109 protein-coding genes and 11 pseudogenes (1 of these 120 running past the window's edge) are annotated in these 115343 nt (G+C 57.7%); 74 read left to right on the top strand and 46 right to left on the bottom strand.

The features are described 5' to 3' along the window. The 5 genes from RWJ89_RS27965 to RWJ89_RS27945 all read right to left on the bottom strand — a co-directional run. On the bottom strand, nt 1-66 hold the 5' end (the start) of the coding sequence (locus RWJ89_RS27965) for a UvrD-helicase domain-containing protein (protein WP_316031765.1). The gene continues 1026 nt to the left of window position 1, outside the view; the window shows 66 of its 1092 coding nt (coding positions 1-66); the start codon lies at nt 64-66; the stop codon falls past the left edge of the window. After that, entirely contained in the window at nt 59-1660 is a 1602-nt protein-coding gene (locus RWJ89_RS27960; protein WP_316031764.1) for an ATP-dependent nuclease, read from the bottom strand. The genes RWJ89_RS27965 and RWJ89_RS27960 overlap by 8 nt, the downstream gene beginning before the upstream one ends. Nucleotides 1661-2244: 584 nt before the next feature. After that, nucleotides 2245-2667 carry a hypothetical protein gene (locus RWJ89_RS27955; RefSeq protein WP_316031763.1) on the bottom strand — a complete coding sequence of 141 codons (423 nt, stop codon included), beginning with the start codon at nt 2665-2667 and terminating at the stop codon, nt 2245-2247. A 53-nt stretch (nt 2668-2720) separates the two neighbouring features. Further along, the gene (locus RWJ89_RS27950; RefSeq protein ID WP_316031762.1) at nt 2721-3218 is read right to left on the bottom strand and encodes a hypothetical protein; all 498 of its coding nucleotides are present in this window, start codon (nt 3216-3218) and stop codon (nt 2721-2723) included. 70 nt (nt 3219-3288) lie between these two features. Next, entirely contained in the window at nt 3289-4419 is a 1131-nt protein-coding gene (locus RWJ89_RS27945; protein WP_316031761.1) for an RHE_PE00001 family protein, read from the bottom strand. A gap of 189 nt (nt 4420-4608) precedes the next feature. Here RWJ89_RS27945 and RWJ89_RS27940 point away from each other — a divergent pair, with 189 nt between their 5' ends. The 5 genes from RWJ89_RS27940 (at nt 4609) to RWJ89_RS27920 (ending at nt 10831) form a co-directional block, all read left to right on the top strand. Further along, nucleotides 4609-5754, top strand: coding sequence for a site-specific integrase (locus tag RWJ89_RS27940; RefSeq protein ID WP_316031760.1), 1146 nt, complete (start codon nt 4609-4611; stop codon nt 5752-5754). Between the two features lie 401 nt (nt 5755-6155). Continuing rightward, on the top strand, nt 6156-7367 hold the full coding sequence (gene repA / locus RWJ89_RS27935) for a plasmid partitioning protein RepA (RefSeq protein WP_026158447.1): 1212 nt from the start codon (nt 6156-6158) through the stop codon (nt 7365-7367). Then, entirely contained in the window at nt 7364-8407 is a 1044-nt protein-coding gene (gene repB / locus RWJ89_RS27930) for a plasmid partitioning protein RepB (RefSeq protein ID WP_316031759.1), read from the top strand. Before repA ends, repB begins: the two co-directional genes overlap by 4 nt. Before the next feature lie 154 nt (nt 8408-8561). Continuing rightward, a complete protein-coding gene (gene repC / locus RWJ89_RS27925) occupies nt 8562-9776 on the top strand; it encodes a plasmid replication protein RepC (protein WP_316031758.1) in 1215 nt (404 codons plus the stop codon). Between the two features lie 905 nt (nt 9777-10681). Continuing rightward, complete coding sequence (locus RWJ89_RS27920; protein ID WP_316031757.1) at nt 10682-10831, top strand: hypothetical protein; 150 nt, start codon at nt 10682-10684, stop codon at nt 10829-10831. Nucleotides 10832-10911: 80 nt separating this feature from the next. Here the strand turns inward: RWJ89_RS27920 and RWJ89_RS27915 are convergent, their stop codons facing one another. Both RWJ89_RS27915 and RWJ89_RS27910 read right to left on the bottom strand, forming a co-directional pair. Further along, nucleotides 10912-11835, bottom strand: coding sequence for an MBL fold metallo-hydrolase (locus RWJ89_RS27915; RefSeq protein ID WP_316031756.1), 924 nt, complete (start codon nt 11833-11835; stop codon nt 10912-10914). 149 nt (nt 11836-11984) lie between these two features. Then, nucleotides 11985-12485 carry a ProQ/FINO family protein gene (locus tag RWJ89_RS27910; RefSeq protein WP_316031808.1) on the bottom strand — a complete coding sequence of 167 codons (501 nt, stop codon included), beginning with the start codon at nt 12483-12485 and terminating at the stop codon, nt 11985-11987. A gap of 157 nt (nt 12486-12642) precedes the next feature. Here RWJ89_RS27910 and RWJ89_RS27905 point away from each other — a divergent pair, with 157 nt between their 5' ends. From RWJ89_RS27905 to RWJ89_RS27850, 12 genes are all read left to right on the top strand, one after another. Then, nucleotides 12643-12996, top strand: a complete 354-nt coding sequence (locus RWJ89_RS27905; protein WP_316031755.1) for a hypothetical protein — start codon at nt 12643-12645, stop codon at nt 12994-12996. Continuing rightward, nucleotides 12997-13458, top strand: a complete 462-nt coding sequence (locus RWJ89_RS27900; protein ID WP_027690657.1) for a hypothetical protein — start codon at nt 12997-12999, stop codon at nt 13456-13458. 279 nt (nt 13459-13737) lie between these two features. Next, a complete protein-coding gene (locus tag RWJ89_RS27895; protein WP_316031754.1) occupies nt 13738-15870 on the top strand; it encodes a ParB/RepB/Spo0J family partition protein in 2133 nt (710 codons plus the stop codon). A 104-nt stretch (nt 15871-15974) separates the two neighbouring features. Continuing rightward, nucleotides 15975-16631, top strand: a complete 657-nt coding sequence (locus RWJ89_RS27890; protein WP_316031753.1) for a hypothetical protein — start codon at nt 15975-15977, stop codon at nt 16629-16631. A 74-nt stretch (nt 16632-16705) separates the two neighbouring features. After that, nucleotides 16706-17896 carry a DUF932 domain-containing protein gene (locus tag RWJ89_RS27885; RefSeq protein ID WP_316031752.1) on the top strand — a complete coding sequence of 397 codons (1191 nt, stop codon included), beginning with the start codon at nt 16706-16708 and terminating at the stop codon, nt 17894-17896. 84 nt (nt 17897-17980) lie between these two features. Next, nucleotides 17981-18166 (top strand): hypothetical protein, encoded by a 186-nt coding sequence (locus RWJ89_RS27880; protein WP_316031751.1) that lies wholly within the window; start codon nt 17981-17983, stop codon nt 18164-18166. A 12-nt stretch (nt 18167-18178) separates the two neighbouring features. Continuing rightward, on the top strand, nt 18179-19222 hold the full coding sequence (locus tag RWJ89_RS27875) for a DUF7146 domain-containing protein (protein ID WP_316031750.1): 1044 nt from the start codon (nt 18179-18181) through the stop codon (nt 19220-19222). A gap of 327 nt (nt 19223-19549) precedes the next feature. After that, nucleotides 19550-20491 (top strand): DUF2493 domain-containing protein, encoded by a 942-nt coding sequence (locus tag RWJ89_RS27870; RefSeq protein ID WP_316031749.1) that lies wholly within the window; start codon nt 19550-19552, stop codon nt 20489-20491. A gap of 82 nt (nt 20492-20573) precedes the next feature. Then, the gene (locus tag RWJ89_RS27865; RefSeq protein ID WP_316031807.1) at nt 20574-20834 is read left to right on the top strand and encodes a type II toxin-antitoxin system Phd/YefM family antitoxin; all 261 of its coding nucleotides are present in this window, start codon (nt 20574-20576) and stop codon (nt 20832-20834) included. Further along, the gene (locus RWJ89_RS27860; protein ID WP_316031748.1) at nt 20824-21243 is read left to right on the top strand and encodes a hypothetical protein; all 420 of its coding nucleotides are present in this window, start codon (nt 20824-20826) and stop codon (nt 21241-21243) included. Before RWJ89_RS27865 ends, RWJ89_RS27860 begins: the two co-directional genes overlap by 11 nt. A gap of 463 nt (nt 21244-21706) precedes the next feature. Further along, nucleotides 21707-22030 (top strand): DUF736 domain-containing protein, encoded by a 324-nt coding sequence (locus RWJ89_RS27855; RefSeq protein WP_064245277.1) that lies wholly within the window; start codon nt 21707-21709, stop codon nt 22028-22030. 56 nt (nt 22031-22086) lie between these two features. Continuing rightward, entirely contained in the window at nt 22087-22419 is a 333-nt protein-coding gene (locus RWJ89_RS27850; protein ID WP_316031747.1) for a hypothetical protein, read from the top strand. A gap of 64 nt (nt 22420-22483) precedes the next feature. Here RWJ89_RS27850 and RWJ89_RS27845 read toward each other — a convergent pair whose 3' ends face one another. Then, nucleotides 22484-22762 carry an HU family DNA-binding protein gene (locus tag RWJ89_RS27845; protein ID WP_221957973.1) on the bottom strand — a complete coding sequence of 93 codons (279 nt, stop codon included), beginning with the start codon at nt 22760-22762 and terminating at the stop codon, nt 22484-22486. A 398-nt stretch (nt 22763-23160) separates the two neighbouring features. Between RWJ89_RS27845 and RWJ89_RS27840 the strand changes: the two genes are divergently transcribed. After that, nucleotides 23161-23325, top strand: coding sequence for a hypothetical protein (locus tag RWJ89_RS27840; RefSeq protein ID WP_167383835.1), 165 nt, complete (start codon nt 23161-23163; stop codon nt 23323-23325). 196 nt (nt 23326-23521) lie between these two features. Here the strand turns inward: RWJ89_RS27840 and RWJ89_RS27835 are convergent, their stop codons facing one another. Then, entirely contained in the window at nt 23522-23797 is a 276-nt protein-coding gene (locus RWJ89_RS27835) for a WGR domain-containing protein (protein WP_316031746.1), read from the bottom strand. Between the two features lie 511 nt (nt 23798-24308). Here RWJ89_RS27835 and RWJ89_RS27830 point away from each other — a divergent pair. After that, nucleotides 24309-24791 (top strand): hypothetical protein, encoded by a 483-nt coding sequence (locus tag RWJ89_RS27830; RefSeq protein ID WP_316031745.1) that lies wholly within the window; start codon nt 24309-24311, stop codon nt 24789-24791. 1055 nt (nt 24792-25846) lie between these two features. Here the strand turns inward: RWJ89_RS27830 and RWJ89_RS27825 are convergent. Together RWJ89_RS27825 and RWJ89_RS27820 are read right to left on the bottom strand one after the other, a co-directional pair. Then, nucleotides 25847-25974 (bottom strand): annotated as a pseudogene (locus RWJ89_RS27825) (LysR family transcriptional regulator); the annotation flags it as partial. Between the two features lie 80 nt (nt 25975-26054). Beyond that, nucleotides 26055-26237 carry a hypothetical protein gene (locus RWJ89_RS27820; RefSeq protein WP_131604757.1) on the bottom strand — a complete coding sequence of 61 codons (183 nt, stop codon included), beginning with the start codon at nt 26235-26237 and terminating at the stop codon, nt 26055-26057. A gap of 670 nt (nt 26238-26907) precedes the next feature. Between RWJ89_RS27820 and RWJ89_RS27815 the strand changes: the two genes are divergently transcribed. From RWJ89_RS27815 to RWJ89_RS27745, 15 genes are all read left to right on the top strand, one after another. Continuing rightward, nucleotides 26908-27402 carry a hypothetical protein gene (locus RWJ89_RS27815; RefSeq protein WP_316031744.1) on the top strand — a complete coding sequence of 165 codons (495 nt, stop codon included), beginning with the start codon at nt 26908-26910 and terminating at the stop codon, nt 27400-27402. A gap of 811 nt (nt 27403-28213) precedes the next feature. Continuing rightward, nucleotides 28214-29155 (top strand): lytic transglycosylase domain-containing protein, encoded by a 942-nt coding sequence (locus tag RWJ89_RS27810; protein WP_316031743.1) that lies wholly within the window; start codon nt 28214-28216, stop codon nt 29153-29155. Beyond that, the gene (locus tag RWJ89_RS27805; RefSeq protein ID WP_168326121.1) at nt 29155-29514 is read left to right on the top strand and encodes a TrbC/VirB2 family protein; all 360 of its coding nucleotides are present in this window, start codon (nt 29155-29157) and stop codon (nt 29512-29514) included. Before RWJ89_RS27810 ends, RWJ89_RS27805 begins: the two co-directional genes overlap by 1 nt. 2 nt (nt 29515-29516) lie before the next feature. Beyond that, nucleotides 29517-29843: a VirB3 family type IV secretion system protein gene (locus RWJ89_RS27800; RefSeq protein ID WP_131586896.1), complete on the top strand. Its 327-nt coding sequence runs from the start codon at nt 29517-29519 to the stop codon at nt 29841-29843. 3 nt (nt 29844-29846) lie between these two features. After that, complete coding sequence (locus RWJ89_RS27795) at nt 29847-32366, top strand: VirB4 family type IV secretion/conjugal transfer ATPase (RefSeq protein WP_316031742.1); 2520 nt, start codon at nt 29847-29849, stop codon at nt 32364-32366. Then, nucleotides 32344-33519 (top strand): lytic transglycosylase domain-containing protein, encoded by a 1176-nt coding sequence (locus RWJ89_RS27790; protein WP_316031741.1) that lies wholly within the window; start codon nt 32344-32346, stop codon nt 33517-33519. Before RWJ89_RS27795 ends, RWJ89_RS27790 begins: the two co-directional genes overlap by 23 nt. A gap of 22 nt (nt 33520-33541) precedes the next feature. Next, nucleotides 33542-34333: a conjugal transfer protein gene (locus RWJ89_RS27785; protein ID WP_316031740.1), complete on the top strand. Its 792-nt coding sequence runs from the start codon at nt 33542-33544 to the stop codon at nt 34331-34333. Beyond that, the gene (locus tag RWJ89_RS27780) at nt 34330-34530 is read left to right on the top strand and encodes a hypothetical protein (protein WP_316031739.1); all 201 of its coding nucleotides are present in this window, start codon (nt 34330-34332) and stop codon (nt 34528-34530) included. Before RWJ89_RS27785 ends, RWJ89_RS27780 begins: the two co-directional genes overlap by 4 nt. A gap of 8 nt (nt 34531-34538) precedes the next feature. Then, a complete protein-coding gene (locus tag RWJ89_RS27775; RefSeq protein ID WP_316031738.1) occupies nt 34539-35612 on the top strand; it encodes a type IV secretion system protein in 1074 nt (357 codons plus the stop codon). 142 nt (nt 35613-35754) lie between these two features. Then, nucleotides 35755-36375, top strand: a complete 621-nt coding sequence (locus tag RWJ89_RS27770) for a virB8 family protein (protein ID WP_316031737.1) — start codon at nt 35755-35757, stop codon at nt 36373-36375. Beyond that, on the top strand, nt 36372-37202 hold the full coding sequence (locus tag RWJ89_RS27765) for a TrbG/VirB9 family P-type conjugative transfer protein (RefSeq protein ID WP_316031736.1): 831 nt from the start codon (nt 36372-36374) through the stop codon (nt 37200-37202). The genes RWJ89_RS27770 and RWJ89_RS27765 overlap by 4 nt, the downstream gene beginning before the upstream one ends. A 9-nt stretch (nt 37203-37211) precedes the next feature. Beyond that, entirely contained in the window at nt 37212-38549 is a 1338-nt protein-coding gene (gene virB10, locus RWJ89_RS27760) for a type IV secretion system protein VirB10 (RefSeq protein WP_316031735.1), read from the top strand. Continuing rightward, nucleotides 38546-39595, top strand: coding sequence for a P-type DNA transfer ATPase VirB11 (virB11, locus tag RWJ89_RS27755; protein WP_316031734.1), 1050 nt, complete (start codon nt 38546-38548; stop codon nt 39593-39595). Before virB10 ends, virB11 begins: the two co-directional genes overlap by 4 nt. Then, nucleotides 39564-42287: a type IV secretory system conjugative DNA transfer family protein gene (locus RWJ89_RS27750; protein ID WP_316031733.1), complete on the top strand. Its 2724-nt coding sequence runs from the start codon at nt 39564-39566 to the stop codon at nt 42285-42287. The genes virB11 and RWJ89_RS27750 overlap by 32 nt, the downstream gene beginning before the upstream one ends. 59 nt (nt 42288-42346) lie before the next feature. Next, the gene (locus tag RWJ89_RS27745; RefSeq protein ID WP_316031732.1) at nt 42347-42676 is read left to right on the top strand and encodes a hypothetical protein; all 330 of its coding nucleotides are present in this window, start codon (nt 42347-42349) and stop codon (nt 42674-42676) included. 43 nt (nt 42677-42719) lie between these two features. On the opposite strand, the gene RWJ89_RS27740 is transcribed toward RWJ89_RS27745, so the two are convergent. After that, nucleotides 42720-44108, bottom strand: coding sequence for a hypothetical protein (locus RWJ89_RS27740; protein ID WP_316031731.1), 1389 nt, complete (start codon nt 44106-44108; stop codon nt 42720-42722). Nucleotides 44109-44117: 9 nt separating this feature from the next. Further along, the gene (locus RWJ89_RS27735; RefSeq protein ID WP_316031730.1) at nt 44118-44411 is read right to left on the bottom strand and encodes a hypothetical protein; all 294 of its coding nucleotides are present in this window, start codon (nt 44409-44411) and stop codon (nt 44118-44120) included. A gap of 411 nt (nt 44412-44822) precedes the next feature. Between RWJ89_RS27735 and RWJ89_RS27730 the strand changes: the two genes are divergently transcribed. Then, entirely contained in the window at nt 44823-45164 is a 342-nt protein-coding gene (locus RWJ89_RS27730; protein WP_316031729.1) for a helix-turn-helix domain-containing protein, read from the top strand. Nucleotides 45165-45206: 42 nt separating this feature from the next. Here RWJ89_RS27730 and RWJ89_RS27725 read toward each other — a convergent pair whose 3' ends face one another. Genes RWJ89_RS27725 through RWJ89_RS27700 form a run of 6 tightly spaced genes read right to left on the bottom strand, consistent with a single transcriptional unit; the run spans nt 45207 to nt 48421 of the window. After that, nucleotides 45207-45752, bottom strand: a complete 546-nt coding sequence (locus tag RWJ89_RS27725) for a hypothetical protein (RefSeq protein WP_316031728.1) — start codon at nt 45750-45752, stop codon at nt 45207-45209. A 19-nt stretch (nt 45753-45771) separates the two neighbouring features. Next, nucleotides 45772-46143 carry a hypothetical protein gene (locus tag RWJ89_RS27720; RefSeq protein ID WP_316031727.1) on the bottom strand — a complete coding sequence of 124 codons (372 nt, stop codon included), beginning with the start codon at nt 46141-46143 and terminating at the stop codon, nt 45772-45774. An 8-nt stretch (nt 46144-46151) separates the two neighbouring features. Continuing rightward, nucleotides 46152-46466 (bottom strand): hypothetical protein, encoded by a 315-nt coding sequence (locus RWJ89_RS27715; RefSeq protein WP_028743929.1) that lies wholly within the window; start codon nt 46464-46466, stop codon nt 46152-46154. 25 nt (nt 46467-46491) lie between these two features. Then, the gene (locus RWJ89_RS27710) at nt 46492-47052 is read right to left on the bottom strand and encodes a thermonuclease family protein (protein WP_316031726.1); all 561 of its coding nucleotides are present in this window, start codon (nt 47050-47052) and stop codon (nt 46492-46494) included. A gap of 32 nt (nt 47053-47084) precedes the next feature. Further along, the gene (locus RWJ89_RS27705) at nt 47085-47717 is read right to left on the bottom strand and encodes a thermonuclease family protein (RefSeq protein ID WP_131604667.1); all 633 of its coding nucleotides are present in this window, start codon (nt 47715-47717) and stop codon (nt 47085-47087) included. A gap of 17 nt (nt 47718-47734) precedes the next feature. Further along, on the bottom strand, nt 47735-48421 hold the full coding sequence (locus tag RWJ89_RS27700) for a thermonuclease family protein (RefSeq protein ID WP_316031725.1): 687 nt from the start codon (nt 48419-48421) through the stop codon (nt 47735-47737). Nucleotides 48422-48534: 113 nt separating this feature from the next. On the opposite strand from RWJ89_RS27700, the gene RWJ89_RS27695 reads away from it, so the two are divergent. The 5 genes from RWJ89_RS27695 (at nt 48535) to RWJ89_RS27675 (ending at nt 52614) form a co-directional block, all read left to right on the top strand. Then, nucleotides 48535-48933 carry a hypothetical protein gene (locus tag RWJ89_RS27695; RefSeq protein WP_168265333.1) on the top strand — a complete coding sequence of 133 codons (399 nt, stop codon included), beginning with the start codon at nt 48535-48537 and terminating at the stop codon, nt 48931-48933. 142 nt (nt 48934-49075) lie between these two features. Next, nucleotides 49076-49825 carry a ParA family protein gene (locus RWJ89_RS27690; RefSeq protein ID WP_316031724.1) on the top strand — a complete coding sequence of 250 codons (750 nt, stop codon included), beginning with the start codon at nt 49076-49078 and terminating at the stop codon, nt 49823-49825. 76 nt (nt 49826-49901) lie between these two features. Beyond that, the gene (locus RWJ89_RS27685; RefSeq protein WP_313903946.1) at nt 49902-50231 is read left to right on the top strand and encodes a hypothetical protein; all 330 of its coding nucleotides are present in this window, start codon (nt 49902-49904) and stop codon (nt 50229-50231) included. A 3-nt stretch (nt 50232-50234) separates the two neighbouring features. Next, nucleotides 50235-50627, top strand: a complete 393-nt coding sequence (locus RWJ89_RS27680; protein ID WP_221952198.1) for a hypothetical protein — start codon at nt 50235-50237, stop codon at nt 50625-50627. Further along, nucleotides 50593-52614, top strand: a complete 2022-nt coding sequence (locus RWJ89_RS27675) for a relaxase/mobilization nuclease domain-containing protein (protein ID WP_316031723.1) — start codon at nt 50593-50595, stop codon at nt 52612-52614. Before RWJ89_RS27680 ends, RWJ89_RS27675 begins: the two co-directional genes overlap by 35 nt. Here the strand turns inward: RWJ89_RS27675 and RWJ89_RS27670 are convergent. Beyond that, nucleotides 52611-53321, bottom strand: a complete 711-nt coding sequence (locus tag RWJ89_RS27670) for an HAD family hydrolase (protein ID WP_316031722.1) — start codon at nt 53319-53321, stop codon at nt 52611-52613. The genes RWJ89_RS27675 and RWJ89_RS27670 overlap by 4 nt on opposite strands. 308 nt (nt 53322-53629) lie before the next feature. On the opposite strand from RWJ89_RS27670, the gene RWJ89_RS27665 reads away from it, so the two are divergent. From RWJ89_RS27665 to RWJ89_RS27650, 4 genes and pseudogenes are all read left to right on the top strand, one after another. After that, nucleotides 53630-55240, top strand: coding sequence for an RcgA family putative transporter (locus RWJ89_RS27665; RefSeq protein WP_316031721.1), 1611 nt, complete (start codon nt 53630-53632; stop codon nt 55238-55240). Further along, a complete protein-coding gene (locus tag RWJ89_RS27660) occupies nt 55230-56234 on the top strand; it encodes an RcgR family putative quorum lactone hydrolase (protein ID WP_316031720.1) in 1005 nt (334 codons plus the stop codon). Before RWJ89_RS27665 ends, RWJ89_RS27660 begins: the two co-directional genes overlap by 11 nt. Nucleotides 56235-56648: 414 nt before the next feature. Further along, a pseudogene (locus tag RWJ89_RS27655) lies at nt 56649-57017 on the top strand (IS66 family transposase); the annotation flags it as partial. A gap of 617 nt (nt 57018-57634) precedes the next feature. Further along, a complete protein-coding gene (locus tag RWJ89_RS27650) occupies nt 57635-58348 on the top strand; it encodes a GntR family transcriptional regulator (protein WP_003549684.1) in 714 nt (237 codons plus the stop codon). 358 nt (nt 58349-58706) lie between these two features. Here RWJ89_RS27650 and RWJ89_RS27645 read toward each other — a convergent pair. From RWJ89_RS27645 to RWJ89_RS27580, 14 genes and pseudogenes are all read right to left on the bottom strand, one after another. Continuing rightward, nucleotides 58707-59379: pseudogene (locus tag RWJ89_RS27645) on the bottom strand (Crp/Fnr family transcriptional regulator). Nucleotides 59380-59422: 43 nt separating this feature from the next. Beyond that, entirely contained in the window at nt 59423-59572 is a 150-nt protein-coding gene (gene ccoS, locus RWJ89_RS27640; RefSeq protein ID WP_168322231.1) for a cbb3-type cytochrome oxidase assembly protein CcoS, read from the bottom strand. Then, nucleotides 59569-61852, bottom strand: a pseudogene (locus RWJ89_RS27635) (cation-translocating P-type ATPase). The gene ccoS and the pseudogene RWJ89_RS27635 overlap by 4 nt, the downstream one beginning before the upstream one ends. Then, complete coding sequence (locus tag RWJ89_RS27630; protein WP_168322230.1) at nt 61849-62334, bottom strand: FixH family protein; 486 nt, start codon at nt 62332-62334, stop codon at nt 61849-61851. The pseudogene RWJ89_RS27635 and the gene RWJ89_RS27630 overlap by 4 nt, the downstream one beginning before the upstream one ends. Continuing rightward, nucleotides 62331-63862, bottom strand: a pseudogene (gene ccoG / locus RWJ89_RS27625) (cytochrome c oxidase accessory protein CcoG). Before ccoG ends, RWJ89_RS27630 begins: the two are co-directional and overlap by 4 nt. A gap of 209 nt (nt 63863-64071) precedes the next feature. Then, entirely contained in the window at nt 64072-64260 is a 189-nt protein-coding gene (locus tag RWJ89_RS27620) for a hypothetical protein (RefSeq protein ID WP_168283864.1), read from the bottom strand. An 11-nt stretch (nt 64261-64271) separates the two neighbouring features. Further along, nucleotides 64272-65135: a cytochrome-c oxidase, cbb3-type subunit III gene (gene ccoP, locus RWJ89_RS27615; RefSeq protein ID WP_168322229.1), complete on the bottom strand. Its 864-nt coding sequence runs from the start codon at nt 65133-65135 to the stop codon at nt 64272-64274. Between the two features lies 1 nt (nt 65136). Then, nucleotides 65137-65289 carry a CcoQ/FixQ family Cbb3-type cytochrome c oxidase assembly chaperone gene (locus RWJ89_RS27610; protein WP_049732173.1) on the bottom strand — a complete coding sequence of 51 codons (153 nt, stop codon included), beginning with the start codon at nt 65287-65289 and terminating at the stop codon, nt 65137-65139. Nucleotides 65290-65297: 8 nt separating this feature from the next. Beyond that, nucleotides 65298-66032 (bottom strand): cytochrome-c oxidase, cbb3-type subunit II, encoded by a 735-nt coding sequence (ccoO, locus tag RWJ89_RS27605; protein ID WP_003549661.1) that lies wholly within the window; start codon nt 66030-66032, stop codon nt 65298-65300. An 8-nt stretch (nt 66033-66040) separates the two neighbouring features. Then, nucleotides 66041-67663 (bottom strand): cytochrome-c oxidase, cbb3-type subunit I, encoded by a 1623-nt coding sequence (gene ccoN, locus RWJ89_RS27600; protein ID WP_168322228.1) that lies wholly within the window; start codon nt 67661-67663, stop codon nt 66041-66043. Between the two features lie 401 nt (nt 67664-68064). Next, nucleotides 68065-68556: pseudogene (locus tag RWJ89_RS27595) on the bottom strand (IS5 family transposase); the annotation flags it as partial. A 470-nt stretch (nt 68557-69026) separates the two neighbouring features. Then, nucleotides 69027-69173 (bottom strand): hypothetical protein, encoded by a 147-nt coding sequence (locus RWJ89_RS27590; protein ID WP_003551834.1) that lies wholly within the window; start codon nt 69171-69173, stop codon nt 69027-69029. A gap of 324 nt (nt 69174-69497) precedes the next feature. After that, complete coding sequence (locus tag RWJ89_RS27585; RefSeq protein WP_003551832.1) at nt 69498-70217, bottom strand: hypothetical protein; 720 nt, start codon at nt 70215-70217, stop codon at nt 69498-69500. Nucleotides 70218-70333: 116 nt separating this feature from the next. After that, nucleotides 70334-71005, bottom strand: a complete 672-nt coding sequence (locus RWJ89_RS27580; RefSeq protein WP_003551831.1) for a hypothetical protein — start codon at nt 71003-71005, stop codon at nt 70334-70336. 1058 nt (nt 71006-72063) lie between these two features. Between RWJ89_RS27580 and RWJ89_RS27575 the strand changes: the two genes are divergently transcribed. The 10 genes from RWJ89_RS27575 to RWJ89_RS33300 all read left to right on the top strand — a co-directional run bounded on the left by RWJ89_RS27575 (nt 72064) and on the right by RWJ89_RS33300 (nt 80276). Next, the gene (locus RWJ89_RS27575) at nt 72064-72915 is read left to right on the top strand and encodes an electron transfer flavoprotein subunit beta/FixA family protein (protein ID WP_003551829.1); all 852 of its coding nucleotides are present in this window, start codon (nt 72064-72066) and stop codon (nt 72913-72915) included. 17 nt (nt 72916-72932) lie between these two features. After that, the gene (locus RWJ89_RS27570) at nt 72933-74069 is read left to right on the top strand and encodes an electron transfer flavoprotein subunit alpha/FixB family protein (protein ID WP_003551827.1); all 1137 of its coding nucleotides are present in this window, start codon (nt 72933-72935) and stop codon (nt 74067-74069) included. After that, the gene (locus RWJ89_RS27565) at nt 74056-75363 is read left to right on the top strand and encodes an NAD(P)-binding protein (RefSeq protein ID WP_003551825.1); all 1308 of its coding nucleotides are present in this window, start codon (nt 74056-74058) and stop codon (nt 75361-75363) included. Before RWJ89_RS27570 ends, RWJ89_RS27565 begins: the two co-directional genes overlap by 14 nt. Nucleotides 75364-75374: 11 nt before the next feature. Continuing rightward, nucleotides 75375-75671 carry a ferredoxin family protein gene (locus RWJ89_RS27560; RefSeq protein ID WP_003551823.1) on the top strand — a complete coding sequence of 99 codons (297 nt, stop codon included), beginning with the start codon at nt 75375-75377 and terminating at the stop codon, nt 75669-75671. Nucleotides 75672-75866: 195 nt separating this feature from the next. Further along, nucleotides 75867-77417, top strand: coding sequence for a nif-specific transcriptional activator NifA (gene nifA, locus RWJ89_RS27555; protein WP_168283908.1), 1551 nt, complete (start codon nt 75867-75869; stop codon nt 77415-77417). A 191-nt stretch (nt 77418-77608) separates the two neighbouring features. Further along, nucleotides 77609-79102 carry a nitrogenase cofactor biosynthesis protein NifB gene (gene nifB, locus RWJ89_RS27550; protein WP_316031806.1) on the top strand — a complete coding sequence of 498 codons (1494 nt, stop codon included), beginning with the start codon at nt 77609-77611 and terminating at the stop codon, nt 79100-79102. Nucleotides 79103-79117: 15 nt separating this feature from the next. Next, nucleotides 79118-79312, top strand: coding sequence for a 4Fe-4S binding protein (locus RWJ89_RS27545; RefSeq protein ID WP_003551816.1), 195 nt, complete (start codon nt 79118-79120; stop codon nt 79310-79312). Between the two features lie 134 nt (nt 79313-79446). After that, nucleotides 79447-79653 (top strand): putative nitrogen fixation protein NifT, encoded by a 207-nt coding sequence (gene nifT / locus RWJ89_RS27540; RefSeq protein ID WP_017991528.1) that lies wholly within the window; start codon nt 79447-79449, stop codon nt 79651-79653. 19 nt (nt 79654-79672) lie between these two features. Then, nucleotides 79673-80023 carry a hypothetical protein gene (locus RWJ89_RS33305; RefSeq protein WP_441005585.1) on the top strand — a complete coding sequence of 117 codons (351 nt, stop codon included), beginning with the start codon at nt 79673-79675 and terminating at the stop codon, nt 80021-80023. A 7-nt stretch (nt 80024-80030) separates the two neighbouring features. Continuing rightward, the gene (locus RWJ89_RS33300; RefSeq protein ID WP_441005584.1) at nt 80031-80276 is read left to right on the top strand and encodes a hypothetical protein; all 246 of its coding nucleotides are present in this window, start codon (nt 80031-80033) and stop codon (nt 80274-80276) included. A 344-nt stretch (nt 80277-80620) separates the two neighbouring features. On the opposite strand, the pseudogene RWJ89_RS27530 reads toward RWJ89_RS33300, so the two are convergent. From RWJ89_RS27530 to RWJ89_RS27505, 6 genes and pseudogenes are all read right to left on the bottom strand, one after another. Next, nucleotides 80621-80921 (bottom strand): annotated as a pseudogene (locus RWJ89_RS27530) (DUF982 domain-containing protein); the annotation flags it as partial. Between the two features lie 3 nt (nt 80922-80924). Next, nucleotides 80925-81704: an ABC transporter permease gene (locus tag RWJ89_RS27525; protein ID WP_168322226.1), complete on the bottom strand. Its 780-nt coding sequence runs from the start codon at nt 81702-81704 to the stop codon at nt 80925-80927. 3 nt (nt 81705-81707) lie between these two features. Further along, the gene (nodI, locus tag RWJ89_RS27520; RefSeq protein ID WP_179040157.1) at nt 81708-82742 is read right to left on the bottom strand and encodes a nodulation factor ABC transporter ATP-binding protein NodI; all 1035 of its coding nucleotides are present in this window, start codon (nt 82740-82742) and stop codon (nt 81708-81710) included. A gap of 37 nt (nt 82743-82779) precedes the next feature. Then, nucleotides 82780-84057 carry a chitooligosaccharide synthase NodC gene (nodC, locus tag RWJ89_RS27515; protein ID WP_316031719.1) on the bottom strand — a complete coding sequence of 426 codons (1278 nt, stop codon included), beginning with the start codon at nt 84055-84057 and terminating at the stop codon, nt 82780-82782. A gap of 22 nt (nt 84058-84079) precedes the next feature. Continuing rightward, a complete protein-coding gene (gene nodB / locus RWJ89_RS27510) occupies nt 84080-84730 on the bottom strand; it encodes a chitooligosaccharide deacetylase NodB (protein ID WP_003551807.1) in 651 nt (216 codons plus the stop codon). Further along, complete coding sequence (locus tag RWJ89_RS27505; RefSeq protein WP_221977428.1) at nt 84727-85317, bottom strand: NodA family N-acyltransferase; 591 nt, start codon at nt 85315-85317, stop codon at nt 84727-84729. The genes nodB and RWJ89_RS27505 overlap by 4 nt, the downstream gene beginning before the upstream one ends. A gap of 258 nt (nt 85318-85575) precedes the next feature. On the opposite strand from RWJ89_RS27505, the gene RWJ89_RS27500 reads away from it, so the two are divergent. The 8 genes and pseudogenes from RWJ89_RS27500 to RWJ89_RS33280 form a co-directional block, all read left to right on the top strand. Next, entirely contained in the window at nt 85576-86508 is a 933-nt protein-coding gene (locus RWJ89_RS27500; RefSeq protein WP_003551803.1) for a LysR family transcriptional regulator, read from the top strand. A gap of 645 nt (nt 86509-87153) precedes the next feature. Continuing rightward, nucleotides 87154-87432: an acyl carrier protein gene (locus RWJ89_RS27495; protein WP_003551800.1), complete on the top strand. Its 279-nt coding sequence runs from the start codon at nt 87154-87156 to the stop codon at nt 87430-87432. Further along, entirely contained in the window at nt 87433-88644 is a 1212-nt protein-coding gene (locus RWJ89_RS27490; RefSeq protein WP_003551798.1) for a beta-ketoacyl-[acyl-carrier-protein] synthase family protein, read from the top strand. It abuts the gene before it with no gap. A gap of 592 nt (nt 88645-89236) precedes the next feature. Next, nucleotides 89237-89809 carry a nodulation O-acetyltransferase NodL gene (gene nodL / locus RWJ89_RS27485; protein ID WP_003551796.1) on the top strand — a complete coding sequence of 191 codons (573 nt, stop codon included), beginning with the start codon at nt 89237-89239 and terminating at the stop codon, nt 89807-89809. A gap of 573 nt (nt 89810-90382) precedes the next feature. Continuing rightward, the gene (gene glmS, locus RWJ89_RS27480) at nt 90383-92209 is read left to right on the top strand and encodes a glutamine--fructose-6-phosphate transaminase (isomerizing) (RefSeq protein WP_003551783.1); all 1827 of its coding nucleotides are present in this window, start codon (nt 90383-90385) and stop codon (nt 92207-92209) included. Nucleotides 92210-92286: 77 nt separating this feature from the next. Then, nucleotides 92287-92772 carry a MaoC family dehydratase gene (locus RWJ89_RS27475; protein WP_003551781.1) on the top strand — a complete coding sequence of 162 codons (486 nt, stop codon included), beginning with the start codon at nt 92287-92289 and terminating at the stop codon, nt 92770-92772. Nucleotides 92773-92939: 167 nt separating this feature from the next. After that, complete coding sequence (locus RWJ89_RS27470) at nt 92940-94388, top strand: efflux transporter outer membrane subunit (RefSeq protein ID WP_168322224.1); 1449 nt, start codon at nt 92940-92942, stop codon at nt 94386-94388. Between the two features lie 205 nt (nt 94389-94593). Further along, a pseudogene (locus RWJ89_RS33280) lies at nt 94594-94952 on the top strand (IS110 family transposase); the annotation flags it as partial. Here the strand turns inward: RWJ89_RS33280 and RWJ89_RS27455 are convergent. The 4 genes and pseudogenes from RWJ89_RS27455 to RWJ89_RS27440 form a co-directional block, all read right to left on the bottom strand. Next, nucleotides 94931-95440 (bottom strand): annotated as a pseudogene (locus tag RWJ89_RS27455) (ATP-binding protein); the annotation flags it as partial. The pseudogenes RWJ89_RS33280 and RWJ89_RS27455 sit on opposite strands and share 22 nt — an antisense overlap. Further along, nucleotides 95361-95705, bottom strand: coding sequence for a Mu transposase domain-containing protein (locus RWJ89_RS33275; protein ID WP_373423257.1), 345 nt, complete (start codon nt 95703-95705; stop codon nt 95361-95363). The pseudogene RWJ89_RS27455 and the gene RWJ89_RS33275, both read right to left, overlap by 80 nt. 356 nt (nt 95706-96061) lie before the next feature. Further along, the gene (locus tag RWJ89_RS27445) at nt 96062-96916 is read right to left on the bottom strand and encodes a calcium-binding protein (RefSeq protein WP_316031718.1); all 855 of its coding nucleotides are present in this window, start codon (nt 96914-96916) and stop codon (nt 96062-96064) included. A 312-nt stretch (nt 96917-97228) separates the two neighbouring features. After that, a pseudogene (locus RWJ89_RS27440) lies at nt 97229-97423 on the bottom strand (SfnB family sulfur acquisition oxidoreductase); the annotation flags it as partial. A gap of 937 nt (nt 97424-98360) precedes the next feature. Between RWJ89_RS27440 and RWJ89_RS27435 the strand changes: the two are divergent. Then, on the top strand, nt 98361-99011 hold the full coding sequence (locus RWJ89_RS27435; protein WP_003551771.1) for an outer membrane protein: 651 nt from the start codon (nt 98361-98363) through the stop codon (nt 99009-99011). A 497-nt stretch (nt 99012-99508) separates the two neighbouring features. Further along, nucleotides 99509-100252 carry a helix-turn-helix transcriptional regulator gene (locus tag RWJ89_RS27430; protein ID WP_003551769.1) on the top strand — a complete coding sequence of 248 codons (744 nt, stop codon included), beginning with the start codon at nt 99509-99511 and terminating at the stop codon, nt 100250-100252. 757 nt (nt 100253-101009) lie between these two features. Here the strand turns inward: RWJ89_RS27430 and RWJ89_RS27425 are convergent. Together RWJ89_RS27425 and RWJ89_RS27420 are read right to left on the bottom strand one after the other, a co-directional pair. After that, nucleotides 101010-101669: a phage tail protein gene (locus tag RWJ89_RS27425; RefSeq protein WP_316031717.1), complete on the bottom strand. Its 660-nt coding sequence runs from the start codon at nt 101667-101669 to the stop codon at nt 101010-101012. Between the two features lie 49 nt (nt 101670-101718). Then, the gene (locus RWJ89_RS27420) at nt 101719-102414 is read right to left on the bottom strand and encodes a protein RhiA (protein ID WP_003551764.1); all 696 of its coding nucleotides are present in this window, start codon (nt 102412-102414) and stop codon (nt 101719-101721) included. 544 nt (nt 102415-102958) lie between these two features. Here RWJ89_RS27420 and RWJ89_RS27415 point away from each other — a divergent pair. The 10 genes and pseudogenes from RWJ89_RS27415 to RWJ89_RS27370 form a co-directional block, all read left to right on the top strand. Continuing rightward, nucleotides 102959-103513, top strand: coding sequence for an acyl-homoserine-lactone synthase (locus tag RWJ89_RS27415; RefSeq protein ID WP_316031716.1), 555 nt, complete (start codon nt 102959-102961; stop codon nt 103511-103513). Between the two features lie 348 nt (nt 103514-103861). After that, nucleotides 103862-104020, top strand: coding sequence for a hypothetical protein (locus tag RWJ89_RS27410; protein ID WP_003551761.1), 159 nt, complete (start codon nt 103862-103864; stop codon nt 104018-104020). Nucleotides 104021-104093: 73 nt separating this feature from the next. Beyond that, nucleotides 104094-105692: an asparagine synthase-related protein gene (locus tag RWJ89_RS27405; protein WP_017991536.1), complete on the top strand. Its 1599-nt coding sequence runs from the start codon at nt 104094-104096 to the stop codon at nt 105690-105692. A gap of 589 nt (nt 105693-106281) precedes the next feature. Beyond that, nucleotides 106282-107175: a nitrogenase iron protein gene (gene nifH, locus RWJ89_RS27400; protein WP_003551759.1), complete on the top strand. Its 894-nt coding sequence runs from the start codon at nt 106282-106284 to the stop codon at nt 107173-107175. A 96-nt stretch (nt 107176-107271) separates the two neighbouring features. Continuing rightward, nucleotides 107272-108768 carry a nitrogenase molybdenum-iron protein alpha chain gene (nifD, locus tag RWJ89_RS27395; RefSeq protein WP_003551756.1) on the top strand — a complete coding sequence of 499 codons (1497 nt, stop codon included), beginning with the start codon at nt 107272-107274 and terminating at the stop codon, nt 108766-108768. 97 nt (nt 108769-108865) lie between these two features. Then, nucleotides 108866-110407 carry a nitrogenase molybdenum-iron protein subunit beta gene (nifK, locus tag RWJ89_RS27390; RefSeq protein ID WP_168283874.1) on the top strand — a complete coding sequence of 514 codons (1542 nt, stop codon included), beginning with the start codon at nt 108866-108868 and terminating at the stop codon, nt 110405-110407. A gap of 50 nt (nt 110408-110457) precedes the next feature. Next, entirely contained in the window at nt 110458-111879 is a 1422-nt protein-coding gene (gene nifE / locus RWJ89_RS27385) for a nitrogenase iron-molybdenum cofactor biosynthesis protein NifE (RefSeq protein ID WP_003551751.1), read from the top strand. 53 nt (nt 111880-111932) lie between these two features. Continuing rightward, nucleotides 111933-113252, top strand: coding sequence for a nitrogenase iron-molybdenum cofactor biosynthesis protein NifN (gene nifN, locus RWJ89_RS27380; RefSeq protein ID WP_168283875.1), 1320 nt, complete (start codon nt 111933-111935; stop codon nt 113250-113252). 369 nt (nt 113253-113621) lie between these two features. Continuing rightward, nucleotides 113622-113945, top strand: coding sequence for a ferredoxin III, nif-specific (fdxB, locus tag RWJ89_RS27375; RefSeq protein ID WP_003551748.1), 324 nt, complete (start codon nt 113622-113624; stop codon nt 113943-113945). Between the two features lie 335 nt (nt 113946-114280). Further along, a pseudogene (locus RWJ89_RS27370) lies at nt 114281-115343 on the top strand (RNA polymerase factor sigma-54); the annotation flags it as partial.

Below are 115343 nucleotides of genomic sequence, written 5' to 3'. Positions count from 1 at the left end.
GCAGTGCTCAACGATGCTTTGTGTCTTCCGAGAGCCTGCGACCGCCAGCGTCAGATGGTTAGCCATGCGCGAATTTGACTGCTTCCAGCATGTACGCCGGCGGAACAATCTTTTTGTCTGAAGCGCTGATTCGAAGAGCTGCCTCGGTCTTTTCCCTGGTCATCCATTTCAGCAGGTCTGCATGATCGGCGATCCCAAGAATGTCCCGAAGCAAGACTTCACCGGTGTGGTGAATCACTTGCGGCTCAAGCGTCTCACCGTGGGCGACCTCACCGATGAAAAGTTCGCGTACGCCCTTCTTTAGCCACTTGTCTACAGGACCGCGAAGCTCATCTGGGTCAATGCCATCGTTGTCCCGTAAAGCTGTTATCGGCTTGCCGAGTGCAGCACAGAGTTCCAGACCGCGAGCCAGCGAGAGGCCGCGCATACTCAGCACGTCGATCCCGTACGCCATCGGACGCTTCCCGTACCGGTCATGGAAAATCCGCTCGAACACGATCTCGTCGGACGGTCCTTCGACCAGAACGATCTTGTTCGCAAGGACGATGCGCAGCGTGTCATATCCTGGAAGCTTCTTGAAGTAGTTGACTGTCTCCGGGTCGAGCGTTGAGAGCTTGGCGGTCACATCATGGCCCATCAAAAGAAGGGCATCCAGTCCCAGGCGATTGAGCACGAATGAGCTGTGCGTAGTGATGAATAGCTGTTGCTGCTCACCCGCAAGTGACTCGATTCTCGAAAGCAGAGTGACGAGGCTGGTGTGCGTCAAATGGTTCTCGGGCTCTTCGACCATGACGAACTTGGCGCGGCCGGCGTGCCGGTTCATCGCGAGCGAGATCTTGATTGCCGATTGCTGCCCCTGACCAGACATACTGAATGGAACGTCATCCACGTGCGGGGTGACGACACCTTCCCACGAAGTTCTCGCGCTTTGATCCATTGCAAGCGCGATCGGCCGGTTGTGCAGGGTCGCGTGCACGGAACTCATTCTCGTATTGACGGCATTCAATGCAGTGTTAGACAACGAAGCCTTTACACGGCGGTATTCGAGCGAAATCTGCGCTCGCTCCGCGGGCTCCAGTTGGTCGCCGAGGATTTGGCGCATGTGATAGTCGATACCAGATGAGGTCCGGACGGTGTGCGAGTTGATCACCGCAGTGGCCAGGACCTTTGGCCGTGTCGTCAGTTCCTTGTCTGCAAATGACCGCCATTGACAACGGTAATACTCGACCGGGAGAAGAGGGGTCGGAGCCTTGGCCCACTCTTCCAGTTCTGCCGCGTAGTCCGGATTCGCCGAAATCCGCATGCTCACGCCAGGACATGCCGTCGTCGGCACATGCGTGTTAACTGCACCACATAGGATTTGCAGCTCCGGAACATCCTCGAAATACAGCTCAATCAAAATCTCCGGAAAACTGACTGGAACGCCGCTAACTCGCTTCTTGATGAACTCCTCAACTACGGCTGTGTTGAACCAGTGCGGATTTAGTTCCTCGGAGACGCTGCGGCCGTTGATCCGGCCTGTGAGCGCAAGCGCGACAGCTTCCATGAGCGTTGACTTGCCAGACTCATTGGCTCCAACAATCAGGTTGAATTTCCGGTTCGGCTCGACCGACAGATTCTTATGTATTCGGTAACCCTGGATCTTGATTTTTCGAATCATCGCGTCCTCCTCCATTCCCGATTTTTACAGAGCGCTTTTTCGATTTCGGACGCAATCGCGGTATGGTTCACCCCAGGGGAACGCTCAGGCAAATTCAATCCTTCGTATCGCAGCTTGGCAAGTCAGTGTGAATAGTAAGCGTGGTTCACGCTGCGGGTCAGCCACATCGTAGCAGGGACGCGGCGCGGGCCGATCTGGTGCCCTGCGGCGACGACAGGCTCCGCAGGGCACCAGATCGGCCCGTGCAACGCGATTCAGACAGGCGATTTCCGACCGTCGCTTTTTGGCTTCGGCCAGCGTCGCCTAGGCGCTGTAGAGCACGTACCTGCAAGGCATTCTTGATCCATTTCCTCACAAGGTTTGCGTTGACACCGAACCCTCCGGCTCATCACAGCATGAAAAGGGGGACTACAATCGAAACAGACCACGCTCTTCACTGGGCAACATAACGCTCGGTGAATTCGCAATGAAAATGGCTATGGAAAAACTGGCCGCATGAGGCCAGATTGAAAACCAAAGTCTCTCCTGAAACTGGAGGGAAGATGGGTCTTAGGTCAGTTAAAAAACTAGTATTGGGTCCGGGCTCAGCCCGACAAGGCCTGCGTGAAACCTCCCATCAAACCGCCGACAAAAGAACCGATTTTCGTGTAGGTCGAAGCGTCAAGTTCATCGTTGCCCGCCACGGTCTCTTCGACACTTTCACCAAGACTCGGATCAGTGGGTTTGGCCTGTACAGCGGCTATGCCTCTCGACGTTAGCTGCACGTCCTGGAATATGTAGCTGCTGTCCATCATTAAGTGTATTCTACCGCTGCGAATAAGGTTCTCCTCAAGCATCCACCTCAAGATGTCGGCAAAAATCATGGGAAGATCCTCGTCGGTCTCGATGCCGTTGGACAAGATCTTATAAGCGTCATCCTCTGTGAATTCGACGCGACGAAGTCCGACCTTGATCAAGTGCGCCAAAATGCGGCCCATGATTTCGTAGTGATTGTCCATGGTAGTCACGCACCACCTCCTAAGTCAGAGATCATCGCTTACACGACCTCTCAAACCGCTGATCATATATACATAAGGTGGTGCGAGACTATTTGAAGCTGGGGGTGATTGTAGCAAAATTCGTAGGCGATCCGGAGGACCGCATTGCCGTCGGCAATGTGCTGCCGATCGTCCGCCTCGAGGCCGGTTTTCCAACCATGGAAAAAATTGTTGCGGATACGCGCGAGCGCATGAAAAACGGCTGAGGCGTCGCCGCAATGCGGAGGTGTAGCGCTAAACCGAAGACCGAGGCCGGCTAAGTTTTCAATCGCTTTTGGAGGATCAGCGATAATGCGAGACGCCTCGACATCCGCTTTAACGAGTTGGTAAAACTTGCCGCCAAACGTCTGGCCGACCTTGTCCCAGCTGATGCCAGGGCTAGGCGGCTTAAGGGTGAACGTCTCTCCCTCCTGCCCAAAGGCCCACTCGAAACGAGAAAACGTGGAAAAGAACTGGATCGGGGCCGCATCCATTTGCGCCGAAAGGGTAGCAACCACTTTTCCCCACGAATCTTGTGTCATGGCAAATCCCTAGTTCTCGGTGCTATGACATCGTGGCTGAAAGTGTAGCGCTTATCTGACGACCCTTCCACTACAGCACCCCCCACGCCCGAAACCTCCCCCTCCCCGTCATCTCCCTCAGGCCGAGCTCCAAAACAATCCGCCGCGCCGCCTGCGGCGTGACGTCCAGCGTCTTCGCCACCATCCCGCCCGACACCAACGGTTTTGCCATGACCAGCTCGGCCAGCTCCGGCAGCTTTGACGACGTTCGTCTTCCCTCCAGTTTTCGGTCCAACATTGTCTTCGCCAGTGTCAGTCGGTCATGCTCTTTCAGACCGATCTCCGCGGCCGTTATAAGACCGTGGGCGATGGCGAGCAGCCGCGTGTCCCGGTCGCGATGCCGGCGCCGATCGACCGGAATGGTTTTGAGGCCAAGGTTGACGGCGGCCAGATGCTCGCCGGTCGTGACGCCGGCCTGGCGCAGGATCGCGGCGCAAAGCAGCCGGCCGAGCCAGGGCGCATGTTGCAGGACCGAAACTTCGTTCCAGGCATCGAGCGCGACGATCGCCTGCAGCACCGACGGCAGATGTTCTAGTTGCCGCAACACTTCACGCCACTCCTCCAGCCGCTCGTCCTCGTCCCAATCGAGATCATAGACCAGCGGATCGGCCGGAGCCCGGCCGGGCTTTTTGGCTCGTTCGATCGCGGCGTCAGAGCGCGCGAGGATCGCATCGATCGCGGCATAATCGACGCCGGGCGGATTTTTGACGTCGTCACCATCATCCCCCTCCCCTTCCGCGTCGATCGCGACAGCCGTCCGAATAACTCCGGCCGTCGTCGCCTCGTCCCCGCCGCCCGACCCTATCTCCGAGGTTTTCCGCAGCGAGCGGATGCCGTCGGTAGAGAGCGCCCAATCGGGGGATTGGCCGGCGATCCGCCGACGCGTGCGCAACACGTCGCGGGCGATTGTCAGCTCACGGGTGGGTGTGCGAATATCCTTGGTGGCGTCGTGGAGGATGAGGTCTTCCAGGTGGACGAGTTCGCCGTCGATCCACAGTGAGGCACAGGCATCAGCAAAGTTTTGCCGTTCAATCCAGCCTTGGCCGACCGGCGAACGGGCGATGCGTTCGTCCAAACGCGTAAGCGCGGTGCCGGCGTCGAAAGCCGGCCGCATCAGGGGTGTCATGCTGATTTTCGCGAGATCGTAAGCCATTGAAATCATGGTAAACGATCCTTTAAAGGAACTCTATAGTAATATTACGGTTCTTCACATGGTATGATTGAGGGTTGGGCTTCTAACCATCGATAAGTACTGGTTATCGATGGTAGATTGATTTCGGCGCGCAAATCAGCAAGAATCGGGGCAATTCACGGTCTCAGAGGCCGCCGAAACCGTCCTTTTGGAGCGCCTGTGGCCAAAGCCAAGACACTGACCGCTGTCGAGCGCCGTGCCGAAGAACTCGACACCATCGCCGCGGTGCTGCCGATGGAGCGCCGCGACGAGCTTGCCGAGCTGCTCACCGACCAGGATGTCGAGACGCTGCGCCATCTCGTCAACCAGGGCATGGGCGACAATACGCTGCGGGCGCTGACCTCGGATCTCAGCTATCTGGAAGCCTGGGGCTTGGCGGCGACTGGAAAGTCTCTGCCCTGGCCGGCGCCCGAGGCGCTGCTGCTGAAATTCGTCGCGCATCACCTTTGGGATCCGGAAAAGCGTGCTGCCGATCGCGATCATGGGATACCGGCCGAGGTCGACCAAAACCTCCGGAGCCAAGGGTTTCTGAAATCCGTCGGACCGCATGCGCCAGCCACCGTACGCCGCCGGCTGGCGAACTGGTCGACGCTGACCAAATGGCGCGGCCTTGACGGCGCCTTCGCCTCCCCTGCCCTCAAATCAGCCATTCGGCTGGCGATCCGAGCCGCGCCAAGACAACGTCTTCGCAAGAGCGCCAAGGCGGTCACCGGCGACGTCCTGGCAAGACTGCTGTCGACCTGCGCCACCGACAGTCTGCGCGATCTGCGCGACCGGGCGATCCTGATGGTCGCCTTTGCGTCCGGCGGTCGCCGGCGCAGCGAGATCGCCGGGCTGCGCCGCGAACAGTTGACCGTCGAGCCGCCGATTCCGGTCGAGAATGGCGCCCTCCTCCCCTCTCTCGCCATTCATCTCGGCCGCACCAAGACGACCAGCGGCGACGAGGACGACGTTGTCTATCTCACCGGCCGGCCGGTCGAAGCGCTCAACGCCTGGATGGTGGCCGCCAAGATCGACAGCGGCAGCGTGTTTCGGGCGATCGGGCGATGGGGAACGGTGTCGCGGCGGGCGATCGATCCGCAGTCGGTCAATGCGATGATCAAGCAGCGGGTGGCATTGGCCGGGCTGGATAGGGAGGAGTTTTCGGCGCACGGCTTGCGGTCAGGATTTCTCACTGAGGCGGCCATCCGCAACATCCCGCTCCTCGAAGCCATGGAACAGTCGCGTCATCGGTCAGTGCAACAGGCGTCGAGCTACTACAATAATGCTACGCGTCGAAGCGGACGGGCTGCCCGTATGCTTTAATTGCGGGAGGAGGAGGATTTTCTAAAACCCGAGCGGCTTCATTGGACTGCATCCCCACAGCGGCCGTTTTTCCACCCTAGCTGGTTGCAATGATTCTCGTCAGTGAACTCGCTTGGATGCTAATTTGAGTCGCCATGTCGCCACCGCCAAATGTATCCCTTGCGCCTATTGCTTCGAAGATTCCGGTGTACGGGTGAAAACGGCATCCGGAGATACAGCCTCGATAACGTCTTGTTCTTGCACAATAATGTTTAGATCTCTTTGCACGAGCGACGGTCGGCATTAAGGTTTTGTTAACCCTAAATAGCTTGCCAGCCTGTTAGAATCGATGCTTATTGCAAGCAGCGGAGTGATTAGGAAATTCCGCTCAGAAGCGCTATTTCAAGAAATCAGGTCCGGGGATGCCCAAAATCGCTGCAAAATTACCGCCAAAAGATGAAGACCTGATGGGGTTGATTGAGCGCCATTCTCGTTCCTTGTCGGCGCAACTGCAAGAGCATCAGCTCGCGACCTTTCCCCCTACGGCGGAAAAGGGCATCCGCACGTTTCAGCCAGCGGAGGCAGCAAAGTTGGTCGGCGTGAAAGAAGTATATTTGCGCCAGCTCGCAAACGAGCTCGAAGGTCTCCAGGTCAGCACCAGTCCGACCGGGCGCCGGTCGTATTCCGTTGAGGACATGCACAAGATCCGCAAGCACCTCGACCAGGTGGGCCGGGGCAATCGCCGCTATCTTCCACACCGCCGCGACGATGAAGCGTTGCAGGTTATCTCGGTCATGAATTTCAAGGGCGGGTCCGGCAAGACCACGACTGCCGCTCATCTGGCCCAGTATCTCGCGCTTCGCGGCTACCGCGTGCTCGCTATCGATCTTGACCCGCAGGCGAGCCTGTCCACACTCTTTGGCAACCAGCCAGAAACCGATGTCGGCGTAAACGAGACGCTTTATGGTGCGATTCGATACGACGACGCTCGCCCAATGGCCGAGATTGTTCGCGCGACTTACATTCCTGATCTTCATCTGATCCCCGGCAACCTCGAACTTATGGAGTTCGAACACGATACGCCGCGGGCGCTGATGAAGCGGAAGATCGGCGATACCATGTTCTTCCACCGGATCAGCGAGGTGCTTGACCAAGTGGCACCCAATTACGACGTTGTGGTGATCGACTGCCCGCCACAACTAGGCTACCTCACCCTCTCCGCCCTAACCGCAGCCACCTCGGTTCTGATCACCGTGCATCCGCAGATGCTCGATGTCATGTCGATGAATCAGTTTCTGTCGATGACATCGGATCTGCTCCGGGAGATCTCATCGCACGGTGCGCGCTTCGACTATAACTGGATGCGCTATCTCGTGACGCGGTTCGAGCCGAGTGATGGGCCACAGAACCAGATGGTCGGGTATCTCAGGGCGATTTTCGGAGAGAATGTTTTAAACTTCCCGATGCTGAAGACAACGGCCGTTTCCGATGCCGGTCTCACTAACCAGACCCTTTTCGAGGTGGAGAGAGGCCAATTCACCCGGGCCACTTATGATCGCGCGCTTGAGGCGATGAACAACGTCAACGACGAGATCGAGTCACTGATCAAGAAAGCATGGGGAAGAAAGTCATGAGCAGGAAGGACATCCTCCGCACCCCCAAGCCAACCGCCGCCGTCGCGGCGCCGGTTGAAAGACCGATTAAGAGCCGAAGCATTCTTCCGCTCATGGGCTCCCCACCAGCGGAAGGAGCGACACCGGCATCATCGCGTCTCACTAGCCAGGTTGGCGGTGCTTTCGCAGAAGGTAAGGCGAGGTTTGAGCGCGCCGAAGAAATCGAAAAACGCCTGGCTGAGGGTCAAACCATCATCGAACTCGATACGGATACGGTCGATCCATCTTTCGTTCAAGACCGCATGCCCGGTGATATTGCCGGTCTTGTTGAAGCTATCCGCGAACAAGGCCAGCAGATCCCTATTCTGGTGCGCCCTCACCCCGAGGCACCGGGGCGCTATCAAGTCGCATTTGGGCACCGTCGTTTGCGCGCAGTCTCGGAACTCAACCTTCCGGTCAAGGCGGTTGTCAGGGAACTTACAGACGAGCAGCTCGTAATTGCCCAAGGTCAGGAGAACAATGAACGCCAGGACCTGACATTCATAGAAAAGGCGCGGTTCGCCTCTCGGCTGACCGAGCAATTTTCACGAGATGTCGTGATGGCAGCGTTGTCCGTCTACAAAAGCGATCTCTCGAACATGCTGTCGGTGGTGACCCGCATCCCCACGGAAATTGTCGACGCAATCGGCTCGGCGCCCGGGATTGGCTTGAAAAGTTGGATGGCTCTCGCTGAGCTTCTCACACGCGACGATGACCTTGAACAGGCTTCAACTTTCCTGCGATCGGCCGAGGCGAAAGCCCTGCCCTCGCCCGACCGGTTCAAGTCGCTCGTCGCCGGCCTCAAACCTACACCAACCAAGCGCGGACTACCGGATCTCCTGACAACGCCCGCGGGGCTACGTTTGGCCCAGGTAACGAAGAGCAAAACCAAGTTGGACCTGTCGATCGATCGGCGCGAGATGCCAGATTTCGCCGCCTTCGTCTTGGAGCGCTTGCCAGCGCTCTTCGAGGAGCATCGCTCCAGGAACAGCGCTCAAGACCATTTGAACAACGGAGATTAGCGGAAAAAGAAAAAGGCCCCCAAAACGTCGCCGTCGTGGAAACCTCTTTCAGATCTAAGCAACCTGAGAATCGCACTTCCACGGATATTCGTCAAGAGTCTTTGGCACCGATTTGGTGAGCCGATTTCTTTTGCCTTTTGAAAGGTGAAAGACGATGCAAACAGGAAGTGTGACGACGCCCTTCGGGCGGCGGTCGATGACGCTTGCCCTCGTGAAGCGACAAGTCGCTACAAGAGAGATCAAGGCGGGAAAATCTGTCGAAAAATGGAAGGTCTTTCGGGACGCTTCTGAGGCCAGGGAAGCGCTCGGCCTGCAGTCGAGCAGCCTTGCTGTGCTTGACGCGCTGCTGAGTTTCTACCCGGAGAACGAATTGCGCCAGGAAGCACAGTTGGTGGTGTTTCCGTCGAACGCACAATTGATCCTGCGGGCCCATGGCATGGCTGGAGCAACACTTCGCCGTCACCTTGCATTGCTGGTGGAATCCGGGTTGATCGTTCGGAAGGACAGCGCGAACGGCAAACGCTTCGCGCGTAAGAATAATGCTGGGGAAATCGAGAATGCCTTCGGTTTTGATCTCTCGCCAATGCTCGCCCGATCCGAAGAGCTGGCTCTCATCGCCCAGAAGGTCGTTGCCGCGCGGTCCGCTTTCAGGAAAGCCAAGGAGAACCTGACGATCTGCCGCCGCGACGTTCGCAAGCTAATTTCGGCAGCAATGGAGGAGGGAGCTGAGGGTGATTGGGCAGCCATTGAAGCAATATATCTCGAACTCGTTGCCCGCATCCCCCGTTCCCCGGCCATGAACGACGTAGCGGGGATTCTGGATGAAATGGAGCTTCTTCGCGACGAGATCATCAATCAGTTGGACAATCAGCAGAATTCACAATTTAATAGCACCAATGACGCTCAATTTGAGCAGCACATACAGAATTCAAATCCCGAATCCACCTATGAACTTGAACCTAGCTCTGAAAAAGAGCAGGGCGCGAAGCCGAGCAAGCCCGACAAGCGAATGGTCGAGCCGCTGAAGGCTTTCCCTCTTGGTGTGGTGCTGAAGGCCTGCCAACAGATTGCTGACTATGGGCCGGGCGGGGGGGTCGGAAGCTGGCGCGACCTCATGTCGGCCGCAGTGGTGGTGAGGTCGATGCTGGGGATCAGTCCATCTGCTTTCCAAGATGCGTGCGAGGCTATGGGGCAGGAAAATGCCGCAGTGGCGGTCGGTTGCATCCTTGAGCGCGCAAATCTGATCAATTCGCCAGGTGGATATCTGCGGGATCTGACGCGGCGCGCCGAGCGGGGTGAGTTTTCTCTCGGTCCGGTAATCATGGCGCTGCTCCGCAACAGTGTTGGCAGGCTGCCTCAAGCAGTTTAGATCGCGGTTAGTTGCGACTAACCGCGCTAAGCGACTGAAATAAAAGGTGTTTCTGGATTGCTTGGCGTTTCCCTCGTCTAACCTGCGAATTTCGCGGTTTGGCAGCGAAGTTCGTTCTGCTGCAATACAGGCATCGCGATATTGGATGCCCGGAGGGGAAAGTTTAGTGCTGGCTGTAGAGTTGCTGGTGTGAATCTCGGGTAATTTCTTTACCTACCATGGTCTGAAACACTCGAACCGGTCTGGCTTTCAGTTCTCAGACAATCGGATGGAAGACAGGTGCTTGCGTTCGCTGGAATTGCTCAACAGGCGTCGCTGACGGGAGCTTATTGGCCGTTAGTCCCGACTAACCGCCTCAAGCGACTGAAATCACATCGGTTTTCACAGATGTTGCCAACGGCCTTCGTCGCCGCCAGGTTCTTCGAGTTGAGCGGCGCGCCGGCAATGAGTCCCTGGGTTTTCGAGATGGTCTTGGATCCCCGGGTGCTGCGTACTTCTGAGTTGCGTCGGATGCCGCCTCGAGGTCATCGGGTTCATAAGCGATCATCCTGCGTGTCCACGAACGCGTCGCACGATCGGCTGGCGGGCGCGGATCAACCCTACGCACCCGCCACCGGGTCGTTCCTCACGGTCTTAACACATGATCAAAGCTGCTCGCCCGGCGAGAAAGAGGGAAGAAGAGTGGCCAGTGCCGTTTGGAGCATAGCCTTACCGTCGGCCGCCTAAGCCAGGCTGCGTTCGCAAGTGCCTGAGAAACGACTTAAGCGTTCATCGTCGATGACTCGGGTACGAATACCCCGCAGTTCCACCGCGCCGAGCGTCTCTCTCAGGCGAGAGACGCGGTTTCGGGCTTCGAGGGTCGTAGCAAGCGCGAACCGCAATCCTCGGAACCCAAGGATGTCTGGATGAAAATTGTTCGCCGAGCCATGATGTGGCAATGTCATGACCGCAATCCGGTCACTAATGCCATCGAAAAATGTCCGCCATGGCTGGCGCCATTTATCTTGGCGAAGCGCGGCGTCGCCCGTGCCCAACCAGCCGATGCCATCAGTTGACCAGAAGAAGCGGCCGTAGGGTGGCTCTTCCAGCGAGGAGCGCCACTGCCGGGACGGATCTGTGTGCCTTTAAGTTGCGACTACCCGTTGAGATAACGGCCCAGAGTAAAGTGACATCGAAATCGCATTGTGTCCTCCGGCGAAATGCCGGTTGTAGATTTCGACCAGCCGCTTCGCACTTTCGATAGACCGTAGGTGCTGAAGCAGCGATTTGGAGAGCTTTGCCTCTTCATTTCCCCGGAAACCAAGCGCCTTCTTGATGTCCCTAAGAAACCGCTTTCGGGCCAGATCGTCGACCGGATGGACATAGGGCAGGAGAATCCAATCGCCCTGCGCCATGCGTCACCTGTAAAGGCTTGCCACTCCAGTTGGAGATACGAACCGGATGCAGCCACAAACGCACCGCTTTGCGTCTCTCGTGCTGTCGGATCCGCAGGAGTGAGCTTTTCAGCGATCAGCCCATGTGGCGCACGCATGTAAGTCGCCAGTCTGCTTGCCGATGAGCCTTTGGACGGGGCGTCATCAAGTCGTATTCGGCGTCCAGCGGACGAATCGTCGATCGGACCGTCGGGTTCTGCGCCACGGGGAGGAGGGACATCGTCGGGCCTGCCCGGCTGAAGGAATATGACTCGCTCTACACCTCTCCCGAGCCACCAGGCTACAGGGTTCTCAAAGTAGTCGAGTGAAGATCGGGAGGCCGCACCGCGGTCGAAATCGGAGAGAACGAAAAGCAGGCGCTCTACAACATCCAGGTAAGGAACGATGACCGTCTTCGCTGGCGCCATTGCCTGCAGACGATCGATGCCGTTGATGTGATCAGGATGAAGATGTGAAACAAAAAGCACGTCCGTCTTTCCGTCGCATGCTGCCCGGTAGAGCGACATTTCACTGTTGAAAGCGTCGCTTAGTTCCGAGCCGCAGTCATAGACATAGGAAAAGCTTGCGACGGGGCGCTCATTGGCAGAGCGCACGCCGTCGGGCGACCCCTCGACAGTCGAGATCAATCCGGAGTGAAAGCCGCCATGGCCGACCGGGTGCTGGGTACGTGTAATTTTTGCGTGTGCATCTACGTCCGGTTTTTTTGGGTGAAGATCCTCGTTGGCAGTCGAGGGTCTATCGTTTGAGAAGCGATTGGGGTGGTGGCGACGTCGGCTCAAGACGAGATGGACGAGGTGTGCTGCATTTTTCCGCGGTCGAGAAGGCTCGCACGGATCTGCTCTGATTTTGTCGCGCCTGACGTCGAGGAAGGGGAGGGTGAAGAACGCTCTGAGTTTCGCTCACCGCCAATTGCCTTTTGCTTCAAACCTAGAAAACGGTTCTGCGCCGTCATGCGATCATCCTCGCTCAGGGCTTCCAGCGGCCTACCGTCCAGATCATGGCGAACGGAATTGGGCTGGGCGCTCGCGAAATAATATCGCTTGGAGTGGACAAAGGCAGCAACCGCGCGGCGCAACGTCGTCATGCCAACACCGGGTTTCAAAAGCGGGCGAATTTCCTTAAAGAGCCCGACAGCAAAGGGTCGGATAGGATCGCCTGGCCTTGCCGGCAGGATCCCGATCGGGCATACTAGCAAAACGTTTATGGCGTCTGCTTTCTGGATGTCGATCTCCGAAGCTACGATCGGGCCGCGGCTGACTGTCCAAGGTTTTGTCATAGGTTCCAACCCAATCTTTTCTTTCCCTGCGAGGCTGGGATCTACATCGTCTAAGCTGTTCTTGTTGCAGAAATGCATATTGCGGCAGCCGATCTCAAGGCCGACTGCGCTTCATACGTCTGTTTGGTACAGAACAGTCTGCGCATGAGCTATGGAAATGCTCGCCCTCGTCTCCGGGGGGGTGGCGGTCCTTGGCAGAATCCTCTATATTGCAAACATGAGCGACGAACAGACCATATCGAAATCCACCAAGTCGGCCGTTGAGAAGGTCCTCCGTGATCGCCTCGGCCAGGCAGGGTTTTCTGGCGCCGACATTCGGGCCGATCGAGACAGCGATGGCGATCCGATCCTGCTCGTCGACGTGAATTATGCCTATTCGGACAAGCCGATCAGTTCGAAACTCACTTACGGTCTTTCGACTGAGGTGCGAAAGGCTTTGAGCGCCCTTGGAGAGACGCGGTTTCCGCATATTCGGCATCATTTCGACGAACAGCAGAAGATCGCAAGCTAAGTGTCGAATGATTTAATCGCCACCGCTCGGCGGCTCGCCAAGGCCAGCCCCAAGCGTCCACGCCAGTCCGACCTCAAACGTGGTGTCAGTACAGCTTACTATGCGCTGTTTCATGCGCTGGCTCGCGATTGTGCCGATCTACTGGTGGGGACAGGCGATACGCGCAGTGAGCCGGCATGGGCGCAAGTCTATCGGACTCTCGAGCACGGTGTCGCGAAAAATTCCTGCAAAGCAGCGGCAAGCCGCGGCTTTCCAGGCAATATCGTCTCATTCGCCGATACGTTTGTTATCCTGCAAGAAGAACGTCATCGCGCCGATTACGACCCGCTTGCGCGTTATGTGCGGGCAGAAGTCCTCGTTCTAATCGACAATTGTGAGCAGGCAATCAGAGATCTTGCATCGGCGCCGCGATCGGATCGCAAGGCATTCGCGGTATGGGTTCTCCTCCAGAAAAAAAGATAACGCCCCTCCTGGAGTTGGCGGCAGAACAAATCAAGAACAGAATAGTTTTCGAACATGAGGTCTGTGTGCAACGCTCAAGCCTGGCTGCGCCAGTCGTACCCGAAGGGTTTAATCCCTGGCCCAGTATTGCCGGCTCCAGGGCGCAAGGGAAGCTTCGCCTGCTGAAGAGACGGTGGGACATGGTGGGGAGGCGATAGAGGAAGAGGAGGGACGGGAAAGCTGTGACGGATTGAGAGGGTTGGAGAGAGGCTCCGCCCGGTCCGTCATGGAGAAACCGACATGGCCCAGGCCATCCAGAAAATCACCCTTAGTACAGCCCGCGACATACCCTTCAACAAGCTTACGTTGAGCCAAGAGAACGTCCGAAAGATCAAAGCAGGCGTGTCGATCGAGGATCTCGCCGAAGACATCGCCCATCGCGGCCTGCTCACCAGCCTCAACGTCCGCCCGGAACTCGATGGCGATGGCAACGAGACCGGCATCTATCGCATTCCGGCCGGCGGGCGCCGGTATCGCGCCCTCGAGCGCCTGGTCGCGCAGAAGCGACTGGCCAAGACTGCCGGTGTTCCCTGCATCGTCAGCAAAGGCGAAACTCTCGAAGTCGAGGACTCGCTCGCCGAAAACGTCCAGCGCGTCAGTCTGCACCCGCTCGATCAGTTCCGTGCTTTCCAGACCTTGCGGGAGCAGGGGCTTGGCGAGGAGGAGATCGCCGCGCGCTTCTTCGTTTCGGTCGCGACCGTCAGGCAGCGGCTTCGTCTGGCGTCCGTCTCGCCGCGGCTTCTCGACCTCTATGCCGAGGACGAGATGACGCTGGAGCAAATCATGGCGTTCTCGATCACCAACGACCACGTTCGCCAGGAGCAGGTCTGGGATACGGTCTCCCGTTCGCATAGTCGCGAGCCTTATTACATCCGCCGGCTGCTGACGGAAACCGCAATCCGCGCCAGCGACCGCCGCGCCGTCTATGTCGGCATCGAAGCCTACGAGGCCGCAGGCGGTGTGACGATGCGCGATCTCTTCGACCAGGATCAGGGCGGCTGGCTGCAGGATCCGGCGCTGCTCGAGCAGCTCGTGATGGAAAAGCTCAAGGCTGACGCCGAGGCGATCCAGGTGAGCGAAGGCTGGAAATGGGTCGAAGCCGCGTTCGATTTCCCTTACGGCCACACATCCGGCCTGCGCCGCTTCTACGGCGAGCATGCCGAAATGACTGAAGACGAACTGGCACGCTATGACGCCACCCGCGCCGAATACGACAAGCTCGACGCAGAGTATGCGGAGGCAGATGAGTACTCCGAAGCGACCGAACAGAAGCTGGAGGAACTCGGCAGCGAGCTCGACCGGCTCAACGACCGTCCGTATGTTTTCGACCCGGAGGAGGTCGCCCGCGGCGGTGTCTTCGTGTCGCTCGGCGCCGGTGGCGAGCTCAAGATCGAGCGAGGCTTCGTGCGACCCGAGGATGAACCGAAGGCTGAGACCGATCCCTCGGCCGATGGCGGCGACGATGGTGCCGATCATGGCGGGAATCTTCCGGCAACCGGCGCGGCCGGCGGCGAGGGCACGCAACCGGACGACGAAGACGAGACGATCAAGCCACTTCCCGACCGGCTGGTTCTCGATCTGACGGCGGCGCGCACCGTCGCGCTGCGCAATGCGTTGGCAAACAATCCTGTCATCGCCTTTATCGGCGTGCTGCATGCCTTCGTCCTGAAGACCTTCTACGTCTACGGTTCGGATTCGTGCCTGGAGGTGACGCTGCAGAGCGCCCGCTTCAGCCAGACGCCCGGTCTCGGCGAAACGGTCTGGGCGAAGGAGATCGATCAAAGGCAGGAAGGCTGGGGCCAGGATTTGCCCAAGGATCCGAACGATCTCTGGGATTTCCTGATCAAGCTCGATGAGGTCAGCCGGCAGGCCCTGTTTGCGCATTGCGCCTCGCTGTCGGTCAACACGGTGATCGAACCCTGGAACAAGCGGGCTCGGGCGATCGCCCACGCTGAGCAGCTGGCCCGCTCGATCGGCTTCGAGATGGTGGAAGCCGGCTGGGTGCCGACCGCCGACAACTATCTCGGCCGCGTCACCAAGGCCCGCATCCTGCAGGCCGTTCGAGAGGCCAAAGGTGACCAGGCGGTGGAGCTGATTGGCCATCTCAAGAAGACCGACATGGCCCGCGAGGCCGAACGGCTGATCACAGGCTGCGGCTGGTTGCCGGAACCGCTTCGCATGACGGTCGAGGAAGGCACCATCGAAAGCGACGCCGTCGCCGATGAGGCCTCCGTCGGGTCCGACGAGCCCGGGAATATCTCCGAAGCTCAGGACCTACCGGCCTTCCTGCTCGATGAGCCGGAAACGTCGGACGATGACACCGGCGATACGGAGAGTGGGATCGACGGCGAGCATCTCGCTGCCGCCGAATAGTGTCACGAGCATCACATCAGCCTGACCCGATCGCATTTGCGGTCGGGTCTTCTTTCCCAACAGCCCGGCCATCGCGCCGGGCTTTTCCGTTTCAGGAGGCACCTATGTCTGACTTCACCATCGAAACCACCTATCACCTGCCGGTGTTCCGGCGTCGCACCTATGAAGCTGGCACGCTGGACGAGGCGTGCCGTGCTGCCATCGAAGATGACAGTTGGGATATCGCCGAGAAGGACTTCGATTCCTCGGGCGCAATTCATATCACCGGCATCTGGGACGGTGCACATGCGGCCTATGCGGGTCCGCCGATCCAGATCCCCCAGCAATTCGATGAACCTATCCAGCGCCGGGCGCGTCATTTCGAGATCCTGCTCGGACTGCTGAAGATCCTGTTCGATGACATCCGTGCTGCCCGGCCACCGTCGCTCGATTGGCTCGACCGATCTGTCTGGGCGATTGCCCGAGGAGAAGCCATTCTCGCCGGAGACCCGGATCCTGAAGAGCCGGTCGACCCACCCAGGACCGGTCATGTGCTCGCCCGGCTGCAGGAGGATCAGGTCCGCCATGCGGTCGCCGCCGTGCTGGAGGTCGACCGAAGTTTCGACCCTCTCTCCCCGGAGGCGGTCACCGATGACGACATCCACGCGGCGTGCATCACCGCAGTTACGGGATTCGACGTCTCTGATGTCGTTGGCAGCGCCGAATTCCAGGCGGCACTCTTGGCAATCCGGTCGGCACGCCGCCGACTGGCTTCCGATTGATCCTTCTTCTTCCTCAAACATCCCTCAACCTCGCCCGGCCGCCGTGCCGGGTTTCTGCTTTAAGGAGACAGCTCATGACCACTCTCACCTCCAACAACCCGTCTGCCCGTTCCGCCTTCAAGGTCGATATCTCCCGCGGCGAGCGGATCGGCCGCGTTTCGTCGGAATGGTTTTCCCGTCCCGACGATGAACGCTTCCTGTCGCTGAGCGATCTCTACGACACCGTCCGGTCCCGCGCCGAGCGCGCCCATGCCCGAACGATCGAAAGCGCTGCGATCCGCGTCGAAGCAACCCGCGACAACGCGGAACGGCTTGAGCTTGTCGTTCCAGGTCAGCGCCAAGCGATCGCACCGACCCACTGGAGCTACGGCCAGCTTTGCAGCCTCGTTGGCGCTCCCGCCACCTATATGCGGCAATTGCCCGCGCCGCTCGCTGCCATCAATCTGCAGCACGGTCTGCTCAACCATCGTGCCGAACTCGTCAAGACGCTTGAGATGGATGACGGTCGGCTGGAACTAAGGGCCGTGACCGGACCGGAATACGGTCGCATCTGGGATCACGAACTGGTCTCGTCGGTCATGAAGATCGCCGGCAACGGGACCGGCGACACGATCTGGAAAGTTCCAGGTGTTCTCGACTGGGCGACGATGACCCACAATCCCTTCGTCGACATCACCAAGGATACGACCACCCTTTACGCCAGCGACCGGGACGTTTTCCTGTTCCTGGTCGACGACACCCATCCGATCCAAGCCGGACGCCTGCCAAACGGTGAGCCCGACCTCTATTTCCGCGGCTTCTACGCCTGGAACTCGGAGGTCGGATCGAAGACGCTCGGCATTGCCTCGTTCTATCTGCGTGCGGTCTGCGCCAACCGAAATCTCTGGGGCACGGAGAATTTCGAGGAGATCACCATCCGCCACTCGAAGTTCGCCGCCCAGCGCTTCGCCCACGAGGCAGCACCCGCGTTGACGAGTTTCGCCAATTCCTCACCGGCCCCTTTCATCGCCGGCATCAAGGCGGCGCGTGAGCGGATCGTCGCCCGCAAGGATGACGACCGCGAAACCTTCCTGCGCCGGCGGGGATTTTCGAAAAGCGAGACCGGCAAGGTGATCGAGATGGTGCTGTCGGAGGAGGGACGGCCACCGGAGTCAGTCTTCGATTTCGTGCAGGGCATCACCGCGCTGGCGCGCACCAAGACCAATCAGGACACGCGTCTGGAACTCGAAAGCAAAGCGAAAAAGCTGCTGGAGAGCGTCTCCTGACGCGCCTCGAGACAGATCAAACTAGCCTCAACATCACCATCAGCCCGGCCCCGTGTCGGGCATTTCCGTTCATGGAGCACTGCAATGGCTATCCCCGAATTGACCGGCTTTACCGACGGCATGCGCGACTGGCTCCGGTCGGTCGGCCTCTTCTCCGAGATGATCAATTGGAAGCTGCGTTTCTTCGTGCCGGTGACAGATGAGGGTGCGGGAATCCTGTTGAAGCTGATGCAGCGCCATCGCCTCGTCGACATCGCACGCCGGTCATGATGGAGGTCTGCCATGCTCTCCGCCTCCGATCTGGCGGGCCGTCTCGCGCAAGACGCGGAGGCGGTCTGCCGCCACTATCTTTCCGCCGGCCGCCGCGCCGGCAACTACTGGCTCGTCGGCGATGTCGCCAACAACAAGGGCCGGTCGCTCTACGTGCATCTGGCCGGCCCGCGTGCTGGCAGGTGGACTGATGCGGCAACAGGCCAGTTCGGTGACCTGCTCGATCTCGTCCGCGAGACCTGTGGCCTCCTGGACTTCCGTGACGTTGCCGAGGAGGCGCGTCATTTTCTTAGTCTGCCCCAACCCGAACCGGTGTCGGACCTCAGGGGCGACGTCGGTGATGCCTCTGCGGTCGAGCGGCCGGCGACGGAGCGGGCACGACGGCTGTTTCGAATGACGCATCCGCTGGCGGGTACGCTCGCCGACATCTATCTGCGCGAACGCGGTATTCTGCGGGCATCCGCCCATGGGGCGCTCCGTTTTCACCCGTCGTGCTATTATCGCGATTTCCTGACTGGCCGGACGAGCAGCTATCCGGCCCTGATCGCAGCCGTCACCGACGACGCCGGAGTGATCACCGGCGTGCACCGCACCTATTTGTCGCTGGGCGCTGACGGCGTTGGCAAAGCGAAGGTCGACGATCCCCGCCGCGCGCTCGGCGGGTTGCTTGGTAATGGCGTTCGCTTCCGCTTTCCGGAGAATGCGTCTATGCCGGTCCTGGCAGCCGGAGAAGGCCTCGAAACCATGCTGTCCCTCTCACATGTGATGCCCGGCATGCCGATGGTCGCGGCCCTGACTGCTAATCACCTCGCGGCTTTCAACGTCCCGTCCGGATGCCGGCGCCTCTACATCGCCGCCGACGCGGATGCGGCCGGCCGGCATGGGATCGAGGGACTGAGCCGCAGGGCGCAGGAATGCGGAATCCTGCCGCTGGTGCTGTCGCCCGAGCTCGGCGACTTCAACGAGGATCTACGCTGGCTGGGGCCGGACCAGATGACCGCAAGCCTCAAGGCTCAACTCACTCCGGAAGATGCGGTGGCCTTCCTGAGCGCCTGAAGCTGGCCGCAAACACTGGGGGAGGGGCCGGCGACGGCACCGGCGAAGGGCGGTCCATTGGTCTTATTCCGGATTGGCGCGCGCCCGCGGGCCTGCCGAGAGGCGACCCTTACCACGCGGGCCTCCGGCCTTCAGCGGGTCAGTCGGGTTTCTTCCCCTGCCGGTCCGCAGGCGCGGCCCGTCATTCCTCGCGGATCAAGAAACCCTCTTGTCCCCGCCCGGCGCTTCGCTGGGCCGCTGCGCTTCACTTGCGGTTCCGGCCTCGGCCCGCGTGACCGGGTTCGCCGTCAGGCCGCGAGAGGCGCGGCCCACCGAACGGAGACCACCATGGACCTGATTCTCCACCCCGACGACGGCTTCGAGCCCAACCACGCTTCCTCCCCGACCGACCGCTTCATCTACGAGATGCAGGTCTTCGGCTATCGCCCGTTCCAGGACGAGCCCGACCCGCGGCCATTGCCGGAGGAACCGCAGGTCCAGTCATCGATCACCGCGATCTTCGACGCCTTCGCCGAGATGCTCGGCGACACCCGGCTGGAGCCCGATCTCGAAGACCTGTTCTGGTCGATCCCCAATCTCTTCCATCGCGCCGGCGAGCGCATCCAGCGCGAACTCGACCGCAACGAGGAAGCGCAGCGCACCGGCCAGCGCGAGCAGGACGGCTCGGAGGTGAAAAGTGTCGAGCTCGAACGTCTCATCGGCGAAGGCATCACGCTGCTGGAGCGTAGAAATAGCTTCGAGTTCATGCGAGACTATGCGACCGACCTGTTTGAGGCCCAGACCGGTTCATCCTGGCGGCCGCGTACCGGCTCCAAGGTCAACCACGCCAACATGACAGCGGCGATGATCGATAGCCGGGACTTCCTCTCCGCGCGGCGGCGCGCCGAGACCGAGGTGCTGATCCCCGCCGGTACAAAGATCGCCTTCTCCGGCGGCATGGACTATAACGATCACGAGCGGATCTGGGCAAAGCTTGACCAGGCGCACGCCAAGCATGCCGACATGGTATTGCTGCACGGCGGCTCGCCGAAAGGCGCCGATCGCATCGCCGCCTGCTGGGCTGAAGCGCGCAAGGTGACGCAGATCACCTTTAAGCCGAACTGGACGAAACACGCCAAGGCCGCACCGTTCCGGCGCAACGACGATATGCTGTCGGTCATGCCCGCCGGATTGATCGTCTTTCCTGGAAACGGCATCACCGGCAATCTCGCCGACAAGGCGCGTCGCCTCGGCATCCCGGTCTGGCAGGCATCAGGAGATGGCGCGTGAGCGCCCTTTCCCAGAACGATGGAAAAGATGGAAAACATGGAGAAGATGGGGTATATGGAAAACTGTAATGGAGACCATGGCGATGAAGCAGTTCACGACAGGCGACTTGAATAAACAAATCGGCGATATCACCGATGCGGCGAGCCGCGAGCCCGTCATGCTCACGCGGCACAAGAAGCCGCGTTTCGTGCTGATGAGCTACGAGCACTATGAACGGATGCGAACCGGCGGCGATCCGCGCCGGGCCTATACTGTATCGGAGATGCCCGCCGAGCATGCAGTCCTATTTGACGAGGCGCTCGATAAGTTGGCGCGCGGCGAAGGCTACGACGATGAGCCGTGAATTCCGCCCCGGCGAGGTCATCTCCTATCCCTACCTCTGGGCCTGGCAGCAGCAGCGCGGGGAAACCGAGGGCCGTAAGCAGCGCCCCGTCTGCGTCATCGTCGCCATCCGCAATGCCGCCGACGGAAACACCCACCTGGCGCTTCTCGCCATCACCACGCAGCGGCCACAGACGGGTCGCATCGCTCTGGAGATCCCGGACATCGAGCGCAAGCGTGCGGGCTTAAGCGATCTGAAGCAGTGCAGGATCATGGTCGACGAATACAATTACGATATCGTCGAGCGCTCCTGGTACATTGAGCCCGGTCAGGACATCGTCGGCCGCTTCAGCAAGTCCTTCATGGTGAAGATCGCCAGACTGTTTGCCGAGGCGCGCGGCCGAACCGGCCGGGTCAACCGCCTCGACTGAGAATTCCCGCATCCCTGCCGCCCTCCGAAGCGACATCCCTTGAAATCACCTCCGTCAGGCGGTCCGGCTCCGCAGAACTGCAGTTGCGACAGGAGAGGCGGATAATTCGAGTGTCGCGCCGACCGAAGCCGCTCTGATGACGAGGATGGGATCAGAACGGTGCCGATCTATCGCGTCGCGTCTGCCTGGTTGATGGCCAGTCCGTTGACCCGAACACCAGCGACGCATGCCACGTGCGCGGTACTCGGCGGGGCAGCAAACGGGCGCCATGGCGAGGTCTCCTGACGACGTCGCAATCAAAGACCATTCCCGTTCTTTATGTCGCCTTTCTAAGGGACCGGCCGCGATCAGCGTCAACCCCGCAAGCGGGTTTCCCTTCGCTACGCTGCGGTGACGCCTGCGGCGCAGCCCCTTCTTCGGGCGCCATCGGGAATGGTCCCGATGCAACGAAGGAGACAATCCCATGGCAACCACGATCGCAACCCTCACCGAAAAGACCGACGGCACTCTCGAAGGCGTCTTCGCCACCATCCGGGTCAATGCCCCGATCGCCCTCGTCCCGAACGCCAACAAGGCGAGCGAAGAAGCCCCGGACTACCGCATCATCCACCGTAAGACCGGCTTTGAGATCGGCGCAGGCTGGAACCGCGTCTCCCGCCAGACCGGCGAAGAATACATCTCCACGAAGCTCGAAGCGCCCGAGATCGGCGTGATCTTCGGCAACGTCGCCCCGGCACCCGGCGGCGAGCCCGGCAAGAAGGTCATCCTCTGGAACAGCCCGGCCTGAACCGGTCGGCCGGCCCCGAAACTGGGGCCGGCTTCCCCATTCCAAAGGAGGCCGCCATGAGCCGCTACACAATTACCGTCACCAGGACCGCATTCCGCCACTCCGACCCGGATGCCATTATCGGCTACGACCGCCCGCTTCAGACGTTCTTCCTTCAGGCATTTCCGGACGCCGGTGGCGAGGATCTTGAACTCTGGCTTGGCACTGACCTAAGGGAGTTCGAAACACTCTCACAATTGCGGGCCGCAGCAATCGCACGCGGTTTCGACTTCATACCCTTGGCATCCGGCATTCTTCACAAGCTGCTGGAAGACCATGCCCGCGAAGCGCATCACGTGGTGAACGACACGATCGTCCAGGATCTTCTTGAGCGGACATCCGCCCGCTGACGCAAACCCAAAACGAAAATAGCCCGGCACGGCGCCGGGCTATTCTTTTGCTTGGCCAGCAAGATTACTTGTTCAGCGCATCCTTCAGAGCCTTGGCCGGCGTAAAGGCTAGCTTCTTGGCCGCGGCAACCTTGATCGTCGCGCCGGTCGACGGGTTGCGAGCCTCGCGCTCCGGTGTCGCCTTCACCTTGAACTTGCCGAAGCCGGGGAGGGACGTCTCGTTGCCGGCAACGGCTGCCTCGGTGATCGAGGCGATCACTGCTTCGACGATGGCTTTTCCCTGTACCTTGGTGAGGCCGTGCTCGCCTGCGATCTTGTCGGCGATTTCATTGGTTGTGGTCATTTTCTTCTCCGCGTCGTGTCAGACGCAGAATCCCTGCCATTGCCGACCGGACCTGTCATCGACACGCTGCGGCAAATGACGCGGAAAGCCCGGATCTCCACAGTTATTCACGTGGTCACGTGTCAGTAACCCGAAGACGGGCATCGAGCCCGTCCTCGGGTTTGGGTGCGATACGGAGAGGAAATGTCTGCTCAGTCCGTCCGAGGGTGTCATGGGCGCATGACGGCCTCAAGGACGAGCGGTGCCCCCAATTTTGCCTCCGCTCCGGTTCCCTGCACTCCGACAAAATCGGCACCCCCACTCGCCGCCGCTGGCGGTCGCGTTCCGCGATCCCTGACCCCGCCACGCCCCCATGACCGCGCGCGTCGTCTTTCACAAACGTCAAGGAGACGACGACGATGCTTCTGGAACAACACATTGAAGAGCTTCGCCTCGAACTGCGCGAAGCAATCGACCCCGTCGAGCGCCGCGAGATTGAAATCGAACTGGAGCTGGCTCGTGCCGAACTGGCGGTGATCACCGCAGAGCAGGAGGGCGCAATCGACGCCGAGCCACCCTTCTGAGGGTGGCTTTCGCCATGTCGCCTGGCCTGACGCGCCGGATCGACCGGCGCTTCAGGCCAGCTTCGCCCGCCACCGGCAGGTGTCAGCCTGCGAAGGTTCTTGCGGGAGGGGCGGAAGCGGTGGGATACCCCAACGCCTGTTTCGATCCGATGCCATCAACATGAGGATGGTATCCGCCTCCACGGCACTCCCTTCGCTATCGATCACCCGATGCATCTTGCCGTATATGCGGTTTCGGCCTGTATCCGCGCGACCGCCTCTTTCGCAAAAGCTGAAGGAAGAGCCTGACCGCCTCTTCCTCCCGCGCGAAATGATGCTCCCGCCTTTGACCTCTTGCGCCGATACGACCCCATCGGCGGATGAGACGGGCCTCGCCGAACAGGTTGGGCTCGATCGACATGGCATAGTAGCGGGCCATGTTTTTCGAAGCGTCGGTGCGTTCAACATAGAGCTGGTAGGGTTGTGCGATCATAGCGGCAGAATCGCTGAGCGCCGACTCCACGTCCAACGAGACATTTGAATCGTTCGGCCACAATTGATTCATGGCGGTGATGGGTTGTCGGACGGGGCAGTATGTTTCGGGCGAGCCGCCTACGGCGGACGGTGCTATTCGCTGGCGCTCACGGAGCCCGCAAGCGGTCTCCGCCCATTCGGGTCACGCCCCTCTCGCGGTTGCCGCATCGTCAGCACGGTTATCCGCACGAGCAGCCAGATGAAAAGGCGGCAGGGCCGGCTGCGCTCGGCAAACGGTCACGTCGCCTGTCGGCGACGTGGTTTATCTCTCTCTGACTTCCTATTGTCGCATTCGCCCCGGCGGCCTCAAGGACATCGCGGCCCCTCCAATTTTTCCACCGCGCCGCTCACGCGACACGACGAAAAAATCGGTTCCTCCGCTCGCCGCCGCTGGCGGTCGCTTTCGCGATCCTTGACCCCTTGGGTCGCCAATGCGGGCACCTTTTCGTCAGAACGAAAAGGAGACTCTTATGTCTGATTTCAACTTTCTCATGCTTCATGCCAAGCTCGCCGGCTTCAAGCTTCTCGTGAGCGCGAACCGTATCGGCTGCGAGGATGAATTCTCAAAGATGCTGCACGACCGGCTGATGGCCGGCCTTGATGGGGCGATCCGCTCGACGCGCCGTATCGTGGCCCTGCAACGCGAGTTGGTCATCGGGGACGATTTGGAGGGGACGATATCGTGCCAACTCCAAGGCGAGGAGGAAGTCCTCGCCCGCCGCACGTTTGTGCTCCTCGATGAGCTAGAGATCGATTACTTCACCTATGAGTATCGGGTCAACGGCGGTGAATGGCACAACGCCTTGTCGGCAGACTGCGACGGCATCGAGATCAGCTATCCGACGACCGTCTCGGTGAGCGACACGGAGATCGGTCCCCTCGCTACGATCATCCACGATATTGCGCAGGAAACAGGTATTGCCATCAGCGTCGCGCGCGTCGTTTACGCTTGAGCTGATGGGACGAGAGGCCGTTCCGCCTCTCGTCTTTCCCATTGGCTTGACCGCTTGCAGGCATCGAGCCAGCGCGCGTTCCTGAGGGGAGAGACTTGCCGCCTCTCCCCTCAAACACCCCTCTCCCTGTGGTGCGGGATGACACCCGCCCGGCCTTTCGGGCCGGTTGGCGGACGCTGCCGCGACTTTCCCAAACAAGACGGAGAGGATGAACTCCTTGCGCTACGCCCGCATTCTTCGGTCATCCGCTCCAGGTGTTCATCCTCTCCTGCGGTGCGCTCGCCGTCTCATCGTTCGCATGTCGTCGATGCCCGTTCCCTCCGGTCGCGGTCCTCTCGACTCCTCACGACGACAGCTCGCTTCAGCATCTCCCATCAAATCGGCCTGGACACCGTGCTGTTCCTCCGGCGCGGCTCACAGGCTTGCCCCTGTGAGCGCTATTGCGTTGTCTCACGACTCGCAACAGCATCAGCGCCTCGGGCACGGTGTCCAGGCCGATTTGATGGGAGATGGCAGGATAGGCTATCGGTATACCGTTAGCCGTTTTCGCCCGAGGGGCGATGGCCGAGAGGCGTGATCAGTGCCGGAATCTGTCGCCGCTTATTCGCAGGGGTAGGGTCTGCCGGGACATGGATTTGGTCTTGGTAGAGGTCGTTCGGCGGCAGAAAGAGACACCTTCTCACGGCGGCACATTAGATCGCTGGTCTGTGAATCGGCGAGCGGGCAATTCCCCCGCTTCGCCAATCAGGCGTTCTCGCGTTTCGGCGGTTGGGCTGGTCGGTGGATCAGCGAATAGGTTCGTCAGCGATTGTGCGGCTCGGAGAATAGGCGAGGGGGTGCTTCGCCAACTGCGCGCATCGGCAAACCGGCGATCGCGCTTATTGCTCATAGACGACTTCAGCGAATAGGTGGTTGAGCCAATTAGCTTTTTGCGGATTGGGAGTATGAACCGATAGGTGGCTTCGCGAACCGACGGTTCGGCGATTGCGCGGATGAGCGATCTTGCGAATGAACGTCGAGGCTGCTTTTAGCGGGGATGCTCTTACCTGCCAATTGCCAAGGTAAGCCGCCAGTTCCTCGGGCATTCCGTTGGGTACCGACTGCTTGAGAAATTCAGGAACGCTGCCACGCGAGCGCTGAGCAGATGTCGCGACGGATATAGCGCCGATAATGCGATCGCAGATCATCAGCAGGTGCAGGTTCAAGACGTCGTTTGTGCGTGGCCGCGGGTGAGGCAAACGACCTTGCGGCGAGCCCCGGTCTTCAACATGAGCCTTTTAGATGGTATGCCGCCCGATCAGCAGAGTCCCTATCCGAGCGATGGAGGTTGATGATCCGAGCGGCATCTTTGGAGCTTATTCCGTGCTTCTTCGCGAAATAATCGACGTCATATGGATCGGAAATCTTCTTGCGTGTCTCCTGCTCGATTTGCTGACGTCGCTGCATAGAATTCTCCTCTGAACTGAGGGAAGGGTTCATGCAACGATGGCTGCTTCGTGGTTGTTTGACGATAGTGAATGCCGTTCAGCAATCGTCTTGGAGGCAGTTCTTCGCTGGCTGTTGCAGCGAAGACTCTGCCGCGTCAGCGGGAGGGACCGCTTCGTCGGGTTGTGGTGCTTCCATTTGATGTGGGCGGCGCCCCTTGCTCGGTATAACCCTCATGCGTCGGAAGTTGCGGCAGGTCGTCTCCGCAGCATTTGAAGCCCTCAGGCGGCCGCATCTGGTTGATAAAATATTATACTGGAGTATAAGTACGGCTCGCGGCGCGAGGAGGTAAGGTCAAGGGAGATCAGAACACCACTGCGCGGCCTCTACGCTGTTAACAACGGGTCTGCACCTGACACACTATCGATCCCTACTGACGAAGGAATGGTACAAAGTTCCAATTTCCATCGATTGCCCGGGCTGCGGCGCGCAGACCCGGTCCGCCGGCATTGTCGTCGGACCATCGAGCCTGATCACCGCTGCCGACGGCTCTGAGGAGGATGTTCTGAAGCGGCCATGGACACCGCTTGGTGCCTTCGCATTCGTCGAGTCACTCGGCGGTCGAACGAAGAGCGTCGAGCAGTTCATCGTCAGCCGCTTTCACAGCACGTTCGAAATCAGGAACGATCACTTGCTGTCGATCTGCGAGCACTGCCGGGAAAATCTCTCACCCGCCGCTACCCGGTCTGCCGCTATGAATGGCTTTGTCCGCCTGGGGCAAAAAGGTCTGCTGGTCAACGAACGGATGCTGCTCTTCGCATCGCGCGTCGTGTTGACGGAATTCCATGGCGGCACGTCAATCGAGGAAAGCGGCCTGCCGCATCCAGATTACGCGCTCATGCTGATTTGCGATGCGGAAAGCGCAGGCGGCGAAACCGGTACCGTCGAACTGTGGCACAGCATCGCGCGTAATGACTACGCCATCACTGTGAAAGGTCACGAAGGTCGGGAGATCTTCCGTAACACCCTCCATGATGACCTCGCGGTCGTAGTAGCTACTATTTCCAATCTCGGACTGGTCCTGACGCAGCTCCACCTGGCACAGGCAACATCACCCTACTGCCGGCTTGCCCGTGCTCTCTTTCTCGAAACCCTTGCCCATGCCGGATATCGGCAGGAAAATTAGAAAGCAACACGATGCGGATTTCCAAAACGCGATCGGGATCTTTGGCGATAGTGATCCTGTTGTCCGGATGTGGCGACCTAACACACCCACAGCGACCGCAGCCCCCAGTCCCATTTGCTTACCTCAGCCTCGCCGCTTGCAGAGCCTATGCCAGCAATATCGTCGAGTGCCAGCTTGAGTATGGTACCCAGTTCGGACGCCAACGCCTCGGTCCTGTCCAGCAGACGGGTCTTAATATCAGTGGCGGTGACAGCCGCTATCAGGTCGCGTCCTGCAATCCGGTCTCGAGGATCCAGAAGGAATTGCCCAATTTCGTCTGCCGAATCTATGAGCCTCGATCAGGAACGGATGTCAGTCCGGTGTTGATCAAAGGAGGCACTGCGGTGCGCCTGGCGCGTGTTCTGGGCGATCGCGAACAGATCCAATATCGCTGGATGCCAGATAAATGGTCGCGGCTACACGACTGAATTTGCTCGGGAAACGAGCACCTTGCCATCGCTATTGTTGCCGATAATTATACCAGAGTGAAATTTTAAGGTTGATTTCCGTAACGGAATGCAGTTCAAAATCTTATACCGCAGTATAATTTCGGACTGGTTCGGCTATGGATCGCATCCCACTTCCGCCTGTGAAAATACCGCAAAAGGTGTGGTCGCGAAGCGCGCTGTTTGCTGGAATGTCGGCCTTCCTGCTCACCGGTTTCGCTTCCGACCCTCGCGACAGCGATCTGCCCTTCTATTCGCGAACGTCTGCTCATGCCGTTGGGCCTGGAGGTAGCACGACTGAGAAAGTGCGGAGAGTGGCAGCCCGGTTGAACCCAATCGCCGCGTCAAGTCTGGCCGTTGCAGCCAAGCAGCCGCCACAGCCGACAATCGATTGGGTCAGCTTCAGTCAGCGCTTTGACGCGCCGAAAGATGGACATCCGATTGGACCCGGCGTTCTTTCCTTGGACACGGTTGAAGAGCTCGAAAACAGTCGCGCGGAATTGCCGGGAGAAACGGCTGACAGCGCGAATGCGCGCCGCGAACGCACGGTGCATTCGCCAATCGACGTCTTTTCTTTTGAGCAGACGCCGTCCCCTCACATCGTCGATCCGTCGATCGCGTTGAAAATCGACGGCGACCTGTCGTCGACACAGCCCCGAGCCGAACTGCTTTCCGGCATTCCTGAAGAATATGCACAACTCGCATTGGCGATCGCCGCCGCGGAAGAGGTTGACCCGAACTGGGTGCTCTCGATCATGCGGGCCGAAAATGCCGGCTTCGATCCGCGCCTCGTCAGTTCCGCCGGGGCTGTTGGATTGATGCAGGTGATGCCGCGGATCGGCGCGGCCTTCGGCGCCAGTGATCTCACCGATCCCGAACAGAACATCCGTGCCGGCACACGATTTCTCCGTGTTCTCATCGCCAAATATCGCAATCCAGTGCTCATCGCCGCAGCCTACAATGCCGGCGAACCCAACGTAGACCTTCGCCATTCCCTGCCACTGATCCGCGAGACCGCGGATTATGTGACACGAGTCGTCGGATACTACATGGGGACAGGGGCCGGATTGACCTCTCCTAACGCTCGCCCGTCGCCCGCATCCATGCGTGGCTTGAATCGACGTGCAGGAACTGCCGATCGCGCAAAATCGCCGATGCTTGTTTTCTCTGTCGCAGATCCGCTCCCGCCACAACGCGCTTCTCATCAGCAGGAGAGGCCGGCCGAAATCGGCGACCCCGTGAAAATCGTCAAGGAAGAGGTGCATTGATGAATGTAATTGCAATGGCAGTCCTTTATGGCAGCGTCGCCTGGCGTTCGATGGCGAAACGCAAATGGGTCGGCAATGCCGCCATGGTTTCCGCGGCCAGCCTGATCCTGCTTGTCAGCCAGTTCGAGCCAGCGGCAGCGCAGAATCTCGATGCGCTGCAAAATGCTGCTGATCGCCTGGTGCAGTTCTTTACCGGCCCCTTCGGCCGCTCCGTGGGAGCGATCGCCTTCATCGGCATGTTTCTCGCCGCAGCCTTCGGATACTGGTCCTGGGGCGCCCTGCTTCGGGTCGGGGGAAGCCTTGCCGGCATGTTTGCTGCCGCCGAACTCGTCGACTTCCTTGCTGGCAGTGGGTCGTGACCATGGCGGCATTCAGCGGCAACACCGACGGTGGCGACGAGTACATCGAATCCTATCCCGTCATCCTGGCTCTGACGCGGCCGCCGACGGTCATGGGGGTCCCTTACACATATTTTCTGGCGGAATGCTTCATCTCGCTGATGGTGTTCATGATCTTAGGCTCGATCTTATGGTTCCCGGTCTCCTTCGTGATCCTCCACAGCATTCTTTACGTCCTGACGGTGAAGCTCGACCTGTGGTTTTTCGAGATCGTCGGCCGGCTCAGCATGTGCGGCGTCAATCCTCTGGGTCGAAGGCTCGGCGGTGGCATCAGGACCTATGGGGCGTGATCGATGGGCACCATGGCGAGATCGTTGAAAGGAAGCTTGTCGAAAGGTTGGGAGATATTCGCCGACCGCAGCATATCGACACACGTCCCGTTCTATGTGCCGATCGAAAACGGCATTGTCCGACTGAAGAACGACTGCCTGGTCTCCACTGTGCAATTGACCGGCTTTTCGTTCGAGACCGCTGATATCGAGACGATCAACATGCTGCAGCGGCAGCGCAATTCGGCGTTCCGCGCGATCGCGTCGATCGGCAATTTTGCGCTCTACACCCATGTCATCCGACGCAAGGTCGCCCCCTCGCTGCCATCGAGCTTCGCCGATCCCTTCATGCGGCGTCTCGATGACGTCTATCAGTCAAGCATCTCCAGGAACGAGATGTTCGTCAACGACACCTATGTGTCCGTGGTTGTTCGGCCGCTGTTCAGACAAGGCTCGGCGCTGTCCCGTGTCATGGGCATCGGCGGCAATGTCGTGCGCAGGGAGCAGTTTCGTGCGATGCGCGACAGACTGGTCGAAGCAACAAGGGCTCTGGAAAAATCGCTTGCCGCTTACGGTCCAAAAGTCTTGCGCGACGTGCGGCGCGCCGAGGTCGATCTTGGCGACGGAAAGATGATCTACCGGACCATCTCCGAAGACACAATGCTTGAGGAAGGCGCCCGAACAATCTGGTTCTCGGAGCAATGCGAGTTCTTCTACACGCTACTGAATGGCAGCCGGATGCGGCCGATCCGCCTCAGCAATATACCGATCGACGAGATGCTGCCGGCGCGGCGGACGTCGATCGGCAACCGGATCATCCATCTCCAAGGCGAAACATCCGGCGATGATCGCTATGCCGCGATGGTATCGCTGAAGGAATATCCGCCCGAGACCGGCGCCGGCATGCTCGACTACATCCTCAAGCTGCCCTTCGAGATGGTGCTGACCCAGTCGATGTCATTCATCGACGACATGGCTGCGCGCAGCCGCATCGAAAGGCTCGATCGGCAGATGTCGAAGGCCGACGAGGGCGGCTCCAGCGTCCAGGCCAATCTCGACATCGCCCGCGACGAGCTTGCGCGGAAACGCGTTGCCTTCACCGAGCATCACCTCACCATCATGCCAGTCGCAAGGACGACGGCTCAACTCGACGATGCGGTGGCGCTGATCGGAAACGAGCTTGGGGCGCTTGGCGCCTCCTATGTTCGCGAAGATCTGAACGCCGAGCCGGCTTACTGGGCGCAACTGCCTGGCAACCAGGCCTATATTGCGCGGCGCGCGCTCATCTCGACGCTCAATTGCGCGGGCTTGAGTAGTTTTCACGCCTATCCCTACGGCAAGCCGGACGGAAACCACTGGGGACCGGCGATCACCATTTTTGAGACGACCTCCGGCACGCCCTTCTTTTTCAACTTCCATCAGGGCGACGTCGGGCACACGACGGTCTTCGGACCGACGGGTTCGGGCAAGACCGTCATCATGGCGTTCCTGATCCTGCAGGCCTACCGCGTCAGTCCTCGATTGAAAACGATCGTCTTCGACAAGGACCGTGGCCTCGACATCATGGTGCGGGCGGCGGGCGGCCGATACATGACACTGGAGCCCGGCGAACCGTCCGGGTGGAACCCGCTGCTGCTCGACGATACCGAGGAAAACCGCGTTTTCCTGTACGGGCTTTTGAGCTTCATGCTGAAGCCGTCAAAGGACGGCGAGAGCCTGACGCCGCAGGAAGAAGCTATCATTCGCAACGCGATCAAGTCCGTGCTCAAGACAAAAGACAGATCGTACCGCCGGCTCTCATCCTTGCGTGCCCTCTTGGCCGGAAGCGAGAGGACCGAAGGCAGCCTGATCGCCAGGCTCGACAAATGGGTCGACAAGGGACCCTACGCCTGGCTCTTCGACAATGCCGACGACGACCTCGACATTTCCAGGCCAATGTTCGGTTTCGACATGACCTCGATCCTCGACGATCCGACGGTGCGCACCGCGGCCCTCCTCTACATGTTCCACAGGCTGGACGAGATCTACGACGGCAAGGCGCCGATCATCAACCTGATGGACGAAGCCTGGAAACTGCTCGACGACGACGAGTTCAAGCGCACCATGAAAGACTATTTCAAGACCATCCGGAAAAGGAACGGTCTGGTGATCTTTGGCACGCAATCGGCCGACGACGTCGTGCAATCCAGTGTCAGCCGCACGATCATCGAGCAGACGTCGACCAACATCTTCTTTGCTAATCCGAAGGCCGACGAGCACTCCTACATGGAGCATTTCGGCCTCTCCAGGGCCGAATTCGAATGGGTCAAGAACGGCGACCCGAGTTCGCGGTTCATGCTGATCAAGCAGGCGAAGAGCAGCGTGATTGCGCGCGTCGACATGTCCCATATGCCGGAATTCATCAAGGTCTTGTCCGGCCGGGAAGAGACCGTTCGCGAAGTCGAGATGCTGCTTGATGAGTATGGAGACAATCCGAAGAACTGGCTGTCAAAATTGTGCGACTGGGAAGGGGGAGCGTCCGATGAACAACGCAAGGCTCCCTGAGTTGGCGACGGCCGGCGTGCTGGCGCTGGCGACAGTCATGACCCCCGCGCTGGCCCGCGCTCAGGTTCCGGTCATCGACAACGCCCGCCAGAAGATCCAGCAGGCGACCTTGAACTGGTACCAGGGCTATCAGGCCGATACCCAGAAACTGAAAGGCGCATCGGGCGGTACGACGGACAGCGTGGCGCCTGGCCAAGGCTCCGGCGCCCCAACCGATTGTTCGGCAGAGGGCATGGCGGGCGAGGCCGCGCCGGCTGCACCATCGCAGCGAACGCCGAGCCAGCAGGAAGTCGCCCGCATGGTCGAGGACGAGGCGATCCGCCAGGGCGTCGATCCCAATTTCGCGCTCGCCATTGCCGAACAGGAATCGCGTTTCCGGCAGTCCGCGCGCTCGGCGGTCGGCGCCACCGGTGTCATGCAACTGATGCCAGGCACGGCCGCGCAGCTCGGGGTCAACCCTTATGATACGCGCGACAATATCCGCGGCGGCGTCAAATACATCAAACAGCTTCAGGGAATGTTCGGCAATCGCTACGACCTGATCGCCGCAGGTTACAATGCCGGTCCTTATCGTCAGTCGCTTCAGAACGGACAGATCCCGAACATCCCCGAGACCCAGGATTACGTCAAAAAGGTCTCCGCCTACTATGGTCGCAACAAGGCGCAGAATGGCGACCGAACCCCACCAGCTGGCGACAACACCGAGCCCGAGGGCGCGAGCTACGGGAGCGGTTGCGGCGAGCAGCTGAAAAAGGCTGTCGACCGCAACACGCAGGCGCAGGCGGAGCGCGGGTCGGTCTGGAATGAGCTGCTTGGGAAATCGATTGCAGCGAACCAACAATATCTGCAGCGCCTCCAAGCCGGGTTGCAGTCGTCGTCGGCGAACTTGCGCGGCTCCGGCGGCGGCAATTCCAAGGATTTCGACGGCTCGCTCGTCATGGCGCAAATCCAATGCCCATCGACCGTCGTCGACACCGGCAGCACCCGCTGCTTTGCCGTGCCGTCGAGTGCCACGACCGAGCAGATCCAGCGCTGGCTTGACGACCTTCAGGAACAGGCTCGCGCCAGTGGCGACACCGCGACCTTCTCGGCGATGCAAGATCCCGTATTAGGCCTGGTCACGGTCGTCGATGCCAGACCGACAGCAAACTGAACGGACAAGAGAGGTTAGGCATATGAAGAGATTTGTCATCGCGGCAGCCCTGGGCATCGTTGCCGTCTCGCATGCTTACGCGCAGGTTCCCGTCAAGGATTCGGAGAACATTTCGCTCAGCGAGGACATCAAGAAACTGTCGTCTGAGATCCAGCAGGACACCTCGGTCGTCAAGGACAACACGACGAAGACCTTGCAGGCGATCACCGGCGATCGCAGTCAGGATGCCAGCCAGTTCGCCAAACTTGCGACCGGCAATGGCTTCAGCATGGGACAGGCGCCGAATTTCGGATTGATCCTGTCGGGAAATCAGGCCGTGTTCGGCGGCATCAGCGGTCAGTTTCAGAACACGGCCGCCAAGCTGATCAACGGCCTCAACCTGGTGAAAATGGTGGTCGATACCGTCAACGGCGGTGAGCTCTCCGGCGCCAACCAGGCCTATTCGCAAGGGGTCAATGCCTTGACGACGATGACGGCGCTGACGGATGCGATGAACAGCGCCACCAAGGATCGGCAGAACTCGTTCATGCAGGCAACCGAGAAGATCGGCACGGCTCAGGATCTGAAGGGTGCGCTCGAACAAAACACCCAGATGGTGCTGCAGGGCAACCAGACCGCCAACGAAGCCGTTGGCTCGCTCAATAATCAGGTCATGTTGCTGAACCAGCAATATAAGGCGGCGCTCGCCACGTCGTCGCAGAACCTCAAGACTTTCGCGCCGCTTCCCGACAGCGTCATGCGGGACGGGGGCCCGGAGCAACAGGGGGCGTCGGTGCGCGATCAGTTGAAGGCATTCGAGGAGCAGGAGCAGTGAGGCTGATCCTCATCTTGGCCCTTTGTTGGGCCCTCACTGGCTGCGGCGGCAAATACGAACAGCTGGCGAAATGCTCGGCCGACGAAAACCCCGTGCCGGCGCTCGGCTACGACAGAGCGCCGCGACCAGCGTCGCCGGAACAGGCGCTGGCGCAAGCCGTCACGGATGATTGCGGCCCGATGCGGCCTGTCAATTAGGATGCGACATGGATCCAGTCAGCTACGCGATCAATTTTTATGGCGACGCGCTCAGATATTTCGACAAGATCAATGAGGCCTCGCTCGAACGGGCCTGGGGACTGTTTGCCGAAAATAGCAATCTTGTCTCAGCCATCCTGGCGATCTTCCTGATCCTCTACTTCCTCTGGGGTGCCCTCGGACTGTCTGCTGTCTCCCTGCAGGACATGGCGGTGACGGGTTTCAAGATCGCGCTGGCTTACGCTTTGATCATGTCCTGGGCCATCTTCTACGACAATATCGGCCAGTTCGTGCTGTCGACGCCACAGGATCTCGGCTCGGCAATCTCTTCGGCGATGGGCGGCCAGTCGGCCGGTTCCGATCTCGCCAGCCAAGTCGCCTCGATGGCGCGCAAGGTCTACGATTTCGCCATGCAACTTTTCAATTCCTACGAATCCGGTTGGCTGCCGAATGTCACCGGCGCGGTCGTCGTGTTCATCGTGCTGGTGTTCGGTCTGCTGCCGATGCTGCTCATCCTCACCGGCGTGACGCTGTTTGCCAAGATGATCACCGCCGTGATGCTGGCGATCGGGCCGATTGCGATCCTCTGCTACTTTTTCGGTATCACGCGATTTGTCTTCGACGCATGGGTGAGGGGCGTCGCCTACGGCATGTTCATGCTGCTCTTCACCTACATCATGGCCGGCCTGTCGTTCGGTTTTCTGATCGGCATGATGGACACGATCAACGGCGACATGGCGACCAAGGAAAACGCGCTCGCGATCGTGCTCGCCATGGTGCTCTACCTGGCGCTGATCTCCTATTTCATTTTCCAGGTGCCGGATTTCGCCAGAACCTTTTCCTACGGCACGGCGATATCGGGCGTGCCGGGTGGGGGCGGTGTCGACACCGCTTATAGCTCCGCTCGCAGAACACTCGCATCCAGCAATTCGAGGACGGGGCAGGCCGCCGCCGTTGCTCTTGGCATGCTGGCTGGACCGAGAGGCGCCGTGACGGCGGCAGCACTTGCCGGCCGTGGCAGTGTGGCAGGCGTCGGTACGCTCGGCCGGATGCTGACCAATCGCCGCCGCAACAGCGAGTGAACGAGACACCGTTATTCGAGGGCAACATTTGGCATTGTTTAGAAGACAGATAAGACCTGCGCCGACTGACCATGTTCCCGGACCGCAGGAAATCTACGATCGGCACCTGTCCTGGGGCGAAAAGAACCGCTCGCTTCGGACCTTGATCGGTCTCATCCTGCTCGTGTTCGCGGTGGCTGGCTGGGCCATCGCCGGGATACTTTCGTTTTCGGTGGCGCAGCTCTTCCCGCTTGTCCGCACCGAGGTGGTGCCCCTGATCGTGGACAAGAACACCGGCTACATGGAGACGGTGACCACGCTCGACAAGGATCGGTCGAGCGTCTCGGAAATACAGGCTGTTCGAGCCTCATTCGTCGGCAATTACGTCATCCGTCGCGAGACCTACGATCCGCGCTATCTCTCGGACAACTTCGACATGATCGCGCTCTGGTCGGAACCGAACTCCGAGGCCTTCAAGGAGTATGAGGCGTGGATGAACCCAAGCAATCCACGAGGGCCGGTGAAGACGCTGGGTGCCACTGGCGACATCCGGCCCGAAATCCTCTCGGTCAATCCTCTCAATGCCTCGACCATGGCCGTCCGATTTGAGACGCGGGAACGCCAACGCGGTGGCGACGTCGTCAGTCGCTGGTCTGCCACGGTGCGCTACCGGCAGATCAATCTTCCCGCCAGCAACCGGGTTCGTCTGTACAATCCGTTGGGCTTTGTCGTCACCGAGTATGCAAGGGTTCCGGAAACCATGCCGTCGGGGCCTGCCCAATGATGAAACGGATGGCGGCGCTCTCATTCTTACTGCTGCTGGGGACCACGGTCGGGCATGCCGAACTGGTTGCACGTCCAGGAAGGCTCGATCCTCGGGTGCGCTCGCTACCCTATTCGGCTGAACAGGTTTTCCTGGTGACAGGCACCTACGGGATGGTGACGACGATCCTCTTCGGCACGGACGAAGAGATCACCCAGGTCGTTGCCGGCGACACCGTCTCCTGGCAGATCCTCACCTCGGCCGACCGGCGTTCCCTGACCTTGAAGCCAATGGAAAAGGACGCTTCGACCAATCTCTCCGTCGTGACCACCCGGCGGACCTACTCCTTCGATCTGCGGGTCAACGACAGCAAGGCGATCCAGAACCAGACCTTCAAGTTGCAGTTCACCTATCCCGAAGATGCCGGGCTGAAGGGGACGGCCGAACTCTGGAAGCAGGCGCAGGATGCTGCCGGCAATCCGAACCTCAAGAACATCCGCCGCGACAAGGTCAACTACGACTATGGCTTCAAGGGAAGCGATGCGGCAAAGCCGCTCTGGGTGTTTGACGACGGCCTGAAGACCTTCATGAAATTCACCGGCGACATCCCGGCGATCTTCATCGTCGACCGCAAACGCCGCGAGAGCCTCGTGAACTACCGTCGCGAGGCCGATTATATCGTCATCGATACCGTCTCGCGGCAGTGGTCGCTACGCTATGGCACCGAGGACGAGACGTGCCTGTTCAATCTGCGAACTGTTCCCGCCGATATTCCGGCGCCGATTGAAGGTGCGGTTGCGCCAAAGCGGATTGGTGCGGGCGGTTTCCCGCAACAAGCTCAACATTAGGAAGGCGCCGTGTCGGATCCCAACTATCATTCGCTCGACACCGACAGCGCCATTGGCGGTCCGGTCCGGCGGAGCGGCGTCGGTCTCATGCGGCCGATCGCGGTTATCGCGGCCATCGTTGGTGTCGGCGGCGTCCTTTACTTTCTGCTTGCCGGTGGCGAGCAACAGCCGGCGATCGACACGACGCCGCGTGAGGAGTTCCGTCCGGTCCAGACACCCAGGAATGAAGGGTTCAGAACGCCGGCCCCGCCTCCTTTGCCGACGGTCGTCGTTCCGGAAGCGCCGCCGCCACCCCCTCCTCCGCCGCCAGCGCCCGTCGTTCCGGCGGCTGCTCCCGTTTTGCCACCGGCAGAGGTCGACTGCGCCAGAGGCAAGAACCCAGACAACCCCCGATGCGTCGAGCTCGCACGCCAAGCCAAGCTGCTGGAGCGTGTTCGCTCTTCCGCCATGGTCTTCGATCAATCGGATCAGAGAAACGGCGCGGCACGGGCCTCGACTGACGCCACCGGTTCCGGACTGTTCGGCGCCGGCGATCCGTCCAGCGCGCAAACGGCAGCAGCGTCAAACGGCGGCGTCGCGGTCGATAATGATCGAGCTTTCCTGAAGGCGATGGGCGGGCAGGGTGTGGACGTTTCGGTGGCAGCCGAGAACCGCCGCACGGACGCCTGGATCCCGCAGGGCACGATGATCCGCGGCACGCTGGAGACGGCGATCAATTCAGACCTCGCCGGCATGGTGAAGGGGATCGTACGCGAAGACGTCTATTCTTTCGACGGCCGTCGCATCCTCATTCCGGCGGGGTCGTCACTGATCGGTGACTATAAATCCGGCGTCGAGCGGGGGCAGGAACGGATCCTGATCGTCTGGACACGGATGATCCGCGGAGACGGCGTTTCGGTGCAGCTCGGCTCTTATGGCACCGACCGGCTCGGGCGCTCGGGCATGACGGGTGTCGTCGACCGCAAGTATTGGGAACGGTTCGGGCCGCCGGCGATGATGACGCTGATTGGTGGCGCCACTCAGTACATCGCCCAGCTCGGCCAGAAGCAAGACCGCAATATCACGATCGTCAATACGGATGGAACGGTGACCAGCATTCCTCAGGATAATGGAAGCACGTCACAGGATCGTGCCCGCGAAATTGCTGCCGAGACGATTGCCTCCGGCATCCAGCAGCTGGCGTCAGAAGCCTTCCAGGACAGCCGCAATATCCGGCCGACGATTCATATCCCGCAAGGCTCCGACATCAATGTCTTCGTAACACGCGACCTCGACTTCGCCGGGCTTTATCCGGATCCGGTCCGCGAAGAGTTTGAGAGACTGCGCAGAAGGAAGCTTGGCAAATGAATGCACGTCCAGCAATTTCTGCTGAGCAGCACTTTCTATCTGAGGCGATCGAGCCGATCCGGCCGTTCCTCGACGATCCCGGCGTGGTCGAGATCTCCTGCCAGCGCAGCAATGAGATCTGGCTGGAGCGTATCGGCCAACTCAGCATGGTGAGGCAGCAAGTCGACGACCTCGACCAGGAATCAATCCGCCATATGGCCGCGCGCGCCGCCTCGTTCACCAAGCAAACCGTCAATGCCCAACATCCGCTCCTGTCGGCGACGCTCGTCAATGGCGAGCGCGTGCAGTTCGTGCTGAACCCGACGTCGGCAACCGGCCATGCCTTCTCCATCCGCAAGCAGTTCATCCGCCGTTTTGATTTGACCGACTATGAGAAGGCTGGCGCTTTCCGCTTCACCAAGGTGACGGGGGACGACTATATTGACGACGTCGATATCGAGCTGTCGCGGCTGCTGCGGGCCGGTAAGGTTCGAGCCTTCCTGGAGCTCGCGGCAATCAATCACCGCAGCATGCTAATTTCGGGCGGCACCTCCACCGGCAAGACGACCTTTCTGAATACGATGCTCACCGCCATTCCGAACCATGAGCGGTTCATCCTCATGCAGGACACAGCCGAACTGGAGCCGAGCCAAGAAAATGTCGTGTCGCTGCTGGTCTCGAAGGGTAGCCAGGGAGAGGCGAGGGTGACGATGACGGATCTGCTGGCTACGGCGCTTCGCCTCAGACCGGATCGGATTTTCATGGGCGAATTACGCGGCGCCGAGGCCTTCGACTTCCTAAATGCGATCAATACCGGGCATCCCGGTTCAATGTCGACGATCCATGCAAACTCGCCGCACCACGCGTTCAACCGGCTGTCGACGCTGGTACTCAACAGCAATGTGCGCATGGAGCGCGACGATATTATTCGATACATCCGCTCGATTATCCCGATCGTGGTCCAGTTGAAGAAGAGCGATGCCGCCGGCGGCCGCGGCGTCAGCGAGATCTACTTTGCCGACGAGGTGGACGAAAATGGCAAGCGTATCCACGCAAACCGAGATTGACCGCCCCAAATGGACGGGCCTGCAGCGCGCATCGCTGTTCACCTTCCCGGTCGCACTCCTCGGCGTTGGTATCCTCTGGCTCGCCTTCTTCACACTGATCTACGACGCTTACATCACCTCGTTCGGGTCTTCGTCCTATTTCGACTACGTCGCACAGGTGCGGTTCGTCGATGCGATCCACTATACCTGGTGCATCATCCATGTGCGCAACACGGTTGGGCTTTCGCTTCTGGCCTTCGCGCTTGCCTTGCCGTTCCTGTTTTTCTTGGCTTGCCTTTGGATGCTGAAAGGCGGCAGGGCGCTGTCGCGCAAGATCCTCTATCTCCTGCATGTCCGGTCGATGTTCAGCCTGCTTGCGCACACGGCTCTCATCTTCGCCGCCGCTTATGCCGGTGTCATCGTCTATGGCGTGGCCTTTTATCTCGTTGCCACCAAGGCCGGTGAGCATGCCGAGATTGCCAGCTACTATGGCAATCATCTGGCCGCGATGTATCAGGCTCCTTTCGGGGCAATCGATGCAGCCGGCGCCTATCAAAAGCCCTCCCGGCAGACGGTTCTGGCCGCACTCGCGGGTCTCGCTGCCGCCGGTACCATCGTCGGATTTCCGATCGGCGCGGCAATCCAGAGACGCCAACGGATGATCATGGGAAAGGCACGACTCGCCACCTTGAAGGACGCCGCCGACTTTCGGCTGCGCGACAAGCACGGCATCGTCCTTGGGCTGAAACAGGGTCTGCTTTTGCGCAATGATGGCGACCAGCATGTCATGGTGATCGGTTCGCCGGGGCAGGGCAAGTCACGCGGCTTCGTCATCCCGACGATGATGAGCTTTCAGGGATCGCAGGTCGTCCTCGACATGAGCGGCGAGCTGTTCGAGGAGACCTCCGGTTATCTCAAGGACAAGGGGTACGAGGTTTTCCTGCTCGCTCCGGGCTCGAAGTTCACCGACGGCTACAATCCCCTCGACCTGATCAGTGAGGAGCCGAACCAGCGGATCACCGACCTGCAGAAGCTGACGCAGATGCTGCTGCCGGAGAGGCTGCGATCCGATTCATCCGATTTTTGGGAAGAGAGTGCCAGGATCCTGCTGACGGCTATGCTCGGCTTCGTGCTCGAATGCCCCGACACCCGCAAGTCGCTCAGCGAGCTCTATCGCATTCTCAATTCGATGTCGGACGAGCGCAAGGCGATCATCCAGCTATTGGAAAACTATGAGCCGGTTCTCTCCGACCAGACCCGGATGCAGCTCACCAAATTCGCCGGGCGCCATGAAAAGCTCGGGGAGGGGATTGCGGCTGAGATCGTCGCCAAGCTCAGCTTTCTGCAGAACCCGCTGGTGGAAGCGCTGACCTCGATCACCACGATCCCGATCGACACCGTCAGAAAGCGTAAGCTCGTCATCTACATCCAGGCTGACTGGAACGCCATGCAGATCTATGAGCGACTGATCTCGATGTTCATCCAGCAGATGGCCGACAAGCTCGTGCAGATGGGTCCCTTGCGCAACCGTGAGCACGAAGTGCTGATGATGCTCGACGAGTTCGGCAATGGCGGTCGTATCGACACGGTCCTGACGCTTGCCCCGCTAATCCGCAAGAATGGCGTGCGCTTCGTCTTCATCCTCCAGGACGGCGCCCAATTGGAGCGGCTGTACCAGCGCTCCGGCCAAAAGATCCTGATGGGGGCTTCGACGATCAAGCTGTTCATGAATTTCCAGAACCAAGAAGATGCGACCGCTGTCTCGATGGCTGCTGGCAAAACGACGGAGTGGGTGGAGCAATCGTCCTATTCCCATCGCCATGGCCGAAGACAGCGATCGATCTCGAAGGTGCCGGTCTCGGTCGATCTCCTTCCCGTCAACACGCTGATGATGATGAAGCCGGAAGAGGCGATCCTGCAGGTCACCGGCATGCCGCTGATGCGCATCATGAAGCTCGATTCCGGCGGCGAGCGGATGTTTTCGAAGGTGCGGAAGTTCAAGCCGGCGAAAAGGCCTTGCATTGAGCCGGTTGAATGGACGATCGACGACAGCAAGTCCGCTGCGGCGGCCCCGGCCTCGACAGGCACTGACATCGACGCCGTGCGCTTCGTCGTCAAGGATAGTGTCCGCCACGTCTACATTTCCTCGCTCGACGAGCTCCGTCATCGCCTGGATCTCGACGAGACGCGCGAGGCCGGTTCGACCGAGGAGGAGGTGCGGGCGGAAAAGCAGAAGCAGTCGGGAACCAAGCGAAAGGGAGATACGGTGAGCAGGCCACGACGGCGTGGCATGCCCGAAACATCTGGTGCCGCTCGCGAGAGTGACATCGATCTCGGTATCGACGAGGAGAAGCTCAGCCGCAATGTCTATTCGGGGGCACCGGCACATCGGAGCTTTCAAGCCAAACAGGCCAATGGTCCGTTGGATCAAAGCGGCCCTCGGCCTGCTGCGTCTGTTCTTCAGCGGCAGGAGGTCAGAGAAGTATTCGGGGCAGATCTTACCGCGTTGAACGAGGTGATCTTCCAGCAGGCCGAAGAGAATGCACTTGAGCCGGTCGAGCTCAACGCGGATGTCGAGCTCTTGATAGAGAGCCTGTCGGATCGGCTCACGGAGGACAGCTCGAGAGCCTACCTGCGCCAGTTCGCTAGCTTGGTGCGGGATCCGCTGGGCGAGGATCGGGAGCAATCTGGGACCGAGGCGCTTGCTGAGTAGATGCGACGTAGCCCGCGACGACGCAACACTGCGTCCCCATCTGCCAGGGAGAACAATACATGGGTGAGATCCGACATCTCTTACACCGCAATATTTCAGAAAGTGGTCATCTCGAACGAATTGTTGCTGCCGCCAAGGCTGACGCCGGCTTTTGGCTGATGGTGAAGGAGCGCGAGATGGAAAGGCAAACGATCGGAGCCGAAGTTGACCTGGAGGGCGATGGTGATGCGATCGACAAGTCGGCGTCGGCGAGGCTGACGCCCACGATCACAGAACTGGCTGACGACCTCGTCTCGCGCATGTTCGGAACTTGCCCACCCGAGGTACTGGTGATCATCCAACAGGCGCTCCTCGATGCCGCGAGGGTCGAGCTGAGCGCTGTCCGGTGAAGGCCAATCAAACGCTGCGGAAAATGGCGACCACAATTGATCTTCAGGTCAGGATGTCGTCATCGGATGTTGGCGAGAGGTTATTACTGGCCTGACGAACTTGATCGATCACCCAGTCTTGTAGACGCTTGGCGGTGTCTGCAGCCTCGGCCTCCGCGAGGTCCTTAGGAAAAATGCCAAAGATCGGCCCGAGATGCTTCATGCGAGGCAGCGTCCTTTCCTTGGCTTCCCGATATTCGTCGGTCTCCATCCCAAAGGCTTCGACGATGAGGTTCACCGGCCGTGATCGTCGATACGACGCCTCCAATATGAAGTCCGGTCTGCACAAACCAATGGGAGTTTCCAATGCGAATAGCGGCTTGGTGATCTTGATGCGGAGATCCGGCGCGGCGTCGAAGAGAGCTTGCTGTAGCCAGAACAGCAGATGCGAAACGTCTCTTTCGAATCCGGATTCCACCGGAAAGAGCGTATCGCCGTTATAGACCGGTTGCGCATAGGCCTGGATCGCCCGCACGGGTCCCTCGTCATCGTCCTGAAAATCAACGTTCAGCAAAGTCAGGAACGGACCTCTGAGTACGGGATCGCCACGCAATGGCTGGCGGACTTTACCGAGCACATCGATCTTGCGTGAGGACGATGCCGGCATGATCGTCTGCGCCGAAACGCTTTTCGAAAACGCCAACATAAAGCCGGTTCGTCGAAGGTTCTCCGGCCAGTCCGGACGAGAGGTCCAGAGCAACCGCTGCCAACGGCTGGCCGGGTCCCAGTAATCCGCACCCCATGTCGACATCAGTGCGTTCAGTGTCCAGGTCCGCAGCACCCTGAGGCCCCTCGCGGCGGAACGTATCCTCGATAGCTGACCTCCCAGCGTAAGATCGGGCTCGTCCTGCAGCGGGGGTATGACGTTTGTACCCGCCCTGTCCAGCACCCGCCACAGGATGCCGCCAAGTCTGGAAGGACGGTCGTTTCGTTCCCTCGATCGGGTGGGATTATCGACCGAGAGATCAGCAAGACGGTTGGGAATGGCCGGAAGGGCGTCGATGTAGCTGCGCTCGGGTTTTGGCAGCGGGCGGATCTGATAGCGGCGATCGAACAGCGCGGGAGCAGCGTCCTTGTCTACATGGAACGGGCACGTTTGCGCATGGTTTGGACGCTCTTCATGCCGGTGCGGGTCCGCCTCCTTCGGGGTCAGTCGTCGCAGCGTAAATGTACGCTCCTGTTGGATCGGTGCGAGCAATGGCTGCAAGCCAGCGGCGAGGCAATCGCATTCAATCCAGCCGTCCATCACTTTGGCGCGTTTGATGACCGAAAGCGCAATAGCCTCATCTTCCTTGGACGCAGCGTTGCCATACCAAGCACGCAACGCGGTTGCCTCTCGGTCGGACAGGTCGGCAAGTGGATACGCTGGACTGTTGCGAACGACGATCCGCATGCCAGACCTTCAATAGCCGAGGAGCCAGAGCCGATAGCCGAGGTATGCCACACCGGCGGCGGCGCTTGCGGCGATGATCGTCTCTCCCCAAGCTCGGATGTTGCAAGCCTTGCCTTTGTCGATGCGCGAACCTTCGAGCACAGCCGAAAGGAAGGCATAGATCGGGATCATCATCGCGTAACCCACCGTGGGGCTGTCTCCGATTACGATGCAGGCGAGGAGGAAAACAAATCCGAGAACCAGGGTCGCCACACATAGCCTCCGCAAGTCAAATCGGTAGCCACGCTTTTTAAGCGACGTCATCGAGAGTCTCCTTCGAACTCAATTCGAAAAATATAACTGCAGTATAAGTGATGAGCGAGCAGCGGCAAGGGACTCGAATCTATGGAGGGACTTGTCCATTAGGATTCGTGCCGATTGAAGACGGCGCCAACTAGCGGACTCGGCGACCCCAGGAGGTTGCGACATCCTCTTGCGGGGCGTGATCGTCGCAGTGTAAGACGTGTAACGAAGTTGTGAACGGTTGGATGCAAGAGAGAGGCAACAAAGGGTTTACGCTTGGTCATCTTGGTCTCTAGCCGGCGTCAGGCATTGGATGAGCAGTAGAATTTCAAACAAGTCCCGGACCAGCAGCTGCGGCAGCATCCTCTGTCGCCGGGATGAAACGTCTCATCGTGCCGTATCGAGCACATCTCCCGCCAGGGAAGGCGTTCTATGTCTCATGTGAAAGACGATCCGTCCGGCAACGCAGTGGACGTTTCGACATTGAAGGCGCTGTCGTTTCAAGAAAGGCTCGCGATCGGCCTGCGCCGATTGAAGGCCGAGCGGGGTTTGTCGAACAAGGATCTGGCCGAGCAGCTTGGTGTGTCGGAGGCCTATATGTCGCAAGTGACCCGTGCCATGCGTGACGTCAAGCTGTCGACCCTCGACAAGATGCAGCGCGAGTGGAACGTCATTATCGAGGATTTGCTAAGGGTCACCGAAGACGATCTCTCTCGGATGGAAGCGTTGAAAGCGCACCGAGGGAAGAAAAAAGCTCCCGAGACCACGTCATGATTTTCCTGTCGTAGCGCACGATCGGCCTGCGCGAATTTAGTTTTAGTGATCGAGGTTAAACCAGAACCTTTCCTTCACGCCTTGGTCGTTCGGGATATCGAAGAAATAGGGATCGGCTCGCCGCGGTCGCGGCGTGGCAACTTGCTGGATGCAGCCATCATGGCCGTTGCCGAAACTGCGCTCTATCGTCATACCTGACTGTCTCGTGTGGGCATTGCGCTCGATCGGTGATCGGCAGACATCGACTGTTTTGATGCACTGGTCGGGCTCGCCGCGCCAGCCACCGTCGCCTTGCGAGCTATAGCCGACCGTCGTTCCGGCCGGGCAATCTTCGTAGTTTTCTCGCCCCGGCTTGCCGGCCTTGGCGTCATGGCAAATCGGCCAGGAAAATCCCGGTTCCTTCATCGCGGCAATGAGCTTTGTCATAGGTGGAACGCAATAGGCAACGCCGCGCCAGGACGGATTCTGCGATGCCGCACACAACAGAACTTGGCATCCCCACGAGGCGTCCTCGGCTTTTGCGCCGCCGGCCAGGGCGCTAAGGGCTGTCCCTGTCAATGTTGCGACCAAAATCAGCAACGGTCTCATAATTCGCCTCCGTTATCGACTACTGGATTTGCGCCCAGGCACCGTCGATCCTCGCAAAGGAAAGCACGCCCGGTTGCGCCGAGCCGGCAAAGGAGCCTGACGTTGTTGTGATGATGCCGGTACAGGTGACGCCAGGTATTGCCCCGCGCGGCTTGCACTCCGAGATCCTGATTGAACGGCCTGACGTCGCGATCGCAGCACTTGCCTCTTCGTCACTCGGAGCGTCCACGGGCAACGGTTGCTGCGCCGACTCCTTCAGTCGGACGATCTCTTTTTCCAGGTCTGCGATATGACCGGTTCGCGCCAGCTCACTGATCGCATATCCTCCCGCTGTTCCAGCAAGGAGGGCGATGGCGGCAGCAATAACCGCGGTATCGGGGCGCTTAGCCATCGGGAACCTCAATACCCCTCGATGCCCAGTCGCTTGAGGACAGCAACCGGATCGGTCTCGCACACCGTCTTCCAGTCCGCGTGCTCGACGCAGGCGTAGGCGTATTGGCTAAGGTCTGCCGATGACAGATCGGCGAGCCTGTTGCCAATTGCTTTCCATTGCTGCACCTCCGCCGGATCGCAGCCGGCGCCCCCCGCGCCGCAAAAGTCCGGATCACGCTGCTCGGTCAGATTAGGAGTGGCGCTATCTTGCGCGCCGCTCGCGACCGGAGCGAGGACGAGCAGAATTGCCGCGACACCGAGGGAGCAAAAGATGCGATTCATTCAATCTCCTTACACGTCTTTGAGTTCACCGAGCCGCTTGGGTAACAGGCAAAGGCAGGGGCAGGCCCGTCTCGGCTTCTGGTAATTGGCCGTCCGACTTCTCTGCGGCCACAGTCGATGCGGTGTAAAGCCAAGGGGGAAGCAGGTCCGGTGACGACCAGACTCCAAAGCCCAGCCCCCTGGCTTTCCGCTCAATATCGAAATAGGCAGGGACTTGTGGCTCGTTGCGGTAATTGAAGGCGTAGCCGATACCCTCCGCAATTGCCGTTGCTGCCAGATTTGTTTCGCCGACGAAGCAATGGGCGATCAGGATCTTGTTGGTGTCGCGGCCAATTGGCGCGCAGTTGACGTTCTGCCCAAGTGTCCGGAGGATCATCCAGGCACGCGAAACCTGACCGGCGGGCCACTCCATGCCATCGCTCGTTGCGGTCTGCTCAAGGCGAGGGGCTTCATACCCAGCCAGGCGGACGATCTGTCGGCTCTTGACGAACTCGAACGTTGTCGCATCAATGACCTGAACCTTGCCGTAGATCTGACGCGGCACATCGGACGGGCGGCTTTGCGCAAGCAACGCCGTCGGGACCATTACGAGCCATAGTATCGAGGCAGCCGCAACTCTCATTGTTGTGCCCCCGCCTGTTGTTGGAGAACGGAAACCGGATGCGGTAGGTCCGAATAGGCCCAGAGTCCGGCGCGCGCCGAACGTGCAGATTCCTCCACAACCCGGTAACCTGGAACAATCAGTCGCCCCGCGCTGTCGACGGCGGCAAATCCCCAACCTTGCGCAATCATATAGCTTGCCAGATCGTACCGATGCTGACCGACCGTCGTCTGGCATGCGACGACGGCGTTGTTCGGGTCCAGATTTTTGATGGTCGCGCAGACAGGCTTCGTGTCCCGGATCAATGCCTGCGCCATGATCAGATCGAGTTCTCCGCAGTCCCTGATAACACCGGCTGAGACGGTGACATTGGTTCCTCGAAGACAAGACTGCAGGCCATAGAGCCGATAGCGTCGGCCACTAGAGATCCAGGTGTCGCCCGTCTCGAATTGTGCCTCCGTCGGAAACGGAACGAATTCGGGTTGGGCGCCACCAGCGTCAACGGCCGAGGGAATGTCGGTTTGCGATGCCTGAACAGGGACGACCGATGGCGAGAAATGCGGTTCGCGCGCGACATTGCCGTGGGCGAGCATCGGCATGATTGTCGTGGCAGCATAGACACCGGAAGCTGTGATCGTGGAAATGAACATGAGAAGCCCGATCCGCATCAATTGGTCGACGGATTGACCGGGTGGTAAGGATGGGTGAACTGGCCGTTTGCCCAGATTCCGGCCTGCTCACCGCGTGCGGTTTCCTCGGCTTGCAGGTATTCCGGGAAGACAGGCCGACCGGCGCGGTCACGGGCAGCGAACGCCAAGCCCTTGCGGATGAGCGCCTCGGAGAGCGATCGAACCGCGCCGTTCTCGACGAAAAAACATTCGGCAAAACGCACGCTCGGTGTGCCGGGATTTTGCGCGAAAACGTGGCAAGGAAATGCGTCGCCGGCACCTGCCTTTGCCTCATCGAGCGTCGCAGTCATGCCGGCAAGCGAAATCATCGCACAGGTCGTCGGCATTCCGGCAAACTCCAGTGGCTCGGCCGAGAGGCAACCCTGGACGCCGGCTAGTTTGATCACGTCACCATCGGCGTCGAGAAAGGCGCTGCCGCTCAGCGCGGCCTTTGGGCTAACCGTTTGCAGATCAAGTCGGGACGCGATCGATGAGATGTCCAGCGGTATTTGTGGGCCGGGAATCAGATCCCGGCCCTCTGCGTAGGCGTTCTGATAATAGCCGACAAAATCCGAGACCGTGTCGGCCCGCGCGGCAGAGGGCAGGGCGATCAAGGCATTGAGAAGGGTGCAAAAGAGGAGGCGGTCGAACCGCCGAGCGCCATTGTTCATGCTCGCATCCGTCATCTATTGACTGTTTCGAGCATGCACGAAATTATACTGCAGTGCAAGTCTGGAAAATGTCCGAGGATTGCAGTATGTGTTGTCGGACACTGGAAACGTGCAGATGGAGAAGGGTAATGTCTGCGGCAAGAAAGGCGCTCAGGGTTGTTGTCTTCCCGTTTCGGGCGGCATGGTTTCTCATGTTGATCGCGAACTTTCTGGCCGTCTCCGGCGTCTGCCTTCTCGTCGCGGCCTTCGTTGCATATGGCATCGCCCTGGCGTTTTCGTATGCCTTTCTGCCCGCAGAATGGACGCAGGCACTATGGCGATGGGCAGCGGATCTGTATGCCCAGTCTTCCTGGTTCAAAGCTGCCGCACTCGCTTTCTTCACGCTGCTTTTCTTGCCCATCCTGCGATTTTGGCCGGCGAGGGATCCGGTGGGGGATGCGGCGCGTGAGCGCGAGATCACCAGGCTGAATGATGATCTGATTGCCGCGCGGCGGCAGGAACAGTTGCGAGCCAAACTTCGGGCGTGAAAGGGGAGGCTGCGCTGGAATGTTTGCGAGGTGCTGTAGCCCACAACGTCCTTGTCTCCAAGTTCTCAGGCGGTCGGCCGCCACTGCGATCGGACACAGTCGGCAGCGGCGGCTACTTTTGATGAAAAGGGTGAGGTATTCAATGGCAGCCAAACCACTTTCGCTTGCTATCTCGACGTTCAAAGGTGGTGCGGGAAAATCGACCCTGAATGTCAATCTTGCAGCGGAGTTCGCACAGCAAGGGCACAGAACGCTGCTCATCGATTGCGATGAGCAGGAGTCGTCGACACGCTGGTACAATGTCTCGATGAAGCGCGGCTTGCTTCCGACCAACGGCACGTTGCTGCACCTGCGAGTGGCGCCCGGGGATCAGTTTCGGGACCGGTTGGCCGACGCGCCCGAGGCGGATATTCGCATCTATGACGTTGGCGGCTATGTCCATCAACGCGCGATCGAGGTCTATCACGAGTGCGACGCCGTTCTCATTCCGATTATTCCGGAACCGACCGCCGCGACGTCAGCGATCAAGGTCGCAACCATTTTGAAAGAGATATCCAAAAAACGGCCTCAGGGACCGATCCCTTATGCGGCGATCTGGAATTACGTCGACATGATCGCTCTCAAGCACAATCGGTCGCTTCCGGAAGTTCACGCAATCCTGACCAGCGGCAAGATTCCCATGGTGAAGACGGTCATCCGCAAGAGCAATCATTTCAGCGATGTCGGAGCCGGCTTCGGTTCGCTCTATTCCAAGCTCGCCAGCATTGAGAACAACCCGTCGCTGACGCCATCAGCGAAGCGTCGGGCTTGCGAGAGCGTGCTCGATGCGATCGATCTCGTGAAGAAGATCAACAACGAATTCATCGGCCTCCTGCAGGCGGAGGCGGCTTAGAGAGATGGCGGGGGAAAGAACACCGGCCGGCAACATTCTAGCCCTTGCCCGATCGAGAGAGGATCAGGCGAAGGAGGTGGAGGACACCGCCACCTCCTATATGCCGACCAATATCGACCTTGAAATGCTAATGCCCGATGAGGCTCCTGAAGAGCAGAGTGAGAGCGTCTCGCCTGGCGTCACATCACCGGAAGTCCGCACTCCGGACAAAAATCGACGACGTGAGCGATTGGCCGCCAAGGGAACCACGGCGGCAGGGGACGCCACGAAACGCAAGCGCATCTCGCTTTATCTCGATGATGATGTGCTGACGAAGATCTTCCGGGTTTCGTTGGAACGCCACGAGCAACTGTCCTCCGCGACGCACCGGTTGATTGTCGAGGCTCTGAAGGCGAGGGGGCTGTAGTTCATGCGCGAACCGGCCATCATGTTCCGGCTGCCCCCTCAGGTTTTAAGCAACCTCGACGCCCTTGCACGGAGGCTTGATGTCTCCGTCAACATAGTCGCCAAGCTCATTGTCACTAGGGAGATCATGCATATTCCGGCGATGCTCGAGGAGCACGACCGGCAGCTGGCAAACATGCACCAGTTTTTGCGCGAGCTTGCGTTTCGGAACGAGGAATTTCTCAGCGTAGACGGACGGAAAGACGCGGCAGCAGAAGCGATGGCGGAAAAGCTACACGAGGTGATGACCGCGCTCGACGCGATCCGCGACGCTGCCTTTATCAGGCCGTCCACCTTTATCGCCGACCTGATCAGGAACCACGATGAACGACCTGTCCAGAAGTCGCTCCGCGTCTAGACCGGAAGGTCGTCGGCTGCCGAGCTACTTCGATCTGATCGAAGACGAGTTGCGGCGCCGCGGGGCTGGTGGTGGCGGTGCGAAGAAGCCGCCGTCGTTCCCGAACACTGGCTTGCCCTCAACCAAGCATCCTGGCGCCGCCTCGGCGTTCAGCCGCGCGGCCGGCAACAATGCGGTCGTCGTCAAGGTCTTGTCTTATGGTGCCGGCGCAAGTTCGGCCCGCAGCGTCCTCGCCTATCAAAGCAAGGAAGAGAAAGCGCGCGACCAGGATGGTCGCGAGGTCACCGATCTTAATGCCGCCGTGCGCTCCTGGGAAAGGGAGTTTGGCAACCGGAAGGGCAGCCAGGATATTCTCCGTCTGACCTACGAGCTTGAAAAGGCCGACCGCGAGGACATAGCACGCGCCCTCGGGTCGCTGGCGGAAGATGGGTTCCGTCGGCCGGGCGACAGCGATCGAACTTATGCCTTCAGCGTCAGCGAGGGTGTGAAGGGTGGGACCCGTCTCGATTTTGCCCTCGTGATTGCCCATGAGAAGAAGGACCGATCGGATCGAAGCGGTGCCAACCGTATCGCTGCGGAAATCGACGAAGTCCGTGCGATCGACGAGCGACTGGACAGGGCTTTGCGCGCGGCCGGTATCGCCCCGGGCTCGCGCTATCCCTCCGAATTCTCCTCCGGACCGAAAGGCCTAACAGCCACCCTACATGCGATGCAACGGGCGGGGACAGATGTAACCCTGTCGACGAAAACTCACGTCAAGGACAGGCCCGGCAAGAGCGGCCGTTACGAGCGCGGCGGAGAACGGCGCGAAGTCACGACCAAGGACCATAAGAAACTGACGGCCGAGGGCAAAATCGTCGGTGCTCTGGTGGAGACCCGCCAGCCACGGGATTTCATGCACCTGTTGCTGTCCGGGCCGGCCAATGTCGATCGCGACCGGTTCATCCTCGCAGGCCAAGATTTTCTGAGAGAACAGTTTGCGGGCCATCGCTATGCCTACGCCGTCCATAACCGCAATGATCTTGAGAAGCATCCGCACCTGCATGTCATCGTTGCCCTGCGCAATGCCAGCGGAAAGATGCTGAATCCGAATATCCGCGACTTCACTGAATGGCGGGTCCGTTTTGCTGACAAGGCGCGGGAGCGCGGGATCCCGATCGATCGGCAGAAGCGCATCGAACGCGCTGGCCCGCCGCCCGTCAAGCGATGGGAATGGGAAATGTTTCGGCGGATGGGAGCAACGGCACCATCAAACGTCGTCGAAAAGGTAATGTCCAAGCTCCGCGACACGCCGACGGCGCCGAAGCGTGAGGAGGCCAGGACGCGGTTCGACCAGAGCCGGCGTTCGGTTGGGCACGTCATTCGGATGCTGGAAGGAATTGCGAAGGACCGCGGTGCACCGAGCACCGCACGAGAACTCAGCCAGGATCTGTCCATCGGGCTTCGACGCGAATATGGGCGACTTGAAACAGCGGTCCGCGAAGGTCGCGATCCCACACGAGAGAAAGGCGAGGACCACATGCTGCGATCCACACCCATCAGTGCCGCGCAAGCAAAAGCGGCGAAGGAAACGTTGGCGAACACCGCGCTGACGGTTGCCGCGAAGATTGCCAACCCATCTGATCGGCTGATCTTCGAACAGGCGACGAAGATCATCGGCAAGGTCGTCGGGTTGCAGCTCGACTCACGCGTTGGCAAGAATCGAGACCGAACGGAGTCTGGCAGGGATAAGTGGAGTTCGGACAGCCTCGAAACCAAGTCGGCTGCCGGTCGCGACCACATTGCGGAGCAGGGCGTGGTTAATAGGAGTTCGAACAACCGTTCCGTCGACGCATCTCGCATTGCCCGGTCTAATGCCGACCATGACGCGCCGGAAACAGATCGTTCGAATCGGGAGCGCCCGGAACCCCAGCAGCGGGATCGCGACATTCCAAAATCGATCAAGCTTCGCCCGCCTCAGGAGAAGGACAGGGACCGCACCCGCTAACCCTGCGAACCGTACTGTTGGCCACGGTTAAGCTCTCCAGCGATGGACCAGCCCAACGTCGCTTGGATCTTGGCGCGGAGTCGCTGGACCTCCGTGGCTTCAGGCGAAGACAAATTGGGGGCATGCTTTCGGGCCCCACTCTGAGCGGTTCCCTCGCTTCGGTTGTTGAAGTAGTCGATTACCGAGACACCCGCATCGTTTGCAGCGAGGCTACCAGCGGTCGAGCTGCCGATGAATACGGTTTCCTTCCTGCCGATCCCATACCGCTCCATAACTTGAAAGATCGCTCCGGCGCCAGGCTCCTGTTGCCGATCCGCCTGGCGCTGTAGGCCTGTTCCGCTTGCATTTGGGACGTCACTCCATGCCACCCAGAAATCCGGCATGGCACCTCTGATGCCCAGTAATGCGTCAAGCAGTTCGGTCAGGGTTGCGAATTCTGATCTACCATAGGCACCCGCGTTCATTCCTCGTTCGTCCGAGATAAAGCCGAAACGAGCATTGAGGTCTCGCAGATACCTTAACATTGCAACGAATTCCTCGCTGATGTCTCCGAGGGTGTAATCCCCTGAGGAGCTAGTCCTTCTCAGCAGGGTGCCATCTCTCTCGAAAATGACGAGGCCGGTCGAACCGATCCTCCTAAAGCTGTCTGCATCTTTTGAATGATTGTTCATTGGCTGAATTCCAAACGTTGAAGCCAGCTTCGCCATCACACGACTTCGAAATGACGCCCAGCTTGCTCTTGGGACCAGTCGGTCGGTTGTCGTTATCCGGTTTGGGATGGATATCTGAGTGTCTCCCGTGAGGAACCCCGCCGTCGTACAAGCGGCAAAATGGCTTCCTCCTCTCGCGCGCTACTCATCTGTTCAGAAATCAACATCCCAGACTCGAAATTTTTTCTCCTGATAGTAGAATCGCTGCAGAGTTGCGTGCAGTTGCGATACCCGTTGATCGGGCACAAACGCACGATAGGATACGAAATCTAGCGAAACGAAACGAAACCAGAGCCGATAAGCCATTGTCAAAGAATGGAAAGTTATTTCTCCCTCCGCCGAAAGACGGAAGTGATTTCAAAGAGCTCTTCAAACAATTGGCCGCCGCGGGAGCGGGCCGGCCGTTGGGAAGTGATGGCTTTCCCGCAGGCCCATGGACGCCCGAACTTCTCGCAGAGGCAATTTCACAGATCGATTCCAATCGGACTGGGGTCGATCTGCGAACAGTCCAGCTATGGTTTCAAGAAAATGAGAAGGGTATCAGCACCACCAATATTCGGTGGCTGGCAAGGGTCTTCGGGTGTGATGATCCGGTAGCAACAAGCGAATGGCAGATGGAGCTCAGTGCGGCGCAATCTCGCTTAACTGCAAAGAGGCGAGGGTTGAAGAAAGCGGGAAGCAGCCCTGCGGCTGAGGTTCCAAATCTGGCTCGGAATGTCGTCGATGAGAAGATGGAGTTCCCGGCAAAGCTGGAAAGGGATGCTGAGGCTAATCAGCCGAGCCGACGTTTTAATTTGGCGAGGAGGTCGGAGGCGCTATTTAGCCGCGGATCTCCCTTAGATCTACCTGCGTCGGTGTTTGCGGGTGCCACCGCCCTTGGGTTTCTCTCGTATATTGTGGGGATCCACAACGCGACTTACAATCGGGCGGATGGTCTCGTCAAACAGGTAGGTTTCCTCTGGGCGCCCAATTGGACGTTCCTCTTTATGGTGTTCTTGCCACTGTTTTTTGCGTTCGTCATAGAGTTGCTGTTGTTTTGGAAAAATGAAGGGCGCTTACGGATTGTAGCGGCGGGCAATCGTGTGGAAAGCGACGACGTTTGGGCCCGCAACGTAGATGCTTCTTCGTATACATATTGGGCGGTCTTTGTAGTCTGCGTGTTGTTCGCCGGTCTGTTTCAATGGATCGGTGTGTGCTTGATCCCGTTGGTAAAAGGCGGTGGAAACTATGCGATAGATTGGGGCAAGTTAGCGCTCATGCGGCCCGAAGTCATATCGGTGCCGATGGAGATTGTATTCACGGCGCTCGCTTATCTCTACATGTGCTTGTGCTTCTACCTCTTCTTCGTAGGTCTCATTTTGCTTCATACGATGATTCATGACCTTTGGAAAATCGGAGAAGCATCGAGGAACCGGCCGCGAATTGATTATCAATACCATGTCCATGAAATCGGCTTACGGGTGATGCGCGGAATTTTTCGGTGCACTGTTTTAGGTCTTCTGATCGCCATATGCATGAAGGCCCAAAGCTCCTATTTGGCGTCGAATGGAAAGGACATTGTGGCTTGGCTGCTCGCCGATATGTCGTCTGCTTTGCATGAGGGCAAAGACATGGGCAACGGATTCAGCTACAGGATGCCGACCCACTACAGCAGCCTTCTTATCGCTATTTCGACGATTATCGTTTTTCTTTACGGCTCCATCCGTTTAGGTGCCGGAAGTAGATTTCATTTGCCCCTGTGGAAGATGTCAGCGGCCGTAGGGTTACTTTTTAGCAGCTACCTGCTGATCGACGCATTTACAGGCTTTTCGATCCTTCTGTGCCTTGCAGTGCTGCTCGCGATGTACGGCCTCATTGATCCAGAGCTTGGGCGATCGAAAGCGAGCGACTGGGGAAGCAATCAGAATGTATCATAGTTGGCTTGATCGTTGGGATGAGCGGCGGGCACGACGCGGTGAGGAATCCAAGGAAATAAGCGATTTCGTCCTTGATGCCAACCTCGCCTTCCCAGGCGCCAAGAACATAGGAAGTATCGGCGAGTTTTGTGTCCTTGCGGACCAGGCCGCGGCTGATCCAGCCTTTTTCGATGAGCCGAGCGGGGCCGTTCAGCATTTTCAACGGCAAGACGGGTGGATCAAATTTCCGTCGGACATGTCCACTGACGTCGAAGAGAACAATGTAGTTTGGGCAAAAATCACAGAAAGCGGATCCTTCGATCAGGCGTTGGTGATTTTTCATCACTGGAATGCAAGTGCACGCAATCGTCAGATTGCCAACTTTTTCTCACGGCGTGGAATCACGGTTGTCGAGATCGCTATGCCCTATCATTTCGAGCGCAGCCGTTCCGGGGCCGTGTACGCCGATTTTATGCTTAGCCCTAATCTCGGTCGAACCATCCAGTCTGTACGGCAGGCGGTATGGGACGGGCGAACACTCATTCGTTGGTTGAAAAGCGAAGGCTATCGAGAGATTTCCGTTCTCGGTATGAGCTTAGGTTCCTGGGTCGCGGGGTTGATCGCTGCGCACGACTCGGCTGTGTCAAAAGCCTCGTTGTTTCTTACAGCAGGAAGTCTCGCGGATATGGTTTGGACAGGGCGCGCGACACGATCGATACGTGAAAGCCTTGAACCCGTTATTGAGCTGACCGAGCTCAGAAGGGCGTGGGGTCCGCTTAACCTAGAGAATTACGCGCACAATTTGGCACGGACCGATCTCGAACTTCACGTTGTGTTGGCTATGAGGGACAAGGTTGTTCTGCCAGAGATATCACAAGGGTTCATGCAGAGGCTGAAGGCCGCCGGAGCTAGGCCAAACATTTTGGAATTAAACTGTGGTCACTATTCGCTCGGCATGCCGCCTTACATTTTGTTGGCCGGTTTGAGCCTGAAACGGTTTCTGTCGTTCCGCTAGACTGAGGGCTCTTGATCTCACAAGGTGACGGTTGCTGCGATGCAGATGGCCGAGGAGAGATGTGCGCGCAAGGTCGTAGCGGGTGACGGGTGGCGATGCGTCGCCATGTTGATTTCCCTACCGAACGGACCGGGCTCAGTTCTCGGCGCTCCTGCCGATTAATAAGGGATGATGGTGGAGGGCGCTGAAGTGTCGTCCCGCCAGTCGGATCGTGGGAGAGGCATGACTAAACATGGTTATGTTATAACATATCGCATAAGCAGATTTATGGAACTAGGTTGTTCCCCCGACAATGCGGTATGCATGGCGGTTTGCCTGGTAGGAAGTGCGGGGGATCACGATTCTTTTTCAATCACAGAAACAAAACGAAGCCGACGGTGACGCCGCTGTGAAGTGACGCGGAACGTCGGCATCTGCCCGACCTGTGGTGGCGCATCGTTCCTGAAGGCGGCCGACAGGGTGGTCCAGGTGTTGGAGCACGTGCCGGCGTCGGTTAAGATTGTCCGCCATGTCGAAAAGCGCATGATCTGCGGGGATGGCGATACGACGGTAGCTGGCGAGATGCCGACCCTGCCGATCGAGCGCGGCAAACCCGGGCCGGGACTGCCCGCCCATATCATGATCGCTAAATTCGACGATCACATTCCCCTCTATCGCTTATCCGAGATGTACGAGCGGTTAGGGATAGACATCTCGCGATCCGTAATGGCTGACTGGGTCGGTCGCGCATCCAGTCTGCTAGCTCCTCTCGTCTCGGCTACTAGGGCCCATAGTGCCTCCCTCCATTCTAACGAAAATAATGCACCATCAAATGCCGGGACTAAACACCCAGAGCTTTTTCGATCCGCCAACCGGAATCGCCAACTCGGAAATCCGCGCAAACCTTTCAGCGGGCTGGATAATGCGTCACTAATTAGACGCTGCCTGAGTTCTTTGCCAACAGCAGAAAAAACAAAACGTTAAGGTGGCGCGATAGGCCAAAATATATCAAAAAAAATATCAATGTTATGTGTTGATATATCGCGGAGCGCCGTCTAGATCTGGTCAACAAGCGGCACGGGGGTCTACCCCGGTCAGCGACGGGAGGCTTAGGTGAACCGACGTGACAACATGCACCCAGACAAAATCAGATCCGACAGGCCAGAGATGAAGATCGCCCTCCTAGATGGAGAACGTGACAGCTTCCTCTTGCCCCATTCCGTTGAACTCAGCGGCGAGAGAGTGCGATAGCGGCCAGCTGCGGCCGCGGCTGCTATAAAGGTCCCGAATCTCGCCTGGGTTAAAACGCGTGCCGATATGGTGAGGCCAATTAATTCGGCCTTGAATCGGAACGCCGCCCGATATCAATGAATAAGCTCCTGTAGGGTCCCCGAAGGACATCGACAGAGGAAAACCATCAAATGCGGTGTTGCAAGAACGCGCCCCCACAGCGTGGGGCTGACACAAACTTTTCTACTGAACCAGAACCTGCAAAGGCCGATATTGCCTACGATGCTATTCGACGAATTCTCCACAATAACGGCCGTGTGCCGGGGCAACATCTCAGGGAACAGGATCTGGCGTCTAATCTTGATCTTGGTCGAACACCAATTCGCGAAGCACTTCAGCGACTAGCAGCTGAAGGGAAGATCCAATACATCCCTCAGAAGGGCTTTTTCACCAGGCCGATGTTGGAGGGTACTCTGTTAGATTTTTATGTTGTTGGAAGTGAGACGCTAATCTCGGCGTTGAATCGAAAGCGGCCGCAGATCCCAGAGAGCTGGGCCGTGGCAGATAAATTGTCCCCCGACGAACTCGCCCTAACGGCAGAAGCGATATTTACTAGAATCGCCGAAGAAGCATCGAATTGCGAGGCATGTAAAATCGTTCAACGATTCTGTTTTTGCACTCACCCTCTACGAATGGAAATAACTGCCTCGGAACTTAGGCCCGCATTTGTCGAAAGCCTCGAGAAATTAATTGCCGCAATGTCTGAACTAGGCGCCGCGACAAACTTGGTGGAGTCCGCGTTGATGAACCACCTTGACCTAGAACGCGATGCCGTCCCAAGGGTCGTACAAGAGGTGAACGAACGTGGGTTAACAGGGCTTCCTGGGCACGCGAAAAGCTTGTGATATCGCCGTAATCTGAAGCACTCGGCTCGAGCATTTAAAGCCTATGTCGGAATAAATGCCCGCATCATTGCGTTACTAATAGGATCGACACTATTGGGCTAGTCGGATTCTTCCGGTTCCCCGAACTCCGCGATAGATAATAAAATGATTGGCACGCGCTGGATGTTTAGACCTGGCATTAGATAGAGCGAATCTGGTGAAGCGCTCGGGTTATGAAGCCCATGCTTTGCAAATGAACTCGTAGTGTGTGGAGGCCTTGAGAGGCTTGAGTCTGCGGCGAACAGGTACCCCATTGACATGGTAGTTAATGGCAGGAACAGCGCGGCGAACTTCAACATGTGGCCCGGTGATCCAATGGTTAACATGCCTCCCGCAGCAGGTCGACGCTATCGACGAGGACGACCTTGCCTCTGACTTCGACCCCCGACGGGGCGAGCGCCGCAAACGCGCGGGAAAGGGCTTCCGGCGCCAGTCCCAGTTTTCCGGCCAGGATTCGCTTTCGGTAAGGAAGGCGGAACGTAACCCGCGAGGTGGCCGCCGAGGCGGGGCAGCGGCTCATAAGGTAGTTTGCCACCCGTTGCGCGGCTGTGAGCAAGCGGTCTCCGGCAATACAATCCATCGCGCCCAGCAGGTGCCTGCCCATGATGCGCATGACGTTCCTGTGTACGACCGGATGTTGGTCGGCGAACGCCTGCAACTCCGCAAGCGCAAACAGCGCGACCTCGGCCCCGTCGGCGGACCGCGCGCTGTAAGCGTTGGAGCCGCCCCCCCGCGAGTAGATATTCTCCAAAGGTGTCGCCCGGCTCGCACACGCAGATATCCGCTTCGCGCCCGGCGGATTCCGATTTTGAAAGTCGCACAAACCCGTTCATGACGCAGTAAACGAACAATGCCTGCTGGCCCTCGGCTACGATCTTCTCGTCAGCGGCGAAGGTTCGAAACTCAGCCGTTGCGGTGAATTGCTCCACAGTCGCCTGATCCAAACCAGCAAATAGGTCAGACTGCAGAAGCACAGAATTTTTCGCAAGCATCTATCTTCCTTTCGTGTTTGGACCCACTATGCGGTCAGGGTTCTCATTGATCGGTTTCGTCCTCGGCGAGGATCCGCCAGGCGGCGCCTTGAAGGTCGTCATACTGGCCGCTCTTCAGCGACCAAAGGAATGCCAGGAGTCCTATTCCTCCCATCAGCAGCGCGATCGGTATGAGATAGATCAACATGTTCATGCGGCTTTGACCTCCGCACTCCTGCCGATCCGCCCTCGAATGTGCATATCCGGGCGCTTGCCGAAGGCGTTCAGGCGCAGGGCGTTCGTCACGACGATGATCGAAGATGTCGACATTGCCACCGCCGCTATCAGCGGCGTCGCCAATCCGGCGATGGCGATCGGCACCGCCAGAACGTTGTAACCGATGGCGAGAGCGAAGTTCTGCCGGATGAGGCTGGCGGATCGTCGCGCAACGGCGATCGCTTCCGGAACAGCGTCAAGGCGATCGTTGAAGAAAACCAGGTCGGCCGCCTGTCTGCCGATATCGGAGGCTGTGGCCGGCGCCATCGAGACATGCGCGGCAGCAAGTGCCGGGCGTCGTTGATCCCGTCGCCAACCATGAGCACGCGACGACCTTCGCCCTTCAGCCTCTGGCATTCCTCGACCTTCTGTTTCGGCGTCAGAGAGCCTAAAGCCCTGTCGATACCCAGGGCATGCGCCGTATTGTCGACGACGGTCTGCCTGTCTCCGGACACGATCAGCGTTTCAAGGCCGGCTGCATCGAGCCGGTCAATGGCCTCGCGAGCACCCGGACGAAGCGTGTCATCGAAGAAGAAGCGAGCAAGATCGACGCCATTCTTCGACAGGACCACTTCCGAGAACGGACTGTCGGCGGTGCGGGGCACGACGCTGGTTCCGCAGGCAAACGCCGCGTTGCCCAATCGATAGACATCTGCTCCGTTCCTGGCTTCCAGTCCCCCGCCGGGGATTTCCGTGACGATGTCGAAGGACATGAGGTCGGTCTCGGTGTCCCGTACCAGGGCCCGAGAAAGGGGATGCCGTGAATGCGTTGCCAATCCACGGGCGATCGCGGTGGCGCTCTCGTCCATGGCATCCACTCTGACAAGGCGCGAACTGCCGATCGTCAAGGTGCCCGTCTTGTCAAAGGCCACGGTGTCGGTTTCGGCCAGTCTTTCGAGTGCTGAGCCGTCCTTCACCATGATGCCCTTCCGGAAAAGTTCGCCCGCGGCGACGACCTGGACCACGGGTACGGCAAGACCCAATGCGCATGGGCAGGTAATGATCAGCACCGCAACGGCGACCAGCATGGCCCGTTTCCAGTCTCCGCCCAGGAGGCCCCAGGCAAGGAAGGAGACCAGCGCCAGCAGATGCACGACCGGAGAATAGAGCGTCGCAGCGCGATCGGCGATCCTGCGATAGCGAGCTCTTCCGCCCTCGGCGGCTTCCATGAGGCCGATGATCTCCGAGAGAAGCGAATTCTTGGCAATTCTCGTCGCCCGCAACACGAGGGAGCCAGTCAGATTCATCGCCCCGGAACTCACTTCGCTGTTGTTGGCGACGGCGACCGGGCTGCTCTCGCCGGTGACGATGGAGAGATCCAAGTCACTTTCTCCGCTGACGACGATGCCATCGACGGGAACCCGTTCGCCTGCGGCTATCGAGATTTCATCCCCCGCCGCGATCTCTTCTACCGCAATGTAGCGTCGCGACCCGTCCGGATTGATCAGCAATGCTCCGCGCGGGGCCAGTCTTGCGAGTCCGTTGATCGCCGCCCGAGCCTTTTCCCGCATGACATGATCGAGGGTTCTGCCGATCAGCAGGAAGAAGAGCAGCGAGACCGAAGCGTCGAACCAGGCATGCTCGCCGTGATGGACGGTCTCCCACAATGAAACGGCATAGGAGAGCGTCACGGCGAGCGAAATCGGAACGTCCATGTTGGTGCGCCAGTGCCGCAGCGCATTCCAGGCCGATTTGAAGAAGAAGCGTCCCGCATAGACCAGCGCGGGCGCTGCTATCATCGCCGAGATCCAATGAAACATGTCGCGCGTCGCAGCATCTGCGCCCGACTAGACCGATACCGAGAGCAACATGATGTTGGCGGCCGCAAAACCGGACACGCCGATCGCGAGGAGAAGTTGATTTCTGGTCTTGTCGTTCTCGGGAGCTGAGGGCGTGAAGAGATGCGCGCGATATCCGGACGAGTTGATCGCTGCGAGGATCTTGGACGGATCGGTTGCGCGTGTCTCCATCTCCTCCTGGTAGACGCAGCTCACCCTTCGAGCCGTGAGATTGACTCGCGCTGTTTGGCGAAGGAAAGCGCCAACAACGCCCTTTCGATGGTCGAAATGCAGCCACCGCAGTGGGCGTCGGGGACGCTCAGGTCCAACTGGCGCAATCCTTCGCCGAGCGGCTGGCTGGCAAGGCGAACCTCTTCGGCACTGAATGATGTCGTGCTGAGGGCAAGCACGCTTTCCGCGTCCATGGTACAGCAGCTCACTGGCCTAACTCCGCGGTATCGATGCGTTTTGCCTCATGCATGACGACCACGCCGCCGTTTCGCGAGATGGCCTCGACGATCCAGTCACCGTCGGCTAGATCATGCTCCGCTTCGAACCGCCCCGCGGCTGTCTTCCTGAGCGTAAGGAGGAAGTCCTCGTGGTCTCCGACCGGACGTTTGAAATTCAGAATGACGTCGTCGACGATCGCAGGCGATCCGCTCTTGTCGTGAATATCGTAGCGGATCTCGTGCCCCTTTATGGAGAGGTTGCCCTCGATGCCGGAAGCGGCCATTGCCTTCATCGCCGCCGCTTTGCGGTTGAACTCCTGACTGGCGACATAGGTGTTTTCCACGACCAGACCGCTCCAGCTGGAAGAAGCATAGAAGGCCATGGTGACGTTCACCGCAATCACCACGCCAAAGAATGCCGAGGTCGCAAGCAGCATGTGCAGGCCTGTAAAACCTTGAGCGGAGGTCTTCATTTGATGTCTCCCGGTGCATTGAACGCCGCGCGGTAGGTTGCCCGTCGGCATGTTCGGTATCTTCGATAACGAACAGATATTCATTGATCGCCGCTCCGGTAGGCTTGCGCGTAACGAAGACCTTCAGCGTCGTGGCCACGTCGGGTTCGGCATGGACTGTAAAGCTGCGAGCGTCTTCCTTGCCGAACTCGGGAATGCGCATCGTCGCCCCCTCCAGCCCGACCAGGCTTATGTTCATATCCCTCGGCGTCGGCACCATGTTCAGGACACGAAGCGTGTAGCCATTCCGCAGAGAGCCGTCGCTTTCCAGAACATATTGGGGGTTTCGGTCGTGAACGACGTTGAGTTCAAGGCGCTCCCGAAAGGTGAGATGGACGAGCATGGCCACGCCGACCGACGCCCAGGCGACTGCGTAAAACACGGTTCTCGGACGAAAGATGATACGCCAGTTGAAGTGCCGGATCGCCGGAACGAAGGTGCCATCCTCGTTTCGAACCCTGGATGGCTGGACGGCCGTTCGTCCTTCGTCCGTGGCAAGCGACATGTTGCCCGAGTATTCGCTCAGCGTGGCGTAGGCGATCAGGCCGCGAGGCTTTCCGAGCTTGTCCATGACACCGTCGCAGGCGTCGATGCAGAGCGCGCATGTGATGCACTCCATCTGCTGTCCGTCGCGAATGTCGATTCCCATCGGACACACCGCCACGCAGGCATTGCAATCCACGCAATCCCCAACCGATAGGCCATTGACCAAAGCCTTCTTGGCGTGACGCGACCGGTGCTCGCCCCGCCAGTCATTGTAGGTGACGACGAGAGAATTTTCGTCGAGCATCGCACCCTGGATGCGTGGCCACGGACACATATAGGTGCACACCTGCTCGCGCATGAGACCGCCGAGCACATAGGTCGTCGCAGTAAGGATGGCGACGGTGTTGTAGGCGGCTGCAGGAGCGTGGCCGGTGAACAGCGAAACAAGCAGGCTCGGCGCGTCGGCAAAATAAAAGATCCACGCTCCGCCTGTGACGATGCCGATCAGCAGCCAGATCGAGTGTTTGACGACACGCTTCCTCAGCTTGGCCAAGCTCATGGGGTTAGCGTCAAGCTTCATTCGCGCGTTTCGATCGCCTTCGATCGCACGTTCGACGAGAAAAAGATCAACCCAGACCGTCTGCGGACAAGCGTAGCCGCACCATGCACGGCCAACCGCGGAAGTGACGAGAAACAGCCCGAACCCGGCCATGACCAGGAGACCCGCTACATAATAAAATTCCTGAGGCCAGATCTCGATGAAGAAAAAGAAGAAGCGCCGTGAGGAAAGGTCGATGAGGATTGCCTGGTCAGGCGCGTAAGGACCGCGATCCCAGCGAATCCATGGCGCGAGATAGTAGATGCCGAGCGTAACCAGCATGACGATCCACTTGAACCGACGGAATTGTCCCTCTGCACGTTTGGGAAAAACCTTCCTCCGAGGTGCGTAGAGAGGCTGCCGGTTGCGACGGGCATTGACCGGCTCGACATTGAGCCGCTCGATGTTATCGGGATCTGGTGCAGTTTAGAGGTTCATGGGACCTATCCGATTTCACCCACCCTTGTCCCATCTGCCACGCATTCGTTCCTTGATGCAGATCAAGAGACAAGGCCTTCCCGCGAAAGGAAAAGGCCGCGCCCTGGAGAGAGGGCGCGGCCTGCAGGAGCTGCGGGGGAACAACCACCGCAGGGACGTCCTCGACAAGTCTACAGCTAGCGGCTTGTCTGCCCGTGGTCTTTGAGACAGGTCAAACTGACAATCGAACTGCCGATCTTTGCCGGGTCGTCGTCCTGATCGGAAGGGGGCGGCGTGGCCTTGGCGCGCGCCGACACACGCGATCGTGTGGTGGCGCGCGGCGTGCCATAGAGATCGAGGATCGGGTTGTGGCCGTGAGCTGCCATGGCTTTTCTCCTCACGTCCCGCCGCCAAGCGAATGGACGAAAATCGTAAGTTCCTTGACCGTCGTATCGCCGAGACGCCCTGCCCAGGCAGGCATGACGCCATGCTTGGGAGCGGCCACCTGAAGGATGATCGCATCCTCGCCGCGTGCCTTCAGCCAGATCGCATCGGCGAGATCCGGCGCCCCCATTTCGGCTTTTCCTTTGGCGTCGTCGCCGTGACATGCGGCACAGTTATCGACGAAGACCTGTTTTCCGGCCTCTGCGAGACCGGGGTCCGACGGTGTATTGGTCAGTCCCCAGACGTAAGCCGCGACCTGCCTTGTCTGGAGGGGATCCAGAACATCGGCAAAGGGCGGCATCTCGGAAGCATGAGTGTCCGTATCCTCGTTGAAGCGAATTCCATGCGCGATCGTCGCCTGGATGGCATCCAGGTCTCCACCCCACAGCCAATCGTCGTCGTTGAGGTTCGGAAATCCCGGGCCGCCGCTTGCTCCCGAGCCATGGCACGGCGCGCAGTTCACCTTGAATGCAGACGCGCCGCCGGCGACCGCGAATTCGCGAAGGGCTGAATCGGAGTCGATCTCGTGCACCGTCTTGGCGGCGATCAGATCACGCAGCGTCGTCTGCGATGCTTTGGCCTGATCCAGGTTCTGCTGCAACTCGGCGCGGCTGGAGAAACCCAGCATGCCCTTCGTGGCGTCGGTCATCATCGGGATCGCGGGATATGCGATCGCATAACCCAAGGCCCAGACGATGGTGGCGTAGAAGGTCCACACCCACCAGCGGGGCATCGGATTGTTGAGCTCGCGGATGCCGTCCCATTCATGTCCGGTCGTTTCGACGCCGCTAAATTCATCGATATGTTTTTCCGACATCTCAATCGTCCTTCAAGGGAATATCGGCGGCTTCTTTCGCCGTTTGCTTACTGCCTGGGCGAAGGGTGAACGCAACCGCGCCGACGAAGAATGCCGCCATTGCCAAAAGGCCCCAGCTGTCGGCGAAGTGTCTCATTGCAGTGTAGGTTTCCATGGATCACCTCATCGGTAGCCGGTCGCGTCGTCGTAGGTCGAGAAATCGACCAACGTTCCGAGCATCTGCAGGTAGGACACCAGGGCATCCATTTCGGTCAGCGCAGCAGGATCGCCGTCGAAATCGCCGGTCTTCGCCTTCGGATAGCGGGCAAGCAGGGCCGTCGTATCTGCATTCGGATCGGCCTGAGCCTTCATGTCGGCCTCCGCGTTCGCCAGCATGTCGTCGTTATAAGGCACGCCCACGTCTTCGTTGGCCTTCAGGTCCATTCCCACGTCCTTGACCGTCACCCTCTGCTCTTTGAGGAAGGCGTAACTCGGCATGATCGACTCCGGCACGACTGCCCGTGGATCGGCGAGATGCTGGACATGCCATTCGTTGGAGTAACGTGCCCCGACACGGGCCAGATCCGGTCCGGTTCGCTTGGATCCCCATTGGAAAGGATGATCGTACATGGACTCGGCCGCGAGCGAGTAATGGCCGTAGCGTTCGACCTCGTCGCGGAAGGGCCTGATCATCTGGCTGTGGCAGAGGTAGCAGCCTTCGCGGATGTAGATGTTCCGGCCGGCCAATTCGAGCGGCGTATACGGCCGCATGCCTTCCACCTTTTCAATCGTATTCTGCAGGTAGAAAAGCGGTGCGATTTCGACGATGCCGCCGATGCTCACGACGAGCAGCGAGCCGACGAGAAGAAGCGTCGCGTTCTTCTCGAGGATCTGATGTTTATCTAGTATCGATGCCATGTCTCACCTCACTCGGCAGGCTGTGGTTGGGGCACGAAAGTGGTTGGGATTGCAGCTTCGTCGCGCAGGTGGCCGCGGATCGTCATGAACACGTTCCAGGCCATGACGAGACCGCCTGCCAGGTAAAGCGTTCCGCCGACCGCGCGCAGCACGTAGTAGGGGAACATCGCCGCGACTGTCTCCGCGAAGGAATAGACGAGGAAGCCCTGAGAATTGTACTCGCGCCACATCAGCCCCTGCTGGATGCCGGCAACCCAAAGCACGGCGGCGTAGACGACGATCCCGAGGGTTGCGAGCCAGAAGTGCCAGTTGACCATCCGCAGGCTGTAGAGACGCTCGCGCCCCCACAGCTTCGGCGTCAGGTAGTAGATCGCCCCGAAGGTGATCATCCCGACCCAGCCGAGTGCGCCGGAATGCACGTGACCGATCGTCCATTCGGTATAGTGGCTGAGCGAATTGACGGTTTTCACGGACATCATCGGGCCTTCGAAGGTCGACATGCCATAAAAGGCAATGGCGACGACCATCATACGGATGATCGGATCGGTGCGGATCTTGTCCCAGGCGCCCGAAAGGGTCATGAGGCCGTTGATCATGCCGCCCCAGGAGGGCATCCAGAGCATGATCGAGAAGACCATGCCGAGCGTCTGGGCCCAGTCGGGCAGTGCCGTGTAGTGCAGATGATGCGGGCCGGCCCAGATGTACATGAAGATCAGCGCCCAGAAGTGGATGATCGAAAGCCGGTATGAATAGACCGGTCGGTTGGCCTGCTTCGGAACGAAATAATACATCATTCCCAGGAAGCCGGCGGTGAGGAAGAAGCCGACGGCGTTGTGGCCGTACCACCATTGGGTCAGCGCGTCCTGGACGCCCGAGAAGACAGAATAGCTCTTGGAGCCAAGGAACGAGGTGGGAACCGCCAGGTTGTTGACCACGTGCAGCATCGCGATGGTGACGATGAAGCTGAGATAGAACCAGTTTGCCACGTAGATGTGCGGCTCTTTGCGCTTCAGGATCGTTCCAAGATACACGGCGAGATAGGCGATCCAGACGATGGTCAGCCAGAGGTCGACGTACCACTCAGGCTCGGCATATTCACGGGCCTGGGTGATTCCGAGAACGTATCCGGTCGCAGCCATCACGATGAAAAGCTGGTAGCCCCAGAATACGAACCAGGCCAGGCTACCGCCGAAAAGACGTGCGCGACAGGTGCGTTGCACCACGTAGAACGACGTCATGATCAGCGCATTGCCGCCAAAGGCGAAGATGACCGCCGATGTGTGAACGGGCCGCAGCCTTCCGAAATTGAGATAAGGGGCGATGTTGAGGTCGGGAAAGGCAAGTTGCAGCGCGATGACCACGCCAACCAGGAAGCCGACAACGCCCCAGAATACCGTGGCGATCAGGCCATACCGTATCACCTCGTCGAAATAGCCTGATATGTCGACTTTCTGCTGCCGGCCTGCCGGCGAAAAATCAACTCTCCTGATCAGCACAGCAGCGCCCGCGGCAAGGCAGAAGCAAAGTATCCCCATATGGACCGCAAAGAGATGATCATGCGCGAATGCGGCTAGTAGCAGCGCTAGAAACGCCGCGACCGCGATCGCCATCGTTTCCGTTGTGTAATTCATGATGTCGTCCCCAGTACGCCGACGACCGCGTCGCGGCCGTCTTTCTCGCCAGGACTGTCATGAAGCGGCAAATTGCGCCTTGATCTGCGTCAACGAGAGGGCCGGTAAATGGGACAGCGCTACGCGTCTTAAGTCGTTGGCACATTCCGACTGTCATACCGTCACGCAGGGTGTTCTTGGTTCGATCTCGCGTTTTGCTGGTGGATCAGTTCTCTGGATTGCCGGAAGCATGTTGCTTTCAGCTTGTCGGTCATTCCAGACATTGCGCTGACCACGGCGATAATCTTATTTCTTCCTGCACCGCAACTCAGCTAAATGCCGAACAACTCGAGCGTAATGACAAAGATCTCGAAAACTCGACTCTCCGAATTTGACAATGGTCGTCTTTATGTTTCACCTAGAATATCGGCGCTGTGAACCACCAGGCCGACCATCAGTCCAAGCGTGTCGACGACGATATGACGCTTGCGTCCCTTAATCTTCTTGCCCGCGTCATAGCCAGAAATGCCGCCGCTTTCCGTGGTTTTTACGCTTTGACTGTCGATCACACCCGCAGACGGCGAGGCTTCCCGGCCTTCCAATTTACGCGCCTCCATCACAAGATGATGGTTGATCCGACCCCATAACCCTGTCGCTCGCCATTCATAGAAATAGGACTGCACAGTTGTAAAAGGCGGAAAATCCTTGGGCATCATCCGCCATTGGCACCCCGTCGTGGCGATGTAAAGCAACGCATTCACGACCTCGCGAAGATCGGTGCTACCCGGCCTGCCCAGCCGCCTCGGTTCGGGCAGGCAAGGCGAGATCAATCCCCATTCCCGGTCCGTCAGATCGCTTGCATACCGCATTGCGCCTCGGGCATATTGCCGACGGGTGAAATCAGTCCAGCCCATTGTGGTCTCCGTTCGTCCTAAGCAAACAAACAGAACCACAACTGGCTGATTTCACTCAACTCTTTTTCGGTCAGGCTCTTAGAGATCCTTACAATGTTCTTATGAGAACTTTTACTCAAATCACTGCCAGCTTTATTCTATTCTAAGCTTTATGGCCGCCCAATGCTGGCGGGAATGCAAATCGTCAGCGTCTGGGCGGCGCGCATGACGAAGGGCTGGTTGACCGACGGAGGCCGCTGTCGCGGCCGCCGTCAACAAGACCCTCGGAGCAGGCAAGATTACATGCACGCCGGCCACCGCCTATGAACTGCTGATTAGCTGCAGTTTCTTTCATCCGCCGATTGCTTCGTAGCGTGCAGAATTGGGGCCTCAGGATGACGAGCGCGCGACAGCGGGCGGAGGTGGATATTCGACTTTCCGCCTCAACCTTCGCGCAAGACCAGAAGAGAATTGTGGGTGTAGGAAACCCCTTACTGGCAGGCGGTCAGGCCGCCCGGATTTGGAATGGCGGCAAAACCGACGCCGTCGATCGTGTTGTCGTTACGGACAATGAAGCAGTAATTCATCGGCGGGAGGTGCGGCGACGATGCAGGAGTTGGCCCCAGCCGGAATGACATAGGTGTCCGCTCCGACGATCGCAAAGACGGAGGCCGTTCCATTCGGATGGGGCACCGGCTGCTTGGTGAACAGGATCGCATCGTTCGGCGGTGCGACCGCAATGGCCTGGTAGTTCCGGCAATCGGACGAAAATACGAGTTGTGCCGCGTCGGGCAGCGCTGTTGCGAGGATAGAGACGGTGGCAATGGCAGCCCGGCAGCGATTTTACCGCGACGTGCTGTTTGGCCAGCGGATTTCAATGTAATACGTAACGTTGCTATATTCCTTTTGTTCAAGGGTTTATTGGCTTGCTCAAGCGTCAGTGATGATCCAGATCTCTGGGTCTATGGTCCTCCTGTCGCCGAAAAGGTTCCGTCAGCTTTGTAAGTCACGGTGTAGGCCGCGTAGCCCATGGTGAAATCGCAGCATGCCGAGTTGCTCTCGTCATAAGCGACGGTGCTTCCGACCGGCTGGTAGCCCATCTTCACGAAAAAGATCTGCTTCGGTATGCAGTTCATGACGGCGTTGGGGACAGGAGCGACAAAGCTCGAGAGTATAACCGCCTGATTGTTGTTCAGGGCGACGACGCCGCAATAGAGTTCGGGATGCGGCAACGGGGTATAGGAAGGCACGTTCATGCCAAACCCTCCGATCGCAATTCCGGCTTGATTGGCGGGCGTGGAAAGTCCGAGCGGATCGAGCGTCAAGGTCGTGCAGTTGTCCGGCGAACCGTCAACCGTGGTGAGCGTAACCGGTCGGAACGCCGATGTGCTACCGACCACGGATAGTGTGGCGGCATTGAGCGAGAGAAGCGCGATCAGCTGCGAGGGCGACGCCGCCTGTTTGGTGCTGAATGCACCTGCATAGACCTGACTGTCCAAACCGAAATTGACTTGCGCTCCCGAACTTGCGTAATTGCCGATGCTTTGGCAGCCGAGACTGCCGCTGAAGACGAGACCAGGGCTCGGCAGCAACGGAAATGCGGCCTGCTTCTGGAACACATAGAAATATTGCGTCGTCTGCGAAAAGTTCCGAACGATGATCTGGTAGGACGAACTGGTCATTGCGTGTGACAATCCCCTTAGAGATCCAGCCTGTCCGCGCCCGGGCGGCGGTGGCAACCGCGAGGATGGTGCGCAGTGAAGAGGGGACGGTTCTTCACCTGCATGGGTGCCAAGGCTTACTGGAGCTGCGTGGTCCAGGTGCCGTCAGATTTCAGGCTGACGTTGCAGACGGAATAGCCGCCGGTGAAATCGGAAAGCGCCGCGTTCACGCTCGATTGCGTGAAGTTCATCACGACACCTGGCGTGTAGGCGCCGGTCTGGACATAATATTTAAGGATCGGCTGGCAATCGGTATTGCTGGCAGGGTTTGCCTGCACGAAGTTGGAGAGCACGATGCCGCCATTGACGGCAACCGCCGAGCCGACATTGAAATAGGGCGGCGCGTTGAAGACCGGCGTGGTGATGCGGAAGGCGCCAGGCTGCACACCCTCCCCGTAGATCGGCGAGGATAGTCCGAGCGGATTAACCGTCGCGGTCGTCCAATCGTTCGGTTTGCCGCTGCTACCGGAACTCGTAGCAAGATCGATGGCGCGGCTGGCTGACGAGTAGCCGGAAGAGGCGCCGATTTGCGGCGGTGTGTTCGCCGGCTGGATGCCGGCATAATATTGCAGGTTAACCTGGAAGGTCAGGATCGCGCCCGTGTTGTCATAGTTGCCGAGCGATTGCGAGAAAAGGCTATTCGAATAGACTCGCCCCCCGCCGGTATAAATGGCCGGCTGCTGGAAGAAGTAGAAGGTTTGCGTCTGGGGTTCGCAATTTTTCACGTTGATGGTCAGCATTGTAGACATGTCGGCAACCCTTCTGCCTGAGGGATTTTGCACTTACGTGCAACAGTCGATTTGTGAGATACTCACGGCTGGTCGGCGTGGCATGTTTCGTTCCTGTTGTTTGATCTGCGACACGTTTCAGGTGCTGTGGGGTGTTAAATGCCGCACCCGATCCTCCTTCTCATTTATTTTCCTCCACGTGTTCGAACCGATGCGGTTATCCCGCAACGCGGATGCGAAAGCCGTTCCGCTGCCTCGCAATAGCTCACAAGATTCGTGCCAAGCAGGCCGATAGAGATGACGAACAATAATTTACTGCGATTCCAGTTATGTGGGCGCAAAATGCGCGATTGAGAACAGGAAAGCTTGTCACGTAAACGACAAAGGTGATGACAATGTCGCAAATTGTTGTATGCGTCTGAAGGACCACAAGCTGGCGCTGGCTCAGCAGTAAGGCGCGTCAGATCAAGTGGCTTCGGCTTTGGTTATGCGGTAGCTCGCCCAACCGATCAGAACGGCGTTGATGTAACGATTGAGGCGGAGAAAAGCCAAGATACCTCGACGCGCTGCAGCAGCTTTTATGGACGGCTTTCGATTGATATTTCCAGCAAGGGTTACTCGACGCTTCTGGCAATCATCCTGTTCACGCCCGCAACATCAGCTAAACCGCTTGTCCAAGCCTCACTAGGCGCCCGCAGCGTTATTTTCTCGATCGCTGTGCTTCTGATCGCGCATACGGTGTCGCTAGTCAGATTATCAACGGCAAACCGAAGCGCGATACACGCCCACCGCACCAGAGCTTCAGTCCCCGTGCTATCTCCCGGGGGATTATTCGGCGTTGAAATCTTCCAACTCGTGGCGCAGCTATCATGGACTTGTCCGACCTGAAGGCTATCGAACCGCCCCTCCGGGGCGGATTGCGACACGACATGTCGGCAACCCTACAAAACCCCTTCGCATAGCGACAACGAAACATGTGCAATCTCGAAGGCTTACCGGCGCAACTTTATTGGCACGAGCAGTGCTCAGAGTTAGCCGGGTCCCTGAAGCCCGAATCCGATTGGGGAGCTTAAACGACTATGCACATCGTGGTCTGTATCAAACAAGTGCCGGACTCTGCGCAGATACGCGTCCACCCGGTGACAAATACGATAATGCGCCAAGGCGTACCGACCATCATTAACCCTTACGACCTGTTTGCTCTCGAAGAGGCACTTCAAGTTCGTGACCGCTATGGGGGCGAGGTGACCGTTCTCACGATGGGACCGCCCATGGCTGAGCAAGCGCTACGCAAAGCCCTTACCCACGGCGCAGATCGCGCAGTGCTTCTGACCGACCGCCTCTTTGCTGGATCTGACACGCTGGCGACGTCGTATGCTCTTTCTCAAGCAGTAGGGAAGATTGGCGAGAGCTACGGGGCGCCTGATATCGTCTTTACGGGAAAGCAGACAATTGACGGCGACACGGCCCAGGTCGGACCCGGAATTGCAAAGAGGCTGAACCTCCAGCAACTGACTTACGTAACGAAGATTGTCTCCATTGATCCCACTTCGCGCGAGCTCATGGTTGAACGGCACGCGGAGAGCGGCACGCAGATGCTGAAGAGCACGTTTCCATGTCTCATCACCGTGCTGGAAGGTGTCAATGCTATCCGCCGGGGCTCTCTCGATGACGCCTTCCGTGCCGCGCGAAGCCCGGTTCTTAAATGGGGGGCCGCTGACGCCGGCATTGGGGAGTTGACCAAATGCGGCCTAAGGGGATCGCCGACGGTCGTGAAGCGAGTATTCGCCCCTGGTTCGCGCGCCGAAAAAGCTATGCAAATGGACATTAACGACAAAACATTGGCGGAGGTCGCCGCGGACACGGTCGCTGCAATTTTTGCCTGCCAGCCTGTTTTGGAACGCAAGCTCACGTCCCATGGCAATCGGTGAGCAGCGAGGAGTAGATTTTGGTCGCTAGAAAAAATGAAACGCCGGCAAATGCGGTCGGCCGCGCCAGCTCAGGGAAAAAGCTGCTTAAGTGTTTCGAAGATCACCGGCACGTCTGGGTCTTCATGGAACTTGAGCGCGGCAATGTTCATCCCGTATCGATTGAACTCCTCGGCGAAGGCCGCAGACTAGCTGACAAGCTGGGTGTCCAACTGGCCGGGGTAATCCTCGGTTCGTCTGAAGGCGTGGGCACCAAGCCTGCGATCGAAGAGGCCTTCGCTTACGGAGCTGATGTCGCCTATCTGGTAGAGTCGCCCCTCCTCGCCGACTATCGAAACGAACCCTTTACCAAGGCTTTGACGGATCTGGTCACTACTCACAAACCAGAAATTCTCCTTCTCGGCGCGACCACGCTCGGCCGCGACCTCGCCGGTGCTGTAGCAACGACCTTACAAACAGGGCTTACGGCTGATTGCACCGAGCTGGATGTTGATGGAGATGGTTCACTCGCAGCGACGCGGCCAACTTTCGGCGGGTCCTTGTTGTGCACGATCTACACGCTGACCAGCCGGCCGCAAATGGCAACGGTGCGGTCCAGGGTAATGGCGACGCCGCAACGTGCGGATAAGCCAATTGGACGCGTTATCCAACATCAACTCCTAATGGTTGAGGAGGAGATCGTCACCAAAGTGCTCGCGTTCCTTTGTAACAGCGGGTCTGAGCAATCCGATCTGGCCAACTCCGACATCGTGATCGGGGGCGGTCTCGGCCTCGGCGCTGCAGGAAACCTGCAATACTTGAGAAACCTGGCAACGACGATCGGCGGGGGTGTCGGGTGCTCGCGCCCACTGGTCCAAAAAGGCTGGATGCCTGCTGATCGACAAATTGGTCAGTCCGGCCATACCATTAGACCCAAGCTCTACATCGCGGCGGGAATATCTGGCGCGGTCCAGCATCGCGTTGGAGTCGAAGGAGCCGATCTGATTGTCGCTATCAACCTCGACCAGAACGCTCCGATCTTTGACTTCGCCCACATCGGCGTTGTCGCTTGCGCGCTGGAGTTCTTGCCGGCGTTGACAGAAGCTTTCGCCAAGCGAATGCCACCGCACAACTCTATCAAGGGTATGGACCGAGGAAGGCTAGATGACCAAGAGTAAGTTCGACGCGATCGTGATTGGTGCCGGTATGTCCGGCAACGCAGCAGCCTATTCGATGGCTAGTCGCGGTCTAAAAGTGCTGCAGCTGGAGCGCGGAGAACATTCGGGCTCTAAGAATGTTCAAGGGGCTATATTGTACGCCAACATGTTGGAGGCGATTATCCCAAACTTCCGCGATGACGCTCCTCTTGAACGGCATCTAGTCGAGCAACGATTCTGGCTAATGGATGACTCGTCGCACACGGGCGTGCACTATCGCTCTGATGACTTCAATGAACTGAAGCCAAACCGGTATACGATCATCCGCGCCCAGTTTGACAAATGGTTCTCACGCAAGGTGCGCGAGGCGGGTGGCACAGTCCTTTGTGAAACGACAGCGACCAGACTCGCTTGGGATCTGAGCGGTAAAGTAATAGGCGTTCACACGGACCGAGAGGGCGGTGTGATCCTCGCGGACGTGGTCGTTCTTGCCGAGGGCGTGAACGGACTGCTTGGAACACGAGCCGGCTTACGCGATATGCCGAAGCCAGAAAATGTGGCCCTCGCTGTCAAGGAAATGCATTTCATGCCGGAAGAGGTGATCGCAGAGCGCTTCGGCCTCAGCGGTAGCGAAGGCTGTGTGATCGAAGCCGGCGGCACGATCTCACGCGGAATGGCCGGACTGGGCTTCCTTTATACCAACAAGGAGTCAATCTCGTTGGGGATCGGCTGCCTCGTCTCCGGTTTAGCGGAAGGCATGGAAAATCCGTACCGCATCCTTGAAGCCTTCAAGCAACATCCCTCGATCCGACCATTACTGGCCGGATCAGAGATCAAAGAATACGCCGCGCATCTTATTCCTGAGGGCGGCTTCAAGGCAATCCCACCGCTCTTTGGCAACGGGTGGGTCGTCGTGGGCGACGCGGCGCAACTAAACAATGCCGTGCATAGGGAGGGATCGAACCTTGCGATGACATCCGGCCTCATGGCGGGTGAAGCGATCTTCCAGATAAAGAGCCGTGGCGGTCTGATGACGAAACGCAATCTCTCTCTCTATAAGGGCATACTGGACAAGTCGTTCGTCATGAAAGACCTGATCAAACACAAAGATCTTCCAAGCCTCCTCCACACCGACAGTCACAATTTTTTCATGACCTATCCAACGCTTATATCTCAAGCAGCGCAAAATTTTGTGCGCGTCGACGGTGCACCTAAAATCATCAGGGAGAAGGCTACAGCTGCCTCCTTTATCAAGGCACGATCCCGTTGGGGGTTGATTAGCGACGCGGTCCGCTCCGCCGCATCTTGGCGTTAAAGGAAAATTCGATGAAGGCGACCATCATTGAGCGCATTGAGGACAAGCTGTACCAAAACCGATATCTCGTCGACACTGGACGTCCGCATATAACAGTGCGACCGCACCGGTCGCCAAGCCCGAACCTGCTCGCCTTGACGCAAATCTGTCCGGCCAAATGTTACGAGGTGAACGAAATTGGTCAGGTGGCGATTGTTCCCGATGGCTGCTTGGAATGCGGCACATGCAGAGTGTTATGCGAAGCGAGTGGGGACATAAAGTGGAATTATCCCCGGGGCGGGTTCGGGGTCCTCTTCAAATTCGGATGAGGAGTCCCTACCTCCGGCGGGATAGCAGCGACCGATGCAGCTGCATTAGCGGCGGCGATTGAATGTGCATCCACTCAACCTTTCGAAAGGCAAATTTTCTATGCCGCCGGGAACACGATTTTGACTTAGGAATATGCGTTTAGCATATTTCGCGCACCAGGGAAAAAAACAGTGCACCCTCCCCTGTTTGTAGGCATGATTAAACCAGAGGCGCGGCTCCATATACTCTACGACATATCCAAAGAGCTTATCTCTTCTTTTCCTCTAGACAACGTGCTGAAGGCTGCGATGAACGCCCTCGTCGAGCATCTGCGATTGCGCGATGGCGGAATCGTGATTCACGGCTCCGGAGGAGAGCCCTGGATAAACGTACGGGCTCCCATTGGGCACGACGTTCGCTCACGTTCGCTTACGATTGAACAGGCGGACACAATAAATCGTGTCATCGCTAGCGGAGAGAAGCACTTTGGGAAAAATTCTGTCGTTCTCCCCGTTAAAGTAAACCGGAAGACAATCGGCGCATTGTGGATTGATTTCGCGCAGAAAAGCGGAGATCAGGACGAAACCCTTCTGGCAATGATTGCCGTCCTGATCGGCTTAACCTGCCAGCGCTATCGCGAATTGTGCAGCGATGGCGGCTCAGTCGCCGAGGAACAACAAGCAGGACAGATTCCGAAAATCGGGCCGAAGCCTCATCCCACCCAACTCGATAAAATCGACTGGATCGTCGGGGAAAGCCCCGCGCTCAAGAGGGTATTAGCGACGGCCAAGATCGTGGCCGCGACGAACTCCGCGGTGCTCTTGAGAGGAGAGAGCGGCACTGGCAAGGAATGCTTTGCAAGAGCAATACACGCGTTATCGATACGGAAAAGCAAGGCGTTTATTAAGTTGAATTGCGCCGCGCTGTCGGAGACCGTTCTGGAATCCGAATTGTTTGGCCATGAGAAGGGCGCTTTCACTGGCGCTCTGCTTCAACGAGCTGGACGTTTCGAACTGGCCAATGGCGGAACGCTGTTGCTTGATGAAATTGGCGATGTATCACCACAATTCCAGGCAAAGTTATTGCGCGTGTTACAGGAAGGCGAATTCGAACGTCTCGGCGGAACGAAGACATTGAAAGTAGACGTTCGAGTTATATGCGCCACCAACAAGGACCTTGAAGTGGCCGTCCTTCGAGGGGAGTTCAGAGCCGACCTCTATTACCGGATCAATGTGGTGCCCATCATTTTGCCGCCACTTCGGCAGCGCGACGGAGACATTTCGCTTCTAGCGCAAGTGTTCCTCGAGCAATTCAACAAGTCAAATGATCGAAATTTCGACTTCGCGCCGTCGGCAATAGGCATTTTGTCGAAATGCGCCTTCCCCGGCAATGTTCGCGAGCTGGACAACTGCGTACAAAGGACCGCAACTCTCGCCAGTTCAAATACCATCGCTTCATCAGATTTTGCCTGTCAGCAAGACCAGTGTTCTTCAGCGCTCCTCTGGAAAGACGCCCCCGACGACTACCCGGTGCATAGTCTCAACCCGCGAGATACAATGTTAGGCGGACTGGGGGCCAACGCAGGTACTCCCAGCGGTTCCGCAGCCACAATCGAGGCGCCGGGTCTCACTGAGCGTGATCGGCTGATCAAGGCAATGGTGAAGGCTGGTTGGGTACAGGCCAAAGCGGCTCGTATTCTGGGTAAAACGCCGCGGCAGGTCGGCTATGCGCTGCGCCGGTTTGGTATCGATGTGATCAAAGAGTGAAGGTGAGCGATGTCAAGAACATCGTAAGCTTTGGTTGGTTGCTGGAGAAGCGACTTCGGGCGCGATCCTGCCTTGATTGCTACAAAACATCTACGACAGCGAGCGCGGAAACGGGCGGTAAAGGCGACATGTCGACCGGAATCTATCTTGCTTTTGGAGGTTTAACCTTTCCTCACCAATGGAACAATGCGATGTCGGAACCGGAAATAAAGGTCGGGACGACCAGCAGTGCTCTCTTCGACCGAGCGCCGATGGCTCCCGCTATGCCCGGTGGCCGCGCATCTTCGTCCCATGGCCTTTCGGTGACGGATGACATAGATGCGCGGATCTGGGAGAGAATCAAAGACCATCCCTGCTTTTCAGAGCAAGCCCATCACTATTTCGCTCGCATGCATGTCGCGGTCGCGCCAGCCTGTAACATCCAGTGCAACTACTGCAATCGCAAATACGACTGCACCAACGAAAGCCGTCCCGGGGTCGCATCAGTAAAGCTAACTCCCGACCAGGCACTACGCAAGGTGCTTGCCGTCGCCCGCAAAGTGCCGGAGCTTTCGGTAGTCGGCGTCGCCGGACCGGGCGACGCTTGTTACGACTGGAGGAAAACAGTAGCGACGTTTGAAGGAGTTGCCAGGGAAATTCCTGACATCAAACTATGTATCTCGACAAATGGGTTGGCGCTTCCGGACCATGTCGATGAGCTAGCTGACATGAACGTCGATCACGTGACGATCACTATCAACATGGTGGATCCGGAAGTCGGGGCGAAGATCTATCCATGGATACTCCACAGGCATCGTCGATACACTGGGATAGAAGGTGCCAGGATCCTTCACAAGCGCCAAATGCTGGGTTTGGAAATGCTGACCAAACGCGGCATTCTCACCAAGATCAATTCGGTTATGATTCCAGGCGTCAATGACACGCACCTCGTGGAAGTTAACCGATGGATTAGAGACCGCGGGGCTTTCACGCACAATGTGGTGCCCCTGATTTCCAAGCGTTCACATGGTACTTATTACGGTCTTGCGGGTCAGCGTTGCCCGGAGCCGTTCGAACTGAAGGCACTTCAAGACTGTCTCGATGGCAACGTTAAGCTTATGCGACACTGCCAACAGTGCCGGGCCGACGCCATCGGTTTGCTGGGCGATGATCGCGAGCGAGAGTTTGCCCTCGACCAGATCTCCACCAAAGTTGAATTCGACACCAGCAAGCGCGAGGCCTATCGCAAGCTGGTCCAGCATGAGCGAGGGGATCAACTGGCAGCAAAATTGGACGCGAACAAAGCAGTCAAGTCATTGGGTTCTTCGGGAACCCTTGCAGTTGCCGTGGCTACTAAAGGTGGCGGCCGGATCAACGAACATTTCGGTCAGGCAAGGGAACTCCAAGTGTATGCAGTCTCACGAAAGGGGATCAACTTGGTGGGACACCGCAAGGTCGAGCAGTATTGCCTCGGTGGTATAGGCGAGAAGGCCACTCTCGATCACACCATCGTTGCACTCGACGGCATCGACATTCTGCTTTCTTCCAAAATCGGCGATTGCCCAAAGAAGCGGTTGGCAGAAACTGGCGTGCGAACCAGTGACGCATTTTCCTATGATTACATCGAGACTGCGATTGGCGCGCTATACGCCGCCGAGTTTGGCGGCAAACCGGCAATGCCGACGGCTTTAGGCCCCTCTAATTGAATCAGGAGCTAAAACATGGCCTTCAAGATCATTGTATCCCAATGCACCCAGTGCGGCGCTTGCGAATTTGAATGTCCCTCAGATGCGATCAGTTTCAAAGGTGAGGGATATGTTGTGGATCCAAAAAAATGTACCGAGTGCAGGGGTGAGTTTGACACGCAACAATGCGCTTCGGTGTGTCCGATGCCGAAGACCTGCGTCCCTGCCTGATCGCCACCGGACTAAAGCGCAAAGACAGAGCCACAACGGAGATATCGGCCTGCGCATATGTCGTACTAAAATAGCGGCTTTGATAGCGCTCGACTTCCGGAGCTCCAAAGCCGCCGCAGCGAGAAGGGACATGCATGAGAGTGACAATCAGCAGAACTGACGTCGGTTTATCGGCCTATATTCACAAGAAAGACCTTGAGGAACCGATCATTTCGGTTGAACACAAAAACCTATGGGGCGGCTTTATTTTGCTGAAGAATGGATGGCGGATAGCCCTCCCCGACCTATCGCAGAACAGGCGCCTGCCCGTTACTGTCGACGCGAGGAGGCTATCCAGTTAGGGCGTGCGCAGGTTGATAGATGAGCGTCGATGCCAAGCGCAAGCGGGCATACAACCCAAATAGAGGGCATCGAGTTCCCGATCCCTTGAGGGCGGCCATCGGCAAGAGGCCGCCCGTAAATCAGCAGGAATCCGATATAATGCAATTCAACGAAACAACGCTCAAGGACCCCGTGGTCCCCATCCTTAGCGATATTGGCGGAGCTGTCAGCGTGCCGCTGGTGCGGATCGGAGATGCTCACGGGCTATACAGGACGCTGAAGGCAGTCGGGCCGGTGAAGGCCGACGAACTTGCCGATGCCTCGGATGCGCACTCGTTATGTGCGGGAGTGGCTGGCGGCACGGGCCGCCTCAGGCTGTGTGCACCATGAGCGAGGATTGTTCTCGCTGGCAACCGAGCGGGCCCACGTGTTCGCCGAGCCGGGCAGCCCGGTCGACCTGATTGGCGCGTTCGATACGGCTGCCGCGATGGTCGAGAACCAACTGCAAGCCGCCTTCAAAAACGGCCGGGGGTTGCCTGGGGCGACCAAGCTGGCTGCATGTTCTGCGCCGTCGCGCGGCTGTTCCGCCCTGGTTACGTCGATGCCCTCGTCCTGGAGTGGCTGCCGGGGCTCGATGGTGTGATCGACAAGTGGAAAACCGGTGCTACGGTTGCCGACGGAGAAAACATCAATCCGGTTGAGGGGCTTTACTGCTTTACTACTCAGCCTCGACGATGATCTGCGTTCCGACCTCCATCGCACAAGAGACAGGGCTCGCGCTTGGTGCGCAAGCGGGAGAGAAGCGATTGACGGAAGTGATCCGGTCGGGCGGTTTCACTCATGTCCGGCGCTCAGCCCACGCCCCTCAACATGGTTCTCGAGGCGACCTGATGAGAAGGAGTGGCGGGTCGGGGTCCAGCCAGATGTGCAGGTTCTCGGTGCAAACATGACGCCGAAAAGCGGATAGTCCTTGAAATTCGGACTATCTTTGCACGCTTGAGGCAGATTCGGTGGTCGCTCTCCAACTCCCTGCTGGACGAGCGAAAGAGCGGGCGATACCCGCCTCATTGGCCGCACGCAGAAGCGATTCGGGGAATTGTTCCGAGGCAATCTTCCCGCTCAATGCGTCGACGCTAGCTTTGATAGCAACCACGTATTCCTCGCCGTCATCGCAAGGCCATGCGTTGATCAGAAGACGCGCCGTGTCGCCCAGCGTCCATGCGATCTTGCGGGATGCCAGGCCTCGCCCCCAACCGGCGTGAGTGCTGATGATGATGTGAGGTGGCATTCATCACCGCATTAGTCGCCGCCGAAGCAATGCGGTCGACACGAGGAATGGTACGACTATGTAGATGCAGAGAACGCCGATATGCAGGCAGACATTGGCGATTGGTTGGCCCAGCATCGTCGGGCGGATAACATCTATCGAATGTGCCAAGGGCAGGAAGGCCGCTATCTGTTGGAATGCTACGGGCAATTGGTCTATAGGAAAGACTGCGCCTGACAAAAACAACATCGGTGTGATGACAAGGGTTTGGTAAAATATGAAGTAATCGTAGCTGGGCGCGAGGGCCGTTACGACCATTCCAAGGCTCGCAAAGGCTAAGCCAGTTAGAGCGATGACCGGAAGCGAATAGAGAAGGCACAACCAGTGTGTGTACCCCAGCGTGGCGGCGACGATACCAATTCCGGTGCCCGCCAGCGCCGCCTTAGTTGCCGCCCATGCCATTTCCCCAACGACTATATCCCCTAGCGTGAGCTGTGTGTACAACATTGCTTCCCAGGTGCGCTGGCCCTGCATTCGGCCAAAGGCCGCATAGATAGTCTCGAAGGTTGCAGCAGTCATCGCGCTTGTCGCGATCATTCCGGCCGCCAAAAATGCAGTGTACGATACGCCGTCAACGCGCCCTACCATCACTCCCAATCCAGCGCCGAGCCCGAATAGGTATATTATGGGATCGGCTAGATTTCCGAGAATGGATGCCAGCGCCGCTTTTTTCCAAGCCAGATAGTTTCTGCGCCAAACTGCGAGCCAGTTTAAACCGCCGGCGGGTAATGTTGCTACGTCCATCGTCTACTTCTCCATCTCGCGTCCGGTTAACCGCAAGAAGACATCCTCTAGATTTGGTGGACGCTCCAGCAAGCGCAGGTTCGAATATGCACGCAGTTGCGCGCGCACCTGCTCTGGATCAGGCGTGTAGCAGAACAGGGTCTCTCCGCTGATTTCCAGTCGCCTAGCATTTGGCCTGATCAAAAGACTTAGCTCCTGCGGATCGCCACCATAAATTTCGATCACGGGACAGCCAATCTGCTCCTCGATCAGGGCATGCGGTCGGCCTTCGGCGATCTTTCGGCCAGCTTCAAGCACGCACAGCCGGTCGCACAAGCGCTCCGCCTCTTCCATGATATGGGTCGTCAGAAGAATTGTCTTGCCGCGTGCCAACAGCGATCGAAGTCGTTCCCAGATCAAGTGGCGCGCGTGTGGGTCGAGACCGGTGGTCGGCTCGTCCAAAATGAGTAGCTGCGGGTCATTAATGAGCGCACGCGCCAAAGTGAGGCGCCGCTTCATTCCTCCCGATAGGTCTGCCACACGCGTATTCGCCTTGCTTTCAAGTCGCGCAAATTCAAGCAGCGATGGGATGACCGTTTCGATTTCTCGGGTGCTCATGCGGAAGTAGCGGCCGTATACCAAAAGGTTCTCACGGACCGTGAATTCCAGGTCGAGATTATCGAACTGAGACACGATCCCGATTTTCGCGCGCGCCAAGCGAACCTGGCCCGGCTCCTGCGCTCCGAGTACAGTGATCTTGCCTGCACTCGGCGACGTCATTCCTAGGATCATACGGGTGATCGTGCTTTTACCTGCGCCGTTCGGTCCTAAAAGACCAAAACATTCTCCTGCGGCGATAGTAAACGACAAGTCATTAACGACGATTTTACCACCATATGATTTCGAAACGCCGGCCAGGTCGATTGCGACTGGGGACAATGAGCCAGAAGGCGAATCCATTGCCTTAAATTTCGATTGGTGCTGCCGCTCCGATAGGATGAGATGATCCTGGTGCCGATCAGCGATCGTCGTCTTCAAATTCGTTAATTGCCCGTTCATTTCTTGTCCCAGATTTTGAGCTGCAGTGACGCGTTCATCACTCGCCACTATAGGCAATTTCAGATGTCGCCCGCCCTGGCATTTTGGTAGCGCCCTGCTGCCCAACAGTGGGCGCAATCGCGACTGATCCGCGCGACAGCCAGTCGCTATTGGATAGGGTACAAAGGGCATAGGCCTTCAAGGGAATTAAGAGAAAGATGTTCACGAGCGTGTGGAGAGCAAAACCCAAAAACCTAAGTTCGCGGGCGCGATAGGCAGCCACGCTACAGCGTACAAGAGTCATGGATCCAATGACCAGGATCGTCCACCAGGGCAGTGTGGCGGTCAGCGCAAACTGGCCAATTCCTGCCAATACCGACAGCGCAAGAAGTAGCAGGCCGACATTTTGCCCGATTGCGTCCAGCGTGAGATACCGATCGAGACCAGGCAGTACAGGAAGCGCAAGCAAAGTATCCCGAAAGGTGCTGCGTGCCCACCGTAGTTGTTGGCGTAGATAAACACCCATCGTGTCTGGAACGACTGTCGCCGCGATGGCGCTCGGAACATACTCAGTTCGAAAGCCTGCGCTCAGCATGAGAATCGTCAAATGGCGATCTTCGCCGAAGTCACTCGGCTTGCCGCGATAAAGCTGCGTCTCGTACTGATCGAGCAGCGAAAGCATAGCAGACCGACGGTACATCGCACATGGGCCGCAGCAACACATAACTGCACCGAAGCGAGCTTGTGCCGCGCGCTCCTCGTTGCAGGCAAGCCAGTACTCCATGTCAATCAAGCGAGTTAGCCAGGTGTCCGCCTGGTTACTGGCTTTCATTTGGCCCATCGCCGCACCGACTGCTGGATCCCGCATTTTGTGGGCAAGCTTAGATACGACGTCGGGGGCGATCGTGGTGTCTGAGTCCACATTCAAAATGAGATCCCCAGAGGACTGGGTTATAGCGGCGATTTGCGCTTTGCGCTTTCCAACATTTTTAGGGAGAATTGTGAAGTTGAATCTCTCATCGTCTGCATAGGCAGCGCGCTGAGCCACAACCGCGTCGCGATTTTTGGAACCGTCGTCGACTACATAGATGCGCAATTTTCCGGCATAATCTTGCTCCGCAAGCGACGCGAGGCATTCCGAAAGAACGATTGGGTCCTCGTTGAAGCACGGCACGATGACATCAACGCTTGGCACGGGGTTGGTTTCAATGTCTTTCGCAGGTGTTGTTGAGATCGTTGTCCGCCTAGCATGAAAGACCTGCGCGCTCTTGTAAACGGTGGAGAGCATTGCATAAAGCGAGATGGCGGCGATGCTGGTTGTTGCGAGCAGGGTCATGGTTTCTCGTTTGTCCAGTGTTTCAGGGAAGTGAACGAATCTCGAATCCGCGGCTATGCAGTGCCGGAATAATTCGAGAGAGTGCTATGAGCGTCTGGTCACGGAGTCCGGCAAGCGAGCATTGCTCCACCTCATCGGGAGGACACCCGTCGTGCAAAAGCACGATTGCCCCAGGCCGAGCAGCAGCAAGCACCTCATCAACGATCACGTCGACGCCCGGGCAAGACCAGTCTCTAGGGTCGGCCGACCAGTGAACGGCTCCAAGTCCAGCCCTCACCGATGCTGAAAGGACGTCTTCAGTCCAAACCCCGTAAGGCGCTCGTAAGTGCCGGACCAAGGCTTGGGGACAGGCCGAGACAATAGCTTGATGCGCCTCGTCTATTTCACGTTTCACATCCTTGGGATCGCAGGTGGCGAGGTCGGGATGCGTCATGGTATGATTGGCGACATCATGACCTTCCGCCACAAGACGCCGAATGAGTTCGGGGTGATCCTTCACGTATGAGCCGATAGCAAAAAATGTCGCCGGAACGCGGTGCTCAGCTAGAACATCCAGGATTTGCGGCGTGCAGAATGGATTAGGACCGTCGTCGAACGTCAAGTAAACGCAGCTAGCTTCCTGGCCGCTTGTGTGATTGACCGGTACTTCGCTCATATATGCGGGCCGCTTCATAGTTCCGACCCGTTTCGTTCAATCAACGAGCCCGCGGGCCACTCAGTCATTGGACGGTCGACGGGAACCACCAATACGAGGACATCTTCAGTGCGCGTGGCTGGCAGGTCGGAATGCGCGTCTGGAAGCGTCGAGCGCACACGCAGCCCGGTCATGATATTTGCGGTACCGTCTCGGCAGTATCTTTCCATATGATTCCGCATGGCGTGGCGAACTGTTCCGAAAGCAAATGGAACGCTCAACTCGCGCAGAACCGGAAACATAGCGCGGACCGAGTGAGCGATGCCTAATCCTTCTAGATCCGGTCGCACTCCGTACAGGCCTAGCTCGGCCACAAGCAAATCAGTCGTACCGACTTTTATGAAGCGGCGTAACAAGCCCATGTGGCTAGCGACGCCGTGCGAGTCATATGCGATTGCGCGGCGTTCGGGCCTCGCACCACCCCAGCTTCGGCCAGTCTCGAACGGCTTGGCATTGAACGCTCCCGTCGGCCCATAGGTCTTGCAAAAAAAATCGGCGAGTTCCGCGTGGTCGGAAGCTTCCAGCTCATTTTCCCAGCATATTTTCCATCGCACTTCAGAAGACATGCAAAAGCTCCAAGTTGTTTCTTCGCCCAACCACGATCAGAGCTGCGCGATATTGTTGCGCATACTTGTTGGATTGCCGGTTAGGCAATCGAGCGGTTAAGAGATGTAAGAGTCTCAAATCGGGCCCCTGCCCGGCGCTTCGTTTTTTAGTTCCTGGTCCTGATATTGATCAAGTTCCGGGTTTTCTATAAGTGATCCGAAAGATTGGTAAAATTGATTGTTTGGATGGCAATCATCTATGGAATGGATATTCAACCCATGCGTTTTAAAGGCCTAGATCTAAACCTTCTTGTAGCACTCGACGCTCTAATGACCGAGCGCAAGCTCACAGCAGCGGCGCGCAGCATCAACCTCAGCCAACCCGCCATGAGCGCTGCCATCTCTAGGTTGCGCGACTATTTCCGCGACGACCTTTTTATCATGCAGAGACGGGAGCTAGTTCCGACCCCGCGTGCAGAGGCACTTGCCCCCGCTGTTCGCGAAGCACTCTTGCATATTCAGCTCTCCGTTATCGCTTGGGATCCAATAAACCCAGCGGAGTCCGACCGCCGATTCAGAATTATCCTCTCAGACTTCATGGCACTGGTCTTCTTCGACAAGATAATACTGCGCTTAGCTCGGGAGGCGCCAGGAGTCAGCTTCGAGTTGCTGCCACTTGACGACGATCCGGAGGAGCTTCTCCGCCGTGGTGATGTCGATTTTCTGATCCTCCCGGACTTATTCATGTCCGGCGCCCATCCGAAGGCAAGGCTTTTCGAAGAGAGACTGGTGTGCGTCGGCTGCCCTACGAACGAGCAGTTACAAGGGCAGCTCTCCTTGGAGCAATATATGTCCATGGGACATGTTGCGGCTAAGTTCGGACGTGGTCTCAAGCCTTCCGTAGAGCAATGGCTATTGATGCAGCACGGCCTCAAGAGGCGTATTGAGCTCGTCGTCCCGGGGTTTAACTTGATCCCGCCATTGCTGTCTGGCACTAATCGAATAGCAACCATCCCCCTGCGGCTGGTCAAACATTACGAACGAACTATCCCACTAAGAATCATTGAGCATCCTTTGCCGCTTGTTTCGTTCACTGAGGCTGTCCAATGGCCGGCTCTTCACAACACTGATCCTGGAAACATCTGGATGCGCGAGATTATGATCCAAGAGGCTTTGCGCATGGAATCTGAGATGGAAAGTTGTACGTCGTAAGCGGCACCGTCGGCTCATTTCACAGCCCCAGTAATTAGATCCATACGCATTGGCTGTGTTCCCAAAGGAGGTATTACGTTACAGGCGGCCCCCCCGCCGCCTCAGCTCAGCTAGCAATCGAAGCTATTGCCGAGAGCGATCGTTTCTATCTGAGAAGGTGCGATTCGTAATGCTTTCCCTGGCCTCATGCAAAAGTGATTCAAAACTTTATTCCTGTAACTTATGTTCGGCCCATCGCGGAAACCAGCATCCAGCTGCGGCGACTTCCACGACCTTCCGCACATGCCTTCTGCGCGAAATTGAGCAACGCGCCGACCCGGGATAGTAGCCGAAGCTCTACTTTCGATCCCGCAATACTTGTTCTTGAGGATTTGCAACGGCGACGGCGCGAGAAGTTAGCCGCGGCAATATGTCGAGCCACAATCCATAGTGTGGATGCTTTTGATCCACACAATCAATTTTACCAATGATGCCATATGATCCATAGCAGGGCAGCCGCGCGGCGAGATTCCGGTAAGTTTTATTGGTTTCTGTCGTCACTTCGCAGACGAGCCGGAACATCTTCCGATGTTCGCAGCAATTAGATCGAGCCTTCTCGCAAGGCCGTCGGCTTGTCGAAATTAGGCATGATGGAGAGGAATACAAATGGCTGATCAACTCACACTGGAAATTATCAGTGCGATCAATAAGCTCGTCAAAGCTGAAAACGGCGAAAGAACGACCGTAGCCCTCGGCGAAATAACGACTGACACTGAGTTGACTTCACTTGGCATCGATTCGCTGGGTTTGGCCGATGTCCTTTGGGATCTGGAGCAGCTCTACGGCATTAAGATCGAGATGAATACGGCCGATGCCTGGTCGAACCTCAACAATATCGGCGACGTGGTGGAAGCCGTCCGTGGCTTGCTCACCAGGGAGGTCTGAATGGACAGGCGCGTCGTTATCACCGGATTGGGCGGACTGTGCGGACTGGGCACCGATGCTTCCTCTATCTGGACGGAGATGCGCGAAGGCCGCTCCGCCATCGGCCCGATCTCAAACTCAGAGATTCATGAGCTGAAGGGGATGATCGGGACCGAGATCAAGGTGCTGCCTCAACACGACATTGATCGCAAACAGCTCATCTCCATGGACCGCTTCAGCCTGCTAGCCGTGCTTGCAGCTAAACAAGCCATGCTACAGGCCGGCCTTTCGTGCAATGAAGGAAATGCCCACCGTTTCGGCGCGACAGTGGGCGTTGGCTTTGGCGGCTGGGACGCTACCGAGAAGGCCTACCGCACCCTCCTATTGGGCGGCGCGACTCGCACTGAGCTATTCACTGGGGTAAAGGCAATGCCTAGCGCGGCTGCCTGTCAGGTAAGCATGAACCTCGGGCTGCGGGGGCCAGTCTTCGGTGCCACCTCTGCCTGCGCCTCGGCCAACCATGCGATCGCTTCAGCGGTAGATCAGATCAAGCTCGGTAGGGCGGACGTTATGCTAGCTGGAGGAAGCGACGCGCCACTCGTGTGGATCGTGCTTAAGGCATGGGAAGCAATGCGCGTACTCGCTCCAGATACTTGCCGGCCATTCTCGGCCGACAGGAAAGGACTAGTTTTGGGCGAGGGTGCGGGCATGGCCGTGCTGGAAAGCTATGAGCATGCCGCCGCCCGCGGTGCAACGATGCTTGCCGAGGTCGCCGGCATCGGCCTTTCCGCCGATGCCTACCACATAGCTGCACCAGCTGTGCATGGGCCGGAGGCGGCGATGCGCGCCTGCCTTGTTGATGCGAGTTTAAATGCCGAGGATGTAGACTACCTCAACGCCCATGGCACCGGCACCAAGGCCAACGATCAGATCGAAACGACGGCGATTAAGCGCGTCTTTGGTGACCATGCTCGATCGATGTCCATCTCTTCTACCAAATCCACTCACGCGCACTGCCTCGGGGCAGCAAGTGCGCTCGAAATGATAGCCTGCGTGATGGCGATCCAAGAAGGTGTCGTGCCGCCCACCGCCAACTATCGCGAGCCAGACCCCGATTGTGACCTGGATGTGACCCCTAATGTGCCCCGGGAGCGAAAGGTGCGCGTGGCCATGAGCAACGCCTTCGCCATGGGCGGCATGAATGCTGTCCTTGCGTTCAAGCAGGTGCCATGAAGTTAAGACCGTCACGATTGAACCCCTTGTAGGGCCAACAGCAAATGCCTGAACCAGGCGCCGCCGATTCCCTTCAGCAAGGCTTCGCTGCAATTCCGCAGATACTCAGGCATCTGAAAGCTCACGCTACACCGAATTCACCACGTGTCGCGGGGAGCTGGAGCCCGCTATTTTTCGACGCCGGGAGCTCTCACGCGGCTCGCCGGCGACCAAAGTTTAGGCCTCACCTTTTCTGCCCGCGAATAAGGAGTGTTGCTTTCGATTCCACCTCTGCCTTCACCCGATATCCCGCCAGGTGCTAGCGTGATCGCGAATTAGTCGCTGGTCCGGTGTTTTTGGGGCGCTTGCCGCTGAGTACGGAACCTGCCAAGTTGAATCCGCACATCTGATTGTGCCCTCCCCAAGCTGGTGAAACGCAAGGTCGCTGGTGTCGTCAGCCCCTGTGCAGGATTTGCCTCGCTTGAGCAGACGACTTCAACCGGCCGCCAAAGGGGAAAGATTGCTGTTTACTCCTCTGTGAGCTCTGCCGTTATTAGTTGAATTCCAGCGGCAATCACCGACCACCCCCACGAACAAGATCTGAGAAGATACGATGACACGCAGCCAAAAAGAGAAGATGCTAGCAGGCGAAATGTACAACGCAGCGGACCCCGAGATCCAAGCCGAGTTGCTCCTCACCGGGGCTTGGTTGAAGCGGTATAATGACACGCTGGGCGACTCCGCCGAGCGGTGGAATGGGCTCCTTTTAGAACGATTGGGAGCAGTCGGGCTTGGAGCGGTTATTCGTCCTCCGTTCCACTGCGATTACGGGTTCAACATCCGGATCGGAGCTTGGGTTTACATCAATTACAACTGCGTCATTCTTGACGTGGCAGCGGTAACTATCGGTGACGGAACCGCAATAGGCCCTGCTGTGCAGATTTACACCGCGGACCATCCACATGATCCAGAGCAGCGCCAGGCTGGACTGCAGTTGGGACGACCTGTCAGCATTGGCAGGCACGCCTGGATTGGCGGTGGAGCAATCATTCTCCCGGGCGTGACAATTGGCGATCACGCTGTCATTGGCGCTGGTAGTGTGGTCACGCGAGATGTTCCTGCAGGAAGCACGGCCATGGGAAATCCAGCTCGGGTCAAGGCTGGTGGACGCTTGCCGAAATCATAAAAGCAGGCATTGGGGTAAATCCGGCGGTAAAGGGCTAGTTTCTTTGCTTCTGCGAACGGACTTCTGGCCGCCATGGCCCTTTCGGTTCCAACTGTCGGCACTTTCACTCTGACGCCAACCTCTTTGCAAATGCGGCTGCGCAGTCCTGCTGACCGATTCGTGATCATGTTTGCATGCAAAGGGGCAACTACGCCTTAGGGTCAGCCCGCAGACACATACCGCTTCACCTGCAGAAAAACGAATTGCCTTTCAGCCCGTGCGCCGATGAAAAACAATTGGCGGCATGTCGTCGGCAAATAACAATTCCTGTTGGCGCGAACATTTTCAGAGGCAGGCGCCCACGCCCCGGTCGTAGCTTATCAGTCGACACTTTGCAGAAGGCATCATGCGCTGCCTACAGCGTCTAATCGACGCAACCCGAGTGGGCGACATCCATATCGTGGATGATAGCTATCGCAACAATCAATTTTACTAATCTATTTGGATTTAATAGCACCCGCTGGAGGACACGCACCGAGCGGCGTCCGCCTTCCTGATCACCGGTCGGGGGCTCTTGGGACATGGGTGACGAGCATGTGTGGGATTGTTGGCATAGTGGGACATAAGCCCGTGTCGGAGCGGCTGGTAGAAGCCTTGGAGCGGCTTGAATATCGCGGCTATGATTCAGCCGGCATTGCTACGATCTTCGAGGGAGAATTGCACCGACGCCGCGCAGAAGGCAAGCTCCGGAACCTTAAAACGAGACTGAAAAAAGAGCCCCTGAGCGGCGCTGTCGGCATCGCCCACACGCGGTGGGCGACCCACGGCGCACCGACAGAATGCAACGCTCACCCGCACTTTGCCGATGGCGTAGCCGTTGTTCATAACGGCATCATCGAAAATTTCTCCGAGCTAAAGGACGCATTGGCAGCGGTAGGGGCAAAGTTCCAGACCGACACGGACACCGAGGTGATCGCGCATCTCCTGACAAAATTCCGTCGGGATGGCATGGGATGCATTGAGGCCATGCATGCCATGCTGAAGTGCGTCAAGGGCGCATTCGCTCTTGCCATCCTCTTTGAAGATGATCCCGCGACAATTATGGTGGCGCGCAATGGACCACCATTAGTGATAGGCCATGGCGATGGTGAGATGTTTCTGGGCTCCGACGCGATCGCTCTTGCTCCGTTCACCAATGACATCACGTATCTGAACGACAGCGATTGGGCTGTTGTAGGCAAAACGAGTGTCCAGGTTTTCGATATCGAAGGCAAAGTCGTTACGCGCCCACGGCACATATCGCTTGCTACCGCAGACCTGGTCGGCAAGGGCAATCACCCGCATTTTATGGAGAAGGAAATCTACGAGCAACCGGAGGTCATTGCCCGTGCTCTTGGTCACTACATCAATGTCAACGATAGTCATGTCACAACGCCTTCAACCGACATCGATTTCGCCGGGGTTGAGACCCTCGCGATCGCCGCCTGCGGCACGGCATATCTTGCGGGACTAATTGGCAAATATTGGTTCGAGCGCTACGCACGCTTAATTGTTGAAATTGATGTCGCCTCTGAATTCCGTTATCGAGAAATGCCGTTGTCGACGCGGTCGGCAGCACTCTTCATCTCTCAATCTGGTGAGACGGCTGACACACTCGCATCGCTACGCTACTGCAAAGCACAAGGTTTGAGAATAGGCGCTCTCGTCAACACCCGAGAATCAACCATTGCCCGCGAGGCAGATGCCATCTTTCCGATTCTCGCCGGGCCAGAGATCGGCGTTGCTTCTACCAAGGCATTCACTTGCCAGCTTGCTGTTCTCGCTGCGCTAGCCATCGGCGCAGGCAAGGCGCGGGGCACAATCACAGTCGACGAGGAACAAGTGCTCGTCCAAAGTTTGGCGACGTTGCCAAGCGTTATGCGACAGGTGCTGAACGACATCAAGCCGGGGATCGACCTCTTGTCACGGGAATTGTCGAATTACCGCGACGTGCTCTATCTCGGCCGCGGCACGAGTTTCCCATTGGCCATGGAAGGTGCGCTGAAGCTCAAGGAGGTTTCCTATATTCATGCTGAAGGTTATGCGGCAGGAGAATTAAAACACGGTCCGATCGCCCTGATCGATGAAAATATGCCAGTCATCGTCATCGCGCCACATGATCGGTTCTTCGATAAAACTGTCTCCAATATGCAGGAAGTGGCCGCCCGCGGCGGCCGCATCATTCTGATCACCGACGAGACGGGAGCTTCGATGTCAAAGCTTCCCACCATGCACACTATCGTATTACCCGATGTTGCGGAGATTATCGCGCCGATGATCTTTTCTCTGCCGCTGCAGCTTCTTGCGTATCATACCGCGGTCGTTATGGGGGCAGATGTGGACCAGCCGCGGAATCTCGCTAAATCAGTCACAGTCGAATGATTGTGACGATTGGTTAGATCGCAAATCGCCTCCGAGAAAATCCACGACTTGATCAGACATCAAATAAGTGAGGTCGTATGCACGAACTTTCGCTCGCCGACGTGCCGTCGCGAATTGGCCAGGAACTCGGTAAGTCCGAATGGATCACCGTCGATCAAACTACAATCGATCTCTTTGCCGATGCGACACACGATCATCAATTCATCCACGTGCACCCGGAACGCGCGGCAGTCGAAACCCCGTTTGGTGGCACCATCGCTCATGGCTTCCTGACACTCTCGCTTCTGTCGGCGATGAACTTCAGCGGCATGCCAAGGATCCGCGAGCAAACCTTGGGCCTTAACTACGGCTTAGACCGGGTGCGTTTCATGTCACCGGTTAAGACCGGCAGCCGTGTGCGCGGTCGCTTCGTTCTCTCTGAATGTCAATTTCGCGGCGCAAGCATGCTGGTGACCACCTACGAGGTGACAGTCGAGATCGAGAACGAGAACCGACCGGCACTCACCGCCAATTGGATCACGATCATTCAGTTTGATCCGAACGACAGGCCTAAAGGGATTTGACGCCAGCTCGCGCCAGCGGGTGTCGACTTGTTATTTTGGCTGCACGCGATTTCGTAGTGTCACGCCGGAATTCTCGATCTGCTGCGTCGGCAATTGCGCGCTGGCATCATCCTTCGGGCAGGCGAAACGAGTTTGACTTGAATTTCGCTGTAATGGAGGCTGATTGATTGCATTCGTTCCGTATGGCCGCTGCGGTGTTGCCGCTACTTTTGTCATCTTGCATGCTCGGGCCCGACCATGCACCGCCGGAAACGCCTTTGCCGGAGAAGTTTTCCGAGGGTGCAAAACAGAGCGCCGGCGATGTTGCGGTGTCGGCGTGGTGGGATTCGTTTTCAGATCGTACGCTCAACCAGTACGTTGCCTTCGGCCTGGATGAGAACCTCAGTGTTCAGCAGGCGCTCGAAAGGGTTAATGCCGCCGCCGCGGACGTCACCATCGCTGGCGCCGGGGGCCTTCCCAAGGCATCACACACGACAAGCGGCGAGATCGGCAAAGGGGGAGATGTCACGAGCACACAGAATATCTCCAGCGTGCAACTATCGTTGACCTGGCTGCTGGACGTATTCGGTCAGTACCGGCGCAGCACTGAAAGCGCACTGGCTTCTCTTGATTCTGCGCATGCGGCTGTCGACGCCGCAAAGCTAGCTCTAATCAAAGATCTTGTTTCCTCCTACATCGACGCCCGGTACTACCAGCAGCGCGTCTCGATTTCCCGAGCGAACCTGAAGTCGCGCCGGGAGACCTACGATTTCACGAATTTTCAAGTCGAAGCGGGAGCGGCTTCCCGGCTGGATGTCTTGCAAGCCGAAGGACTTGTCCGATCGACGATTGCCGAAATACCAAGGCTAGAACTGAATTTTCGCGTGTCGGCGCATCACATTGCGGCCCTCCTCGCTTTGCCGTCGGAAACAGTGATCAAGCAACTGCAGAAAAGTGAAGGGCAGCCGGTCTATCGCGGAAAGATCAATGCCGGCATTCCCGCCGATCTTATTCGCAATCGATTCGATATTCGCCAGGCTGAACGGGATCTCGCCGCCGCGACTGCACAGATCGGCGTGGCGGAAGCACAGCTTTACCCCGCGATAACGCTCTCCGGCTCGATCACCCCTTCCTATACCAAGCAGCGCGGCCGTCACGGGGGTATCTTGAAATGGTCCTTCGGGCCGAGCCTCGACCTACCAATTCTGGACGGCGGCCGTTTGCGGGCAAACGTGGAGACTTCTAAATCGGACGCCGCAGCAGCCTACATAAGCTGGAAATTAACCGTCCTGACAGCTGTGCAGGAAGTCGAGGACGCTTTGACAGCCGTCCGACGCGACGTTCACACAGAGAACTCACGTCGCAGGCAAGTAGAAACGATCGAAGAAGCACTGAAGCTTTCGACGGCCTCGTACATGGATGGCGCCTCTTCTCTCCTCGATGTTCTCGAAGCGCAAAGGCAGGTGTCCAGCGCTCAGGCGAGCCTCGCTGCGGCGATCCAACAACTGGCCAAGGATCACGTGCGGTTGAATGTAGCAATCCGCGGTGGTTTTGCGGCTCCCAAAGTCGCGTCACCCAGGGAGGCCTCGACGGTTGCAGCCGCAAATGCAAACATCCAATCCGCACATTCGCAATAGCCGAGCGCTGGATGCGGGATGGTTTAACCTGATCACGTCATTAGCGCGCCAGGGCCTGAGTTGTATTGGCGCCGGCCGGGAGGTCGTCCAATCGCGGCACATGCCCTTCACCACCTCCCGCTTACGAGCAGGGCTTAGAGCTAATGGGATGGTCCGCCCTGTCTCCCGAGAGCATAACGGAGGTGGGCAAAGGAGGGCTGAAATTATGGATCGCAACCAACTGCGCCAATGCGCCGTCTTCGGCATCGATATCGGAAAGAACCTCTTCCACGTGGTCGGCCTGGATAGTTCCGGCGCGAGACGCTACTGCAGTTCTTCGAACGAGCGAACAGAACGCTTGTCGGAATGGAATCCCGTCCGGGTTCCCAATGGCTTGCGCCAAGTTGCAGACGATGGGGCATTCCGTCCGCATCATCCCGGCGCAGTGAAGTCTATGTAAAATCGAACAAGAATGACATCATCGATGCTGCGGCGATCGCAGAAGCTGCAAGGCGACCGACGATGCGCTTCGTTGGCATTAAGCAAGCCGATCAGGTCGATCTTCAGATGTTGCATTGGGTGCGTATTCCGATGAAACCGGCCACCGATTCCGATTTGAAGCCGGCCATTTTTCGGGCTGATCCTGGGTCTGTTTGATGTTTGGATCGGGTTTTGTGCCACGTCAAGCTTTGCTGTGTTTCAAGCGCCATCGGTGAACGCTGTTTGCGCATACTTCCGCCAATGAGATCGATGCCTCGGCGTTGTGAACGAGGCGATCCAGTATCGCATCGGCGGCGTTGGGTTTGAAATAATTTCCCACCAGCGATCCAGGGGCACCTGGCTTGTGACGATCGTCGAGCGACGCTCGTAGCGGTCTTCGATGATCTCGAGAAGATCGCGGCGCTGATCATCGCTGAGTTTTTCCGGTCCCAGTCATCGAGGATCAGCAGGTCGGTCTTAGCGATAGATTTGGGGATTCTGCCGTATCGCCCGTCACCCCTTGCAAGCGCGAGCGTGGCGAACAGCCGGGGAACGCGGTGGTATGCAACGGAGAAATCCTCGCGGCATGCTTTGACCGATGGATGCGCCCCAGCGCCGAAAGCGATCTGGTATCCACTCAGCGTATCGCCGGTGGGAACTGGGCATGTGATCTGGGTCGGTTCCATGACGACAGCCGCCATAGCGGCGCTGATGGACGGCGATGCGCTTGCCGCGGTAAAAGATCTCGATGGTTCGCGCCGTTGCTCTAAGATCGACCTGCTGGCGAATGAGGGCATGGGGGACGGAATAAAAGAAGCTTTTGAACTCGACGTGATAATCGGTCGAGACACGGACCAGACGCCATTCGGCGAATTCGTAGTTTCACCCGGGAGGCTAGCGAGCGCAGCACGTTCGACACGTTCAAATACTTGCCGCCGGGTAACACCCAATCGACGCATGAGGTGATCGTTGATGCGATCAAGTGCCAATAGCGGCATTGGCCTCAGCCAGCGAGAAGAAAGTCAGCTTGCGCAACCGCCCCAGGATGCAGGTGGCGCATGGCGCCGTCGTCATCGGCGACGAGAACTTGTTTCAATGGCGTACCTTTACTGGTGCAGTCGATCAATAAATCACGTCGTTTCTATTTTCAGTTCCCTGCGCCACGTTGGGAAAGAGAAGCGCCCCAAGGGTGGAACGCTCCTCGGATCTTCGAATTAAATGAAGCCGAAATTTTCCGCCGTAAGCGAGGTAAGATCCGACATGTCGTGCAGATTGTCGACATGAGCGAAGGCATGCGCGTGGTTCGCAGAATCGACATAGGCTAGTGTCGCACCGTGAGTTTTGCCATCTTGACCGAGAGTTTTTTCGTCATGGTAGACAATGATGTCACCGGGGACTTCGTCGTGAATAGCGGTCGCGGCGGCAGAGCCAGACGTGAACTCTCGATCCGTGATTACCACGACGTGCTGACCGTGCGCTTTCGCGGCCTCGCCATTGTAGAAAGTGTCCACAAATTCGCCTGGGAAACCCTTCGAGTGGTTGATGAAATTTGCGCCAAACAGATCCCCTTTGCCGAAGTCACCGGCGTCCATGACAAAACGGTCTTGCTTCGGGTCGAAATCCGTCACAGTCGTATACCAGTGCGTTGTTCCAACCATAGGATCGTGGAACCGGAACACGAAGGCGTCGCCGTCTTCGCCGCCAGTCAGAACATCTGCGCCGTCGCCGGCCACCAGGGTATCCCTTCCCTTACCGGCGTCGAGCCTGTCGTCGCTCTCGCCGCTATGTGGTATTACGCGGCGCACTTCGAAGGGGTTGAAGGCTTCGATTGAGCCGTCGCTATACAGGAGGTCGTCACCAGGACCAGCATGGACTATGTCTGAGCCATCCCCCGCATAGACAATGTCATGGCCGTCACCGGCCTCGATCGTGTCGTGGCCGCTTCGAGCCACAATCCGATCATCGCCGCCACCGGCTTTGATCCAGTCATTAAGATTGCGTGCATAGATTGTGTCGTCGTCATCGGATCCGTTAATAAAGGGGCTGTTATCAGTGCCTTTGATCATCATCTCAAATACTCCTTATGAGGCAACGGGTGCCGCCTGTGCCCCTTATCTTTTCCAAGAGCGATTAGTGAAATCCATTGTTTTGATATGAACGATTTGAATGACGGATGCCGCAATGTTTATCTCGGCCGAACGGTGCGCTCTTCGTGGATGGCCGGGAATATGAAAAAGACTTGGGGCAATGACAATCGGCGGCCAAGCAGTGGCAACACTGTCCGAGACGCCTCGTGGCGAAGGCGAAACTTCCTCCCTCGTATACGCTGCAGACAAATCTGCAGAGCACCTGATCTCAGGGTGCTTTGCAGGTCGAAAACGTCAGCTCCAGGCATGGAGCGGTGGCTTCTCGCCATTCAGGAAATACTTACCCAAAATGGCGTACTTCCAGCGGACCGGGTCGTGCAGAGTATGGGTGCGGGCGTTGCGCCAGTGGCTATCAAGCCCGTGCTCTGTAAGTTTGAGCGCGTTGAGTATCTTCGCTTCGGCGGTAACGATCTGGGCTTCCGCAACGGTTCAGGAAGAACAAATTGGCGATGCTGATCACCAGCAGGAACAGCGCCGAGATACTGGTCTCGACGACGCCGTCAATGTTGTGAATATCCTCAAGCCGACCCGACGCGTCCCTATGACACGCTTCTCCACCACGGTGAGCCCAACACGGCTGGGTGGGAGTCGGACGGGCGTCTCACCCATCACTCGCGAGTTGCCCAGACGGCAGAGCCGGCCTCGGGATCGGGCATGGCACCGCAGGGTCGGCAGCCGCTCGGCCCCACCCAGTGGCTGACCGACGATCATATCACTGCGAAATACAGGCTCCTAGACTCGCTGCGGATTACAGGCTCCTGGACCAGGAGTGGCAGGGACGCTCTGCGGATCTGGCCGCCCGGACGAGCGTCGTGAATTCTGTCGTGGCATAAGCTCAGCTACAGTCGCGCTTTCGTTGTGCGAGCCTAATTTTGTTGGCGCGGCAAATGCTTGTGCCACCAGCTGGAAAATAAACCATAATATATATGAAAATATATTGTCGTATATTTTCCTTTAAACGGTGAAGTATCAGTCCATTCCCGTTTTTGATATAACATAAACGAATATATTCTTAAATATATCCTCTGCGTCTCTTGTCTTAAATCAGGTAATTGTAGAGAGTCTGCTTATGAAAGAGGTATGACAATGCTGAAATATTCAACAGGCGAAGGCTGTCGCAGGGAGGAACGTCGGCTATGGTCCAGGAGGAAGGCTCCAGCACAGCAGGGACAACGCCTCCTATGTCCCAAAGAGCGTCGGGTCGACCCAAGACCCAGCGGACGCGATGCGAAACTTGATCCAGTCGAGCGATTTGGCTTTTCTCATGGAAGCTGATGATGCCCTCTCCGCGGGTAAGGCGGGGCCTGCAGACTTTGGGCGTCCAGCCCAGCACCGGATGTTAGTTTCGCTCGTTATGGAGTTACATATGTCGCTAATTAAAAGAAAAATCTTCTCCGTAGGTGTCTTGACGCTAATGGCATGCGGCGCGTCGGCGGCCGATCTAGCTGACCACAGCGTTCCGAGCGCCCCCTCTTATGACGCACCGGGAACCTTCTCGTGGGCCGGGGCTTACGCCGGTCTTCATGGAGGTGTCGCAGCCTCCAAATTCAACCCGTTCAACAATGGTCGCGCCCCAGCGGTGGGCGCTCAGGTAGGTTACAATTTCCAGGCTGGATCGGGCGTTTTCGGCGCCGAACTGGAAGGCTCTTACTTGAACAACGAAGTGCGTGTGCCCGGCGGCAACGTGGAAAGCCGCTTCCGCGGTGGCGCGAAAGCGAAGGCTGGCTTGGGCTTTGATCGCACTTTCGTCTACGGCACCGCGGGCGTCACAACGACCGAGTTCGAGGGCCGCCGCCTCGTATCCGGATCCGACAAATGGAAATCCGGACCGGATAGCTGGAAACAGGGCTACCTCTTCGGTGGCGGCGTCGAGCACGCGTTTTCGGGCGGCGTGTCGGCAAAGATCGAGTACAACTACGTCATTAACAACGCCGTCCCGACCACGAGCGGAGGCATCAGCTCGAAGTCCGACCTCAACGATAATGTAATTGAGGCGGGCCTTAACTTTCGCTTCTGACGAACTCGTCTGAAGCCTTGAGCAAAACCCGAATACAAGGCAACCGCCCGCACGATCGGCCATGCCTCGAACAATGCCGGCCCTTGAAACCATCCATCGATTACCGCTTCAGCTTTTCGGCAATAGCATTCAGAATCATCGGCTCGCTCCACAACTTTCGGAACGGCAATCATCTTCCCATGTCAACATACCGTTGAGTGCCAAAATTTGCGACAGGCCCTGCTTTGAAGTTCTCAGTCGCCTGCCGTACGGTTCCGAGTGAATGCGAAGCTATGGCGATCGGGCTGACGCACTCGGTTAAAATTGACGGCTCGAACTGTTTTTCAGACGAGCGGCGCCAGACGGTTTGCCGAGGACGATCCCGCCTGAAGATGCGCTTTTTGGTTGTATGCATCAAGGGTATATAATATGGTTTTCAGAGTTTAGCTGCCCACGGAACTGGACACTCACTGCTTAGATGTGAGGAAGGTAATCTTGCACCGAACCGGGAGGTTGTCGTGAAGGAAGAATCCTCAGCGGTCTCGAATCTGGTGTTCGATTTCCTGTCAGAGTCAGCCAGCGCAAAGAGCAAAGACGATGTGTTACTCTTATTTGGAAAAATTTCACAATATTTCGGGTTTAGTTATTTCGCGATATCCGGCATCCCCTCGCCTATTGAGCGAATTGATTCCTATTTCGTTTTGGGCAATTGGTCAGTCGGGTGGTTTGATCGCTATCGTGAAAACAATTATGTCCACGCCGACCCCATAGTGCATCTTAGCAAGACATGCGATCACGCATTTGTTTGGTCGGAAGCTCTGCGAGATCAAAAACTCGATCGGCAGAGCCGTCGTGTCATGGATGAGGCACGCGAATTCAAGTTGATTGACGGCTTCAGCGTTCCTTTACACACTGCCGCTGGGTTTCAATCGATTGTCAGTTTTGGAGCGGAAAAGGTAGAGCTCTCAACCTGCGACCGAAGCGCGCTCTATCTGATGGCGGCTTACGCGCACAGCTTGCTCCGCGCCCAAATTGGGAACGATGCCAGTCGAAAAATTCAGGCCTTACCCATGATCACAACGCGAGAGCGCGAAATCATCCATTGGTGTGCCGCAGGCAAAACAGCAATAGAGATCGCAACGATTCTCGGACGATCCCATCGAACCATTCAAAATGTCATTTTGAACATCCAGCGAAAGCTCAATGTGGTTAATACACCTCAGATGATTGCCGAAAGCTTTCGTCTCAGAATCATTCGCTGAAGCATATGGAGTTTTCGGCCACTTCAAAGATCGGGCCTGTTGGATCACGACAGCCATCATGATCAGATAGTAGCCCCGTTGAAATGCAGAGCTAAATCTGCGTCTGAATTGATAGACAGGCGCAACACAGTTTTCGGTAGGTCGAGCAGGCAGCATCGATTGGGTGGCTGCGAGGACGTGCTTTGAATTTGTTTCCCCAGAAGTCGTCCAATGACCGCCTACCGCCAGACGGCCCCCCCGAATTGACCAGTCGCGTCTTTTGGGGTGATCCCCGACAGATCGCAGTGGTTGGCATTTTCTGGTCGGGCAGCTTCGATCAGCCGCGCACTTTTGACTGGCGCATTTATCATGCAATACGCGTTAAAGCGTGCGGGTAGCCCTGGCGTTGTATTCGCCTGGTTGCCATTTGGCCTGCAGTTGACGCTTGCCCCCTCCAAACGCCCCGATGGATCCACGGGCTCACCGCTGAAGTCGCATGTTTTCCCGGTTGACGTTCCCGGATTTCCAACCGGACCGGCAAGTGTGACGCCGCGGATCACGACGCCAGTTTCTACGGGCTTCGCTGCGACCTTGCCTTTTTGATGCTCCTCAGCCGCGGCCGCCTGCGCGAAGGTGACCGTCAGAGCGAAAGCAGCTAGGCATCCGAAAGCTCTCAAAGTAGCAGTCATTAAAACTTCTCCTCTTTTGCCGGCCGGCAAGATGTCGCTTCCGGACCGATGTCTCTGAATCGAATGAAAGGACCTGCGCCCCTTTCAAGTTACCGAAATTTGATCAGGTAGTTCACGGCCACGTTCTTGGGACGCGTCTCAAGAGCGGTGCGTGCCGGACTTTCCGGCGCGCCTGTCGATTTGCTTGAAATGGAAGTTCCCGCGGCACTGCCCTGTTGCGAAATTCCCGACGGCGTCGTTATCTCATAGGGATGCGAATGAATTTGCAGAGCATCGCATTGGAGTGATCCAACAACATTTGCAACACTATTGCCAGTTGGATCTAGCCGTCGTTTCGCGTCGGGGTCCATACCGGCACCGGCATCGAAACCGCGCAGGAACAGTCCACGGTAGTCTGGAATCCGAAATTCCAGATCGGCCGTAGAATTCCGCTCTCCATAGAGTCCACCGAGAACGGCGTAGAGTTCTGGATAGGCGGCTGCCTTGAGATAGCGCCCATCGCAAAGTATCCATCCCTGGGCTTCGACGTAGCTGATAGGAGCTTCCGCATTTGTACCCGCAGCCACGCCAGAGCTTGCGCAGGGTGTGTTGCTCCAGATCGTATTGACCGAGCTCGAGATAGAGGCAACTTGCCCCGCAAAGGGACAAATCGCACCGATTGGAGGCCCTGCAAACATCGTTGGTTCCTCGGGCAATATTGGTGTGTGAGGAAAGGAGTGCCAATTATCAGCAACAACAGGCACTCCCATGTATTAGTTCCGCCCTGACGGGTGGAGCTGAAGCCAATTCACCCAGCCATCAAGCCGGGTTGACGTCCCAGGTATTGTCCTCTTGGAGCACGCCTACGAGATTGAAGACGGCAGAGGGAAACTTGGCTTCCCTGGTCTGGGTGATCGTGTCGATGCTGAGCACCGACCCGATAGTGACATTCGTTCCCGCCGCAATCCAATAGCTCGGAGTTGGCGTGAACGTGTGGAGCAGATTGGTGCCCGCTTGTGCAACATAAGTCCCTGTTCCGGACATGCCGATGCCCACGGAGAACCGGTTGTTTGGCACATTGCCAGCATCGTTGATGACCAGTGATCCTGCAGGATCCCCCTTGATCGGCGCGGTCAGGCCAGGTCCATCGCTTAATGAAAAAGTAGTGGTGTTTCTCCCGCTGGGGCTGCAGTCCTCCACCCCGGAGGCAAAAAAGTCCACGCCAGGAATCAGTTGTCCCGTGTCGCTCCAGACGAAATTATAGGCGAGCTCCCAAGTGAACTTGATTTGATTGCCAACCCGAATTTGATACGGAGAGCAGAACCATGCCAAGGAGAAGACATTGGCAACAGGTTGAGGCATCTTTTGATAGACATAGAAGGTCCAAGGTTGCGCCGATTGATTCTTCAGCAATAACGAATATTGCGTTCCTTGGGCAAGCGCTGCGCTTCCCGGCTGTGATGCACGGGCATGATCCGTCATTTCCTTGTCTACGTAGCTGACATGCAAGGACATTTAACTCTCCCTTTCCATTGATTTTCTGTCTTCACGCCAGGACTGGTCCAATCGCTTGGACCGCTTCTTGGCCCAGCTCCAACTGAGGCGAGTGTTATTGGAGACACCAATTCAGCTATAATCATTTCCGGGTGACGTAAATGAGTAGATTTACTCCCTGACAGACCACGATTAACCCATAGGCATGCCCCCGAAACCCGGGACGGTAAGAGCGGCCGAAGTCTATTTGGTCGGTAGCAGATAAGCACCGGCCGAGATGGCTTTCTAACGTGATCCCATCAACGAAAAGCGGCCTGAGAGGCGGCTTGATCGAGTCCCTGGCGTCTTTGACGCACACCATATGCTCTGCAAATTTACTCTAGCGGTACGAGATGATGGCATTCTTGAGCCCGTTTTGGCGATCTTTCCGTTACCGCCATTTCCCATGCCGCGCGGGATTGTCTGATTTCAAACTATGGTTCCGCGACCTGGCGCAGAGATGAGTATTTCTACTCATTTTGAAGGACAGTAAGATCGTGCATAGTGATCCGGGGGTCAGCGAGCGATGATCAAGATTTGCATTGGGCACTCTCGGGCTAACGCCGTAATCATGGAGAAAATCTGGCGATTTCGACACCAGCAATTTGTGGAACGACGTGGGTGGGAGGCGTTACGCAAGAGTGACAGACGGGAAATAGATCAGTTTGATCACAATTGCGCTATTCATTTTAGCGTTCTCAAGAACGATGCGGTGATCGGGTATTCTCGGCTCCTTCCTACTGTGCAGCCACATCTTCTATCAACCGTCTACCCGCAAATCATGCGAGGTCAAAAGTGGCCAAGGTCGCACGACGTTTTCGAATGGACGCGGTGGGCGATTGCAAGCGGTGACGAAAAGATTGACGGGATTCCAATATCGCGTGTTCTGATGATCGGGTTGATGGAGTTTTGCCGTGCTGCCGGAATCACCTCGCTCATCGGCGAAACGCACCCAAAGCTGATAAACTCGTTGCGCACCAATGGGTGGCGAACACACATCCTCTCAGAGCCTAGCATTTTCGAAAAAGAATTAGTCGTGCCGCTCGAAGTCATCCCATCGTCCTCTCCGCAGACGTTTTAGGCAATTAGCTAGCATAGGGAATTCCGCTCGATGTTTGAACCTTACGGCTCAGGAAGTTTTGGTCACCAATTCGCCGCCAGTCCGGCTCATAAGCGAGCACGAGTCCCTGCCTGGATTTCTGTTGTACAAGCGGCGCCACATCACAATCAGACCCGCTTCTTTACCGGGCGATTGTCGTACGCTCAATGCTTAGGTCAGAGAGCCAACCGCGTAGCCGCCCGGATCGATTGCAGCCAAATAATTTCGCAGTCCATGCCACCCTAGAACGGCATGCGACAGTGTACCTCAGTCAATCGCGTCATTGGCCCCTTAGGGGGACGGCGAGGAAAACCAAAGGAGAGTCATAACATGGAAACGATAACTACCCGCAAGCCAATTGATCCAATCGGCAGCGAGTTGAGCGTCTTTGCCAAGACGCCGCGCGTCGGATCGACCCCTTCGACTACAGAAATTGCTGCCATGATCAAGGGGGGCAAGCCAGGCGACATGGACAAACTGGACGTTTAAGTTTCGTCCGTGTGACCGTCGCCAAGGCGGCGGTCACTGCCCCTTTAGATTTTCATCAAATAAGCGATCACTCATGTTCAAGGGAACGATTGACCGAGGTCATCTCGAGTGCGTGGCTGAGCCCCCGATGTACTCGCTGCCCTACCCCAACATCTCTATCAAGATCCTAGACCATCCTTTGCTCGAGAGCTTCCGGTGGGACACCACTGATCAAATCGTCCTGATCTGTCGCGAGCGTTCCGCCGAAGCGAATGGGCAGGTTGTGGCACTCAGGGATTGGCCGATAGAACGAGCGCATGATTTCTGTGCTTTTGGGCGATGGCCATTGGACTATCAGACAATTTCGATCAATCGCCATTCCGGCACGGTGACCTTCAGCGCCGGACATGGGGGTGTTGCGCCACTTTATATGAAGGTCAGCGGCGAGCGCATTGATCTCTCCTGGTCGATAGCGGACTTTTATTCGGGCATGACTCTCGCCGACGTCGACACGGACCGAGCTGGCCTGCGTCTTGTGGGGACGCTCCCCTATGCAACAACCACGATGTTTCGCGGTGTTTTCATGCTGACGGAGCGCGCGTCACTTTGCATCGACAGGATGGGAGCCGTGGAGACGAAATATCCCCCTCCGGCACCGTATTTCATTCCGACCCCACTTGTGGATGGGGCCGATGTTGCCGCCGCAGCATGCCATTTGATCGACACCCTGCTGCGTCGCTGGCCGCTCACGCCCGCTCTCACGGCTAGCGAATTCAGCGGAGGATTGGATTCGGCGGTCGTTGCCGCCATTTTGGCGGGGCAGCATCCTGACGCCCTGCAAACCTATGCCTTGGAGGTCGAGGGACCAGCTCGTAGTCAACAGACTTCGCGGCGCGAAATAGCAATCGAGCACTTCGGCTTTCGCGACCAAACGCTGCGTGTTGACACGATACCAATGGTTCCGTGTGGGTTCGAAGTGAGTAGCGACTACGTCCCCGCTCCCTACAATGCCGATCTGCAGCGGCCTCTCCATCAACTATTGAAGTCGCTCGCAACTGCCTCAGCCCCGCGGGCGGTCGCAACCGGTACAGGCGGTGATGAGTTGCTAATGGCCCATGCTTTCGAGCAAAATCACGAGCAGTTCGCTCGTAATGTTAGCGATGCATTCCTTCCTGCGATCTTTCCCTCCGCCATGACGCTGGTGCTCAAAAACCAATTGCCCGACTATGCAGCAAGCTGCGATCGGGCACCCTTTCCTATTCTGCCGATCTCGGTACTGGAGGCACACGCCGCGCGGGCTCCTTTGTTTGCGAGCCATGGCATATGGCCAATTAGCCCATTCGCCCAGCCAGAAGCCGTACGATTTTATCGGAGTTTGCCTTTGGCCTGGAGGCACGAAAAGGCGCTGCATCGCCGGATGTTGGAACGGCTTGGATATCCAAAACGGTTCTTCGGAGTTTCTACAAGAGAAAATTTCGAACACTATCTGACCGGCTCGCTGACTATCGGTGCTAGCGAGATCACTAGTCAATTATCCCGCCGTTGCCTGCTGCATGAACTGGGACTGATCGATGCTGACCGCCTGATCGCCACAATAGACGACATCCGATACGATTCTCCGCTTGGCGAGCTCGGCTTTATCTTCCACGCAATTAACGTTGAACACATGCTTCGGCGAATTGACGGAACTTGAAGGAGATCACCCGCTAACGCAGCGGGGACCTCAACACGCCTGGAATTGGTAACCCGTGCATCGCCGCGGAACGAGGCCGATGGGTTCGCTGCCACTTTGAAATGTCGTGCTTCTGGAGCGAGACTTATATGAACATTTGCCATCGCTCGCGCCCAGACGCCGCGTCAATGACATCTTCCTCGTGAAGTGGATCGCTAGCCGTGGCGTAGTCGAGTGACATGACGCTTGATCATCGCCGGAAACAGCCCTTTGCGGCAAGCGATCAGAATTCGTTACTGCTGGTCTGGTGATGGGATACAGGCTGTTCGAACAATGGTCCTAGAAGCTACACATGGATAAATGAGACATCCTGTCGGCTGGTCAGATATTCGACATTGTCATCACCTTTGTCGGTTACGTGACAAGCGTTCCTGTTCTCAATCCCGCATCTTTGCGCCCACATAACTGGAATCGCAGTAAATTATTGTTCGTCATCTCTATCGGCCTGCTTGGCACGAATCTTGTGAGCTATAGCGAGGCAGCGGAACGGCCTCCGCATCCACGTTGCGGGATAACCGCATTGCCTCGAACACATGAAGGAACGCCAAACATGGCAGCTCTGCGTCAGATCGCATTCTATGGAAAGGGCGGCATTGGCAAGTCCACTACATCCCAAAACACGCTAGCCGCCCTTGTGGACCATGGGCAGAAGATCCTCATCGTCGGCTGTGACCCTAAGGCCGATTCTACGCGCCTGATCTTGAACTCGAAGGCCCAGGATACGGTTCTTGATCTCGCTGCAACGAGAGGTTCGGTTGAAGATCTTGAACTCGAAGACGTGCTCAAGGTAGGCTATAAAGGTATCAAATGCGTGGAGTCTGGCGGCCCGGAGCCAGGCGTCGGCTGCGCGGGACGCGGCGTTATCACGTCGATCAACTTTCTCGAGGAGAACGGCGCCTACAACGATGTCGACTACGTGTCTTATGACGTGCTCGGTGACGTTGTGTGCGGCGGCTTCGCGATGCCGATCCGTGAAAACAAAGCTCAGGAAATTTATATCGTCATGTCCGGCGAGATGATGGCGCTCTATGCCGCCAACAATATCGCCAGGGGCATCCTGAAATATGCTGCAGGCGGCAGCGTACGCCTGGGCGGCCTCATTTGTAACGAGCGTCAAACCGATCGCGAACTCGACCTCGCCGAAGCGCTGGCTGCCAAACTCAATTCTAAGCTCATTCATTTCGTGCCACGCGACAACATTGTCCAACACGCCGAGCTTAGAAAGATGACGGTGATCCAATATGCGCCGGACTCTCAGCAAGCGGCCGAGTACCGGACACTTGCCCAAAGAATACATGACAATTCGGGCAAAGGCACCATCCCGACCCCCATCACCATGGAAGAACTTGAGGACATGCTTCTCGATTTCGGGATCATGAAAACCGATGAGCAGATGCTTGCCGAACTTCAAGCCAGGGATGCCAAGTTGATAGCTGCCCAGTGATCACACTGACGCGCAGCGACACGCAAGGCGCCCGCCATCCCGTGAGGGAGGTTTCGCCGATGTGGCTTCAGCCGGATTTTCCAAGGGGTTGGGTTAATGACCTTCAAATACGCCAATGACAGTGATTTACATGCGAAGCTTATAGCGGATGTGCTGTCGCAATATCCGGACAAAGCAGCGAAACGCCGAAGTAAACACCTTAGCCTGGCAACGAGCGAAAAGGACGCCGGCGAGGACCCAAACGCGATTAGCGAATGCGAGGTAAAGTCGAATATCAAGTCTGTTCCAGGCGTGATGACGATCCGCGGCTGCGCCTATGCCGGTTCGAAAGGTGTCGTCTGGGGACCAATCAAGGATATGGTTCACATTTCACACGGGCCTGTGGGTTGCGGTCAATATTCCTGGTCGCAACGTCGCAACTATTACGTCGGCCTGACGGGCATCGACACGTTCGTAACGATGCAATTTACATCCGATTTTCAGGAAAAGGACATTGTTTTCGGTGGTGACAAGAAATTGGAAAAGGTCATCGATGAGATCGCTGAACTTTTTCCGCTAAGCAATGGCGTCACCCTGCAATCAGAATGTCCGATCGGCCTGATTGGCGACGATATCGAGGCCGTAGCGCGAAAAAAGGCCAAAGAACACGCGACGACCGTCGTGCCGGTACGCTGCGAAGGCTTCCGTGGCGTGTCGCAATCGCTTGGCCACCACATCGCCAACGACGCAATTCGAGATTGGGTCTTCGACAAGAAAGACATAAAATTCGATCCAGGTCCCTACGACGTAAATGTCATAGGCGACTATAACATTGGCGGCGACGCATGGGCCTCGCGCATCCTGCTCGAGGAGATCGGATTGCGCGTGGTCGGCAACTGGTCCGGAGATGCAACTCTCGCCGAAGTGGAGCGCGCGCCGAGAGCGGCACTCAACCTCATTCACTGCTATCGGTCGATGAATTATATCTCCAGGCACATGGAGGAAAAATATGGCATCCCTTGGATGGAGTACAATTTCTTTGGACACTCCCAAATCGATGCCTCGCTGCGCGACATAGCCAAGCACTTCGGGCCGGAGATCCAAGAAAAAGCCGAAAAGGTCATAGCCAAATACCAACCCCTCGTTTGGGCCGTAATCGACAAATACTGGCAGCGCCTTTCCGGCAAACGGGTGATGCTCTACGTCGGGGGATTGCGTCCTCGTCACGTCGTCACCGCCTATGAGGACCTCGGGATGGAAATCGTAGGAACCGGCTACGAATTCGGTCACGGCGACGACTATCAGCGCACTGGCCATTATGTAAAAGAAGGCACGCTGATCTACGACGATGTGACTGGCTATGAACTTGAGAAATTCATTGAGGGAATTCGGCCCGATCTCGTCGGGTCCGGCGTTAAAGAAAAATACCCGGTGCAGAAAATGGGCATTCCATTCCGTCAGATGCACTCATGGGACTATTCTGGTCCGTATCACGGTTATGACGGCTTCGCGATTTTCGCTCGGGACATGGACATGGCCATCAACAATCCAGTTTGGGGTCTCTACGACGCGCCCTGGAAAAATGACCGCGCTTTGGCGGCGGTTGCTGGGTGAGAACATAGCGTTCGCGCGTAAAAAACGCGCAACGGCTTAAGCGACGCATGTTTCTGGACCGCCCTTGAGCCGCGGCCAGATCGAAAGAGGTGACCCTATGCCGCAGTCAGCTGAGAAAACTCTCGACCACGCGCCCCTATTCTGCGAGCCGGAATACAGGAAGATGTTGGCCAAAAAAAAGCTGAAATTCGAGTGCCCACACCCGGATCAGGTCGTGTCGGACCAGCGCGAATTCACGAAGAGCTGGGAATACCGCGAGAAAAACTTGGCCCGCCAAGCCCTTGTCGTCAATCCAGCCAAAGCCTGCCAGCCCCTCGGCGCGGTCTTCGCAGCGGCGGGATTCGAGCGAACGATGTCGTTCGTCCATGGCAGCCAAGGTTGCGTTGCCTACTACAGATCGCACCTATCGCGCCATTTCAAGGAGCCGTCATCGGTGGTCTCGTCATCGATGACGGAAGACGCCGCTGTATTTGGCGGCTTGAAAAACATGGTCGACGGTCTCGCCAACACATACAAACTCTATAACCCGAAGATGATCGCGGTGTCGACCACATGTATGGCCGAGGTCATCGGAGATGATCTGCATGGTTTTATCGAAAACGCCAAAAGTGAAGGTTCGGTCCCGCGCGATTTCGATGTCCCCTTCGCCCACACGCCTGCCTTTGTCGGCAGCCATGTCGATGGCTACGACAGCATGGTAAAAGGTGTGCTGGAGAATTTCTGGAAGGGCGCCGCGCGAAGTGAAGCCACCGCTTCTATCAACATCATTCCTGGATTTGATGGCTTCTGCGTTGGGAACAATCGCGAATTAAAACGCCTGCTCGACTTGATGCAAGTGACTTACATGTTTATCCAGGACGCATCAGATCAGTTTGATACGCCCTCCGATGGCGAATTTCGGATGTATGATGGCGGGACCAAAATCAATGACGTGAAGGCGGCGTTGGACGCGGAGTGGACATTGTCCCTGCAGCATTACAACACTCGCAAGACGTTAGATTACTGCAGAGATGTTGGACAAGCGACGATCTCCTTCCGCTACCCTCTCGGCGTCGAAGCTACCGACGAACTTCTGATGTTGATATCGGAGATTTCCAGCAGAGAAATTCCCGAGGCGATCCGCCTGGAGCGCGGTCGACTCATCGATGCGATGGCGGACAGCCAAGCTTGGCTATATGGAAAAAAATACGCGATTTACGGCGATCCAGATTTCGTTTATGCGATGGCGCGCTTCATCATGGAGACCGGCGGCGAGCCAACCCACTGCCTCGCCACAAACGGCACCTCGGCTTGGGAAGCCGAGATGAAGGAACTCCTCGCATCCTCGCCCTTCGGGAAGAATGCACAGGTTTGGCCAGGCAAAGATCTCTGGGCAATGCGCTCGCTACTTTTCACTGAGCCCGTGGATCTCCTGATCGGCAATTCTTATGGGAAGTATCTCGAACGGGACACCGGTACCCCACTGGTTCGGCTGACGTTTCCAATTTTTGACCGGCACCATCATCATCGATTCCCCCTCATGGGCTACCAGGGCGGACTGCGTCTTTTAACGGCGATCCTCGATAAGATCTTCGACAACCTCGATCGCGAAACAATTCACGCGGGTGTGACAGACTATTCGTATGACCTCACTCGCTAAGAGAGGCGGCCGGTCAGGCCTTTCACTCAACCAGATATGAAGGCAGACGAATGTCCGCGCTCAACGCCAAAATCAAAGATGCCTTCCACGAACTAGCGAGTGAAAGGAGCGGCAGCAAGGGTCCTAAGGAGCGCCGAAGGAATTGCGCGGGGCCAATGGCCCCGGGAACGGCCGTCGGCGGTTGCGCTTTCGACGGCGCCAAGGTCGCACTGCAGCCGATCACCGATGTCGCACATCTGATTCACGGTCCGCTCGCCTGCGAGGGAAATTCCTGGGACAACCGTGGCGCTGCGTCGTCAGGTCCAACACTTTGGCGCACGAGCTTCACGACTGATCTTACGGAAATCGACATTGTAATGGGACGCAGTGAACGGAAGCTCTTTAAAGCGATCCGGGAAATCAAGGATGGGTATGCGCCCGCGGCAATCTTCGTCTATTCAACCTGCGTTACAGCGATGATCGGTGACGACATCGACGTTGTTTGCAAGCGAGCGACGGACGAATTTGCTTTACCGGTGGTGCCGGTCAATGCACCAGGTTTTGTCGGATCTAAAAACCTCGGCAACAAGCTAGCGGGCGAGGCGCTGCTCAAGCATGTCATAGGTACGGTTGAGCCCGATGAACCGGGCCTTTGCGACATCAACATACTCGGCGAATTTAACCTCTCGGGTGAGTTCTGGCAGGTGAAGCCGCTCTTGCATAGGCTCGGCATCCGCGTCCGCGCCTGTATTCCCGGAGACGCGCGATATCTGCAAGTCGCCTCCGCCCACCGCTCACGCGCGGCGATGACGGTGTGTTCGACAGCGTTCGTTACGTTGGCACGTAAGATGCAGGAACGCTGGGACATTCCGTTTTTCGAGGGCTCCTTCTATGGCATCTCCGGCACCTCGGAGGCGCTCCGGCGGATCGCCGATCTGCTTGTAAAGAAGGGTGCTGACCCCTCGCTTTTGCATCGCACGGAAATCCTAGTAGCGGAAGAAGAGGAAAAGGTGTGGAAGAGGCTGGAAGCCTACCGACCTCGCCTTGAGGGCAAGCGCGTGCTTCTAAATACAGGCGGCGTGAAATCCTGGTCGGTCGTCCATGCCTTGATGGAGATCGGCATGGAGATCGTCGGCACATCAGTCAAGAAATCGACGCTCGAAGATAGGGAGCGAGTGAAACAGACCCTGAAGGAGGAGAACCTCCTGTTCGAGTCGATGTCGCCGCGCGAGCTTTTCTCGCTTCTACTCGAGAGAAAGGCTGACATCATGTTGTCGGGCGGACGCACCCAGTATATAGCGCTAAAGGCAAAACTGCCCTGGCTTGACATCAACCAGGAGCGTCATCACGCTTACGCTGGCTATGAGGGTATGGTGCAACTTGCTCGACAAATTGACCTGGCAATCCACAATCCGGTATGGCCGCAGGTGCGCGAGCCGGCGCCATGGGAGCCGGCCTTGGTCGTTGAAAAGCGAGCGAAAAGGGAAGCGTAAGCGCGTCGAACCAAAACCGCGAGATCACTCGCAAAAAATGTTGAGGTCGTACTATGGCACGCGTCGTATCTCAAACCAAGTCGGCGGCGGTCAACCCCCTGAAGTCGTCTCAGCCGCTTGGTGCTGCCTTCGCCTATCTGGGCGTCGACGGCGCAATACCTCTGCTCCATGGCAGCCAGGGATGTACGAGCTTCGCGCTCGCACTGCTCGTGAGGCACTTCAATGAAGCGATCCCGCTGCAAACCACGGCGATGAACGAAGCCGCGATAATCGTCGGCGGCGCGGATCGTCTCGAAGAGGCAATTCTCAGCCTCAAAGCCCGCACAAGGCCACGACTGATCGGGATATGCACGACCGCATCGGTAGAGGCCCGCGACGAGGATGTCGTCGGTGACGTCGAAAACATCAAACGCAGGCGGGCGATAGAACTTGTGGGCACCGAAGTGGTAGTCGCCAACACGCCTGACTTTGACGGCGCCATAGAGGAGGGTTGGTCTAAAGCTGTTACCGCCGTGATCGAGGCAATAGCGCGACCTGACAAGCAGTATCGCAATCGGAGGAAGATCGCGATACTGCCTGGCTGGAACTTAACGGTTGCTGACATAGAACATCTGCGCGAAACGGCCGTAAGTTTCAGCCTCGACCCGGTTATTCTGCCCGACGTATCCGGAGCGCTCGACGGCTCCATCCCCGAAGAATGGATGCCGATAACGAATGGCGGCACGAAATTGCAGGAGATCCGCGATCTCGGTGCGACGATGCAGTGTATCGCAATCGGTGAGCATATGCGGCGACCGGCTGAAGCGCTGCAGAGACTGACCGGTGTGCCGTACGTGCTGTTTAGATCGCTGACGGGCCTAGAAAACGTCGATCGCTTCATTCGCGTGCTTGCCGCTATGTCACGCAAACAGACACCGCTCAATGTCCGCCGCAACCGAATGCAGTTGCAGGATGCCATGCTCGACGGACATTCCCATATGGCAGGCAAGAAGATCGCAATCGCTTCGGAGCCCGATCAACTTTTCCAGCTCTCCAACTTTTTTACTGCCATGGGTGCGGAAATTGCGGCCGCGGTCACCACGACCGGCACTTCGAAGGCGCTCGAGATGGTACCGGCGAAAACCGTCAAAGTCGGCGATCTCAGTGATCTGGAAAGTCTCGCCGCAATGGCCGATCTTATCGTCACACACTCGCACGGCCGAGAAGCTGCCAGACGTCTCGGCGTTCCGCTGATGCGGGTGGGTTTCCCCATGTTCGACCGCTTCGGCAGCCAGCACAAGCTTACAGTGTTATACCGGGGAACCCGCGACTTGATCTTCGACTTCGCGAACATCATTCAGGCTAATCACCCTCCGAACCCCTGGCCCAATTGACTCAACCGACAGCCGGGAAACGCAATAATGAGATCAATTCGTCGCGTCTCGCTCTTCAAGCGGACTATCAACGCAGACGAAAAGGCAGGTGGGCACTTCGCGAATAGCCATCGCCACACAAGATATGAAGGGACTGACAGCGCAGTTTGAATCGGTCAGACGATTTGACGCGACATGCAACTCGAGGACCTTCGTGCAAGCCGCTGGGTTCGAAAATACAAGATCGGAAGAGACAGAAGCGAAGGTGGAGGACTGCACTGGGGTAAAGATTGCGGCGTTAGACAGCTGCCAACTCGCGTTTGTCTGACAATTGGCGTGCCATCCTCAGCGCTTTTGTCATCGGCAGAACACGATAAATCGGAGGAATCTATGAAAAGCTCATCCTTCACTCGCGACGGGTCCCGATGGATGCCGGAATATCTGAATTCGATCAACCCTGCGATGTGCATCGGCTGCGGTCGCTGCTTCAAGGTTTGCTCACGCGAGGTCATGCATCCCCACGGCATCGATGAGGCAGGTGACATGCTCGGTGTTTGCGATGGCGAAGACGACTTTAATGGTGAGCTCAGTCGCGTGATCATGGTCATTGATTATCCCGGACGCTGTATCGGCTGCGGAGCGTGCGGCCGCGTCTGCCCCAAGAACTGCCAGACTCATATCGCCGTCGATCATCGTTCAGTGCTCGAATCTTGAATTCCGTTCCGAGCGGTATAAGCCCCCGGCGCGGTCCAGTGCGAGACAACCGCATCGGTCGAACGCGCGGAGAAGGTAGCATGGCAGTTTTGCGTGAAAGTAAATCCGGAAAATGCGACGCGAAGATCCTTCTGGGGTACCCGATCTGCTTCGGAGGCAGTGGTTACTGGAAACACCACGTCGAAAGCCGACGATCAGAGAGAGGAGACATTGAAGTGTGCATCAAGCCGCGACCTACCTCTCCGAAAGTAAGGTGATTTCTCAGCGTCGCCGAAAGCAACTGTCGCGACTTGAGAAGATCGGGCATGGCCTCGCGAATTAAGTGAAACTTTATTGTGAAACAATCCGCCAATCTTTTCCTGCGCCAGACCCAGTCCCTGGGTGATGACACCGCAACTGATGCAATCCATCCAGTTGCTGCAGATGACGCATTTTGAACTCACCCAGTTCATCGCCCAGGAAGTCGAGAAGAACCCGCTGCTCGAATTTCCGTCGAATGACGGCGAGGCGGCCGGCGAGCGCGGCGAATCCGAAGATGGAGAGTACGCTCATCAGCCCGAGGATGCCGGGTCGGATGACGGTTACGACAACCGCACCGAGGCGCTCTCCAGCGACTGGTATGACAATGGCGGCAGCGCCAGCACGAGCCGGCTGAACGACGAACTCGACGCCAATTACACCAATATCTTTCCTGATGACGGTGCCCCGCAGCGCCTCGATGCGCCGGAGCTCGTCAGCCAGTGGAAATCGATGCCGGGCAGCGGCGAGGGTGCCGATTACGATCTCGACGATTTCGTCGCCGGCCAGGTGTCGCTGCGTGATCATCTCGCCCAGCAGATCCCCTTCGTCCTGCCTGACATGGCCGACCGGCTGATCGCGCAGAATTTCGTCGATCAGCTCGACGACTGCGGTTATCTGCGAATGCCTGGCGATCCAGCTCAGGCAGAAGGACCGGTATGACCCCGCCATGCAGGCTCTGGTCGAAAACCTCGAACTCCTGGCGCGGCGTGATTTCGCCACGTTGAAGCGGCTCTGCGGCGTCGACGAGGAAGATCTTCTCGACATGCTCGGCGAGATCCGTCAGCTCAATCCGAAGCCTGGCAGCGGTTTCGAGGCAGGTGTTTCCGAAGCGATCATGCCGGATGTGGTCGTCAGAGCCTCTTCGGACGGCGGCTGGCTGGTCGAGCTCAATCCGGATACGCTGCCGCGCGTGCTGGTCAACCAGTCCTATTTTTCCCGTGTGACGAAGAACGGCGAGGACCACGCCTTCCTCTCCGATTGCCTGCAGAGCGCCAACTGGCTGACGCGCAGCCTCGACCAGCGGGCAAAAACCATCATGAAGGTGGCCAGTGAAATCGTCCGCCAGCAGGACGCCTTCCTGCTGCATGGCGTCGATTG

Source organism: Rhizobium sp. 10PS4, from assembly GCF_032464805.1.
Classification (GTDB): domain Bacteria; phylum Pseudomonadota; class Alphaproteobacteria; order Rhizobiales; family Rhizobiaceae; genus Rhizobium; species Rhizobium laguerreae.
The sequence above is the reverse complement of the archived record's forward strand: the minus strand, read 5'-3'. Positions and strand labels throughout refer to the sequence as shown.

Coding starts and splice junctions, on each gene's coding strand:
- nifH (WP_003551759.1), top strand. CDS start 106,282: ATGGCAGCTCTGCGTCAGATCGCATTCTATGGAAAGGGCGGCATTGGC.
- RWJ89_RS27690 (WP_316031724.1), top strand. CDS start 49,076: ATGGCAGCCAAACCACTTTCGCTTGCTATCTCGACGTTCAAAGGTGGT.
- RWJ89_RS27650 (WP_003549684.1), top strand. CDS start 57,635: ATGCGGTGTTGCAAGAACGCGCCCCCACAGCGTGGGGCTGACACAAAC.
- repC (WP_316031758.1), top strand. CDS start 8,562: ATGCAAACAGGAAGTGTGACGACGCCCTTCGGGCGGCGGTCGATGACG.
- RWJ89_RS27845 (WP_221957973.1), bottom strand. CDS start 22,762: ATGACCACAACCAATGAAATCGCCGACAAGATCGCAGGCGAGCACGGC.
- RWJ89_RS27500 (WP_003551803.1), top strand. CDS start 85,576: ATGCGTTTTAAAGGCCTAGATCTAAACCTTCTTGTAGCACTCGACGCT.
- RWJ89_RS27870 (WP_316031749.1), top strand. CDS start 19,550: ATGGACCTGATTCTCCACCCCGACGACGGCTTCGAGCCCAACCACGCT.
- repA (WP_026158447.1), top strand. CDS start 6,156: ATGCCCAAAATCGCTGCAAAATTACCGCCAAAAGATGAAGACCTGATG.
- RWJ89_RS27820 (WP_131604757.1), bottom strand. CDS start 26,237: ATGCAGCGACGTCAGCAAATCGAGCAGGAGACACGCAAGAAGATTTCC.
- RWJ89_RS27660 (WP_316031720.1), top strand. CDS start 55,230: ATGTATCATAGTTGGCTTGATCGTTGGGATGAGCGGCGGGCACGACGC.
- RWJ89_RS27830 (WP_316031745.1), top strand. CDS start 24,309: ATGTCTGATTTCAACTTTCTCATGCTTCATGCCAAGCTCGCCGGCTTC.
- RWJ89_RS27875 (WP_316031750.1), top strand. CDS start 18,179: ATGCTCTCCGCCTCCGATCTGGCGGGCCGTCTCGCGCAAGACGCGGAG.
- RWJ89_RS27710 (WP_316031726.1), bottom strand. CDS start 47,052: ATGGTCCCGACGGCGTTGCTTGCGCAAAGCCGCCCGTCCGATGTGCCG.
- RWJ89_RS27445 (WP_316031718.1), bottom strand. CDS start 96,916: ATGATGATCAAAGGCACTGATAACAGCCCCTTTATTAACGGATCCGAT.
- RWJ89_RS27720 (WP_316031727.1), bottom strand. CDS start 46,143: ATGGCTAAGCGCCCCGATACCGCGGTTATTGCTGCCGCCATCGCCCTC.
- RWJ89_RS27835 (WP_316031746.1), bottom strand. CDS start 23,797: ATGATCGCACAACCCTACCAGCTCTATGTTGAACGCACCGACGCTTCG.
- nifD (WP_003551756.1), top strand. CDS start 107,272: ATGACCTTCAAATACGCCAATGACAGTGATTTACATGCGAAGCTTATA.
- RWJ89_RS27695 (WP_168265333.1), top strand. CDS start 48,535: ATGTCTGCGGCAAGAAAGGCGCTCAGGGTTGTTGTCTTCCCGTTTCGG.
- RWJ89_RS27740 (WP_316031731.1), bottom strand. CDS start 44,108: ATGCGGATCGTCGTTCGCAACAGTCCAGCGTATCCACTTGCCGACCTG.
- repB (WP_316031759.1), top strand. CDS start 7,364: ATGAGCAGGAAGGACATCCTCCGCACCCCCAAGCCAACCGCCGCCGTC.
- RWJ89_RS27745 (WP_316031732.1), top strand. CDS start 42,347: ATGGGTGAGATCCGACATCTCTTACACCGCAATATTTCAGAAAGTGGT.
- RWJ89_RS27730 (WP_316031729.1), top strand. CDS start 44,823: ATGTCTCATGTGAAAGACGATCCGTCCGGCAACGCAGTGGACGTTTCG.
- RWJ89_RS27610 (WP_049732173.1), bottom strand. CDS start 65,289: ATGGAAACCTACACTGCAATGAGACACTTCGCCGACAGCTGGGGCCTT.
- RWJ89_RS27910 (WP_316031808.1), bottom strand. CDS start 12,485: ATGACAAAACCTTGGACAGTCAGCCGCGGCCCGATCGTAGCTTCGGAG.
- RWJ89_RS27715 (WP_028743929.1), bottom strand. CDS start 46,466: ATGAATCGCATCTTTTGCTCCCTCGGTGTCGCGGCAATTCTGCTCGTC.
- RWJ89_RS27565 (WP_003551825.1), top strand. CDS start 74,056: ATGACCAAGAGTAAGTTCGACGCGATCGTGATTGGTGCCGGTATGTCC.
- RWJ89_RS27590 (WP_003551834.1), bottom strand. CDS start 69,173: ATGTCATTCCGGCTGGGGCCAACTCCTGCATCGTCGCCGCACCTCCCG.
- RWJ89_RS27905 (WP_316031755.1), top strand. CDS start 12,643: ATGCTCGCCCTCGTCTCCGGGGGGGTGGCGGTCCTTGGCAGAATCCTC.
- RWJ89_RS27670 (WP_316031722.1), bottom strand. CDS start 53,321: ATGGCGAAGCTGGCTTCAACGTTTGGAATTCAGCCAATGAACAATCAT.
- glmS (WP_003551783.1), top strand. CDS start 90,383: ATGTGTGGGATTGTTGGCATAGTGGGACATAAGCCCGTGTCGGAGCGG.
- RWJ89_RS27890 (WP_316031753.1), top strand. CDS start 15,975: ATGTCTGACTTCACCATCGAAACCACCTATCACCTGCCGGTGTTCCGG.
- RWJ89_RS27880 (WP_316031751.1), top strand. CDS start 17,981: ATGGCTATCCCCGAATTGACCGGCTTTACCGACGGCATGCGCGACTGG.
- nifT (WP_017991528.1), top strand. CDS start 79,447: ATGAGAGTGACAATCAGCAGAACTGACGTCGGTTTATCGGCCTATATT.
- RWJ89_RS27840 (WP_167383835.1), top strand. CDS start 23,161: ATGCTTCTGGAACAACACATTGAAGAGCTTCGCCTCGAACTGCGCGAA.
- fdxB (WP_003551748.1), top strand. CDS start 113,622: ATGAAAAGCTCATCCTTCACTCGCGACGGGTCCCGATGGATGCCGGAA.
- RWJ89_RS27415 (WP_316031716.1), top strand. CDS start 102,959: ATGATCAAGATTTGCATTGGGCACTCTCGGGCTAACGCCGTAATCATG.
- RWJ89_RS27885 (WP_316031752.1), top strand. CDS start 16,706: ATGACCACTCTCACCTCCAACAACCCGTCTGCCCGTTCCGCCTTCAAG.
- RWJ89_RS27575 (WP_003551829.1), top strand. CDS start 72,064: ATGCACATCGTGGTCTGTATCAAACAAGTGCCGGACTCTGCGCAGATA.
- RWJ89_RS27580 (WP_003551831.1), bottom strand. CDS start 71,005: ATGTCTACAATGCTGACCATCAACGTGAAAAATTGCGAACCCCAGACG.
- RWJ89_RS27495 (WP_003551800.1), top strand. CDS start 87,154: ATGGCTGATCAACTCACACTGGAAATTATCAGTGCGATCAATAAGCTC.
- nifK (WP_168283874.1), top strand. CDS start 108,866: ATGCCGCAGTCAGCTGAGAAAACTCTCGACCACGCGCCCCTATTCTGC.
- RWJ89_RS27785 (WP_316031740.1), top strand. CDS start 33,542: ATGAAGAGATTTGTCATCGCGGCAGCCCTGGGCATCGTTGCCGTCTCG.
- ccoN (WP_168322228.1), bottom strand. CDS start 67,663: ATGAATTACACAACGGAAACGATGGCGATCGCGGTCGCGGCGTTTCTA.
- RWJ89_RS27490 (WP_003551798.1), top strand. CDS start 87,433: ATGGACAGGCGCGTCGTTATCACCGGATTGGGCGGACTGTGCGGACTG.
- RWJ89_RS27425 (WP_316031717.1), bottom strand. CDS start 101,669: ATGGGAGTGCCTGTTGTTGCTGATAATTGGCACTCCTTTCCTCACACA.
- virB11 (WP_316031734.1), top strand. CDS start 38,546: ATGAATGCACGTCCAGCAATTTCTGCTGAGCAGCACTTTCTATCTGAG.
- RWJ89_RS27705 (WP_131604667.1), bottom strand. CDS start 47,717: ATGTTCATTTCCACGATCACAGCTTCCGGTGTCTATGCTGCCACGACA.
- RWJ89_RS27525 (WP_168322226.1), bottom strand. CDS start 81,704: ATGGACGTAGCAACATTACCCGCCGGCGGTTTAAACTGGCTCGCAGTT.
- RWJ89_RS27860 (WP_316031748.1), top strand. CDS start 20,824: ATGAGCCGTGAATTCCGCCCCGGCGAGGTCATCTCCTATCCCTACCTC.
- RWJ89_RS27700 (WP_316031725.1), bottom strand. CDS start 48,421: ATGACGGATGCGAGCATGAACAATGGCGCTCGGCGGTTCGACCGCCTC.
- RWJ89_RS27850 (WP_316031747.1), top strand. CDS start 22,087: ATGAGCCGCTACACAATTACCGTCACCAGGACCGCATTCCGCCACTCC.
- nifB (WP_316031806.1), top strand. CDS start 77,609: ATGTCGGAACCGGAAATAAAGGTCGGGACGACCAGCAGTGCTCTCTTC.
- nifE (WP_003551751.1), top strand. CDS start 110,458: ATGTCCGCGCTCAACGCCAAAATCAAAGATGCCTTCCACGAACTAGCG.
- RWJ89_RS27620 (WP_168283864.1), bottom strand. CDS start 64,260: ATGGCAGCTCACGGCCACAACCCGATCCTCGATCTCTATGGCACGCCG.
- RWJ89_RS27790 (WP_316031741.1), top strand. CDS start 32,344: ATGAACAACGCAAGGCTCCCTGAGTTGGCGACGGCCGGCGTGCTGGCG.
- RWJ89_RS27800 (WP_131586896.1), top strand. CDS start 29,517: ATGGCGGCATTCAGCGGCAACACCGACGGTGGCGACGAGTACATCGAA.
- RWJ89_RS27630 (WP_168322230.1), bottom strand. CDS start 62,334: ATGAAGACCTCCGCTCAAGGTTTTACAGGCCTGCACATGCTGCTTGCG.
- RWJ89_RS27560 (WP_003551823.1), top strand. CDS start 75,375: ATGAAGGCGACCATCATTGAGCGCATTGAGGACAAGCTGTACCAAAAC.
- RWJ89_RS27585 (WP_003551832.1), bottom strand. CDS start 70,217: ATGACCAGTTCGTCCTACCAGATCATCGTTCGGAACTTTTCGCAGACG.
- RWJ89_RS27855 (WP_064245277.1), top strand. CDS start 21,707: ATGGCAACCACGATCGCAACCCTCACCGAAAAGACCGACGGCACTCTC.
- RWJ89_RS27675 (WP_316031723.1), top strand. CDS start 50,593: ATGAACGACCTGTCCAGAAGTCGCTCCGCGTCTAGACCGGAAGGTCGT.
- nodC (WP_316031719.1), bottom strand. CDS start 84,057: ATGACCCTGCTCGCAACAACCAGCATCGCCGCCATCTCGCTTTATGCA.
- RWJ89_RS27545 (WP_003551816.1), top strand. CDS start 79,118: ATGGCCTTCAAGATCATTGTATCCCAATGCACCCAGTGCGGCGCTTGC.
- RWJ89_RS27680 (WP_221952198.1), top strand. CDS start 50,235: ATGCGCGAACCGGCCATCATGTTCCGGCTGCCCCCTCAGGTTTTAAGC.
- RWJ89_RS27945 (WP_316031761.1), bottom strand. CDS start 4,419: ATGATTTCAATGGCTTACGATCTCGCGAAAATCAGCATGACACCCCTG.
- RWJ89_RS27750 (WP_316031733.1), top strand. CDS start 39,564: ATGGCAAGCGTATCCACGCAAACCGAGATTGACCGCCCCAAATGGACG.
- RWJ89_RS27950 (WP_316031762.1), bottom strand. CDS start 3,218: ATGACACAAGATTCGTGGGGAAAAGTGGTTGCTACCCTTTCGGCGCAA.
- RWJ89_RS27805 (WP_168326121.1), top strand. CDS start 29,155: ATGAATGTAATTGCAATGGCAGTCCTTTATGGCAGCGTCGCCTGGCGT.
- RWJ89_RS27735 (WP_316031730.1), bottom strand. CDS start 44,411: ATGACGTCGCTTAAAAAGCGTGGCTACCGATTTGACTTGCGGAGGCTA.
- RWJ89_RS27775 (WP_316031738.1), top strand. CDS start 34,539: ATGGATCCAGTCAGCTACGCGATCAATTTTTATGGCGACGCGCTCAGA.
- RWJ89_RS27505 (WP_221977428.1), bottom strand. CDS start 85,317: ATGTCTTCTGAAGTGCGATGGAAAATATGCTGGGAAAATGAGCTGGAA.
- ccoS (WP_168322231.1), bottom strand. CDS start 59,572: ATGAACATGTTGATCTATCTCATACCGATCGCGCTGCTGATGGGAGGA.
- RWJ89_RS27475 (WP_003551781.1), top strand. CDS start 92,287: ATGCACGAACTTTCGCTCGCCGACGTGCCGTCGCGAATTGGCCAGGAA.
- RWJ89_RS27725 (WP_316031728.1), bottom strand. CDS start 45,752: ATGAGACCGTTGCTGATTTTGGTCGCAACATTGACAGGGACAGCCCTT.
- nifA (WP_168283908.1), top strand. CDS start 75,867: ATGATTAAACCAGAGGCGCGGCTCCATATACTCTACGACATATCCAAA.
- RWJ89_RS27435 (WP_003551771.1), top strand. CDS start 98,361: ATGTCGCTAATTAAAAGAAAAATCTTCTCCGTAGGTGTCTTGACGCTA.
- RWJ89_RS27960 (WP_316031764.1), bottom strand. CDS start 1,660: ATGATTCGAAAAATCAAGATCCAGGGTTACCGAATACATAAGAATCTG.
- nodI (WP_179040157.1), bottom strand. CDS start 82,742: ATGAACGGGCAATTAACGAATTTGAAGACGACGATCGCTGATCGGCAC.
- RWJ89_RS33305 (WP_441005585.1), top strand. CDS start 79,673: ATGAGCGTCGATGCCAAGCGCAAGCGGGCATACAACCCAAATAGAGGG.
- RWJ89_RS27765 (WP_316031736.1), top strand. CDS start 36,372: ATGATGAAACGGATGGCGGCGCTCTCATTCTTACTGCTGCTGGGGACC.
- nifN (WP_168283875.1), top strand. CDS start 111,933: ATGGCACGCGTCGTATCTCAAACCAAGTCGGCGGCGGTCAACCCCCTG.
- RWJ89_RS27795 (WP_316031742.1), top strand. CDS start 29,847: ATGGGCACCATGGCGAGATCGTTGAAAGGAAGCTTGTCGAAAGGTTGG.
- RWJ89_RS27920 (WP_316031757.1), top strand. CDS start 10,682: ATGAAAATTGTTCGCCGAGCCATGATGTGGCAATGTCATGACCGCAAT.
- RWJ89_RS27405 (WP_017991536.1), top strand. CDS start 104,094: ATGTTCAAGGGAACGATTGACCGAGGTCATCTCGAGTGCGTGGCTGAG.
- nodB (WP_003551807.1), bottom strand. CDS start 84,730: ATGAAGCGGCCCGCATATATGAGCGAAGTACCGGTCAATCACACAAGC.
- RWJ89_RS27420 (WP_003551764.1), bottom strand. CDS start 102,414: ATGTCCTTGCATGTCAGCTACGTAGACAAGGAAATGACGGATCATGCC.
- RWJ89_RS27865 (WP_316031807.1), top strand. CDS start 20,574: ATGAAGCAGTTCACGACAGGCGACTTGAATAAACAAATCGGCGATATC.
- RWJ89_RS27895 (WP_316031754.1), top strand. CDS start 13,738: ATGGCCCAGGCCATCCAGAAAATCACCCTTAGTACAGCCCGCGACATA.
- nodL (WP_003551796.1), top strand. CDS start 89,237: ATGACACGCAGCCAAAAAGAGAAGATGCTAGCAGGCGAAATGTACAAC.
- RWJ89_RS27410 (WP_003551761.1), top strand. CDS start 103,862: ATGGAAACGATAACTACCCGCAAGCCAATTGATCCAATCGGCAGCGAG.
- ccoO (WP_003549661.1), bottom strand. CDS start 66,032: ATGGCATCGATACTAGATAAACATCAGATCCTCGAGAAGAACGCGACG.
- ccoP (WP_168322229.1), bottom strand. CDS start 65,135: ATGTCGGAAAAACATATCGATGAATTTAGCGGCGTCGAAACGACCGGA.